The 111,997-nt window shown below is 71.7% G+C and carries 105 protein-coding genes and 7 tRNA genes (2 of these 112 only partly in view); 32 read left to right on the forward strand and 80 right to left on the reverse strand.

Translation table 11 applies throughout. The annotated features are described in order from the left end of the window. Window positions 1–196, reverse strand: the 5' portion of a protein-coding gene (locus ACWD1Z_RS17410; protein ID WP_389419234.1) for a DUF948 domain-containing protein. It extends 239 nt beyond the left edge of the window; only the first 196 of its 435 coding nucleotides appear in the window; it begins with the start codon at window positions 194–196; its stop codon lies off the left edge, out of view. Window positions 197–356: 160 nt separating this feature from the next. Between ACWD1Z_RS17410 and ACWD1Z_RS17415 the strand changes: the two genes are divergently transcribed. After that, window positions 357–2,531: an ATP-binding protein gene (locus tag ACWD1Z_RS17415; protein WP_451119507.1), complete on the forward strand. Its 2,175-nt coding sequence runs from the start codon at window positions 357–359 to the stop codon at window positions 2,529–2,531. 30 nt (window positions 2,532–2,561) lie between these two features. Here the strand turns inward: ACWD1Z_RS17415 and rpsD are convergent, their stop codons facing one another. From rpsD to ACWD1Z_RS17440, 5 genes are all read right to left on the reverse strand, one after another. Continuing rightward, window positions 2,562–3,176 carry a 30S ribosomal protein S4 gene (gene rpsD, locus ACWD1Z_RS17420; RefSeq protein ID WP_129796831.1) on the reverse strand — a complete coding sequence of 205 codons (615 nt, stop codon included), beginning with the start codon at window positions 3,174–3,176 and terminating at the stop codon, window positions 2,562–2,564. 306 nt (window positions 3,177–3,482) lie between these two features. Beyond that, a complete protein-coding gene (locus ACWD1Z_RS17425; RefSeq protein WP_451119509.1) occupies window positions 3,483–4,838 on the reverse strand; it encodes a replication-associated recombination protein A in 1,356 nt (451 codons plus the stop codon). A 74-nt stretch (window positions 4,839–4,912) separates the two neighbouring features. Continuing rightward, window positions 4,913–5,563, reverse strand: a complete 651-nt coding sequence (locus ACWD1Z_RS17430; protein ID WP_451119511.1) for a vitamin K epoxide reductase family protein — start codon at window positions 5,561–5,563, stop codon at window positions 4,913–4,915. Window positions 5,564–5,746: 183 nt separating this feature from the next. After that, window positions 5,747–7,009: a histidine--tRNA ligase gene (gene hisS, locus ACWD1Z_RS17435; protein ID WP_451119512.1), complete on the reverse strand. Its 1,263-nt coding sequence runs from the start codon at window positions 7,007–7,009 to the stop codon at window positions 5,747–5,749. Window positions 7,010–7,022: 13 nt separating this feature from the next. Beyond that, on the reverse strand, window positions 7,023–7,742 hold the full coding sequence (locus tag ACWD1Z_RS17440; protein ID WP_451119514.1) for an MBL fold metallo-hydrolase: 720 nt from the start codon (window positions 7,740–7,742) through the stop codon (window positions 7,023–7,025). A 180-nt stretch (window positions 7,743–7,922) separates the two neighbouring features. Between ACWD1Z_RS17440 and ACWD1Z_RS17445 the strand changes: the two genes are divergently transcribed. Together ACWD1Z_RS17445 and ACWD1Z_RS17450 are read left to right on the forward strand one after the other, a co-directional pair. Further along, window positions 7,923–8,771 (forward strand): peptidylprolyl isomerase, encoded by an 849-nt coding sequence (locus ACWD1Z_RS17445; RefSeq protein WP_451119516.1) that lies wholly within the window; start codon window positions 7,923–7,925, stop codon window positions 8,769–8,771. Between the two features lie 136 nt (window positions 8,772–8,907). After that, window positions 8,908–10,137, forward strand: coding sequence for a DUF349 domain-containing protein (locus ACWD1Z_RS17450; RefSeq protein ID WP_451119518.1), 1,230 nt, complete (start codon window positions 8,908–8,910; stop codon window positions 10,135–10,137). A 105-nt stretch (window positions 10,138–10,242) separates the two neighbouring features. Here the strand turns inward: ACWD1Z_RS17450 and ACWD1Z_RS17455 are convergent, their stop codons facing one another. The 15 genes from ACWD1Z_RS17455 to pgsA all read right to left on the reverse strand — a co-directional run bounded on the left by ACWD1Z_RS17455 (window position 10,243) and on the right by pgsA (window position 25,999). Then, entirely contained in the window at window positions 10,243–12,777 is a 2,535-nt protein-coding gene (locus ACWD1Z_RS17455) for a RelA/SpoT family protein (RefSeq protein WP_451119519.1), read from the reverse strand. Window positions 12,778–12,998: 221 nt separating this feature from the next. Next, the gene (locus tag ACWD1Z_RS17460) at window positions 12,999–13,538 is read right to left on the reverse strand and encodes an adenine phosphoribosyltransferase (protein WP_451119520.1); all 540 of its coding nucleotides are present in this window, start codon (window positions 13,536–13,538) and stop codon (window positions 12,999–13,001) included. Next, complete coding sequence (gene secF / locus ACWD1Z_RS17465; protein WP_451119522.1) at window positions 13,535–14,650, reverse strand: protein translocase subunit SecF; 1,116 nt, start codon at window positions 14,648–14,650, stop codon at window positions 13,535–13,537. The genes ACWD1Z_RS17460 and secF overlap by 4 nt, the downstream gene beginning before the upstream one ends. 1 nt (window position 14,651) lies before the next feature. After that, window positions 14,652–16,409 (reverse strand): protein translocase subunit SecD, encoded by a 1,758-nt coding sequence (secD, locus tag ACWD1Z_RS17470; RefSeq protein ID WP_451119523.1) that lies wholly within the window; start codon window positions 16,407–16,409, stop codon window positions 14,652–14,654. 131 nt (window positions 16,410–16,540) lie between these two features. Then, window positions 16,541–17,032, reverse strand: coding sequence for a preprotein translocase subunit YajC (yajC, locus tag ACWD1Z_RS17475; RefSeq protein ID WP_451119525.1), 492 nt, complete (start codon window positions 17,030–17,032; stop codon window positions 16,541–16,543). A 186-nt stretch (window positions 17,033–17,218) separates the two neighbouring features. Beyond that, complete coding sequence (gene ruvB / locus ACWD1Z_RS17480; protein ID WP_451119527.1) at window positions 17,219–18,289, reverse strand: Holliday junction branch migration DNA helicase RuvB; 1,071 nt, start codon at window positions 18,287–18,289, stop codon at window positions 17,219–17,221. A gap of 21 nt (window positions 18,290–18,310) precedes the next feature. Beyond that, a complete protein-coding gene (gene ruvA / locus ACWD1Z_RS17485) occupies window positions 18,311–18,916 on the reverse strand; it encodes a Holliday junction branch migration protein RuvA (RefSeq protein WP_451119529.1) in 606 nt (201 codons plus the stop codon). Then, on the reverse strand, window positions 18,913–19,443 hold the full coding sequence (gene ruvC, locus ACWD1Z_RS17490; protein WP_451119530.1) for a crossover junction endodeoxyribonuclease RuvC: 531 nt from the start codon (window positions 19,441–19,443) through the stop codon (window positions 18,913–18,915). Before ruvC ends, ruvA begins: the two co-directional genes overlap by 4 nt. Before the next feature lie 117 nt (window positions 19,444–19,560). After that, window positions 19,561–20,313, reverse strand: coding sequence for a YebC/PmpR family DNA-binding transcriptional regulator (locus ACWD1Z_RS17495; protein ID WP_451119531.1), 753 nt, complete (start codon window positions 20,311–20,313; stop codon window positions 19,561–19,563). 48 nt (window positions 20,314–20,361) lie between these two features. After that, window positions 20,362–20,967, reverse strand: coding sequence for a pyridoxal 5'-phosphate synthase glutaminase subunit PdxT (pdxT, locus tag ACWD1Z_RS17500; protein WP_451119533.1), 606 nt, complete (start codon window positions 20,965–20,967; stop codon window positions 20,362–20,364). Then, entirely contained in the window at window positions 20,967–21,872 is a 906-nt protein-coding gene (gene pdxS, locus ACWD1Z_RS17505; RefSeq protein ID WP_389419253.1) for a pyridoxal 5'-phosphate synthase lyase subunit PdxS, read from the reverse strand. Before pdxS ends, pdxT begins: the two co-directional genes overlap by 1 nt. A gap of 115 nt (window positions 21,873–21,987) precedes the next feature. Then, entirely contained in the window at window positions 21,988–22,530 is a 543-nt protein-coding gene (locus ACWD1Z_RS17510; RefSeq protein ID WP_451119535.1) for a hypothetical protein, read from the reverse strand. Window positions 22,531–23,175: 645 nt separating this feature from the next. Beyond that, window positions 23,176–24,348: a glycosyltransferase family 4 protein gene (locus ACWD1Z_RS17515; RefSeq protein WP_451119537.1), complete on the reverse strand. Its 1,173-nt coding sequence runs from the start codon at window positions 24,346–24,348 to the stop codon at window positions 23,176–23,178. Further along, entirely contained in the window at window positions 24,345–25,253 is a 909-nt protein-coding gene (locus tag ACWD1Z_RS17520; RefSeq protein ID WP_451119538.1) for a phosphatidylinositol mannoside acyltransferase, read from the reverse strand. The genes ACWD1Z_RS17515 and ACWD1Z_RS17520 overlap by 4 nt, the downstream gene beginning before the upstream one ends. After that, window positions 25,250–25,999: a phosphatidylinositol phosphate synthase gene (gene pgsA / locus ACWD1Z_RS17525; RefSeq protein ID WP_451119708.1), complete on the reverse strand. Its 750-nt coding sequence runs from the start codon at window positions 25,997–25,999 to the stop codon at window positions 25,250–25,252. Before pgsA ends, ACWD1Z_RS17520 begins: the two co-directional genes overlap by 4 nt. A gap of 219 nt (window positions 26,000–26,218) precedes the next feature. On the opposite strand from pgsA, the gene ACWD1Z_RS17530 reads away from it, so the two are divergent. Then, window positions 26,219–28,417, forward strand: coding sequence for an elongation factor G-like protein EF-G2 (locus ACWD1Z_RS17530; RefSeq protein WP_451119540.1), 2,199 nt, complete (start codon window positions 26,219–26,221; stop codon window positions 28,415–28,417). A gap of 210 nt (window positions 28,418–28,627) precedes the next feature. Further along, window positions 28,628–30,283, forward strand: coding sequence for a hypothetical protein (locus ACWD1Z_RS17535; RefSeq protein ID WP_451119542.1), 1,656 nt, complete (start codon window positions 28,628–28,630; stop codon window positions 30,281–30,283). A gap of 42 nt (window positions 30,284–30,325) precedes the next feature. Here ACWD1Z_RS17535 and ACWD1Z_RS17540 read toward each other — a convergent pair whose 3' ends face one another. Continuing rightward, a complete protein-coding gene (locus ACWD1Z_RS17540) occupies window positions 30,326–30,886 on the reverse strand; it encodes an HIT family protein (RefSeq protein ID WP_451119544.1) in 561 nt (186 codons plus the stop codon). A gap of 67 nt (window positions 30,887–30,953) precedes the next feature. Between ACWD1Z_RS17540 and ACWD1Z_RS17545 the strand changes: the two genes are divergently transcribed. Beyond that, a complete protein-coding gene (locus tag ACWD1Z_RS17545) occupies window positions 30,954–31,610 on the forward strand; it encodes a potassium channel family protein (protein WP_451119546.1) in 657 nt (218 codons plus the stop codon). A 25-nt stretch (window positions 31,611–31,635) separates the two neighbouring features. Here ACWD1Z_RS17545 and thrS read toward each other — a convergent pair whose 3' ends face one another. The 3 genes from thrS to ACWD1Z_RS17560 all read right to left on the reverse strand — a co-directional run bounded on the left by thrS (window position 31,636) and on the right by ACWD1Z_RS17560 (window position 35,487). Beyond that, the gene (gene thrS / locus ACWD1Z_RS17550) at window positions 31,636–33,612 is read right to left on the reverse strand and encodes a threonine--tRNA ligase (protein WP_451119548.1); all 1,977 of its coding nucleotides are present in this window, start codon (window positions 33,610–33,612) and stop codon (window positions 31,636–31,638) included. Between the two features lie 91 nt (window positions 33,613–33,703). Beyond that, the gene (locus ACWD1Z_RS17555) at window positions 33,704–34,924 is read right to left on the reverse strand and encodes a hypothetical protein (protein WP_451119550.1); all 1,221 of its coding nucleotides are present in this window, start codon (window positions 34,922–34,924) and stop codon (window positions 33,704–33,706) included. After that, on the reverse strand, window positions 34,921–35,487 hold the full coding sequence (locus tag ACWD1Z_RS17560; RefSeq protein ID WP_451119552.1) for a DUF4365 domain-containing protein: 567 nt from the start codon (window positions 35,485–35,487) through the stop codon (window positions 34,921–34,923). Before ACWD1Z_RS17560 ends, ACWD1Z_RS17555 begins: the two co-directional genes overlap by 4 nt. A gap of 169 nt (window positions 35,488–35,656) precedes the next feature. Between ACWD1Z_RS17560 and ACWD1Z_RS17565 the strand changes: the two genes are divergently transcribed. Beyond that, on the forward strand, window positions 35,657–36,382 hold the full coding sequence (locus ACWD1Z_RS17565) for an exonuclease domain-containing protein (protein WP_451119553.1): 726 nt from the start codon (window positions 35,657–35,659) through the stop codon (window positions 36,380–36,382). Window positions 36,383–36,420: 38 nt separating this feature from the next. Here the strand turns inward: ACWD1Z_RS17565 and ACWD1Z_RS17570 are convergent. Further along, window positions 36,421–36,492 (reverse strand) — tRNA-Val (locus ACWD1Z_RS17570). Between the two features lie 39 nt (window positions 36,493–36,531). Beyond that, window positions 36,532–36,978 carry an SRPBCC family protein gene (locus ACWD1Z_RS17575; protein WP_451119555.1) on the reverse strand — a complete coding sequence of 149 codons (447 nt, stop codon included), beginning with the start codon at window positions 36,976–36,978 and terminating at the stop codon, window positions 36,532–36,534. Window positions 36,979–37,063: 85 nt separating this feature from the next. On the opposite strand from ACWD1Z_RS17575, the gene ACWD1Z_RS17580 reads away from it, so the two are divergent. Further along, the gene (locus ACWD1Z_RS17580; protein ID WP_451119557.1) at window positions 37,064–39,358 is read left to right on the forward strand and encodes an SCO7613 C-terminal domain-containing membrane protein; all 2,295 of its coding nucleotides are present in this window, start codon (window positions 37,064–37,066) and stop codon (window positions 39,356–39,358) included. A 60-nt stretch (window positions 39,359–39,418) separates the two neighbouring features. Here the strand turns inward: ACWD1Z_RS17580 and ACWD1Z_RS17585 are convergent, their stop codons facing one another. The 7 genes from ACWD1Z_RS17585 to ACWD1Z_RS17615 form a co-directional block, all read right to left on the reverse strand. Further along, window positions 39,419–42,157, reverse strand: coding sequence for an exo-rhamnogalacturonan lyase family protein (locus ACWD1Z_RS17585; RefSeq protein WP_451119559.1), 2,739 nt, complete (start codon window positions 42,155–42,157; stop codon window positions 39,419–39,421). Window positions 42,158–42,240: 83 nt separating this feature from the next. Further along, on the reverse strand, window positions 42,241–42,831 hold the full coding sequence (locus ACWD1Z_RS17590; protein ID WP_451119561.1) for a hypothetical protein: 591 nt from the start codon (window positions 42,829–42,831) through the stop codon (window positions 42,241–42,243). Between the two features lie 2 nt (window positions 42,832–42,833). Continuing rightward, on the reverse strand, window positions 42,834–43,709 hold the full coding sequence (locus tag ACWD1Z_RS17595) for a carbohydrate ABC transporter permease (protein WP_451119562.1): 876 nt from the start codon (window positions 43,707–43,709) through the stop codon (window positions 42,834–42,836). Further along, window positions 43,706–44,662 carry a carbohydrate ABC transporter permease gene (locus tag ACWD1Z_RS17600; protein ID WP_451119564.1) on the reverse strand — a complete coding sequence of 319 codons (957 nt, stop codon included), beginning with the start codon at window positions 44,660–44,662 and terminating at the stop codon, window positions 43,706–43,708. Before ACWD1Z_RS17600 ends, ACWD1Z_RS17595 begins: the two co-directional genes overlap by 4 nt. A gap of 14 nt (window positions 44,663–44,676) precedes the next feature. Continuing rightward, a complete protein-coding gene (locus ACWD1Z_RS17605) occupies window positions 44,677–45,963 on the reverse strand; it encodes an extracellular solute-binding protein (protein ID WP_451119566.1) in 1,287 nt (428 codons plus the stop codon). Between the two features lie 330 nt (window positions 45,964–46,293). Further along, window positions 46,294–46,365: transfer RNA gene (locus tag ACWD1Z_RS17610), tRNA-Val, on the reverse strand. 88 nt (window positions 46,366–46,453) lie between these two features. After that, entirely contained in the window at window positions 46,454–46,906 is a 453-nt protein-coding gene (locus ACWD1Z_RS17615; protein ID WP_451119568.1) for a TIGR02611 family protein, read from the reverse strand. 191 nt (window positions 46,907–47,097) lie between these two features. Here ACWD1Z_RS17615 and ACWD1Z_RS17620 point away from each other — a divergent pair, with 191 nt between their 5' ends. Beyond that, complete coding sequence (locus ACWD1Z_RS17620; protein WP_004002642.1) at window positions 47,098–47,511, forward strand: SsgA family sporulation/cell division regulator; 414 nt, start codon at window positions 47,098–47,100, stop codon at window positions 47,509–47,511. Between the two features lie 293 nt (window positions 47,512–47,804). Then, complete coding sequence (locus tag ACWD1Z_RS17625) at window positions 47,805–48,365, forward strand: CGNR zinc finger domain-containing protein (protein ID WP_451119570.1); 561 nt, start codon at window positions 47,805–47,807, stop codon at window positions 48,363–48,365. Between the two features lie 746 nt (window positions 48,366–49,111). Here the strand turns inward: ACWD1Z_RS17625 and ACWD1Z_RS17630 are convergent. Next, the gene (locus ACWD1Z_RS17630; RefSeq protein WP_176711650.1) at window positions 49,112–49,264 is read right to left on the reverse strand and encodes a hypothetical protein; all 153 of its coding nucleotides are present in this window, start codon (window positions 49,262–49,264) and stop codon (window positions 49,112–49,114) included. Between the two features lie 155 nt (window positions 49,265–49,419). Next, window positions 49,420–49,902 carry a hypothetical protein gene (locus ACWD1Z_RS17635; protein ID WP_451119572.1) on the reverse strand — a complete coding sequence of 161 codons (483 nt, stop codon included), beginning with the start codon at window positions 49,900–49,902 and terminating at the stop codon, window positions 49,420–49,422. 138 nt (window positions 49,903–50,040) lie between these two features. Between ACWD1Z_RS17635 and ACWD1Z_RS17640 the strand changes: the two genes are divergently transcribed. Beyond that, window positions 50,041–50,568, forward strand: a complete 528-nt coding sequence (locus tag ACWD1Z_RS17640; RefSeq protein WP_451119573.1) for a DsbA family protein — start codon at window positions 50,041–50,043, stop codon at window positions 50,566–50,568. A gap of 27 nt (window positions 50,569–50,595) precedes the next feature. Here ACWD1Z_RS17640 and ACWD1Z_RS17645 read toward each other — a convergent pair whose 3' ends face one another. Genes ACWD1Z_RS17645 through ACWD1Z_RS17655 form a run of 3 tightly spaced genes read right to left on the reverse strand, consistent with a single transcriptional unit; the run spans window position 50,596 to window position 53,415 of the window. Continuing rightward, entirely contained in the window at window positions 50,596–51,420 is an 825-nt protein-coding gene (locus ACWD1Z_RS17645; RefSeq protein ID WP_451119575.1) for a GNAT family N-acetyltransferase, read from the reverse strand. Window positions 51,421–51,472: 52 nt separating this feature from the next. Further along, window positions 51,473–52,294 (reverse strand): aminotransferase class IV, encoded by an 822-nt coding sequence (locus ACWD1Z_RS17650; protein WP_451119576.1) that lies wholly within the window; start codon window positions 52,292–52,294, stop codon window positions 51,473–51,475. Beyond that, window positions 52,291–53,415 (reverse strand): chorismate-binding protein, encoded by a 1,125-nt coding sequence (locus ACWD1Z_RS17655; protein WP_451119577.1) that lies wholly within the window; start codon window positions 53,413–53,415, stop codon window positions 52,291–52,293. The genes ACWD1Z_RS17650 and ACWD1Z_RS17655 overlap by 4 nt, the downstream gene beginning before the upstream one ends. A 189-nt stretch (window positions 53,416–53,604) precedes the next feature. On the opposite strand from ACWD1Z_RS17655, the gene ACWD1Z_RS17660 reads away from it, so the two are divergent. From ACWD1Z_RS17660 to ACWD1Z_RS17680, 5 genes are all read left to right on the forward strand, one after another. Continuing rightward, window positions 53,605–53,677: transfer RNA gene (locus tag ACWD1Z_RS17660), tRNA-Gly, on the forward strand. A 40-nt stretch (window positions 53,678–53,717) separates the two neighbouring features. Next, window positions 53,718–53,791, forward strand: a tRNA-Cys gene (locus ACWD1Z_RS17665). Between the two features lies 1 nt (window position 53,792). Beyond that, window positions 53,793–53,864: transfer RNA gene (locus ACWD1Z_RS17670), tRNA-Val, on the forward strand. A gap of 26 nt (window positions 53,865–53,890) precedes the next feature. Then, window positions 53,891–53,962 (forward strand) — tRNA-Val (locus ACWD1Z_RS17675). 34 nt (window positions 53,963–53,996) lie between these two features. Beyond that, window positions 53,997–54,068: transfer RNA gene (locus ACWD1Z_RS17680), tRNA-Val, on the forward strand. Between the two features lie 82 nt (window positions 54,069–54,150). Here ACWD1Z_RS17680 and ACWD1Z_RS17685 read toward each other — a convergent pair. From ACWD1Z_RS17685 to ACWD1Z_RS17700, 4 genes are all read right to left on the reverse strand, one after another. Then, on the reverse strand, window positions 54,151–54,441 hold the full coding sequence (locus ACWD1Z_RS17685) for a TFIIB-type zinc ribbon-containing protein (protein WP_451119578.1): 291 nt from the start codon (window positions 54,439–54,441) through the stop codon (window positions 54,151–54,153). Between the two features lie 80 nt (window positions 54,442–54,521). Beyond that, window positions 54,522–55,469: a phosphotransferase gene (locus ACWD1Z_RS17690; RefSeq protein ID WP_451119579.1), complete on the reverse strand. Its 948-nt coding sequence runs from the start codon at window positions 55,467–55,469 to the stop codon at window positions 54,522–54,524. 837 nt (window positions 55,470–56,306) lie between these two features. Next, entirely contained in the window at window positions 56,307–56,486 is a 180-nt protein-coding gene (locus ACWD1Z_RS17695; protein WP_389419282.1) for a hypothetical protein, read from the reverse strand. 195 nt (window positions 56,487–56,681) lie between these two features. Then, complete coding sequence (locus ACWD1Z_RS17700; protein ID WP_389419283.1) at window positions 56,682–56,957, reverse strand: hypothetical protein; 276 nt, start codon at window positions 56,955–56,957, stop codon at window positions 56,682–56,684. Between the two features lie 195 nt (window positions 56,958–57,152). Between ACWD1Z_RS17700 and ACWD1Z_RS17705 the strand changes: the two genes are divergently transcribed. Then, on the forward strand, window positions 57,153–58,556 hold the full coding sequence (locus tag ACWD1Z_RS17705) for a protein kinase domain-containing protein (RefSeq protein ID WP_451119582.1): 1,404 nt from the start codon (window positions 57,153–57,155) through the stop codon (window positions 58,554–58,556). On the opposite strand, the gene ACWD1Z_RS17710 is transcribed toward ACWD1Z_RS17705, so the two are convergent. The 9 genes from ACWD1Z_RS17710 to ACWD1Z_RS17750 all read right to left on the reverse strand — a co-directional run bounded on the left by ACWD1Z_RS17710 (window position 58,557) and on the right by ACWD1Z_RS17750 (window position 70,684). Then, the gene (locus tag ACWD1Z_RS17710) at window positions 58,557–59,375 is read right to left on the reverse strand and encodes a TrmH family RNA methyltransferase (protein ID WP_451119584.1); all 819 of its coding nucleotides are present in this window, start codon (window positions 59,373–59,375) and stop codon (window positions 58,557–58,559) included. Window positions 59,376–59,439: 64 nt separating this feature from the next. After that, window positions 59,440–60,672 (reverse strand): uroporphyrinogen-III C-methyltransferase, encoded by a 1,233-nt coding sequence (gene cobA / locus ACWD1Z_RS17715; protein ID WP_451119585.1) that lies wholly within the window; start codon window positions 60,670–60,672, stop codon window positions 59,440–59,442. Between the two features lie 247 nt (window positions 60,673–60,919). Further along, entirely contained in the window at window positions 60,920–64,645 is a 3,726-nt protein-coding gene (gene cobT, locus ACWD1Z_RS17720; protein WP_451119587.1) for a nicotinate-nucleotide--dimethylbenzimidazole phosphoribosyltransferase, read from the reverse strand. A 366-nt stretch (window positions 64,646–65,011) separates the two neighbouring features. Continuing rightward, a complete protein-coding gene (gene cbiE / locus ACWD1Z_RS17725; protein WP_451119589.1) occupies window positions 65,012–66,223 on the reverse strand; it encodes a precorrin-6y C5,15-methyltransferase (decarboxylating) subunit CbiE in 1,212 nt (403 codons plus the stop codon). A 68-nt stretch (window positions 66,224–66,291) separates the two neighbouring features. Further along, a complete protein-coding gene (locus ACWD1Z_RS17730) occupies window positions 66,292–66,930 on the reverse strand; it encodes a GNAT family N-acetyltransferase (RefSeq protein WP_389419289.1) in 639 nt (212 codons plus the stop codon). Between the two features lie 142 nt (window positions 66,931–67,072). Then, window positions 67,073–67,903: a MetQ/NlpA family ABC transporter substrate-binding protein gene (locus ACWD1Z_RS17735; RefSeq protein ID WP_451119591.1), complete on the reverse strand. Its 831-nt coding sequence runs from the start codon at window positions 67,901–67,903 to the stop codon at window positions 67,073–67,075. A gap of 55 nt (window positions 67,904–67,958) precedes the next feature. Continuing rightward, entirely contained in the window at window positions 67,959–68,684 is a 726-nt protein-coding gene (locus tag ACWD1Z_RS17740) for a methionine ABC transporter permease (protein ID WP_250078125.1), read from the reverse strand. Beyond that, window positions 68,681–69,715, reverse strand: coding sequence for a methionine ABC transporter ATP-binding protein (locus ACWD1Z_RS17745; RefSeq protein ID WP_451119593.1), 1,035 nt, complete (start codon window positions 69,713–69,715; stop codon window positions 68,681–68,683). Before ACWD1Z_RS17745 ends, ACWD1Z_RS17740 begins: the two co-directional genes overlap by 4 nt. A gap of 318 nt (window positions 69,716–70,033) precedes the next feature. Next, a complete protein-coding gene (locus ACWD1Z_RS17750; RefSeq protein ID WP_451119595.1) occupies window positions 70,034–70,684 on the reverse strand; it encodes an HAD family hydrolase in 651 nt (216 codons plus the stop codon). 69 nt (window positions 70,685–70,753) lie between these two features. On the opposite strand from ACWD1Z_RS17750, the gene ACWD1Z_RS17755 reads away from it, so the two are divergent. Together ACWD1Z_RS17755 and ACWD1Z_RS17760 are read left to right on the forward strand one after the other, a co-directional pair. Beyond that, entirely contained in the window at window positions 70,754–71,113 is a 360-nt protein-coding gene (locus tag ACWD1Z_RS17755; RefSeq protein ID WP_389419293.1) for a hypothetical protein, read from the forward strand. 1 nt (window position 71,114) lies between these two features. Next, entirely contained in the window at window positions 71,115–71,531 is a 417-nt protein-coding gene (locus ACWD1Z_RS17760) for a hypothetical protein (protein ID WP_451119597.1), read from the forward strand. On the opposite strand, the gene ACWD1Z_RS17765 is transcribed toward ACWD1Z_RS17760, so the two are convergent. From ACWD1Z_RS17765 to ACWD1Z_RS17775, 3 genes are all read right to left on the reverse strand, one after another. After that, window positions 71,521–72,018 carry a GNAT family N-acetyltransferase gene (locus ACWD1Z_RS17765; RefSeq protein ID WP_451119599.1) on the reverse strand — a complete coding sequence of 166 codons (498 nt, stop codon included), beginning with the start codon at window positions 72,016–72,018 and terminating at the stop codon, window positions 71,521–71,523. The genes ACWD1Z_RS17760 and ACWD1Z_RS17765 overlap by 11 nt on opposite strands. Before the next feature lie 45 nt (window positions 72,019–72,063). Beyond that, complete coding sequence (locus ACWD1Z_RS17770; RefSeq protein WP_451119601.1) at window positions 72,064–72,579, reverse strand: sigma-70 family RNA polymerase sigma factor; 516 nt, start codon at window positions 72,577–72,579, stop codon at window positions 72,064–72,066. Window positions 72,580–72,653: 74 nt separating this feature from the next. After that, window positions 72,654–73,820, reverse strand: a complete 1,167-nt coding sequence (locus tag ACWD1Z_RS17775) for a glycerophosphodiester phosphodiesterase (RefSeq protein WP_451119603.1) — start codon at window positions 73,818–73,820, stop codon at window positions 72,654–72,656. Between the two features lie 368 nt (window positions 73,821–74,188). Between ACWD1Z_RS17775 and ACWD1Z_RS17780 the strand changes: the two genes are divergently transcribed. Then, entirely contained in the window at window positions 74,189–74,860 is a 672-nt protein-coding gene (locus ACWD1Z_RS17780; protein ID WP_389419297.1) for a lysophospholipid acyltransferase family protein, read from the forward strand. A gap of 72 nt (window positions 74,861–74,932) precedes the next feature. Here ACWD1Z_RS17780 and ACWD1Z_RS17785 read toward each other — a convergent pair whose 3' ends face one another. The 5 genes from ACWD1Z_RS17785 to ACWD1Z_RS17805 form a co-directional block, all read right to left on the reverse strand. Further along, entirely contained in the window at window positions 74,933–76,456 is a 1,524-nt protein-coding gene (locus ACWD1Z_RS17785) for an MFS transporter (RefSeq protein ID WP_451119605.1), read from the reverse strand. Then, a complete protein-coding gene (locus tag ACWD1Z_RS17790; protein ID WP_451119607.1) occupies window positions 76,453–77,004 on the reverse strand; it encodes a TetR/AcrR family transcriptional regulator in 552 nt (183 codons plus the stop codon). Before ACWD1Z_RS17790 ends, ACWD1Z_RS17785 begins: the two co-directional genes overlap by 4 nt. A gap of 123 nt (window positions 77,005–77,127) precedes the next feature. Further along, entirely contained in the window at window positions 77,128–78,099 is a 972-nt protein-coding gene (locus tag ACWD1Z_RS17795) for an aldo/keto reductase (RefSeq protein ID WP_451119609.1), read from the reverse strand. Between the two features lie 127 nt (window positions 78,100–78,226). After that, window positions 78,227–79,657: an argininosuccinate lyase gene (gene argH, locus ACWD1Z_RS17800; RefSeq protein WP_451119610.1), complete on the reverse strand. Its 1,431-nt coding sequence runs from the start codon at window positions 79,655–79,657 to the stop codon at window positions 78,227–78,229. Between the two features lie 100 nt (window positions 79,658–79,757). Continuing rightward, window positions 79,758–80,567: an argininosuccinate synthase domain-containing protein gene (locus tag ACWD1Z_RS17805; RefSeq protein WP_451119612.1), complete on the reverse strand. Its 810-nt coding sequence runs from the start codon at window positions 80,565–80,567 to the stop codon at window positions 79,758–79,760. Window positions 80,568–80,749: 182 nt separating this feature from the next. Here ACWD1Z_RS17805 and ACWD1Z_RS17810 point away from each other — a divergent pair, with 182 nt between their 5' ends. The 6 genes from ACWD1Z_RS17810 (at window position 80,750) to ACWD1Z_RS17835 (ending at window position 86,071) form a co-directional block, all read left to right on the forward strand. Continuing rightward, entirely contained in the window at window positions 80,750–81,562 is an 813-nt protein-coding gene (locus ACWD1Z_RS17810; protein ID WP_451119614.1) for a hypothetical protein, read from the forward strand. Between the two features lie 114 nt (window positions 81,563–81,676). Next, on the forward strand, window positions 81,677–82,264 hold the full coding sequence (locus tag ACWD1Z_RS17815; protein ID WP_451119616.1) for a pyridoxamine 5'-phosphate oxidase family protein: 588 nt from the start codon (window positions 81,677–81,679) through the stop codon (window positions 82,262–82,264). A gap of 3 nt (window positions 82,265–82,267) precedes the next feature. Next, complete coding sequence (locus tag ACWD1Z_RS17820; protein ID WP_451119618.1) at window positions 82,268–82,963, forward strand: L,D-transpeptidase family protein; 696 nt, start codon at window positions 82,268–82,270, stop codon at window positions 82,961–82,963. A 75-nt stretch (window positions 82,964–83,038) separates the two neighbouring features. Beyond that, entirely contained in the window at window positions 83,039–84,421 is a 1,383-nt protein-coding gene (locus ACWD1Z_RS17825; protein WP_451119620.1) for a ferredoxin reductase family protein, read from the forward strand. Window positions 84,422–84,450: 29 nt separating this feature from the next. Next, on the forward strand, window positions 84,451–85,278 hold the full coding sequence (locus ACWD1Z_RS17830; RefSeq protein ID WP_451119622.1) for an FMN-binding protein: 828 nt from the start codon (window positions 84,451–84,453) through the stop codon (window positions 85,276–85,278). 55 nt (window positions 85,279–85,333) lie between these two features. Further along, entirely contained in the window at window positions 85,334–86,071 is a 738-nt protein-coding gene (locus ACWD1Z_RS17835; RefSeq protein WP_451119710.1) for an FAD:protein FMN transferase, read from the forward strand. A gap of 111 nt (window positions 86,072–86,182) precedes the next feature. Here the strand turns inward: ACWD1Z_RS17835 and ACWD1Z_RS17840 are convergent, their stop codons facing one another. The 6 genes from ACWD1Z_RS17840 to ACWD1Z_RS17865 form a co-directional block, all read right to left on the reverse strand. Further along, window positions 86,183–86,725 (reverse strand): arginine repressor, encoded by a 543-nt coding sequence (locus ACWD1Z_RS17840; RefSeq protein ID WP_451119624.1) that lies wholly within the window; start codon window positions 86,723–86,725, stop codon window positions 86,183–86,185. A 19-nt stretch (window positions 86,726–86,744) separates the two neighbouring features. Further along, window positions 86,745–87,932 carry an acetylornithine transaminase gene (locus ACWD1Z_RS17845; protein WP_451119626.1) on the reverse strand — a complete coding sequence of 396 codons (1,188 nt, stop codon included), beginning with the start codon at window positions 87,930–87,932 and terminating at the stop codon, window positions 86,745–86,747. Continuing rightward, the gene (argB, locus tag ACWD1Z_RS17850) at window positions 87,929–88,843 is read right to left on the reverse strand and encodes an acetylglutamate kinase (protein ID WP_451119628.1); all 915 of its coding nucleotides are present in this window, start codon (window positions 88,841–88,843) and stop codon (window positions 87,929–87,931) included. Before argB ends, ACWD1Z_RS17845 begins: the two co-directional genes overlap by 4 nt. Next, window positions 88,840–89,991 carry a bifunctional glutamate N-acetyltransferase/amino-acid acetyltransferase ArgJ gene (gene argJ / locus ACWD1Z_RS17855; protein WP_451119630.1) on the reverse strand — a complete coding sequence of 384 codons (1,152 nt, stop codon included), beginning with the start codon at window positions 89,989–89,991 and terminating at the stop codon, window positions 88,840–88,842. Before argJ ends, argB begins: the two co-directional genes overlap by 4 nt. Continuing rightward, entirely contained in the window at window positions 89,988–91,016 is a 1,029-nt protein-coding gene (gene argC, locus ACWD1Z_RS17860; protein WP_451119631.1) for an N-acetyl-gamma-glutamyl-phosphate reductase, read from the reverse strand. The genes argJ and argC overlap by 4 nt, the downstream gene beginning before the upstream one ends. Before the next feature lie 126 nt (window positions 91,017–91,142). Then, complete coding sequence (locus tag ACWD1Z_RS17865; RefSeq protein WP_451119633.1) at window positions 91,143–93,626, reverse strand: alpha-L-arabinofuranosidase C-terminal domain-containing protein; 2,484 nt, start codon at window positions 93,624–93,626, stop codon at window positions 91,143–91,145. Between the two features lie 152 nt (window positions 93,627–93,778). Here ACWD1Z_RS17865 and ACWD1Z_RS17870 point away from each other — a divergent pair, with 152 nt between their 5' ends. Then, entirely contained in the window at window positions 93,779–94,237 is a 459-nt protein-coding gene (locus ACWD1Z_RS17870) for a DUF6314 family protein (RefSeq protein WP_451119635.1), read from the forward strand. Here the strand turns inward: ACWD1Z_RS17870 and ACWD1Z_RS17875 are convergent. Then, window positions 94,226–94,819 (reverse strand): histidine phosphatase family protein, encoded by a 594-nt coding sequence (locus tag ACWD1Z_RS17875; protein WP_451119637.1) that lies wholly within the window; start codon window positions 94,817–94,819, stop codon window positions 94,226–94,228. The genes ACWD1Z_RS17870 and ACWD1Z_RS17875 overlap by 12 nt on opposite strands. 104 nt (window positions 94,820–94,923) lie before the next feature. Next, window positions 94,924–96,357: an aminotransferase-like domain-containing protein gene (locus ACWD1Z_RS17880; RefSeq protein ID WP_451119639.1), complete on the reverse strand. Its 1,434-nt coding sequence runs from the start codon at window positions 96,355–96,357 to the stop codon at window positions 94,924–94,926. On the opposite strand from ACWD1Z_RS17880, the gene ACWD1Z_RS17885 reads away from it, so the two are divergent. Next, entirely contained in the window at window positions 96,356–97,276 is a 921-nt protein-coding gene (locus ACWD1Z_RS17885; RefSeq protein ID WP_451119641.1) for a DMT family transporter, read from the forward strand. The genes ACWD1Z_RS17880 and ACWD1Z_RS17885 overlap by 2 nt on opposite strands. A gap of 92 nt (window positions 97,277–97,368) precedes the next feature. Then, the gene (locus tag ACWD1Z_RS17890) at window positions 97,369–97,581 is read left to right on the forward strand and encodes a DUF1918 domain-containing protein (protein WP_389419318.1); all 213 of its coding nucleotides are present in this window, start codon (window positions 97,369–97,371) and stop codon (window positions 97,579–97,581) included. Here ACWD1Z_RS17890 and ACWD1Z_RS17895 read toward each other — a convergent pair. Beyond that, window positions 97,568–98,806, reverse strand: a complete 1,239-nt coding sequence (locus tag ACWD1Z_RS17895; RefSeq protein ID WP_451119643.1) for a glycoside hydrolase family 10 protein — start codon at window positions 98,804–98,806, stop codon at window positions 97,568–97,570. The two genes, ACWD1Z_RS17890 and ACWD1Z_RS17895, sit on opposite strands and share 14 nt — an antisense overlap. 171 nt (window positions 98,807–98,977) lie before the next feature. On the opposite strand from ACWD1Z_RS17895, the gene ACWD1Z_RS17900 reads away from it, so the two are divergent. Beyond that, the gene (locus ACWD1Z_RS17900; protein ID WP_451119645.1) at window positions 98,978–99,835 is read left to right on the forward strand and encodes a 3-hydroxybutyryl-CoA dehydrogenase; all 858 of its coding nucleotides are present in this window, start codon (window positions 98,978–98,980) and stop codon (window positions 99,833–99,835) included. 220 nt (window positions 99,836–100,055) lie between these two features. Then, window positions 100,056–100,313 (forward strand): hypothetical protein, encoded by a 258-nt coding sequence (locus tag ACWD1Z_RS17905; protein WP_389419321.1) that lies wholly within the window; start codon window positions 100,056–100,058, stop codon window positions 100,311–100,313. Between the two features lie 22 nt (window positions 100,314–100,335). On the opposite strand, the gene ACWD1Z_RS17910 is transcribed toward ACWD1Z_RS17905, so the two are convergent. The 10 genes from ACWD1Z_RS17910 to infC form a co-directional block, all read right to left on the reverse strand. Further along, complete coding sequence (locus tag ACWD1Z_RS17910; protein WP_389419322.1) at window positions 100,336–100,881, reverse strand: NUDIX hydrolase; 546 nt, start codon at window positions 100,879–100,881, stop codon at window positions 100,336–100,338. 75 nt (window positions 100,882–100,956) lie between these two features. Then, window positions 100,957–102,297: a transcriptional regulator gene (locus tag ACWD1Z_RS17915; protein ID WP_389419323.1), complete on the reverse strand. Its 1,341-nt coding sequence runs from the start codon at window positions 102,295–102,297 to the stop codon at window positions 100,957–100,959. A gap of 205 nt (window positions 102,298–102,502) precedes the next feature. Beyond that, the gene (locus ACWD1Z_RS17920) at window positions 102,503–103,564 is read right to left on the reverse strand and encodes a PP2C family protein-serine/threonine phosphatase (RefSeq protein WP_451119648.1); all 1,062 of its coding nucleotides are present in this window, start codon (window positions 103,562–103,564) and stop codon (window positions 102,503–102,505) included. 143 nt (window positions 103,565–103,707) lie between these two features. Then, the gene (gene pheT, locus ACWD1Z_RS17925) at window positions 103,708–106,221 is read right to left on the reverse strand and encodes a phenylalanine--tRNA ligase subunit beta (protein WP_451119649.1); all 2,514 of its coding nucleotides are present in this window, start codon (window positions 106,219–106,221) and stop codon (window positions 103,708–103,710) included. Next, the gene (gene pheS, locus ACWD1Z_RS17930) at window positions 106,221–107,342 is read right to left on the reverse strand and encodes a phenylalanine--tRNA ligase subunit alpha (RefSeq protein ID WP_451119651.1); all 1,122 of its coding nucleotides are present in this window, start codon (window positions 107,340–107,342) and stop codon (window positions 106,221–106,223) included. Before pheS ends, pheT begins: the two co-directional genes overlap by 1 nt. A gap of 127 nt (window positions 107,343–107,469) precedes the next feature. Then, on the reverse strand, window positions 107,470–108,606 hold the full coding sequence (locus ACWD1Z_RS17935) for an ATP-binding protein (protein WP_451119653.1): 1,137 nt from the start codon (window positions 108,604–108,606) through the stop codon (window positions 107,470–107,472). A 51-nt stretch (window positions 108,607–108,657) separates the two neighbouring features. Continuing rightward, window positions 108,658–109,506, reverse strand: coding sequence for a TrmH family RNA methyltransferase (locus ACWD1Z_RS17940; protein WP_451119655.1), 849 nt, complete (start codon window positions 109,504–109,506; stop codon window positions 108,658–108,660). Window positions 109,507–109,600: 94 nt separating this feature from the next. Beyond that, complete coding sequence (gene rplT / locus ACWD1Z_RS17945) at window positions 109,601–109,984, reverse strand: 50S ribosomal protein L20 (protein WP_003977226.1); 384 nt, start codon at window positions 109,982–109,984, stop codon at window positions 109,601–109,603. Window positions 109,985–110,079: 95 nt separating this feature from the next. Continuing rightward, complete coding sequence (gene rpmI, locus ACWD1Z_RS17950) at window positions 110,080–110,274, reverse strand: 50S ribosomal protein L35 (RefSeq protein WP_003977225.1); 195 nt, start codon at window positions 110,272–110,274, stop codon at window positions 110,080–110,082. 111 nt (window positions 110,275–110,385) lie between these two features. Beyond that, entirely contained in the window at window positions 110,386–111,075 is a 690-nt protein-coding gene (infC, locus tag ACWD1Z_RS17955; RefSeq protein ID WP_389419526.1) for a translation initiation factor IF-3, read from the reverse strand. A gap of 353 nt (window positions 111,076–111,428) precedes the next feature. Between infC and ACWD1Z_RS17960 the strand changes: the two genes are divergently transcribed. After that, window positions 111,429–111,797 carry a DUF1844 domain-containing protein gene (locus ACWD1Z_RS17960; protein ID WP_389419329.1) on the forward strand — a complete coding sequence of 123 codons (369 nt, stop codon included), beginning with the start codon at window positions 111,429–111,431 and terminating at the stop codon, window positions 111,795–111,797. Here ACWD1Z_RS17960 and ACWD1Z_RS17965 read toward each other — a convergent pair. Further along, a protein-coding gene (locus tag ACWD1Z_RS17965) for an SseB family protein (protein WP_451119658.1) crosses the window boundary here: on the reverse strand, window positions 111,794–111,997 show its final stretch. It continues 537 nt past the right edge of the window; the window shows 204 of its 741 coding nt (coding positions 538–741); its start codon lies beyond the right edge, outside the window — the gene reads right to left on this strand; it ends in the stop codon at window positions 111,794–111,796. The genes ACWD1Z_RS17960 and ACWD1Z_RS17965 overlap by 4 nt on opposite strands.

Here is a 111,997-nt window from a genome sequence, read left to right on the forward strand (position 1 = left end):
CGATCTGGGTCTGCGCCGAGCGCACCGCCGAGGAGGCGTCCGCCAGCAGCGGCACGGCCTGATCGGTCACGTCCGCGACCAGCTTGGTGGTCGCCCTGAGCGTCTGGGCCAGCCTCACCAGTGCCACGGCGAGGAAGGAGACCAGGATCGCCCAGAACACGGCCACCAGGATCCCGGCCACCTCTCCACCGGACACTGTTGCACCCGCTCCCTGAAACGTGTCTCACCATCGAAAAGTCGTGGGTCGAGCCTATCGCGCCGGGCGCGCGGCTCCGTACCGGATTACGGCCCGCGGGCGCGCGAGTTCGGCGAAGCGATTGTACGGAGTGAATACGGTTCAGTACGCTCCGTATCCCATGCGAGATCGACAGCGTGAGGCCACCCCGGTGGCCGGCAACCTCCCCTTGGAGCTCGACGCGTTCGTCGGGCGTACGGCCGAACTCGCGGGGCTTGCCGAGGCGCTCGGCGAGACGCGGCTGGTGACCGTGTGCGGAACGGGCGGGGTGGGCAAGTCACGGCTCGCGGCCCACGCGGCCGCCCGGTGCGCGCCGCCGGACGGGGTGTGGCGGGTGGAGCTGGCGCCGGTCAGCGATCCGGCGTTCGTCGACCACGCGGTGGTGGCGGCGCTGGGCCTCACCGACCACACCACCCGCCCGCCGCGCGAGACGCTCCTGTCCCATCTCGCCGGACGTCAACTCCTGCTGCTGCTGGACGGGTTCGAGCACCTGGTCGACGCCTGCGCCGAGCTGGTGACCGAACTGCTGGGCCGGGTGCCGGGTCTGACGGTGCTCGCGGTGGGCCGCAGGCCGCTGTCGGTGCGGGGCGAGCGGCTGTTGACGCTGGAGCCGCTGGCCGAGGACGAGGCCGTCGAGCTGTTCGCGGACCGGGCCGCGCTGCACGGGGCGAAGGTGGCCACCGGCGATGACGACGTACGGGAGCTGTGCCGGCGCCTGGACGGGATCCCGCTGGCGGTGGAGCTGGCGGCCGGGCGGCTGCGGGCGCTGTCCGCCGGGCAGTTGCTGGCCCGGCTCGACGACCGGTTCCGGCTGCTGACTCGGGACGGCGGGCAGGCGCTGTGGCGGCACCGGACGCTGCGCACGGCGATCGGCTGGAGCCACGAACTGTGCACGCCCGAGGAGCGGTTGCTGTGGGCGCGCCTGTCGGTGTTCGCGGGGAGCTTCGACCTGGAGTCCGTGGAGTACGTGTGCAGCGGTCACGGCCTGCGCGCCGACGACGTCCTCGACGTGCTCTCGGAACTCCTCGCGCAGTCGGTGGTCTCCCGGGAGGAGACCGCGTCGGGCGTGCGCTACCGCATGCTGGACACCGTCCGGGCCTACGGCGCCGACTGGCTGGCGGCGACCGGTGACGCGGAGCGGCTGCGGCGCCGGCACCGCGACTGGTACCTGGGCCTGGCGACCTGGTGCGAGCTGGACTGGTTCTCGCCGCGCCAGGCGGAGGTCGCCGCGCGCGTGGAGGCGGAGCTGCCCAATCTGCGCAGCGCCCTGGAGCACTGCCTGTCCGAGCCCGACGAGGCGCACTTGGGCCAGCTCCTCGCGGGCTCGCTGTGGTTCTACTGGGTCGGCTGCGGGCGCCTGTCGGAGGGGCGGCACTGGCTGGACCAGGCCGTCCGGCTGGACTCCGGCCATGAGCAGTCCCGGCTGAAGGCGCTGTGGGTGCTGGGTTATGTGGCGGTCCTCCAGGGCGACACGGTCGCCGCGCTCGCCGCGCTGCACGAGTGCGGTGAGGAGGCGCGGGCGTCGGCGAACCCCGTCGCGGCGGCCTACGCCGAGCACCGCATCGGCTGTGTCGCCCTGGTCACCGACGACATGCCCCGTGCTGAAACGCTGCTGCGCTCGGCGCTGGCCCGCTACCAGGAGATCGGTGAGCTCAACAGCAACGTCCTCATGGGCCAGGTGGAGCTCGCCATGGCCCGGGCCTTCCAGGACGATCTGGCCGAGGCGGTACGGCTGTGCGAGGACGTGCGCCGGGTGTGCGAGGACCACGGCGAGCGCTGGGCCCGCAGCTACGCCCTGTATGTGCTGGCGTACGCCGCCTGGCGCGAGGGCGACCGGGTACGCGCGCGTGAGCTGCTGGCCGACTGCCTGGCCGGCGCCCACTCCTTCCACGACCTGCTCGGCTCGGTGCTCACGGTGGAGCTGCTGGCCCTGGTCACGGCGGCCGACGGCGACGCGGCGGAGGCGGCGCTGCTGCAAGGGGCGGCGGAGCGGATGTGGCCGTCGGTGGGGCTGCCGCTGTTCGGCTCGGCCCACTTCAACGCCCCGCACGAGCTGTGCGAGACCATGTCCCGGGAGCGGCTGGGCGACGAGCGGTACGAGGAGTGCGTACGGGCGGGTGCGCTGCTCGACCGGGAGGCGGCGGTGGCCCGGGCGCTGTGCCTCGGGGGGCCGGCGGCCGGGGCGCTGGCGGGGCTGCCCGCGCCGCGCGGGCCCGTGCGGCACTCGCCCGCCACCCCTGACATGCACGAACCCGCCGCCTCGCCCACCCGGAAGGGCGGCGAGACGGCGGGCTGAAGCGCAGGTGGTGCTACGTCCGCCGGTGGATCAACGGGCGTAGTACTCGACGACGAGCTGCTCGTCGCAGATCACCGGGATCTCCTTGCGGTTCGGCTCGCGGTCCAGGCGGAACGCCAGGGCCTTGAGGTTCACCTGGAGGTAGCGCGGGGTCTCGCCGTCGGGGGCGAAGCCGCCCTCACGGGCGATCGAGAAGAGGGTCTTCTCGCGGCTGCGCTCGCGGACCATCACGACGTCGTCGGGACGGACGCGGAACGACGGCTTGTCGACCTTCTGGCCGTTGACCTCGATGTGGCCGTGAACGACCATCTGACGGGCCTGGTAGATGGTGCGGGCGATGCCCGAACGCAGCACCAGGGCGTCGAGACGACGCTCGAGCTCGATGATCAGGGCCTCACCGGTCTTGCCCTGAACCTTCGAGGCACGCTCGTAGGCGCGGACGAGCTGGCGCTCGGACACGTCGTACTGCGCGCGCAGACGCTGCTTCTCCAGCAGACGGACCTTGTAGTCCGAGTTCTGCTTGCGGCCGCGGCCGTGCTCGCCCGGCGGGTAGGGGCGGGCCTCGAAGTACTTGACGGCCTTCGGGGTCAGCGCGATGCCGAGGGCACGCGACTTCTTGACCTTGGGGCGGGACTGATTCGCCACTTGTTTCTCATTTCCTGGTGTTCGGCTTGTCAGGGTTGAGGGAGGTCGCATCCGCAGCCGGGGAGACCCGGCACGTCCGGTCGGTCGGACCTGCTGGGCAGCCGCTCCCTGATCTGGGCACATACGTGCAGCACGCGAGTGGCCCACCGACCGGTCCCGTCGTACGACGAGTGGTGGTGGGCTGCCCGCGACACCGTTCGACGGTGCGCGACGCTCCTGGAGCCGGTTCCTGGGAACCGGGTCTCCGGCTGACCGTCCCGTTCTGACTGCACGGGACACAGCACTTCGAGGGAGTCTACAGGCTGCTCAGGACCGCTTGCGACCGAGGCGCTTCCTGGTCCACTCCACCGCGTCCGCGTACCGGGCCTCCGTGCCGTGCCGGGTGGGGGTGTAGTACTCGCGGTCCTTGAGGGCGTCCGGGGCGTACTGCTGCTCGGCGATGCCCTCGGCCAGGTCGTGCGGGTACACGTACCCCTGCGCGTGGCCGAGCTTGGCGGCGCCCTTGTAGTGCCCGTCGCGCAGATGCGCCGGCACCGGCCCGGCATGTCCCTTGCGTACGTCCTCCATGGCGGCGCCGATGGCGGTCGTCGCGGCGTTGGACTTGGGCGCGAGGGCGAGGGCGATGGTGGCGTGGCTGAGGGTGAGGGCGGCCTCCGGGAAGCCGATCATGGCGACGGCCTGGGCCGCGGCGACCGCGATGGGCAGGGCGTGCGGATCGGCGAGCCCGATGTCCTCGCTGGCCGAGATCATCAGCCGGCGGGCGATGAAGCGAGGGTCCTCGCCGGCCTCGATCATCCGGGCCAGGTAGTGCAGGGCCGCGTCGACGTCGGAGCCGCGGATGGACTTGATGAGGGCGCTGGCGACGTCGTAGTGCTGGTCGCCGTCGCGGTCGTACGTGACCGCCGCCCGGTCGACGGTCTGCTCCAGCGTCCGGAGGCTGATCTCGCTCTCGCCCTGGTCCAGGGCGGCCCCCGCCGCGGCCTCCAGGGCGGTCAGGGCGCGCCGGGCGTCGCCGCCGGCGATCCGCAGCAGGTGATCCTCGGTGTCCTCGGGGAGGCCGAGGGCGTCCCCGAGGCCGCGCTCGTCGCTCAGCGCCCGCCTCAGCAGACCCCTGACGTCGTCGTCGGTGAGGGGTTCGAGGGTGAGCAGCAGGGAGCGGGACAGCAGGGGCGAGATGACGGAGAAGTACGGGTTCTCCGTGGTCGCCGCGATCAGCGTCACCCAGCGGTTCTCCACCGCGGGCAGGAGGGAGTCCTGCTGGGCCTTGCTGAAGCGGTGGATCTCGTCGAGGAAGAGGACGGTCTCCTTGCCGTAGCCGCCGGTGGCGCGGCGGGCGCCCTCGATGACGGCGCGGACCTCCTTGACCCCGGCGGTGATCGCGGACAGCTCCACGAACCGCTTGTTGGTGGCCTTGGAGACGACGTAGGCGAGGGTCGTCTTGCCGGTGCCGGGCGGGCCCCACAGGATCACCGAGGAGGGTCCGGCCGGGCCGCCGCCGGACTCCCCCACCAGTCTGCGCAGCGGTGAGCCCGGCTTCAGCAGGTGCTGCTGGCCCACCACCTCGTCGAGGGTGCGCGGGCGCATCCGGACGGCCAGGGGGCTGGCGGCCGGGTCCTTCTCCTGGCGTTCTTCGGCTGCGGCGGTGAACAGGTCGGGCTCCACCCTGAAACCCTACCGGGGGTCTGGGGGTGTCCCCCAGAAAGCACAGCACCGCACTGACAATGCCCTCGGCGCCGTCAGCCGGTCCAGAAGTCCCACCAGCGGGTCATGATCAGGATGCCGATGACGCCGATGTGCAGCACCGGCAGCACCCAGGTGAACTCGCCGAAGAACGCCTTCAGCCAGCGCGGTCCGGGCAGGAAGCCGTTGCGCACGGTGAACGAGGTGACGTACCAGAACATGATGATCGTCGCGACCCAGGCCAGCGAGCACCACAGGCACAGGGCGCCGATGCGGTACAGCGACTGGAACTGCAGCCAGGTGCAGAAGCCGACGCCGAACAGGGTGCCGGCGTTGAAGGTGAGCCAGTACCAGCGCGGGAAGCGGGCGCGGGCGAGCAGGCTGATGCCGACGCAGACGACGACGCCGTAGGCGACGAGGCCGAGCATCGGGTTGGGGAAGCCGAAGACCGAGGCCTGGTCGCTCTCCATGACGCTGCCGCAGGAGACGACGGGGTTCAGGCTGCACCCGGGGACGAAGGTCTTCCCCTCGACCTTGGCCTCCAGCAGCTTGAACTTGTCGAGCGTGATGACCCACGCGGCGAGCAGCCCGGCCGCGCCGGTGATCACCAGCATCAGCGCGAAGGCCGTGCTGCCGCCCGCCGTGCGCGGCGCCTCGACGGTGCGCTCGGGCTCGGTGGAGACGTCTTGGAGGGTCGTCTTGCTCATCACGCCGATTCCGTCACTTGAGAGGTGGACCTTCTCCGGGCAGGGGTCATTGTGCCGCAAACGGACGCGTCCCCACCGTTCACTGGAGATAAGGAACCCTCGCGGGGGACCCGGAGCGTTCGGTTCACGACAACGGGGGCCTCGCGTTCCCGCGAAGCCCCCGTGACCGTGACGATGCGGCCCTCAGCCCAGCCGGGCCTCCAGCTCGGCGACGATCTCGTTCACGCCGATCGCCGTCTGCTCGCCGGACTCCATGTCCTTGAGCTGGACGACGCCCTCGGCGAGGTCGCGTTCGCCGGCGACGACCGTGTAGCGGGCGCCGCTGCGATTGGCGTTCTTCATGGCGCCCTTGAGGCCCTTGGCGCCGTAGGAGAAGTCCGCCGCGATGCCCTGCTTGCGCAGCTCGCCCACCTTGGCGAACAGCACCCGGCGGGCCTCCTCGCCGAGCGGGACCGCGAACACGCTGGTGGTGGAGGGCAGTTCGAGCTCGACGCCCTCCGCCTCCAGCGCGAGGACCGTGCGGTCGACGCCGAGGGCCCAGCCGACGGACGGCAGCGCGGGGCCGCCGATCATCTCGGACAGGCCGTCGTAGCGGCCGCCGCCGCCCACCGCGGACTGGGAGCCCAGACCGTCGTGCACGAACTCGAAGGTCGTCCGGGTGTAGTAGTCCAGGCCGCGCACCAGCTTGGGGTCGTCCTCGAAGCCGACGCCCGCGGCCGTGATCAGCTCGCGGACCTCCTCGTGGTACGCCTTGCACGCGTCGCAGAGGTAGTCGCGCAGCAGCGGCGCGTCCCCGAGCTGCTTCTGGACCGCCTCGCGCTTGTCGTCGAGGACGCGCAGCGGGTTGATGTCCGCCCGGCGCAGGGTCTCCTCGTCGAGGTCGAGGCCACGCAGGAACTCCTGGAGCGCGGCGCGGTAGACCGGACGGCACTCCTTGTCGCCCAGGCTGTTGAGCAGGATGCGGAAGTCGCGCAGGCCCAGCGAGCGGTACGCCTGGTCGGCCAGGATGATCAGCTCGGCGTCCAGCGCCGGGTCCTCCGCGCCGATCGCCTCGGCGCCGACCTGCGAGAAGTGGCGGTAGCGGCCCTTCTGGGGGCGCTCGTAGCGGTAGTAGGAGCCGGAGTACCAGAGCTTGACCGGGAGGTTGCCCGCCTTGTGCAGGCTGGCCTCCAGCGCGGCGCGCAGCACGGACGCGGTGCCCTCGGGGCGCAGGGCCAGCCGGTCGCCGCCCTTGGTCTCGAAGGCGTACATCTCCTTGGTCACGATGTCGGTGGACTCCCCGACTCCGCGCGCGAACAGCTCGACGCTCTCGAAGCCGGGCGTCTCGATGTAGCCGTAGCCGGAGTTGCGCAGCGGGGCGGCGATGGCCTCGCGGACGGCCAGGAACTTGGCGCTGTCCGGCGGGATGAGGTCGTAGGTGCCCTTGGGGGCCTTGAAGGTGCTCACGGGAGGTCTCTCGTCACATTCCTCGTCGGGGAGCCTGCGGGGCTCCTCCGCGATCTTGGCGGCCGGCGGCCACCTGCCGCAGATACGGGTTGGTGGCGCGCTCGTGGCCGATGGTCGTCTGGGGGCCGTGGCCGGACAGCACCACGGTCGAGTCGTCGAGCGGCAGGCACACGCGGGCCAGCGAGTCGAGGATCTCGGCCATGTCACCGCCGGGCAGGTCGGTGCGTCCGATGGAGCCGGCGAACAGCAGGTCGCCCGAGAAGAAGACCGGCGGGATGTCCGCCGCCTCGGGCATCCTGAAGGTCACCGACCCCTTGGTATGGCCCGGCGCATGGGCGACGGACAGCTCCAGGCCCGCCAGCTCCAGCTTCGCGCCGTCGGCCAGTTCCTTGACGTCGTCCGGCTCCCCGATGGTCAGCTCGCCCAGCAGCGGCATCCCGATGGAACGGCCGAGCGCCCGCTCGGGGTCGCTCATCATGTACCGGTCCTCGGGGTGGATCCAGGCCGGTACGTCGTGCGCGCCGCACACGGGGACGACCGAGGCCACATGGTCGAGGTGGCCATGGGTGAGGACGACGGCGACGGGCTTGAGCCGATGCTTCTTCAGTGCTTCCTCGACTCCGGGGGCCGCCTGGTGGCCCGGGTCGATGATCACGCACTCCTCACCGGCGGCGGGGGCGACGAGATAGCAGTTCGTCCCCCAGGCCCCGGCGGGGAACCCGGCAATGAGCACGATCGTCCTTCGTTGTGTCGGTTCGGGTGACAAGTCGGTGGGCTGCGCCTGAGGTCAGAGCCTACCGGCGCTGCCGATTCCTCAGCGAACCCATATACGGTACGGGGCACACGCAGACGGTCGGCCCACCGGACGCACTCGCACCGGTCGACGCATTCAGACGCTTGAGGAGACAACCCCGTGGTCAGCCAGGAACAGCGGCGGCGTCAGCTCGCCCGGGAGAAGTTCTTGCGGCAGCAGCAGCGGCGCACGGACGCGCGGCGCAAGTCACGCACGCGCAACGCGGTCATCGCGTCCGCGCTCGGCGTCGTACTCATCGGCAGCCTCGGGCTGTATACGGCCGGCGCCTTCGACGGGGACGACGGCAAGTCGAACGCGGGCGCGGAGGCCACCCCGAGCGCGGCGCCGACCAGCAAGGTCCCGGACCCGTGCAAGAAGCCGGCCGCGGGCAAGGTCGAGACCATGAGCTGGAAGAAGGAACCGGCCATGACCATCGACAAGTCCGCGGACTACACGATGAAGCTGGACACGACCTGCGGTGAGATCGACATAGCGCTCAAGGCGTCGGCCGCCCCGCACACCGTCAACTCCTTCAACTTCCTCGCCGGCAAGGGCTACTTCGACCACACCAAGTGCCACCGGCTGGTCGACAGCGGCATCTACGTGCTCCAGTGCGGCGACCCGACGGGCACCGGCACCGGCGGTCCCGGCTACACGATCCCGGACGAGAACCTCAAGGACAAGAGCCTCAAGGGCGACACCTACCCGGCGGGAACGGTCGCGATGGCGAACCAGTTCAACGCCCAGACCGGGGAGGGCAAGGACTCCGGCGGCAGCCAGTTCTTCCTCGTCTACCAGGACAGTCCGCTGCCGGCCAACTACACCCCGTTCGGCACGGTGTCGGAGGCGGGGATGAAGGTTCTCAAGAAGCTGGCGGCCGCCGGAGCGCAGCCCGCGGACCCCACGACGGGCAACACGGCGCCCCATGCGACCGTGGTGATCAACAAGGCAACTGTCACCAAATCCTGACCCCCCAACTGCGAAATTTCGGTCGCGCGGGATGCGGACAGGCAACCCGCCGGTCGCCTATGTTGGCCGTGACGAAACTGTGGACGATGCCCGGGGGCGCTGAAGCCCCGAGCAGGCATCATGTGGAGGAGGCGCTGTGAGCAGCGACCCGTGGGGCCGCGTCGACGAGACGGGGACCGTGTACGTGCGTACGGCCGACGGCGAGCAGGTCGTCGGTTCCTGGCAGGCCGGCTCCCCTGAGGAGGCGCTGGCCTACTTCGAGCGCAAGTACGAGGGCCTGGTTGTCGAGATCGGCCTCCTCGAGAAGCGAGTGAAGACCACCGACCTGTCCGCCAAGGACGCCCAGGTGGCGATCGACCACATTCGCCAGCAGGTCGACGCGCATCACGCGGTCGGTGACCTGGACGCGCTGCGGCAGCGTCTGGACAAGCTCGTGGAGACCGTCGAGAAGCGGCGCGAGGAGCGCAAGCAGCAGCGCGCGAAGCAGTCCGACGAGGCGCGGCACGCCAAGGAGGCGCTGGTCGCCGAGGCGGAGGAGCTGGCGCAGTCCGACCAGTGGCGGTCGGCCGGCGAGCGGCTGCGGTCGCTGGTGGACACCTGGAAGGGGCTGCCGCGGCTCGACCGCAAGTCGGACGACGAGCTGTGGCACCGCTTCTCGCACGCGCGCTCGGCGTTCTCCAAGCGCCGCAAGGCCCACTTCGCGGCGCTGGACGCGCAGCGCGAGGAGGCCCGCAGGACCAAGGAGCGTCTGGTCGCCGAGGCCGAGTCGCTGTCCGGGTCGACGGACTGGGGTCCGACGGCGGCCCGCTACCGCGAGCTGATGACGGAGTGGAAGGCCGCGGGCCGTGCCCAGCGCGAGCACGAGGACGACCTGTGGAACCGCTTCCGCGGTGCCCAGGACGTGTTCTTCGCCGCGCGCAGCTCGGTCTTCGCCGAGCGTGACGCCGAGCAGTCGGAGAACCTGAAGCTGAAGGAGGAGCTGGCCCATGAGGCCGAGAAGATCCTCCCGGTGACGGACCTCAAGGCCGCGCGTGCCGCGTTCCGCCAGATCAACGAGCGCTGGGAGGCCATCGGCCATGTGCCGCGGGACGCCCGGCCGAAGGTCGAGGGCCGGATGCACGCCGTCGAGCGGGCCATCCAGGCGGCCGAGGAGACCGAGTGGCGCCGGACCAACCCGGAGGCACGCGCGCGTGCCGAGGGTCTGACCGGCCAGCTCCAGGCCGCCGTGGACAAGCTGCGCGGCCAGATCGAGCAGGCGCGCGCCCAGGGCAACAACGCCAAGGCCGACAAGCTGGAGCGTGAGCTCGAGGGCCGCCAGGCGCTGCTCGACCAGGCCCTGAAGGGCCTTCAGGAGTTCGGCGGCTGACGACGCCCGAGAACATGGGAAGGGGCTCCCCGCGGGGAGCCCCTTTCTTCATGTCCCGTCTCGTCATGTCCCGTCTCGTCATGTCCCGTCAGGCGGGGCGAGGCACTACGACCGGCTGCGCGCCGAGGTGACCCGGTAGACGTCGTAGACGCCCTCCACTCCCCGGACCGCCTTCAGGACGTGCCCGAGGTGCTTGGGGTCGCCCATCTCGAAGGTGAAGCGGGAGGTGGCGACGCGGTCGCGCGAGGTCTGCACGGCCGCCGACAGGATGTTGACGTGCTGGTCGGACAGGACGCGGGTGACGTCCGACAGCAGCCGCGAGCGGTCCAGGGCCTCGACCTGGATGGCGACCAGGAAGACCGAGGACTGGGTGGGCGCCCACTCGACGTCGAGGATGCGCTCGGGCTCGCGGGACAGTGAATCCACGTTCACGCAGTCGCTGCGGTGAACCGATACACCGCTGCCCCGGGTCACGAAGCCGATGATCGGGTCGCCGGGGACGGGTGTGCAGCAGCGGGCGAGCTTGACCCAGACGTCGTCGACGCCCTTGACCACCACACCGGGGTCCTGGCTGCTGCGCCGCTTGCGGCTGCGCCCGCGCGCGGGCGGCACCGACTCGTCGATCTCCTCGGAGGCCGCCTCCTCGCCGCCGAGCGCCTGCACCAGTTTCTGTACGACGTTCTGCGCGGCCACATGGCCTTCGCCGATCGCTGCGTACAGCGAGGAGATGTCGGGGTAGCGCATCTCGTGCGCGAGCGTGACGAGGGAGTCGCCGGTGAGGATGCGCTGGATCGGCAGGTTCTGCTTGCGCATCGCGCGGGCGATGGCGTCCTTGCCCTGCTCGATCGCCTCGTCGCGGCGCTCCTTGGAGAACCACGCCCGGATCTTGTTGCGGGCACGCGGCGACTTGACGAAGCCGAGCCAGTCGCGGGACGGGCCCGCGCCGGCTGCCTTGGAGGTGAAGACCTCCACCAAGTCACCGTTGTCCAGGGTGGATTCGAGCGGGACGAGACGGCCGTTGACCCGTGCGCCTATGGTGCGGTGGCCGACCTCGGTGTGGACGGCGTAGGCGAAGTCGACGGGGGTGGCGCCCGCGGGGAGCGCTATGACGTCGCCCTTGGGGGTGAAGACGAAGACCTCGTTGCGGGACAGGTCGAAGCGCAGGGACTCCAGGAACTCGCCCGGGTCCTCGGTCTCCTTCTGCCAGTCCAGCAACTGGCGCAGCCACGCCATGTCGTTGAGGTGGTCGTCCTTGCCCTTGCCGGCCTTGGGCACGTCGGTGCGCACCTTGGAGGCACCGGCGACGGCCTCCTGCTTGTACTTCCAGTGCGCGGCGATGCCGTACTCGGCGCGGCGGTGCATGTCGAAGGTGCGGATCTGGAGCTCGACCGGCTTGCCGTTGGGGCCGATGACCGTCGTGTGCAGCGACTGGTACATGTTGAACTTGGGCATCGCGATGTAGTCCTTGAACCGCCCCGGAACCGGGTTCCAGCGGGCGTGGACGGTGCCCAGCGCGGCGTAGCAGTCGCGGACGGTGTCCACCAGGACGCGGATGCCCACCAGGTCGTAGATCTCCGCGAAGTCACGGCCGCGGACGATCATCTTCTGGTAGACGCTGTAGTAGTGCTTCGGGCGGCCGGTGACGGTGGCCTTGATGCGGGCCGCGCGCAGGTCCTGCTGGACCTCGTCGGTCACTATGGCCAGGTACTCGTCGCGCTTCGGTGCCCGCTCGGCCACCAGCCGGACGATCTCGTCGTACATCTTGGGGTAGAGGATCGCGAAGGCGAGGTCCTCCAGTTCCCACTTGATGGTGTTCATGCCCAGGCGGTGGGCGAGCGGCGCGTAGATCTCCAGGGTCTCGCGCGCCTTCTTCTCCTGCTTCTCGCGCTTGAGGTAGCGCATGGTGCGCATGTTGTGCAGCCGGTCGGCGAGCTTGATGACCAGGACGCGCGGGTCCTTGGCCATGGCGACGACCATCTTGCGCACGGTCTCGGCCTGCGCGGCCTCACCGAACTTGACCTTGTCGAGCTTGGTGACGCCGTCGACGAGCAGGGCGACGGAGTCGCCGAAGTCCCGGCGGAGCTGGTCGAGGCCGTACTCGGTGTCCTCGACGGTGTCGTGCAGCAGGCCCGCCATCAGCGTGGCCGGGTCCATGCCCAGCTCGGCGAGGATGGTGGTGACGGCGAGCGGGTGCGTGATGTACGGGTCGCCGCTCTTGCGCTTCTGGCCGCGGTGCCAGCGCTCGGCGACCTGGTAGGCCTTCTCGATCTGCCGGAGGGTGGCCGTCTCGATCTTCGGGTCGTTGCTGCGCACTATCCGCAGCAGGGGCTCCAGCACCGGGTTGTACGGGTTGGAGCGCTGCACTCCGAGGCGGGCGAGACGGGCGCGGACGCGGTTGGAGGAGCCGGTGCGGGGCGGCTGGCCGGTGTTGGGGCGGACCACGGGGGCGGCCGGGCGCTCGGCGGGGGCCGGCTTGGGGCGCGACTCGTCGGCCGACTTGTCGACGGGCGCGGACTGGGCGTGCTCGACCGGCCCGCGGGCGTCGTTCTTCGCGTTCGACGTCTTCGGCGCGGGCTTGTCCGCGGGGCCCGAGGCGGACTCGGGCTTGGCGGCGGTCAGGTGCTGGGCCTCGTCTGGCAAGAGGGCTCCTCGTGCGCGATCCGGGTCCCCCGGTCAGGCTCCGGATACCCCATGGTAGCGATCCTGCGCCCCAGGATCGCCTTCAGGCCGATGTGAGGGCCGTATACCGGAGGAACGCGAGGGACTGGCGCCGGATTCCCGAGGAGGGGTTTCCGCGTCGCGCCGGGCACGGAAACGGCCGCCCCGAGGTACCGGGACGGCCGTTTCCGTGACGCGCGGGGTCAGACCCTGAGCAGCGCTTCCAGCGGGGCGCCGGCCAGCGCGGGCTCCAGGCGGGCGCGGCCGCCGAGGAACCCGAGCTCCATCAGCACGGCCAGGCCCGAGACCTCGGCGCCCGCCCTGCGGATGAGCTGGATCGAGGCCTCGGCGGTGCCGCCGGTGGCGAGGACGTCGTCGACGATCAGGACGCGGTCCTCGGCGGTGAGGTCCTCGGCGTGCACCTCGATCTCCGCCGAGCCGTACTCCAGGTCGTAGGCCTGGCCGAGGGTGGCTCCGGGGAGCTTGCCCGCCTTGCGCACCGGGATGAAGCCCAGTCCGGCGCGGACGGCGACGGGGGCACCGAGGATGAAGCCGCGGGCCTCCAGGCCGACGACCTTGGTGGCGCCGGTGCGCTCGGCGATCTGCGCGAGGGCGTCGGTGAGCGCGGTGAACGCGGCCGGGTCCGCCAGCAGCGGGGTGATGTCCTTGAACATCACTCCCGGCTCCGGGTAGTCGGCCACATCACGGATGCGGCTGAGCAGCAGCTCCTCGATGCCGGTCATCGCCGCTTCCCCGACGGGCGGCCACGGCCCCGGGTGCGGGACGCGGGCTGGTTGCGGGGGCCGACGACCGCGGGCGCGGCATCGTCCGGCTCGTCGTCGTAGGGCTCGTCGACCGGGCCGTCGCCCACCGGCTCACCGTTGGCCGCGGCCTGGGCGCGCTTGGCGAGTACGCGCTTCTTCAGGGCCTTCATCCGCGGCTCGAGCTCCTTGAGATCGGCCACGAGCGGGGTGGCGATGAAGATCGAGGAGTACGCACCGGCGGCGAGGCCGACGAACAGCGACAGCGAGATGTCGTTCAGCATGCCGGCGCCGAGGAAGCCACCGCCGATGAACAGCAGGCCGGCCACCGGCAGCAGCGCGACCACCGTGGTGTTGACGGAACGCACCAGCGTGCTGTTGATCGACCGGTTGGCGATGTCGCTGTAGGTCCAGCGGGTCTGTTTGGTGATGTCCTTGGTCTGTTCCTTGAGGCTGTCGAAGACGACCACCGTGTCGTAGAGCGAATAGCCGAGGATGGTCAGCAGACCGATCACCGTGCCCGGGGTGACCTCGAAGCCCACCAGGGCGTAGATGCCGACGGTGATGGTGATGTCGTGGATCAGCGCGACGAACGCGGCCACCGCCATGCGCCACTCGAAGGCGATGGCCAGATAGATCACCACCAGGACCAGGAAGATCCCGAGGCCCTGCCATGCCTTGTTGGCGATCTGCTCACCCCAGCTGGGGCCGACCAGCTCGCCGGTGACGTCGTTCTCGTCGACCTTCAGGTCCTTGGCGAGCTCCGCGGAGACCCGGTCGGCCTCCTTGGTCTCGATGCCCGCGACCTGGATGCGCAGCTTGCCGTCGCCGAGCTTCTGCACGATCGCGTCGTGGCCGGAGGCCTCTTCCGCGTACTCCTGCGCCTGGGCGACGGAGACGGAGGTCTTCGGGGTGGTGAAGACCGCGCCGCCCTGGAACTCGATGCCCATGTTCAGGCCGCGCACCGCGAGGCCCGCGATCGCCGCGATGGTGATCAGGATGGACAGGCCGTACCAGAGCTTGCGGTTGCCGACGAAGTCGTAGCCGACCTCGCCACGGTGCAGTCGGGCGCCGAGGTTGCCGAGCTTCGACATCTCACGCCTCCTTCGGGTCGACGGGGCCGGCGGGACGACGGGTACGGCGCAGCGGCGGCTTGGCCCCCAGTCGCATGGGGTCGAGGCCGGACCAGGGGTGGCCGCTCGCGAAGAACGTGGTGCGGGCCAGCAGGGTCAGCAGGGGCTTGGTGAACAGGAACACGACCACCACGTCGAGCACGGTGGTCAGGCCCAGCGTGAACGCGAAGCCCTGGACCTTGCCGACGGTGACGACGAACAGCACCGCGGCGGCCAGGAACGACACGAAGTCGGAGACGAGGATGGTGCGCCGGGCGCGCGGCCAGGCCCGCTCCACGGCGGGGCGCAGCGAGCGGCCCTCGCGGATCTCGTCCCGGACGCGTTCGAAGTACACGATGAAGGAGTCCGCCGTGATGCCGATGGCGACGATGGCACCGCAGACGGCCGGCAGGTTCAGCGCGAAGCCGATGGCCGGGCCCAGCAGCGACATGATCACGTAGGTGAGGGCGGCGGAGACCAGCAGCGAGGCGATGGCGACGAGCGACAGGCCGCGGTAGTAGACCACCAGGTACAGGACGACCAGGGCGAGACCGATCGCGCCCGCGATCAGACCGGCCTTGAGCTGCTCGCCGCCGAGCGCGGCGGTCACCGTGGTGACGCTGTCCTCGCTGAAGGACAGCGGCAGGGCGCCGTACGACAGCATGTTGGCGAGGCTCTGGGCGGACTCCTGGTCGAAGTTGCCGGAGATCTCGGCGTTGCCGCCGGTCAGCGCCTGGCTGACGCGCGGGTCGGAGACGACCTCGTTGTCCAGGACGATGGCGAACTGGTTCTGCGGGGGCTGGTTCTGCGCCAGCTTGCCGGTGATGTCACCGAACTTCTTGCGGCCCTCGCCCGTGAACTTCATGTTCACGGTCCAGCCGGCGCCGGTCGTGGTGGCGAAGGCGGCCTCGGCCTCGGCGACGTCCGTGCCGTCGACCTCGGCGGGGCCGAGGATGTACTTCTGCCACTGGCCCGGCGTGCTCTGGCCGCAGGCCACGGTCGGCTCGGTGGGCTTGGCGCCGTCACCCGCCTTGGCGCGGGCCGTCTCGTCGGTGCAGTCGAGGGCCGCGTACTGGGCTTCGAGCTTGCTGGTGTCCGCGGCGCCGGAGGCGCTGGCGGACGGCGAGGCGCTGGAGCTGGGGCTCGCCGATCCGGTGGGGTCCGCCTTGAGGGCGTCGGTGACCGCGCGGCCCTGGGAGGTGGCGCTCGCCGAGGGGGTGCCGGTCGCCGAGGGGGACGAGGAGGAGGTCGCCTTGTCGGTCGCCTTGTCGGTCGCCTTGTCCGTGGCGCTGCTGGAGGCGCTCGGCGACGGGCTGGTCGTCGCGGCGGCGTCGGCGGCCTCGGTGGCGATGACCGGGCGGAAGTACAGCTTGGCGGTGGTGCCGACCTGGTCCCGGGCTTCCTTGGAGTTCGTGCCCTTGGGGATGTTGACGATGATGTTCTTGTCGCCCTGGGTCTGGACCTCGGCCTCCGAGACACCAAGACCGTTGACACGCCGCTCCATGATCTCGACGGCGGTGTCCATGTTGGTCTTGTTGATCGCGGATTCCTGGCCCGGCTCGGCCTCCGCGCGCAGCGTGATGCTCGTACCGCCGGCCAGGTCGATGCCCAGACGCGGGGTGGTGTGCCCGGAGAGGAACATTCCCCCGGTGAGCGCCACGATGGCGATCAGAATGAGGGCCAGCGAGCGCCCCGGCCTGCTCTGGGCGCTCGCGCTCCGGCCCTTCTTAGGTGCTGCCACCTTCTCGTACTCCCTCTCGGGCCGCCTCTCGCCGGGTGGGCGCCGGCGGCCATGACATGTAGTCGGGATGCCGTGCGAGAGCCGCGCGTGCCCGGGGCGCGCGGGTCACGCCCGCGCGCTCCGGGATGCGGCTACTTCGCGCCGGATTCGCCGTCGGACTTCTTCGGCTCGCTGTCGGCCTTCGTCTCGGCGGCCGCGACGTCGTCGGCGGGCTCCGCGTCCGCGTCCTTCTTCCCGAGGTCGACGGCCTTCTCGTCGGAGGCGGCGGCAGCGTCGTCGGACTCGGTGAGGGAGGAGGCGTCGTCCGGAACGATGTCGGCGTCGGCCTTCAGGTCGTGCTCGATGCCGTGGACGATGCGGTTGTACTCGTCGTCCGTGAGGACGGCACCGATGGCGTTCTTCGCGAAGAGCAGGTCCACGCCCGGGCCGGCGTCGAGGAGGACGGTGTCCTCGTTGACCTCCTTGACCGTGGCGTACATGCCCCCGATGGTGCGGACGCCGGAACCGGGCTGCATCTGGTTCCGCATGTCGGCGGCCTGCTGCTGCTTCTTCTTGGCCGACCGGGTCATCAGGAACATGGCCCCGATGAGCACGATGAACGGGAGGAGGGTCACGAGACTCACGGGTCGGAACTTCCTTCACACGACCGCGATGGTGAGCGGCCTGATGGTTGGGGGTGTATGTGCCGCCGACAACGGCGGCATCGGCGGAGTCTAAGCGAGTCCGCGTGCAAGGAACAACGCTCAGCATGGCACCGAGGTTCCTGACCCGGCCAATGCCCGCGCCGGGCGAGCCCCGGCACGGGGTCCTCACGCCCCGAACAGGTCCCCTTGTCCGTTTCCGGCCGCCGCGGAGCGGGGCGGGGTGAGGCCGAGATGCGCCCATGCGGCGGGCGTGGCCACCCGGCCCCGGGGCGTACGGGCCAGCAGACCCTCCCGGACCAGGAAGGGCTCGGCGACCTCCTCGACCGTCTCGCGCTCCTCGCCGACCGCGACGGCGAGGGTGGACAGGCCGACCGGCCCGCCGCCGAACAGCTTGAGCAGGGCCTCCAGCACCCCCCGGTCCAGCCGGTCCAGGCCCCGGGCGTCGACCTCGTAGACCGCGAGGGCCGCGGCCGCGATGTCCTTCGTGATCACGCCGTCCGCCTTGACCTGGGCATAGTCGCGCACCCGGCGCAGCAGCCGGTTGGCGATGCGGGGCGTGCCACGGGAGCGGCCGGCGATCTCGGCGGCGCCGGCGGAGTCGATCTCGACGTCGAGGAGGTGGGCGGAGCGGTGGATGACGCGCTCCAGCTCGGCCGGCTCGTAGAACTCCATGTGCGCGGTGAAGCCGAAGCGGTCGCGCAGCGGCGGCGGCAGCAGTCCCGCGCGGGTGGTGGCGCCGACCAGGGTGAAGGGGGGCAGCTCCAGGGGGATGGCGGTGGCGCCGGGGCCCTTGCCGACGATCACGTCGACGCGGAAGTCCTCCATCGCCATGTACAGCATCTCCTCGGCGGGCCGGGACATGCGGTGGATCTCGTCGAGGAAGAGGACCTCGCCCTCCTGGAGGGAGGAGAGGATCGCCGCGAGGTCGCCGGCGTGCTGGATGGCGGGCCCGGAGGTGATGCGGATCGGGGCGCCCATCTCGGCCGCGATGATCATCGACAGGGTGGTCTTGCCGAGGCCGGGAGCGCCGGAGAGCAGGACGTGGTCGGCGGTGGCGCCCCGCGCGCGGGCGGCGCGCAGGACCAGGTCGAGCTGTTCGCGGACCTTCTCCTGGCCGATGAACTCGCCCAGGTCCTTGGGGCGCAGCGCCGCCTCGACGGCCTGGTCGTCCCGGTCGGCGGACGCGCCGACGAGCCGCTCCTCGGCGGGGGTGTCGGTCGTGTCGTCCCAGTTCACGGCAGTTCTCCTCGGTGCGTGCTAGCGGGCGCGGTTCAGCGTCTGGAGGGCCGCCTTCAGCAGCTGCCCCACTTGCGGCGTGCCCTCGGCCGCCTCCGCCTGGGGCGCCACCGCGGACACGGCCTCGTCCGCCTCCCGGGTCGCGTACCCGAGGCCGAGCAGCGCCGCGTGCAGCTGGTCGCGCCAGCCCTGGGTGACCGGTGCGCCGACGGCGGGGGCGCCGATCGGCTCGCCGAGCCGGTCCTTGAGCTCCAGCAGCAGCTTCTGGGCGCCCTTCTTGCCGATGCCGGGGACGGCGGTGAGCGCCTTCTCGTCGCTGGTCGCGACGGCTCTGCGCAGGGCGTCGGGCGCGTGCACGGCGAGCATGGCCTGCGCCAGGCGGGGCCCGACCCCGCTCGCGGTCTGCAGCAGCTCGAAGACCTGGCGCTCGTCGTCGTCCACGAAGCCGTACAGGGTCAGCGAGTCCTCGCGGACCACGAGGGAGGTGGCGAGTTTGGCCTGCTGGCCCATGCGCAGCCCGGAGAGCGTGTTGGGCGTGCACTGGACCGCGATGCCGATCCCGCCCACCTCGACCACCGCGGAGTCGGGGGCGAGGGCGGCGACCGGGCCGCTGACGAAGGCGATCATGTCGTACGGCCTTTCGATGCGTGCAGGGCCACGGCCTGCTGGAGTCGGTTCTGGGCGGGGGCGCGCCAGATGTGGCAGATGGCGAGCGCGAGGGCGTCGGCGGCGTCCGCGGGCTTGGGCGGCGCGCTGAGCCGCAGCAGCCGGGTGACCATGGCGCCGACCTGGGCCTTGTCGGCGCGGCCGCTGCCGGTGACGGCCGCCTTGACCTCGCTGGGGGTGTGCAGGGCGACCGGGATGCCACGGCGGGCGGCGCAGAGCATGGCGACGGCGCTGGCCTGGGCGGTGCCCATCACGGTGCGGACGTTGTGCTGGCTGAACACCCGCTCCACGGCGACGCATTCGGGCCGGTGTTCGTCGAGCCACCGCTCGATGCCCTGCTCGACGGCGACGAGGCGCTGCCCCAGCTCGGCGTCCGCGGGCGTGCGTACGACCCCGACGCCGAGCATGGTGAGCGGCCGGCCCGCGACTCCCTCGACCACGCCGACCCCGCACCGCGTCAGGCCCGGGTCCACCCCCAGTACGCGCACTGAGCGCCCCTCCTTCGATCGCCTGTTTGTGCAGGCTATCCGCCGGCACTGACAACGGCGGCGGGCCGGTGGGTGTGTCCCACCGGCCCGCCGGTATCCGCTCGGTCCGCGGCAGGGTTACGCGTCGACCTTCTCCATGATCTCGTCGCTGACGTCGAAGTTGGCGAAGACGTTCTGCACGTCGTCGCTGTCCTCGAGCGCGTCGATCAGCTTGAAGATCTTCTTCGCGCCCTCCTCGTCGAGCTCGACCTGCATGGTCGGGACGAAGTTGGCCTCGGCGGAGTCGTAGTCGATGCCGGCCTCCTGGAGGGCGGTGCGCACCGCGACCAGGTCGGTTGCCTCGCTGAGCACCTCGAAGGACTCACCGAGGTCGTTGACCTCCTCGGCGCCGGCGTCCAGGACGGCGGCGAGGACGTCGTCCTCGGTCAGCTCGCCCTTGGGGACGATCACGACGCCCTTGCGGTGGAAGAGGTACGACACCGAGCCCGGGTCGGCCATGTTGCCGCCGTTGCGGGTCATGGCGACGCGGACGTCGGAGGCGGCGCGGTTGCGGTTGTCGGTGAGGCACTCGATGAGCACGGCGACACCGTTGGGGCCGTAGCCCTCGTACATGATCGTCTCGTAGTCGGCGCCGCCGGCCTCGAGACCGCCACCGCGCTTGATCGCGGAGTCGATGTTCTTGTTCGGGACCGAACTCTTCTTGGCCTTCTGGACGGCGTCATAGAGCGTCGGGTTGCCGTCGAGGTCGACGCCGCCCATGCGCGCCGCGACCTCGATGTTCTTGATCAGCTTCGCGAAGAGCTTGCCGCGCTTGGCATCGATCACGGCCTTCTTGTGCTTCGTCGTGGCCCATTTAGAGTGGCCGGACATCTGCCTGTCTCCTTCGCGTAACCCGTCTATGAACGAACGCCAGCGATCCTACAAGGAGTCGGCCGCCCGGTTGGCGCGCACCATCTCGACGAAGAGCCCGTGCACGCGGTGGTCGCCGGTCAGTTCCGGGTGGAACGACGTGGCGAGCGCGTTGCCCTGGCGGACCGCGACGATGTGGCCGTCGTGCTCGGCGAGCACCTCGGCCTGGGCGCCGACGGACTCCACCCACGGGGCGCGGATGAAGACGCCCTCCACAGGATCGCCCGGGATGCCCGTCACGTCGAGGGCCGCCTCGAAGGACTCGTTCTGGCGTCCGAAGGCGTTGCGGCGCACGATCATGTCGATGCCGCCGATGGTCTCCTGGCCCGAGCGCGGGTCGAGGATCTTGTCGGCGAGCATGATCATGCCGGCGCAGGTGCCGTAGACGGGCAGTCCGGCACGCACGCGTGCGCGCAGCGGCTCCATGACGCCGAACAGGACGGCGAGCTTGGAGATGGTGGTGGACTCGCCGCCGGGGATGACCAGGCCGTCGATGTCGTCGAGCTCTTCGGGGCGCCGCACCGGCCTGGCCACGGCGTCGGCCGCGGCCAGGGCGATGAGGTGCTCCCGTACGTCGCCCTGGAGTGCGAGCACTCCGACCACGGGAGCGGTCATCACCAGCCCCGGTTCGCGTAGCGCTCGGCCTCGGGGAGGGTGTCGCAGTTGATGCCGACCATGGCCTCGCCGAGGTTGCGGGAGGCGTCCGCGATGATCTTCGGGTCGTCGTAGAAGGTGGTGGCCTTCACGATGGCGGCGGCGCGCTTGGCGGGGTCGCCCGACTTGAAGATGCCGGAGCCGACGAAGACGCCCTCGGCGCCGAGCTGGCGCATCAGCGCGGCGTCGGCCGGGGTGGCGACGCCACCGGCGGAGAACAGCACGACCGGCAGCTTGCCGAGCTCGCTGACCTCCTTGACCAGCTCGTAGGGGGCGCGCAGCTCCTTGGCGGCGGCGTACAGCTCGTTGTTGTCGAAGCCGCGCAGCTTGGCGATCTCGTTCTTGATCTGGCGCAGGTGGCGGACGGCCTCGACGACGTTGCCGGTGCCGGCCTCGCCCTTGGAGCGGATCATGGCCGCGCCCTCGGCGATGCGGCGCAGGGCCTCGCCCAGGTTGGTGGCACCGCAGACGAAGGGGGTGGTGAACGCCCACTTGTCGGAGTGGTTGACCTCGTCGGCCGGGGTGAGGACCTCGGACTCGTCGATGTAGTCCACGCCGAGGGACTGCAGGACCTGGGCCTCGACGAAGTGGCCGATGCGGGACTTGGCCATCACCGGGATGGAGACCGCTTCGATGATGCCCTCGATCATGTCCGGGTCGGACATACGGGCCACGCCGCCGTCCTTGCGGATGTCGGCCGGGACCCGCTCCAGGGCCATGACGGCGACGGCGCCCGCGTCCTCGGCGATCTTCGCCTGCTCCGGCGTGACGACGTCCATGATCACGCCGCCCTTGAGCTGCTCGGCCATGCCGCGCTTCACGCGGGCGGTGCCGGTTGCGGGAGCCTGGTTCTCGGTGCTGGACACGGGTTGACCTCACATATGTGAAAAGAGGGTTGCTACCGCACCGAGGAAACGTGAATGGGCCAGTCCACAGCAAGGGCCAATGGTCAGGCGGTGGATCCTTTTCGGGTACGGCGGCCTAGGCGGACCGGTCCGTGAGCGCCGACGGGGGCTCGTCGTCCATCTCGAAGGCCAGCGGGAACGGCGCGTGGCCGGCCAGCCGGAACCAGCGGACCTTGTGGTGCCGGCGCAGCGAGCGGGCGGCGCGTACCGCGTCGTTGTGGAAGCGACGGGCCATCGGCACCCTGCGCACCGCCTCGGTCAGTTCGCGGGCGGCCTCCTCTCCCCCGGGCGCCTGGCGGACCTCCTCGACCTGCTGGGCCTCGGCGAACACGGCCCGCAGCGCCTGGCTGAGTTCGCTCTCGGCGACCTCCCGGTGCTCCTCCTCGGCCTGCCGGGCGGCGTGGGCTGCCTCGTAGAGGACGATCGAGGCGGCCGGGTCGAGCACCCCGGAGGTGGCGAGTTCCTGGGTCACCGAGGCCCGCCTGAGCAACTGGGCGTCCAGGGCGGCACGGGTCGCGTCGATCCGGGCGTGCAGCCGGTCCAGACGGCCCGCGGTCCAGCTCAGATACAGGCCGATCGCGACGAGGGCGACGAGGATCCAGATGAGGGTTGCGGTCACGGGCGGCAAGGTTACCGAGACCCCACCGGCACGCTACGAGCGCCCATGCCGGTGCGCTTGGGCGGTGCTCACCGCAAGTGCGCGCGTGGTCTCGGCCGGGGCGGTGTGGGGTGCCCAACCCCTTGGGTCCCGGCGCGCTTGGGTGGGTGCTCACCGCGTGAGCGCGCGTGGTTCCGGTCGGGGGGTGCGGGGCGCCCAGCCCTTTGGGCCCCGGTCCACTTGGGCGGGTGCTCACCGTGTCGGCGTGTGTGGTCTCGGCCGGGGGCGGTGTGGGCACGACCCGCTCTCGGGCCTCGGCCGGGCCCAAGGGCTGGGCACCCCACACCGGCCGAAGCCAAGCGCGCACACGCCAAGAACACCCGCGCACAACGACACGCCGGGCCACACGCCCACACGCCCCTGCCCGACCCCCCAGCGTGCCGCCACTCGGCCCTGGCCGTCCGCATCACTCCGGGGCACGCGCCGTGCTGCCAGCGCCGGGCACCGACCCGGCGAGCCCTCGCAGCACCTGTGCGCGCCGGGCCACCACGCCCGCTGAAGCCGCGCCACCCATACGCGCGCCTCACGACGAACCGGCGCACGCATACCCGTACCGCCGCCCCAGCCCCCACACGCGGCCGGCCCTGCCAAGCGGCGCCCCCCGGCTCAGTCCCGCGCCAACCCGAGCCGTGCCCGTAGCCCCGGGAACCGGTCCGTGCGGTCGTCCGCTGCTACCGCTGTCGTTCCGTCGGTCACCGTCTCGTACACCGACAGGATGTCCGCGCCGACCGTCGACCAGTCGAACCGCCGGACATGGGCGCTGCCCCGCTCGCGCAGTTCCGCGCGCCGGGCCGGGTCCTCCAGCAGCCGTACCGCCGCCTCGGCGAGCGCGTCGGCGTTCTCGTTGGCGAACAGTTCGCCCGCCGCTCCCTGGTCCAGTACCTGGGCGAAGGCGTCCAGGTCCGAGGCGAGCACCGGCGCCCCCGCCGACATCGCCTCGACCAGGATGATCCCGAAGCTCTCGCCGCCGGTGTTGGGGGCGACGTAGAGGTCGACACTGCGCAGGAAGCGTGCCTTGTCCTCGTCGCTGACCATGCCGAGGAACTCCACGCGCGAGCGCAGGTCCTGCGGCAGGTCCTCCACCGCCTCCTCCGCGTCACCGCGCCCGGCGACCAGCAGCCGGGCCTGCGGCCGCGCGGCGAGGATCCGCGGCAGCGCCTTCACCAGCACCGGCAGGCCCTTGCGCGGTTCGTCGATCCGGCCGATGAACCCGATCGTGTCACCCTGCCACTCCGGCTTGGGCTCGGCCTTGGCGAAGAAGTCGACGTCGACGCCGTTGGGGATGACGACCGCGTCCCCTCCCAGGTGCTCCACCAGCGTGCGGCGGGCGTACTCGCTGACCGCGATCCGCGCGCTGATCTTCTCCAGGGCGGCCTGGAGGATCGAGTACGCGGCGATCATGGCCTTGGAGCGCGGGTTGGAGGTGTGGAAGGTCGCGACCAGCGGGCCCTGCGCGGCCCAGCAGGTCAGCAGCCCGAGGGACGGCGAGGACGGCTCGTGGATGTGGACGACGTCGAACGCGCCGTCGTGCAGCCAGCGCCGCACCCGCGCGGCCGACAGGAAACCGAAGTTCAGCCGGGCCACCGAGCCGTTGTACGGCACCGGGACGGCACGGCCGGCCGAGACGACGTACGGCGGCAGCGGGGTGTCGTCGTCGGCGGGAGCCAGCACGGACACCTCGTGGCCGAGGCGGATGAAGTACTCGGCCAGGTCCCGGATGTGGAACTGGACGCCGCCCGGCACGTCCCAGGAGTACGGGCAGACGATGCCGATCCTCACGACGAGCCCTTCGCGGAGTCGAGATCGGCCACCCACAAGCGCTGCAGCATGTGCCAGTCCTCCGGATGCTCGGCGATCCCCGTGGCGAAGGCGTCGGCCAGCGCCTGTGTCATGACAGACGTCTTCTCGGCCCGGGTACCTGTCTCGGGCACCTCGACCGGGGGATGCACCCGGCCCCGCATCATGCGCGGGCCGTCGTACCAGAGCGTCGCCGGAAGCAGCAGCGCGCCCGTGTGCTGGGCGAGCAGCGCCGGTCCGGCCGGCATCCGGGCCGTCTCGCCGAAGAACTTGACCTCGACGCCGGAGGCGGACAGATCCCGGTCGGCGACCAGGCAGACCAGTCCGCCGTCGCGCAGCCGCCGGGCCAGCGTGCCGAACGCGGAGCCGCCGCTGTGCGGCAGCACCTCCATGCCGAGGCCCTCGCGGTAGGCGACGAACCGGTCGTAGAGGGTCTCCGGCTTCAGCCGCTCGGCGACCGTCGTGAACGGCGTGTTCAGCGCGGTGGTCGCGTAGGCGCCGGCCAGGTCCCAGTTGCCGAGGTGCGGCAGTGCCAGGACGACGCCCTTGCCGGCCGCCAGGCCCTCGGTCAGGCGGTGCAGGTCCTTGATCTCGACCCCGGTCCTGATGCGTTCCGCGCTCCAGGCCGGGAGCCGGAAGGACTCCATCCAGTAGCGCAGGTACGAGCGCATGCCCGCGCGGGAGAGTTCGGCGAGGCGCTGGGGGCTCGCGTCGGGCACCACGCGCGCGTAGTTGCTCTCCAGCCGCAGCACGCCCTGGCCGCGCCGCTTCCACGCGGCGTCCGCGATCGCCTGGCCGAGCCGTACCGCGACCGGCTCGGGCAGCTTCTTCACGGTGCTCCAGCCCAGGCCGTACAGCGCGTCCGTCAGCCGCTCCCGGGCGCTCATTTCGCGGCCTCGTTCCCCCGCGCGGTGCTCCCCTGCCCGGTGTTCCCGGCCGCGTCGGCCCGGTCCGCCTCGGCGGATTCCCGGCGGACGGTGACGACCCGCTGGATCAGCGTGATCAGGCTGCCCACGGCGACGATCCACAGCGCGACGGGCAGCAGGTACTGGATGCCGGGCACCCCGAAGGCGTGCAGGCCCGCGAGTCCGGCCGCGACCAGGGAGATCACCAGCCGCTCGGCCCGCTCGATGAGACCGTTCACGGCGACCGGCAGCCCGATCGACTCGCCCCGGGCCTTGGTGTACGACACCACCTGGCCGCTCGCCAGGCAGAAGATGGAGACCGCGCACAGCACGAGGTCGTCGCCGCCCCCGGCGTACCAGAGCGCGAAGCCGCCGAAGACGGCGCCGTCGGCGACCCGGTCGAGCGTGGAGTCCAGGAAGGCCCCCCAGCGGCTGGAGCGGCCCAGTTGGCGGGCCATGTTGCCGTCGACGAGGTCGGAGAACACGAACAGCGTGATCACGACCGTGCCCCAGAAGAACTCGCCCTGCGGGTAGAACACCAGCGCGCCCGCCATCACGCCGGCGGTGCCGATCAGCGTGACCGTGTCGGGGCTGACGCCCCGCCGGATCAGAAACGCGGCGAACGGTGTGAGGACACGCGTGAAGAATGCACGCGCGTACTTGTTCAGCATGGCCTTCCCGAGGTTCGGTGTGGCCGCGCGGCCCCTGCTGGCCACCGGCTGGCCCATCGTAGCCACGCGCGCGTGGCCGCGGCGGCCGGGCGCCGGTTCACGGGACGGGCAGGAGCGGCGGGCGGGACCGGCGGGCGCGATCACGTCCGCCGTATGGACGCACCGTGACGGGAGTGGAAAGCTCGAAGAACCGCGGGCGTCACCGGAGCCGCCACCGAACGCGGAGTCGCACGTCCGCGCCCCCAGAAGACCTCACCGTGCACGGGAGGCAAGGCCATGGGCGACAAGGCGAACGCACACCCCGGAGCCGCCGGCAGGGCAACGGCGGCCGACCACCCCGCGTCCGTACGGAATGTGGTGCTGGTCGGCCACTCCGGATCGGGCAAGACGACGTTGGTGGAAGCTCTCGCGCTCACCGCGGGGGCAGTGAACCGGGCGGGCCGCGTGGAGGACGGCGGCACCGTTTCCGACTACGACGACATCGAGCACCGCCAGCAACGCTCGGTACAGCTCTCCCTGGTGCCCGTCGAATGGGACGGCATCAAGGTCAACCTTCTGGACACCCCCGGATACGCCGACTTCGTCGGGGAACTCAGGGCCGGTCTGCGAGCGGCGGACGCGGCCCTTTTCGTCGTCTCGGCCTCCGACGGCGTGGACGGCTCGACCCGCATGGTGTGGGAGGAGTGCGCGGCGGTCGGCATGCCGCGCGCCATCGTGATCACGCACCTGGAGTCCGCGCGCGCGGACTACGAGGAGATGACGCGGATCTGCGCGGACGCCTTCGGCGCCGACGACCCCGACGCCGTGCTCCCGCTCTACCTGCCCCTGCACGGCCCGCCGGCACCGGACGGGCACGCGCCGGTGACCGGCCTGATCGGGCTGCTGTCGCGGAAGCTGTTCGACTACTCCTCCGGGGAGCGCAAGGAGTCCGAACCCGGAGCGGACCTGCTGCCCCGGATCGAGGAGGCCCGCAACCGGCTCATCGAGGGGATCATCGCCGAGAGCGAGGACGAGACCCTCATGGACCGCTATCTCGGCGGCGAGCAGGTCGACGTCAAGACCCTCATCCAGGACCTGGAGCGGGCCGTCGCGCGCGGGGTCTTCTTCCCCGTCCTGGCCGCCGCCCCCGCGGCCGAGGGCGCCCGGCACGGCCTCGGCACCATCGAGCTGCTGGAGCTGGTCACCGGCGGCTTCCCGACCCCTCTGGAGCGCGAGGCGCCCCGGGTCACCACGATCGACGGCAAGCCGCGCGAGCTGAAGCTGTGCGATCCGGAGGGGCCGCTGGTCGCGGAGGTCGTCAAGACGGCGTCGGACCCCTACGTCGGCCGGGTCTCGCTCGTCCGCGTCTTCTCCGGCACCCTGCGCCCCGACCAGACGGTCCATGTCTCCGGGCACGGCCTCGCCGACCGCGGGCACGAGGACCACGACGTCGACGAACGGATCGGCGCGCTGTCCCGGCCGTTCGGCAAGCAGCAGCGGGCCCTGACCCACTGCATCGCCGGCGACCTCGCCAGCGTGGCGAAACTGAACCGCGCGGAGACCGGCGACACCCTCTCCGCCAAGGACGACCCGCTGCTGATGGAACCGTGGGAGATGCCCGACCCGCTGCTGCCGCTGGCCATCCAGGCGCACAGCAAGGCCGACGAGGACAAGCTCTCCCAGGGCCTGTCCCGGCTGGTCGCCGAGGACCCCACCATGCGTCTGGAGCAGAACCAGGACACCCACCAGGTGGTCCTGTGGTGCCTCGGCGAGGCCCACGCCGACGTGGCCCTGGAGCGGCTGCGCAGCCGCTACGGCGTCCAGGTCGACGTCGTACCGCACCGGGTGTCGCTGCGGGAGACGTTCGCCGCCAGGTCGGCCGGGCGCGGGCGGCATGTGAAGCAGTCCGGCGGGCACGGGCAGTACGCCATCTGCGAGATCGAGGTCGAGCCGCTGCCCGGCGGCTCGGGCATCGAGTTCGTGGACAAGGTGGTCGGCGGAGCCGTACCGCGGCAGTTCATCCCCTCCGTCGAGAAGGGCGTACGCGCCCAGGCCGCCAGGGGAGTCGCGGCCGGCCATCCGCTCATCGACGTCCGGGTCACCCTCACCGACGGCAAGGCGCACTCGGTGGACTCCTCCGACGCCGCCTTCCAGACGGCCGGCGCGCTGGCCCTGCGGGAGGCCGCGGCCGACGCGAAGATCCACCTCCTGGAGCCGGTCGCCGAGGTGAGTGTGCTGGTCGGCGACGAGTACGTGGGCGCCGTGATGAGCGACCTGTCCGGGCGGCGCGGCCGGGTGCTCGGCACCGAGCAGACCACGGGCAACCGCACCCTGGTCCGCGCCGAGGTGCCGGAGATCGAGATCGGCCGGTACGCCGTCGACCTGCGCTCCCTGTCGCACGGTACCGCCCGCTTCCACCGCTGCTACGCGCGGCACGAGCCGATGCCGCCGCAGGTCGCCGAAAGGGTCCGTGAACAGACCCGGGAATCGGCGTAGTTGGTACCGGGCACCAGCCGGGCGGGGTCGAACGGGTCCCGCCCGGAAGGCCCTTGTGCAGCGCTCCCCTCCGCGTCGGCGGGCGGCTTCGGCCGTCCGCCGACGAACTGCCGGTGACTGCGGATACCCTGATGACCTGATCAACAGGTGTGCGGGGCAGGGAAGTCGGGAAGGCCGCAGAACGACAGTGGGCGGCGATCGGGGGCGGGAATGACCGTTGACAGCGGTTACGGGGACATCTTCGGTCCCCAGGTGCCGCGCACGGGCGCCGAGGGACAGACGGCGACGTTCGCGCTGGCCTCGGCGGCCTACCGCGACACCGGCGTCGAGCAGATCCTGGACGCCAACAGCGAATGGCACCAGTCCGCCGTCAAGGCGGGCAAGATCAAGCTGTTCCGGCCGAACCTCGGCGAGGCCTTCTCCCGCGCGGTCGTCGACCGCATGATCGGCCCCGGCCGCAAACCCCTCATCCAGTCCTTCGGCGCCGAGCCGCAGGTCGTCGTCGAGCACTGCCTGGCGGCCAACAACATCCGCAAGGATCGCGACAACCGCCTGACCGTCGTGATGGTCCTGTGCGGCGTCCTCTTCCTGCCCGGACTGCTCGCCTGGCTGCTCGTGTTCCAGCTGCGCACCAGCATGACCAGGCGCGAGGACCGGCGGGTCGGCGCGCTCGCCACCGTGCTGCTCGTCGCCGTCGGAGCCCTCGCCGTGCTCTTCCTGGTCAAGATGCCGTTCACCGGCTTCTGGGCCTGGTATGCGCGCGCCTCGCTCGTCCTGCCCGTCGTCGGCTGGTACCTGGCCAAGCAGATCTGCGAGCGCACGGCCGCGGACCTGCGCGAGCGCTGGGACGGCCTGCTGGCCGGCAGCAGCGTCGGCGCCAAGGTCCCCGAGGCCGTCCCCAGCAGCCCCGGCGAGAACGCGGCCGAGCAGCTCCGCCAGTCCCTGGCCAAGCTCAGCGCCGAGCAGCAGTCCAACTCCGTGTTCTACGCCGGCCCCAAGGGCATCCTCGGCATGGGCACCCGCTGGGGCAGCTGGCAGCTCGCCGAGGATCTCGTCTCCGCCGACCCCACCCGTGAGATCCACCCCTTCCGCAGCTGGGACGTCATACGGTCCATCCACGACCAGCTGAAGATGCTGGCGCGCGGCCCGCTGAACACCGGCGGCTTCCCGACCCCGTCCATACGGCACTGGGTCGTCACGCCGATCGGCGAGAACGCCAAGGCGGTGGCCAGGCCCGGCGGCACCGACGTCGAGGCCTACCAGGTCAAGCAGCACGCGATACAGGAGATCTGCAACAAGCAGCAGTTCGGCGCGGGCGACCGGCACTACCTGGGCGTGCAGTGGACCCTGTGGGACGGACAGCTGGTGATCACCATGCTGATCACGGTCACCGTGCTGCACGAGACCCTGCGCATCGAGGTCACCGGCCACGCGCTCGGCCCGGTGCACCCCCTGTTCACCTCGAAGTCCGAGGCCCCCACCAGGGAGGTCAGCAAGTCCCTCAAGCCCTGGGAGACCCGGACGATCAAGCTGCCGCTGGTCAACGCCGACGAGGTGGTACGCCTCGCCGCCCGCGCCCCGCTCGGCTGGTACCCGCCGCTGCTGAACTGGCTCGGCGGCAGCCTGAGCCTGCCGGAGCCGTTCGGCCTGCGGCACGCCTGGGCCGACAAGCCGTGGCGGCACCGCTTCATGGCCGACGACGCCCTGCGGGCGGCCACTCCGGTGCTGCGGGTGGTGCACGCGGCGGCGATCAAGGTGCTGGACGAGAACGGCGTGAACACTGAGAAGTTCGGGGCACGGTCCGCGTTCCTCAGTACGGCCGTGCAGGACCCGGCGCCCCGGAAGGCGGACGTCTACGACGCGTGACGGCGGCGGGCGCCGGTCCGGCCGACGGCGCCCGTCCCCACGTCATACGGCCGGCCAGGCCTCCGCCAGCATCTTCCGGGTGTCCGCCAGCAACTGCGGCAGCACCTTGGTGTGCCCCACCACCGGCATGAAGTTCGTGTCGCCTCCCCAGCGCGGCACGACGTGCTGATGCAGATGGGCCGCGATCCCGGCACCGGCGACCGTGCCCTGGTTCATGCCGATGTTGAAGCCGTGCGCCCCGGACGCGGTGCGCAGAGCCGTCATCGCCTGCTTGGTCAGAGCCGCCAGCTCGACGGTCTCCGGCTCGGTGAGATCGGTGTAGTCCGCGACATGGCGGTAGGGCACGACCATCAGATGGCCGCCGTTGTACGGGTACAGATTCAGCACCGCGTAGACCTGCTCTCCGCGCCGGACGACGAGCGCGTCCTCGTCGGATTTGGCCGGAATCGAACAGAAGGGACAGCCGTCGTCGGCCCCGGGGCCGGTCGGCTTGTTCTCACCCTGGATGTAGGCCATCCGATGGGGTGTCCACAGACGCTGGAACGCGTCCTGCGTCCCCACTCCCCACTGCTGCTCCGGCTCACTCGTCATGCCATGCAGCATATGGCGTCGCCCGTTCGAGCCGTGTCGCCGGGGCTCGCGGGAAAGCGGCTCGGGCGAAGCTGGGCCCGTGCACGAAGACGACCGTCGGGGCCGCTGGGAGCGGCGCACCGAGGTGCCGCTCGCTCTCGCGTCCGTCGCCTTCCTCATCGCCTACGCGGTCCGCGTCCTGGCCACCGGTCCGACCGGGTTCGGGCCGGATGTGACCCTGGCGGTGATGCTGGGCGCCTGGGCGCTGTTCGTCGTGGACTACGCGGTCCGCTGGCGCCTCGGCGGCCAGGGGCCGCGCTTCGTACGGACGAACTGGCTGGACGCACTGGTGGTGCTGCTGCCGCTGCTGCGCCCGCTGCGCATCGTCCGGCTGTACGAGGCGGTCCAGCGCCGGCACGGACAGCCCCGGCTGTCGCTGTACGCGCGCGTGATCACCTACGCGGGGGTGTCGGCGGTGCTGCTCGGCTTCGCGGGCGCCCTGGCGGTGTACCAGCAGGAGCGCGGGGCGCCCGGCACCTCCATGCACACCTTCGGGGACGCCGTCTGGTGGACCTGCGCCACGCTCACCACGGTGGGCTACGGGGACGTCACCCCCGTCACCTTCTGGGGCCGGGTGATCGCCGTCGGCATGATGGCGGGCGGCCTGGCCCTGCTCGGCGCGGTCACCGGCTCGTTCTCGTCGTGGCTGATCCAGGTGTTCTCCCGGGAGGACGACGAAAGGCCCCCGGGGAGCTGAACTCCCCGGGGGCCCGACGGCCGGATCAGACCTGCGTCCGCTCCTCGACGACCTTCGCGATCTTCGCGAGTGCCTCCTCGAAGGGGATGCCGTTCTCCTGCGAGCCGTCGCGGTAGCGGAACGACACCGTGCCGCCGTTCATGTCGTCGTCACCCACGATGATCATGAACGGCACCTTCTGCTTCTGCGCGGTCCTGATCTTCTTCTGCATGCGGTCGGACGACGAGTCCACCTCGACCCGCAGACCCTTGCGCTTCGCCTCCGCGGCGAACTTCTCCAGGTACTCGACGTGCGCGTCGCCCACCGGGATGCCGATCGCCTGCACCGGGGCCAGCCACGCCGGGAAGGCGCCCGCGTAGTGCTCCAGCAGCACCGCGAAGAACCGCTCGATGGAGCCGAACAGCGCACGGTGGATCATGACCGGACGCTGCTTGGAGCCGTCGGGGCCGGTGTACTCCAGGTCGAAGCGCTCGGGCAGGTTGAAGTCGAGCTGGATCGTCGACATCTGCCAGGTACGGCCGATGGCGTCCTTGGTCTGCACGGAGATCTTCGGGCCGTAGAAGGCGGCGCCGCCCGGGTCCGGGACCAGCGGCAGGCCCTGCTTCTCGGCGACCTGGCGCAGCGTCTCGGTCGCCTCCTCCCAGACCTCGTCCGAGCCGACGAACTTCTCCGGGTCCTTGGTCGACAGCTCCAGGTAGAAGTCGGTCAGACCGTAGTCCCGCAGCAGCCCGAGCACGAAGGTGAGCGTCTTGTCGAGCTCCTCCGACATCTGCTCGCGGGTGCAGTAGATGTGCGCGTCGTCCTGCGTGAAGCCACGCGCCCGCGTCAGGCCGTGCACCACGCCCGACTTCTCGTACCGGTACACGGTTCCGAACTCGAAGAGGCGCAGCGGCAGTTCACGGTACGAGCGGCCGCGCGCGTCGAAGATCAGGTTGTGCATCGGGCAGTTCATGGGCTTGAGGTAGTAGTCCACGCCCTCGTCGAGCTGCATGGGCGGGTACATGCCGTCGGCGTACCAGTCCAGGTGTCCGGACGTCTCGAAGAGCTTCCCCTTCGTGGCGTGCGGGGTGTAGACGAACTCGTAGCCCTCTTCCTCGTGCCGGCGGCGCGAGTAGTCCTCCATCACGCGGCGGACGATGCCGCCCTTGGGGTGGAAGACGGCGAGGCCGGAGCCGATCTGCTCCGGGATGGAGAACAGGTCCAGCTCGCTGCCCAGCTTGCGGTGGTCGCGCTTCTCGGCCTCGGCGAGGAAGTCCAGGTAGCCCTTGAGCTCGTCCTTGGAGGGCCAGGCGGTGCCGTAGATGCGCTGGAGCATCGGGTTCTTCTCGCTGCCGCGCCAGTAGGCGGCGGCGTTGCGCATCAGCTTGAACGCCGGGATCAGGCGGGTCGAGGGCAGGTGCGGACCGCGGCAGAGGTCCTTCCAGCACAGCTCGCCGGTCTTGGCGTCCAGGTTGTCGTAGATCGTCAGTTCGCCGGCGCCGACCTCGACGTCCGCGCCGTCGTCGGAGGACGCGGCGCCCTTGAGGCCGATCAGCTCCAGCTTGTAGGGCTCGCCCGCGAGTTCCGCGCGGGCGGCCTCGTCGGTCACCACGCGACGGGCGAACTTCTGCCCCCGCTTCTGGATCTCCTGCATCTTCTTCTCGATGGCCTTGAGATCCTCGGGCGTGAACGGCTTCTCGACGTCGAAGTCGTAGTAGAAGCCGTCCTTGACCGGCGGTCCGATGCCGAGCTTGGCCTCGGGGAACAGCTCCTGCACGGCCTGCGCCATGACGTGCGCGGTGGAGTGGCGCAGGATGTTCAGGCCGTCCTCGGAGGAGATCTCGACGCCCTCGACCTCCTCGCCGTCGGCCAGGACGTACGACAGGTCCCGGAGTTCGCCGCCCACGCGCGCGGCGATGATCGAGCGCTCGCCTGCGAAGAGCTCGGCGGCCGTAGTGCCCGTCGTCACCACGCGCTCTTCCCGCTCGGAATCGCGTTGGATGATCACACGGACGTCTGACACCGGTCTCTCCTGACTGAAGGGGGGCTGCGGCGCCATACCGGGAGCGCACGCATGACGGGATCGTACCGACCCGCACCCGGTCAGGGCGAAATCAATCCCCTCCGCAGGCTTCCTCGAAGAAGTCGAGATTCTCCTGGAGCGACTTCATCAGCCGGTCCCGTTCCGCCTCGTCGACCTGCACGGGTACGACGCCACGGACGCCGGTGAGCTTGCGGAAGCCGCCCCGGCTCTCCAGCCGCCCGTGCACCCGCACCGGCAGTCCGACCAGGTGGGCGTGGCCGGCGATCCGGTAGGACTCCTCGTCCAGGGTCAGCCGGACGTGCGGGATCTCGGCGCCGGCCAGCACCCGCAGCCGTACCGCCCCCTCGCCGCGCGGCCCCGACCGGCGCATCCGGACCACGGCGCCGGTGACGCGCACCGCCACGGACGGTTCCGCGCGCAGATAGCGGGCCCCGGCCTCGCGCAGCACCGGCAGGTCGCCCGGGGAGAACTCGACGGCCTCGGCACCGGCCGCGCAGCCGTCGGGGACCGCGGCGGCGGGCGCCCACTCCACGGCGATGCGTGCGCCCTCGGTGCCCCGGACGAGGGCGATCAGTGCCTCGGTGAGTTCGCGGCTGACGCCGGCCTCGACGGCGCCGTCGAAGGCGTCCATGCCGCCGGTGGCGCGCCGGTAGTCGATGGCCTCGCGGGCGGCGTACAGCGCCTGGTGCAGGCGTACGGCGAGCGGGCGGCCGGTGCCGACGGGCACGAAGGCGGTCAGGTTCCGGCCGCCGGCCGGGGAGCCGACCAGGACGTGCTCCAGCATCGCGGCGGCGGGGCGGCGATGCCGGGCACCGTGGTAGCCGGCACGCGCGCGGGTGGCGAGGGCGGCGGCGAGGAGTGTCTGGCGGGCGGCGCCGCGCAGCTGCTCCTCGACGGTCCAGGAGGTGGTGCCGGCGGGGCCGGTGGGCACGTCCCGCCACCAGCGGATCTCGTCGCTGGGCACGGCGAGGCAGACCAGCACCTCGCGGGCGGAGGGGGTGCCGCTGCGGGCGAGGGCGACGAGCGCCTCGCCGAGCAGGTCGTCGCTGTCGGGGAAGGCGCGGCTCTCGGGTACGAGCAGGCTGGTTCCGGCGCCGTCCGGTCCGGGCGGGGTCCAACGGCCGTAGCGTCCGGCGGCGCCGCCGCGGCGCCGCCAGCCGTGCCGGCGCAGCAGGGCGCTGAGGACGGCGGGGTCGACCTGGCCGGGCTCGGGGGGCCGGTGCCGGCCGGCGGGGTCGGCCGGGTGCGGCCCGAGCGGCCGCGGGGGCTCCTCGATGGGGCGGTGCGTCATGGTCTGCCTCCCGTCCCGACCCGCGTCATGATCTCGCACAGCGCACGGTCGTCGAAGATGCGTGCGGTCGGGATCCGCACGGTGGTCCGGGTGCGGCCGGTGACCGGATGCCCCGCGAGGTTGACCCAGTAGCAGCAGTGCCTGAGGTCGAGCCGGTCGTGGCCGGCGCGCAGCCAGTCGTCCGGGGAGCGCGGGACGAGCATCACGACGAGGATCTTGTGCACGGAGACCGGGGTGCGGGCGAGCTTGCGCAGGTGGTCGTTGTCCAGCGTGAAGGAGAAGGTGCGGCCCGGGGGGCTGGGCGGGATCTGGTAGGTGGCCTTGAGCTGCACCTTGATGGTGACCTCGTCGTCGACCGTGTGGCCGGGTGCGCTGTGGCTGACGTGCCAGTCGATGCCGTTGTCCGGGAACGGCTGCGACAGCGAGCACCCGGCGGCCGCCGCGACGGCGTGCAGATAGCCCACCTGCAAGGTCTCCATGCAGGCGGTGGTGGCGAGTGTGCCGCGATGGGGGCCCGTGCGCTCGGGCAGCAGCCCGCTCCGCTCGGGCTGCGCTATCGCCATGACGAACAGCCTTCCACGCCAGAGTAATCCCCGTGCCGGGCCGCTGAACTGCAAGGACCCGCACTCCTGTTGTCTCCTTCCGGCGTACGGCGCAAACAGCCCGGGTATCACCGAAACGGGCAGCGGACGGTGCGTCAGCTGCCGTGGGTGAACGAGGGGTTGTGCAGATATGGCGAGCTGGTATGAGGGCCCGCTGGCGGCATTCGACACGGAGACGACCGGCGTACATGTCGAGACCGACCGGATCGTGTCGGCGGCGATCGTGGTCCAGGACACCCCGGGCGCCCGGCCGCGGGTGACCCGGTGGCTGGTGAACCCGGGCGTGCCGGTGCCGGAGGCGGCGACGGCGGTGCACGGACTGACGGAGGAGCATCTTCAGCGCAACGGCCGCTGGCCCGCGCCGGTGATGCACGAGATAGCCGCACGACTGGCCGAACAGGCCCTGGCGGGCCGCCCGCTGGTGGTGATGAACGCGCCGTTCGACCTGACGATCCTCGATCGTGAGCTGCGCCGCCATCGGGCGTCGTCCCTGGACCACTGGTTCGAGACGGCTCCGCTGCTGGTGCTCGATCCGAGGGTGCTGGACAAGCATCTGGACCGCTATCGCAAGGGCCGGCGCACGCTCACCGACCTGTGCGCGCACTACGGGGTCGCCCTGGACGGCGCGCATGACGCGGGCGCGGACGCGCTGGCCGCGCTGGACGTCGTACGGGCGGTGGGGCGCCGTTTCGCGGCGCGGCTCGAGCGGCTCTCGCCCGCCGAACTGCACATGCTGCAGGCGGTGTGGCACGCGGCGCAGGCGCGGGGGCTCCAGGCGTGGTTCGCGCGCAGCGGCACGGAGGAGGCGGTGGACCCGGCGTGGCCGCTGCGTCCGGATCTGCCGGCGGCGGCATGAGAAAAGGCCGGTCCGTACGGACCGGCCTTCTTTCCCGGTGGGCGATACTGGGTTCGAACCAGTGACCTCTTCGGTGTGAACGAAGCGCTCTCCCACTGAGCTAATCGCCCGGGAACGCACTGAACCATACAGGCCTTCGCGGGTTTCCTTCAAACCGCTTCCAAGTGCGCGGCAAGGCCCCGCCGTCCGGCCCGCATCATCAGCCAGTGGTTGGCGCGGAAGACGGGCCGTCCGGGCACGGCCAGGGTGCGCATCAGCGGCTTGCGCACGTCGACGACCTGCTCGTAGCGGGCCAGGCTGCCGGTGCCGTCCGGGGTGACGGTCCAGCGGACCCAGCCCTCCAGGTCACCGGAGAGGGCGATCTCCAGCACTCCGGCGGCCGGATCGCGCCGCGTCTCCCGCGCGGTGAAGGTCAGGTCGTACGGCAGCAGGGAGCGGATGCGGACCACGCCGCCGGTGTCGTCGAGCCGGTTCACCTCGCGCACCTGGGGCCACCAGCGGGGGTAGTCGTCGGCGCGCTCCAGGGCGGCGTATACGGCGGCGGGCGGCGCGGGCAGGGGCCACAGGCTGCGGAATCGGTAGTGGGACCAGTCCATGGGCCGAGTGTGGCACCGGGAAGTGAGTAGGTTCTGAGTACGCGCACTCATGTCGTACGGCGTGACGGGGACCACACTCCAAGCCATGACGCACATTCCGTCCCCCGCCGAGGAGCTGCGGCTCCTCGACGCCGAGCTGCGGCAACTGGACGCCCGCCGGTCGCAGTTGCTCGCCCGCCGCGGCCGGCTGGTCGCCGCCCTGGAGGCGGCCCGCCCGGCGCAGGTTCTCGCACCGCCGCGCCCCGAGGCATCACCGCCGCGGGTGCAGAACATGCTCCTGCTGCTCGGCGGCGCCCTGCTCACCGTCGCCGCGATGGCGTTCACGCTGGTCGGCTGGGGGCACCTGGGCATCGTCGGCCGCTCCGCGGTGCTGGGTGCGATCACGGTGGCGGCGCTCGCGGCGCCGCTGCCGCTGCTGGCCCGCGGGCTGCGCTCGACGGCGGAGGCGGTGGCGGGTCTCGGTCTGGCACTGACGGTGCTGGACGCGTACGCGCTGCACGAGGTCGCGCTGGGCGGGGTGGACGGGGTCGGCTATACGGCGGTCGCGGCGGCGGTGCTCGCGGCGGCCTGGACGGCGTACGGCCTGCTGCCGAGGACGGCGGAGCTGCGGCTGCCGCTGCCCGCCGCGCTGGCCTCGGCCCAACTCCCGCTGCTGCTGTGGGCGTTGGCGGCGGACGCCGGGCCGTACCGGCTGGCCGCCGCGCTGCTGGTCACCGCCGGCCTCGACACCGCTGTGGCGCTCCGGGTGCCCGCCCGTTCCGTACGGATCGCCGCCGCCGTGGGCGCGTACGGCATGGGCGCCGGGGGCGTGCTGACGGCCGGGGGTCTGTCCTGGACGGCCACCGGTCCGAGCGCCGCCGCCCGTGCGGCGGCGCTCCTCCTCCTCGCGGCGCTGATCGCCCTGGCGGCGGCCCGGCGCACGGCGACGGTGACGGCGCCCGTGGGCGGCCTGCTCCTGGTCGCGGCCGCGGGTGGCGTCCCGCGCGTGCTGCTGCCGGAGGTGTGGACGGTACCGGTGCATCTGGCGTGCGCGGTCGCCCTGTTGGCGGCGGTACGCGTGCAGCGGCTGCCCGAGCCGGTGCGCCGGGGTCTCGGCCAGGCGTCCGCGGCGGTCCAGGCGCTCGCCGTGCTGTGGGCGGCACCGCTCGTCGCCGTCACCCTGCTGGGCCCGCTCGCCTGGATCGACCGCCCCTGGTCCGGGGCACCGTCGGACATCCGGGCCGCGGTGACGGCCGAGGCGCCGTGGCCCCCGCTGTCTCAGACGGCCCCGCTGGTCCTGGCCACCGTCGCCGCGGTACTGGCGCTCTCGGCGCGCCCCGGAGCGAGGACGGCGGCGCTGGTGCCGGCGTGGGCCACGGCGCTCGTGCTGCCGCCGGTGCTGCAACTCCCTTACGAGGCAGGGCTGGTGGTGGCGCTGTCGGTGGCGGCCCTCGCCCTGGTCCCGGCAGCGCCGACGGCCACCGTCCTCGCCGTGGCCGCCTCCCTGCACGCGGCCTCCCTGGCCCTGGCCGCGCAGTCCGCGACCCTGGCCGTCCTCACCACGCTGACGTTCCTGTTCGCGGCGGCCTCCCGGCGCCGCGCTCTCGTGGCGGCGCCGGCCGCCCTCGTCTGGGCCACCGCGCTGGCCTGTGCGATCGGCGCCGCCGCGGGCTGGGCACCGCAGCACACCGCGCTGCTGGTCCTGACGGTGCCGGTGGCCGCCGCCCTGCTCGCCGCCCGCGACGCCGGGGCGGCCCTCCCGGTCGAGGTGACGGGTGCCGCCGCGGGCCTGCTCGCCATCACGCTGACGATCACCGACCCGCCCGTGCTGGCCCTCGTCCTGGCGCTGTGCGGCGTGATCACCGCGGCCACGGCGCTCCGGCCGGACCGCCGCCTCGTCGGCTACGCGTCCGCCGCCCTCTTCGTGCTGGCCGCCTGGGTCCGCCTGGCGGCCTGGGAGGTCGGCACCCCGGAGGCGTACACGCTGCCGGTGACGATCCCGGCCCTGCTCGTGGGCGCTCTGCGCCGGCGCCGCGACCCACGGACCTCGTCCTGGACGGCGTACGGACCGGGCCTGGCCGCGACCCTGCTGCCGAGCCTGGTCGCGGCCTGGGCCGACCCGCACTGGACGCGCCCCCTCCTGCTGGGCCTGGCGGCCCTCACGGTCACCCTCGTGGGCGCCCGCCACCACCTCCAGGCCCCGCTCCTGCTCGGCGGCGCGACCCTGCTCCTGGACGCCCTGCACGAACTGGCCCCCTACCTGATCCAGGTGGCGGGCGCCCTCCCCCGATGGGCCCCGCCGGCCCTCGCCGGCCTCCTCCTGCTCGCCCTGGGCGCGACGTACGAGCAGCGCATCAGGGACGTCCGGCGGGTGCAGGGAATCCTCGGGAAGATGAACTGACCTACCGGGGGCGGGGAACTGCGCGACCGGCTTCCACCGGCCCGCAGTTCCCCGCCACCGTCATGGCATCTTGTGCCCGAGCAGCGCCAGATTCTCGATGGCGGCGAGCCCGTACAGCGCGGTGTCGTTCGTGGACACCCAAGCGGCCTCGCTACCCGGCACCAACGCCACCGGCCCGCTCAGCTCCACGGTCTTCCACGGCGCCGACTCCCGGTAGCCATCGGAGTTGTAGAACTTCTCCCAGGCCCGCTTGGCCAGCTTCTCGTCCCCCGTCTGCACGGCCGCGTACGCGTCCAGCCGCGAGTGCCCCTGGAACAGCAGCAGGTTCCCGAAGTTGGACCCGTAGCGCGCCGCCTGCTCGGCCTTGGTGGCGTTGAAGTACCGGCAGTAGTCGAAGTACGCCTCGTTGAACTTCGGCATGTCGACGAGGTCGATGAGTTCGGCGCACAGCTCGTTGAGCCCGAACACGGCGGACAGATGCGACACCCCCACCACCGGCTTCTCGGCGACGGCGAAGCGACCGGTGTCCAGGTCGTAGAGCCCGGTGCCCTGCACGAAGCCGTTGGGCTGCGCGGCGATGGTCTCCATGGTCGACAGCACCCGCGCCCTGGCCTTCTCCCACTTGGGCCCCTTGCGCTCCCACTCCGTCAGCCAGGCGGAGACCAGTCCGCTCCAGTCCGTGCCGAAGCCGACCGACAGCGCGTGCCGGTCGGGCGTGTACGGCTCGGTGCGGATCTTGCGGATCGGGTCGAGGACGAGGAACGTCTCGTCGGAGTCGACGTTGGCGTGCATGAGGTCGCCGACCCGCTCGTCGCCGGTGAGGAAGTAGTAGTAGCGGCGGTACGTGGTGTTGGCGATGCGCTGCTGCTTGGCGCTGTCGGCGTAGTGCTGGACGCCGTGCCGGGTGCCGAGCCCCGCCCATTCGCCGAGGTGGTAGACGTCGACCTCGCCGGTGTGCCGGGTCATCGCCTCGGCGAAGCGGAAGATGTCGGCGCGGCCGGAGCGCAGGTACGCGAACCAGAGCCACAGGTCCGGCGACAGCTCGGAGTTGTCCCAGGCGTAGCCGCCGACGTCGTACCGCCACTGGTGCCGGACGGTGTCGTAGGTGTGCATGATGTCGCCGTAGTCCCAGAAGCCGTACCAACGACGCATCTCCACCTGGTCCTTGTAGTAGGTGAAGAGGAAGTCGAGGTGGTCCTCGATCCTGGCCTTGGCGGGGGTGGAGCGGTCGGGCTCGGAGTACAGGCCGGGGCCGAAGACGCCGGCCTTGATGAGCTGCCGGGGCGGCGCGGCGAGCTGCGGCAGCACCCGTACCGCCTCGATCTGCTGGGCCAGCGCGTCCGCCGACGGGGTCGACTCGTTGGCCCAGAAGAGGAGTTCGGAGGTGCGGGCGATGCCGTAGGGGGTGCCGAAGCCGGGTTCGTAGTCCTCGTAGGTGATGTTGAGGCCTTCGAGCTGCTCGGGGAAGGTGTCCTGGCCCATGCCGTCGTGGTAGAAGCGCAGGTCCATCGGCTGGGCCTCGGGCGACCAGAGCCAGAGGGTGACCTCGGCCGCGTCGGTGTGGGCGTCGCGGATGTCGAGCTGGGCGGGGAACTTCTCCCAGAAGTCCCGCAGGCCGAAGGAGAATCCGCCGCCGGCGCCGCCGACGTAGCCGAAGCCGTTCGCGCGGCGCCCGCCGCCGGCGGCGATCCAGCCGTGGCCCTTCTTGGTCCGCTTGCGCACGGTGAAGCCGTCGGCGGAGAGCTGGGAGAGGGTGTAGTCGCCCCACTCGGGGATGTACTGCAGGCGGGTGGTGACGCGCTGGTCCCAGGTGGCCGGGTCGGGCAGCTTCTTGCCCTCGAACTGGGCCGCCTGGACGGCCGCGCCGGGGTCGCGGCGCAGTCCGGTGATGCCCTTGACGGCCTCGCGGAGCATGCCGGTGCCCTCGCCGCCGAGGCGGATGTGCCGGTCGTAGGACTGGTCGCGCAGGGGGACGGTGAAGCGGACGCCGAGGCCGCGGATGAAGTCGCCGCTCGCCTTGCCGGGTTCCTGGGTGCCGTCGAAGGTGAGGGTGTGCACCATGCGGAAGGAGTCGGCGCCCGCGTAGAAGTACAGCCGGATCGAGAAGGGCAGCCAACTGCGGTTGCCCTTGCGGTGCTTGCCGTCGATGCGGACGACCGCGCGGACCGGGCCGTCCTGCTCGACCTCGACCTTCGCGATGGCGCCGTCGAAGCGCTCGGTCCTGACCTGGCCCTGGTCCTCGTCCTCGATCTCGGGCTGGCGGAGCAGGACGAGTCTGCCGTTCCTGGCGATCTCGGTGGAGCCGCGGGTGACGGACTTGATCAGCGTGGCGCCGGACGTGCCGATCCGCGCGGTGATGACGCCGGTCGATATGTCGATGGTGCCGCCGCTCTGGTCGACGGTGACCTTCTTCGCGGGGGCGGCGGGCTCGCCCGCGGCGAGGGTGAGCTTGCCGGTGCCGCCCGAACTCACCGCGTGGGCGGTCCACTTGAGGGATCCGTCGGGCCAGTAGGCGAGCGGCCAGGTCTGTACGGGCACCGCCTTGCCCTCCGCGTCCGTCAGCGCGAAGGTCTGGTCCTCCTGGAAGGCGCCCTTCGGCCAGGGCACGCCGAGGGTCGAGCCGGGGGCCGCGCCGAGGCCGCCGTCCTCCAGCCAGTCCAGGGTCACGGGGTCGCCGTCACCGGCCGCGGCGTGGGGCGCGGCCTGCGCGTCCTTGGCCCCGAGCGCCCAGCTGAACTGCGCGGCGGCGCCGGCGACGGCGGCCGCTTTGAGGAGGGACCTGCGAGGGATGGGAGACATGACCGTTCCTTCCGTGCGGAGGGTTTGGGCAGGGGCATGACAGACAGCGGTACGGCGCCCAGGGGGCACCGACCTGTGCGGGGTCAGCGGTGCCGGTACCGCTCCTCCACGGCGACGGCCGCCGCCGCGACGGCCCCGAGGACGGGGACCGCGAGCGGTGCGACGAACGCGGCGGACAGGGCCACCACGGCGAGCCCGGCGATGATCAGAAAGGAACCGGCGGGGTCGAGCACGGTCCGGCGTCCGGCGTCCGCGAGCAGCGCCCGCCAGGTGCGGCCCGGTGCCCACAGGGCCGTCGCCCGCAGCAGGGCCACGGCCAGGCCGATCAGCGCGAACAGTCCGACGGCGCCGACGAGGGGCCCGCCGGGCAGCCCGGCCCGCGCGGCCTGGACGTCCACCCAGACCGCGGCGGCCGCCGCCCAGCCGGCCAGCCCGACGGCCCACCCCGCGCGCAGGGCCGCCCGGAAGTCCGCGACGAACTCCCGCCACCCGCCGGCCTCGTGCCGCGCCCGGCGCCGCAGATGCCGGGCGCCGGCGGCGAAGGCGGCGGGGTAGGTGACCACCCCGAGGCAGGCCACGGCGATCCACACGCCGGTGAGCAGCGCCTCGGCGAAGAGCGCGAAGCGTTCGCCGAACAGGGGTTCCCGGCGTGCCTTCGTGCGGGCCTCGGCCATGGTCACCCCTTCAGTCCGGACGTCGCCATACCGTCGATGAGGTACCGCTGGAAGGCCATGAAGAAGGCGATGACCGGCACCAGCGCCACCAGCGACATCGCGATCATGCTGCCGTAGTTGGAGATGCCCTCCTGGTCGCGGAACATCATCAGGCCGAGCGAGACCGTGTACTTCTCCGGGGTGTTGAGGTAGATCAGCGGCCCCATGAAGTCGTTCCAGGCGTTGATGAAGGTGAAGATGGCGCTGGTGATGATGGCCGGGCGGCTCAGCGGCAGCACGATGGACCAGTACGTCCTCAGGTGCCCGCAGCCGTCGAGCTTGGCGGCCTCGTCCAGCTCGCGCGGCAGCCCGCGCATGAACTGCACCATCAGGAAGACGAAGAACGCCTCCGTGGCGAGGAACTTGCCCGCGACGAGCGGCACCAGGGTGTCGACGAGTTCGAGGTTGCGGAAGAGCACGTACTGCGGGATGAGCAGCACGTGGTACGGCAGCAGCAGGGTGCCGATCATCAGCGTGAACAGCAGGTTCCGCCCGGCGAACCCGATCTTGGCGAAGGCGTACGCGGTCAGCGAGCTGGACACCACGACACCGACCACGGCGAGACCGGCGTACATCAGCGAGTTCCAGAAGAAGCTGCTGATGGAGATGCCGGAGATGCCGTCCGCGAGCCCGGAGAAGTTCGCCCAGACCGGCTCGGTGGGCAACAGGTCGAGGCTGGCGATGATGTCCTTGCTCGGCTTGAAGGACGCACCGACGACCCAGATCACGGGATACAGCACGACCGCGAGGACGAGCAGCGCGCCCACGTGCCAGGCGATCGATCCGGTGCGCCGCCGCTCGTTCGCGGCGTGCGCGGCGGGGCTGGTGGCGGTGGTCACTTGGCGGCCTCCTCGTAGTGCACCCACTTCTTCTGCGACCAGAACAGGACCGCCGTGACCAGCGCCACCGCGACCACCAGCGTCCAGGCCATCGCGGAGGCGAAGCCCATCTGGGCCTCCTTGAAGCCCTTCTGGTAGAGGTAACAGGTGTAGACGAGGGTGGCGTCGGCGGGCCCGCACCGGGTGTCGGAGACGACGTAGGCGGAGCCGAACACCTGGAACGCGTGGATGGACTCCAGCAGGACGTTGAAGAACAGCACCGGCGAGATCATCGGCAGCGTGATGTTCCAGAACCGCCGCAGCGGACCGGCCCCGTCCACCTCGGCGGCCTCGTACAGCTCCCGCGGGACCTGCTTGAGGCCGGCCAGGAAGATGACCATCGGCGCGCCGAACTGCCAGATGCTCAGGGCCACCAGGGAGTAGAGGACGTAGTCGGGGTTGCCGATCCAGCCGCCCACGTCCAGCCCGAAGATCTTCTGCGTGCGGTCCACGACCGCGTCGTCCGAGAACAGCGCCCGCCACACGAAGCCCACGGAGACGCTGGCGCCGATGAGCGAGGGCATGTAGAACGCGGCCCGGTACAGGCCCTGTCCGCGCCGGCTCTGGGCGAGCAGCAGCGCGACGCCGAGGGCGAGCAGCAGCTTCAGCGGGGTGGCGACGACGACGTACTTCAGCGTGACCTCGACCGACTTCTGCCAGCGCGGGTCCTGGAACATCGTCGTGAAGTTGTCGAGCCCCACCCACCGGGGCGGCGTGAACAGGTTGTAGCTGGTGAACGCGTAGTACAGCGACGCGATCATCGGTCCTGCCGTGAGCAGCAGGAAGCCCGCGATCCACGGCGACATGAAGAGATAGCCGGCGAGGTTCTCGCGGCGCCGCCCGCGCCGCCCGGCGGGGGGCGCGGCGGACCGCTTCCCGGCCGGGCGCACGGGCGCTTCCTTGACGAGCGTCATGGTGGTACGTCCCCTCAGCCCGCGAACGCGGCCTTGGCCTCGCTGAACAGCGCCTTGGCGGCGTCGGCCGGCTTGGTCTTGCCCTGGGCGACCTCACCGCCGAGCCGCAGGAACGCCGCCTCGATGACATCGGCGCCGGACGGGTGCGGGGTGATCTTCCCGAGCACGCCCGCCGCGGCGACCTGCTCCTCGTACGCCTTGACACCCTTGTTGGTCTCGTCGGTGGGCGTGAACGCCTCGTACTGCTCGGTCGTGGGGAGGATGCCGCGGTCGTAGCCCATGATCTTGCCGACCTCGGGGTCGTGGACCATGAAGTCGATGAACTGGGCGACTTCCTTGGGGTGCTTGGTCCCGGAGAAGGCGCTGAGCATCAGGGAGCCGAGGTACTGGCCGGTGTCCTTGCCGTCCGTGGTGGGGATCGGCGCCAGCCCGTAGTCCGACTCGCCCTCACCCTCGTAGCGGATGGAGAAGTTGTCCCAGGTGAACTCGGACGCGGCGAGTCCCGCGGACAGGCCGGACTTGGGCGCGACCTGCTCGATCTTCTTGGGGTCGGCGACCAGCCCGGAACGCACGCGCTTGTAGCCGTCCTCCCACCACTGCGTCAGATCGTCCTGGGTGAAACCGAGATCGGAGTCGGTGAAGAAGGCCTTTCCGTTCTGACGCAGATACAGGTCGTAGAGGTACATGATGCCGAAGTAGCCGGTGTCACCGGCGATCTTCAGCTTGTCCTGGATGGTCTGGAGCGCGTCGAAGTAATCGTCCCAGGTCCAGCCGAACTCCGCCTTCACGCCTGCCTTCTCGAAGGCCTTGAGGTCGATGACCAGCGCCATGGTGTTGGCGCCGACGGGGATGCCGAGCTGCTTGCCGTCGACCTGACCGTTCGCCAGAACGCCGTTGCGGAAGTTCTCCAGGCTCAGATTCCCGGAGTCCGCCTGCGACTTGAGATCCATCAGAACGCCGCGCTTGTCGTACTTGCGCAGAAAGCCGACCGCATTCTGGAAAACATCCGGCGGATTCCCGCCGGAGGCCTGCGTCTGGAACTTCTCCCAGAAGGCCGCGTAGTCCGTGAATTCCGGCTTGATCTTGATCTTCGGGTACTTCTTCTCGAAGAGCGCGATCGACTTCTTGATGGCGATGGTGCGCGGCTCGCCACCCCACCAGGCGTAACGGAGTGTCACCGTCCCGTCTCCGGAACCGCTGTCGCCGCCGCACCCCGTCGTCGCCGCCAGACCCAGCGCGGCCGCCGAAGCACCGGCCACCTTCAGGATCGTTCGCCTCTCAACATTCCTGCTGGTTCCCATGGTTGGGCCACCTCCCCGCAGCGTCATTGCCGCCTGCATGAATCGTTTCAAGTAAGCGCTTGCTGGCACAAGTTACGGAGGGCCCCGGGGTGCGTCAATGATTCGGACAGGAATTTCTTGCGGAGGCGGGAGGCGGGGTGGCCGCTCCCGGAGCCGGGCAGCGGCACGTCGTCGCAGGTGGGGCGCGCAGGGTCGGCCGGCCGAACGGAATGCAGGGCGTCGGACGAAACGGCGGCTCGGCCGGAAGTCGTCCTCGCGGGCGGGAGGTCCCCCGCCGCCCCGAACGCCGACGGCCCGCCTGCTGTGCAGCAGACGGGCCGTCGTCCCGGGTGGGCGATACTGGGTTCGAACCAGTGACCTCTTCGGTGTGAACGAAGCGCTCTCCCACTGAGCTAATCGCCCGGGCGCAGGAAGAACATTACCCCATGTCAGCGGGTGCCTGTGACCAGCACCGACGTGGACCGGCCGGCCCCCGCGCCCCCTCGGCGGATCACTGGTCCTCGATCTTCCAGGGCATCACGACGCCGAACTTCCAGAGGTAGAACCCGCCCAGGACGGCCACGATCACGAGGCCGATCGACGTCAGGATGATGTTGCGGCGGCGCACCTTCGGGTCCAGGGCGCGCTGGGCGGCCTCGGTGACCTTGCGCTTGGTCCAGCGCAGCACCAGCTGGGCCCAGACGAACTCGGTCGCCCAGATCGCCATGCCGCCGAAGATCACCACCCAGCCGGGACCGGGCAGCGGCAGCATGACGATGCCGACCCCCACGACCGCGAGGCCGATGATGAAGACGCCCACCTGCCAGCTCAGGTGCAGCAGACGGCGGGCCCTGACGAATTCCGGTGCTCTGGAGCCGAGCGCCCGCTCGCTCTGTGCGCCGTCCACTTCGGTCTCGTTCGACGCCATGGCCACCTCGCCAGGCTCGCTACTCCCCGTGTTCATACGGCCAAACCCTACCGGAGAGAAACGAGTCACCGGAATGGTCGTACCTCGCGAACGGGACGTCGGCCGGAAGAGTTACATAAAGGCACGCAAAACACTCAGAGGGGTTTACAACGGCACCGTAGGTGGCATGTCGATTTCGCCGACGTGCGAATCCCCGAGCGCACACTGAGCGAAAGGCCCTGGCGCTTATGAACACCACGGTCAGCTGCGAGCTGCACCTGCGCCTCGTTGTGTCGAGCGAGTCCTCCCTGCCTGTCCCCGCAGGCCTGCGGTACGACACGGCCGATCCCTACGCCGTGCACGCCACCTTCCACACCGGAGCCGAGGAAACCGTCGAGTGGGTGTTCGCCCGCGACCTTCTGGCCGAGGGCCTGCACCGGCCCACCGGGACCGGCGACGTCCGAGTCTGGCCGTCGCGCAGTCACGGTCAGGGCGTCGTGTGCATCGCCCTGAGCTCCCCGGAGGGCGAAGCCCTGCTCGAGGCCCCGGCACGGGCCCTGGAGTCCTTCCTGAAGCGAACAGACGCCGCCGTGCCCCCCGGCACGGAGCACCGGCACTTCGACCTCGACCAGGAGCTCTCGCACATTCTGGCGGAGAGCTGAAGCGGGGCACCACGAAGCCGCCCGGCGCCGTCGACTCGGGGAGACGGCTCGGGCCCAGGACAAACAACTGCATAGGGTATGCGCCGACGCCGTCACCGTGAGTCACTCACGGGGCGGCGTCGGCGTGCGTGGGGCCGGCCCCGGCGCGGCCTGATCTCGCCGTCCTGGGCGCCATTCGGTTGCCCCCGGCTACCAGGCGCCTGGCGCGACCGTCCCGCCGTCGGCGAAGCTACTACCATCGGCCAGCATCGGCGGGCGCCCCCGCGTCCGACCCTCAGGCCAGGGAGCGAAACGTGCTGATCACCCACGACACCCGGTGCGCCCTCGACGCTGTCGTGGATCTGGTGAACACCGCACCGGAGGACGACGGGACGGAGGAGGCGCTGCCGGATGTCGCGGCCCTCGCCGACTTCGTGCGCCGGCACGAGATCAGCGATGTCGGCGTGCTCTCCGAGCTGGACCTGTCCGCGGTGCGCAAGATCCGGGCCAGGTTCGCTGGGATCTTCGCGGCGCCGGAGGCCCGGAGCGCGGCCGGCCTGATCAACGAGCTGGTCGCCGCCGCCGGCACCACTCCCCGGCTCACCGACCACGACGGCTACGACTGGCATGTGCACTACTTCGCGCCCGGCGCCTCGGTCGCCGACCACCTCGCGGCCGACGGCGGCATGGCCCTGGCGATCTTCGTGGTCGCCGGGGAGCAGGAACGGCTGCGGCGCTGCGAGGCCCCCGACTGCCGGCGCGCCTTCGTCGACCTCTCCCGCAATCGCTCCCGCCGCTACTGCGACAGCCGCACCTGCGGCAACCGCCTCCATGTCGCCGCCTACCGGGCTCGACGCAAGGAGGCAGCGGGCTGAGACCCCCGGCCGCGGGGGCGGACACCGGCGTCGAGCTGGCTGCGGGGCCGGACACCCGCGTCGTAGGACTGCGGGGCCGGACACACACCGCCATCGCGGGGATTCCGGGGCTGGCATACCGGCGTCGTGCGGGATCCGGGGGCGACACCGGCGTCGCGGGGGCTGCTTGGCCGGACACCGGCATCGCGAGGGCTCCGGGACTGGGCACCCGCATCGTGCGGGATTCAGGGGCAGACACCGGCGGCGTGCGGGTCCCGGGGCAGACACCGGCGGCATCGAGCTGGCTGCGGGGGCGGACACCCGCGTCGTAGGACTGCGGGGCCGGACACACACCGCCATCGCGGGGGCTCCGGGGCTGGCATCCCGGCGTCGTGCGGGATCCGGGGGCGACACCGGCGTCGCGGGGGCTGCTTGGCCGGACACCGGCATCGCGAGGGCTCCGGGACTGGGCACCCGCATCGTGCGGGATTCAGGGGCAGACACCGGCGGCGTGCGGGTCCCGGGGCAGACACCGGCGGCATCGAGCTGGCTGCGGGGACGGACACCCGCGTCGTAGGACTGCGGGGCCGGACACACACCGCCATCGCGGGGGCTCCGGGGCTGGACACCCGCGTCGTGCGGGATCCGGGACGGACCCGGCGTCGTACGGGATTCCGGGGCCGGACACCGGCGTCGAGCTGGGTCCGGGACGGGGGCCGGCGTCGACGCGGGCCCCGGCGGGTGGCGCCGGGGGCCGCGGGTACGGCTCAGAGCAGCAGCAGGTCGTGCAGCGCAGCCATGAGCAGCAGACACCCGATCACCGCAAGGAAGATCATCAGCGGTGGCTGGGAAAGGGCGAAGAGGCATCCACGCGGCTCGTCCTGCGGCGGCGCGGTCTCGCTCTGTGTCGTGTCCAGCATCTCGCGGGCGATGATGACGCAGTGGACCCTCCCCGCGCGATCAACACGCCCGGAAGCAGCGGTAGTTCGCCTTAATCCGCAATGTCCGGTCCGGGTCGTGATCGATTACGCGCGGACAGCGACCCACTGTGTCGTTTCAGCCCCTGTGCGGGCCGTCATATGCCGTGCTTCTTGAGGATCGCCTCGATGTCGCTGAAGTCCTCCTGCGGTGCCGCCGCGGGCCTGGCCGTCGGCCGGGAGCCGGAGCCCAGGGTGGGCGCCGAGGCCGCCGGGGCCACCGCCTCGCGCTGCGCGGACCGGGCCTGCTTGCGCTCCTTGCGGGTGCCGCCGCCCCGGCGGCGCTCCACGGCCCGGGTGCTCGCGAAGAGCACCCAGGAGACGCCGAGCACGCCGAAGCCCGCCCAGGCGGCCGGGCTGAACGCGGTGTCCGCCAGCCACTCGACCACGCCGGTCATCACCAGACCCAGCGGGACGAGGGAGTACGCGGCGATCCGGGCCGCGGAGAGGAAACGCTTGCGGTACGCCGTGACCGCCGCGATGCCCAGGCCGGCCGCGGCTACGGCGGAACAGACGGTCTCGGCAATCATCCGGTCCTCCAGACAGGATTCGGTCAGGCGCGGGGCCCTCGTCCCCTCCATCCTGCACCTGCCGGGCCCCGCCGGGCCATGCTCCCGCCGGACATCAGGGACATCTCCGGGTCGGCTCCTCCGCAGGTGCCGGTCCGCTCGGGGATCCCTGATTGGGCCCGGCCGGTACCGGGCTGGGAGACTGAGCCCATGAGCGACTCCTCCCCCGTCCGTCCCGCCGCGCCCGTCCTCGACGTGTGGTGCGAACTCCAGTGCCCGGACTGCCGTACCGCCCTCGACGACCTGCGGGCCCTGCGCGCCCGCTACGGCGACCGGCTGGAGCTCAGGCTGCGGCACTTCCCGCTGGAGAAGCACAAGCACTCCTTCGCCGCCGCGCAGGCCGCCGAGGAGGCGTTGGAGCAGGGCCAGGGATGGCCTTACGTGGAAGCGGTGCTGGGCCGGGTCGAGGAGCTGGACCGTCAGGGAGAGCCCTTCCTGGTCCAGGTGGCCGGAGAACTCGGTCTGGACGCCGAGGAGTTCGACACCGCGCTCGTCGACGGCCGGCACATCCTGATCGTGGACGCCGACCAGGCCGAGGGCAAGGCGATCGGCGTGACCGGCACGCCCACGTACGTCATCGGCGGCGAGCGTCTCGACGGCGGCAAGAGCCAGGAGGGGCTGCGCGAGCGCGTCGAGGAGATCGTGGACCGGCTGCTGGCCGAGGCCGGGCAGGGCTGACCCCTGACTCCGTGCAGGTCCTCGCGCTCAGAGCAGGTTCTTGTACATGGAGTAGCCCACCGGCACATAGCCGAGGGACGCGTACAGGCGCTCGGCCGGGGTGTTGTCCGCGAAGACGTTGAGGCCGATGACCCGCTTCCCGGCGGCCACCGCCTGGCCCTCGGCCAGCAGCATCAGCGTGCGGTCGTGCCCCCGGCCGCGGAACCGGGCGTCCGCCTCGACGTCGAAGACGAACGCCTTGTCCCCCGCCACCGACAGCCACAGCGTGCCGACTGCCTCCCCGACCTGCTCCAGGACGCTGATCAGCATGCCCTCGGTGGCCAGGCCCTGCGGGAGCAGCGTGGACATGTCGCTCAGCGCCTTGGCCCACGCCTGGTCCTCGGGCACGCCGCGGTCGATCCAGCTCTGTGCGTAGTGGGCGTTGCCGTGCTCCACCCACGGCTCGTACTCGGCCTGGGTCATGGGCCGGCCCCGGCTGCCCTCCGGCAGGGCGGGCGGGGCGGTGCCGAGCTGCTTCTCCATGCCGCGGTTGCGGTGGACGTAGCCCAGCGCGGTGGCGAGCCGCAGCGCGGGCCCGCAGTCGCCCGGCACCCTGATGTCGATCCGTGTGCAGCCCCAGCCGCGGGCCACTTCCTCGGCGGCGAGTGCGGCCACGGTGCCCCGGCCGCGCCCGCGGTCCGGCTCCTCGATGCGCAGGTCGCTGATGCGCGCGACGGCCGGCCCGAACAGGGGGTCCGTCGCCAGGTGTATCGCGCCGACGGGACGGCTGTTCACGCACACCTGGAAGTGGCGCGACAGCACCCCGTCGGCGTCTCGCTGGAGCGGCTCGGTCGGCCGCAGGGTCGTGGTCATCACGGGTGTTCTACCCGCGATGGAGGCCCACGTCAGCTTCTTTTCGTCCGGTTCACGGATCTTGGTCCTGGCCGGACCGCTCGTCGAAGATCCGCATGGCCTTGGCGGTCACCGGACCCGGGGCGCCCGGCAGTTCGCGCTCGTCGACGCGGTGCACGGCCTGGACGTCCCGCAGCGTCGACGTCAGGAAGATCTCGTCGGCCCGCTGGAGGACGTCCAGCGGAAGATCGGTCTCCTTGGCGCCCGTCCACTGGGCGACCAGCTCGCGGGTGATGCCCGCCAGACAGCCGGAGCTGACCGGCGGGGTGTGGATCTCGCCGTCCAGGACGACGAAGACGTTGGACCCGGTGCCCTCGCAGAGTTGCCCGACCGTGTTGGCGAACAGCGCCTCGGAGCCGCCCTTTTGGTGGGCGCGGGCGAGGGCGACGACGTTCTCGGCGTACGAGGTGGTCTTCAGGCCGGTGAGCGCGCCGCGTTCGTTGCGGGTCCAGGGGACCGTGATCACGGCCGTGGAGTCGGGGCGGCGGGTGGTCTCCCCGAGGGCGACGACCAGGGTCGGGCCGTGCTCGCCGCGGTCGGAGCCGAGGGGGCCGTGACCGCCGGTGTACGTGATGCGGAGCCGGCCGAGCGGCATCGGGTTGGCCTCGAGGACGGCCGTACAGGCGCGGCGGATCTCGTCGTGGTCGGGGTCCGGCAGGCCGAGGCCGCGCGCGGAGCGGGTCAGCCGGTGCAGATGCCGGGTGAGCGCGAACGTCTTGCCGTCCGTCGCCTTCACCGTCTCGAAGATGCCGTCGCCCACGGTCAGCCCGTGGTCGAAGACGGAGACACGGGCGGACTCGATGTCCTGGAGCCCGCCGTCGAACCAAAGCTTCACTGGTCAGTACCTCGTGTGAGTGTGCCGGGCGCGTCGGGCCGGCCGGGGGTGCGGGGGTCGCTCCCCGGGTCAGCACAGTACGTGAGTGCCTCGCCGTGCACCTCGTACGCCCCCGACGCTACCGCGAGCAGCCGGGACGCCTTCAGCTCGGTCTCCCGCCACTCCCCCTCCGGGTCGGAGCCCCAGGTGATGCCGGCGCCGGTGCCGAAGCGCAGCGCCCCCCGCGCGCGGTCGATCCAGAAGGTGCGGATGCCGACCGCGAGCGCGCCGGTCCCCCGGTCCGCGTCGACCCACCCGATCCCCCCGCAGTACGGGCCCCGGGGTGCCGTCTCCAGGGCGTCGATGATCCTCAGGGCGCTGGACTTGGGGGCGCCGGTGACCGAGCCGGGCGGGAAGGCGGCGGCGAGCAGCTCGGGCCAGCCGGCGCCGGCGCGCAGCTCGCCGCGCACGGTGGAGACGAGGTGGACCAGGCCCGGGTGCTTCTCCACGGCGCACAGGTCGGGCACGGTGACCGTGCCGGTGGCGCAGACGCGGCCGATGTCGTTGCGGACCAGGTCCACGATCATCACGTTCTCCGCGTAGTCCTTCTCCAGCAGGTCCGCCTCGGTGCGGCCGGTGCCCTTGATCGGCCCGGACTCCACGGTCCGGCCGTCCCGGCGCAGGAACAGCTCCGGGGAGGCGGTGGCGATCTCCACGCCGTGCTCCGGCAGCCGGATCGTTCCTGCGTACGGCGCCGGGTTGCCGCGGGCCAGCAGGGCGGTCAGGGCGTCCACGTCGGCGTCGGGGGCGACCGGGGCGGAGAGCACCCGGCAGAGGTTGGCCTGGTAGACCTCGCCGGCCGCTATGTGCTCGCGGATGCGGCGCACGCCCGCGGTGTAGGCGGCGCGGTCGAGGGAGGAGGTCCAGTCGGCCGCCGCGGGGCCGTGCCAGGCGCCGGGCACCGGGGCGGGCACGGGCGACTCCCGGACGTCCCGGAAGCGGGCGCAGGTCAGCCGGCCCTCGAAATCCGCGGCGACGGCCCAGAAGCCGGTGGAGTCCAGGGCCTCGGGGTCGCTGGTGACGTCGAGGAGGCCGGTGGCGAGACGGTCGCCGAATCGGGCCAGGGGAGGGAGGTCGAGCACGCTGTCGAGTCTATGGCGGGTGTCTCCGGGGTGGTCCGGGCATGTCCTCGCGGGGGCTCTGACCACGTCCGGGACCAGGTCGGGCCGGGGTGCGGCGCAGCACGCTGCACAAACGCGTTTTTGTACTGGCCCAGGAATCCGCTAGAGTTCAACACGTCGCCGGGCCGCGCAAGCGGGCCGGAAGGACAGGCGAACGTAGCTCAGTTGGTAGAGCGCAACCTTGCCAAGGTTGAGGTCGCGAGTTCGAACCTCGTCGTTCGCTCGGAAGAGCAAGGGGGATCATCCCGAACCCCCGCACTCCTGGTGGAGTGGCCGAGAGGCGAGGCAACGGCCTGCAAAGCCGTCTACACGGGTTCAAATCCCGTCTCCACCTCCAAGGACGATTAGCTCAGCGGGAGAGCGCTTCCCTGACACGGAAGAGGTCACTGGTTCAATCCCAGTATCGTCCACTGGATCTTCTCCAAGATCCCTACCCGCGCGATTAGCTCAGCGGGAGAGCGCTTCCCTGACACGGAAGAGGTCACTGGTTCAATCCCAGTATCGCGCACGCAGCAGTCGTGATCCTCGGGTCACGGTCTCCCGGACGATTAGCTCAGCGGGAGAGCGCTTCCCTGACACGGAAGAGGTCACTGGTTCAATCCCAGTATCGTCCACGCATCGAAGCCCCCGGCCTTGTGGTCGGGGGCTTCTTCGTGCGTGCTGCCGCTCAGCTGCTCAGTGCTCCCGGCTCGGTGCTCAGCTGGAGAAGAGCATGTGGCCGAAGCTCTTGTGGCGCTTGTGGCCGTAGTGACCGCCGCCGTGCTGCGGGGCACCCCAGGCGGGGGCCGCGGGGGCGGGGGCGGCCGGGTACGCCTGCGGGGCGGGAGGCGCGGGCGGGGCCGGCTGGGACCACTGGGACTCCAGGCGGGTCAGGGCCTCCAGCTCGCCGTAGTCCAGGAAGATCCCGCGGCAGCCGCTGCACTGCTCGATCTGGACGCCGTTGCGGTTGTAGGTGTGCATCGGGGCACGACACTTCGGACACTGCATGGTCGGCTCAACTCCTCGCCGGTCGGTCCTGCTTCGCGTATCGCCAGGACAGACTCTGTCCGGCTGTGGTCGGTTGCACCCTACTTGGCTGATTCGTACGTCAACTCGGGCGGGGTGGACGCGATTCGGTCGCAGGCGTCGATCAAGGACCGCTCGATCTCGTCGAGGGGGCGGCCGGCGTGGGCCGCCTTCGCTGTCGCGGTCGCGGCGGTCTGCACGGTCAGGGCGCGGGCCGCGGTGTCGAGGGCGGGCCAGGGGTCGCCGTCCGGGGGGACGGCCGGGCCGGCCGCGGCGCGGTAGGCGGTGAGGAAGCGGGTCCACTCCTCGGGGGCGAGGAGGCCGCAGGCGTACCAGGCGGCGGGGCGGGCGAGGTCCCAGGCGGGGATTCCGGTGCCGAGGTCGTCGACGTCTATGAGCCGCCAGGGGCCGTGGAGGGCGGGGTGCCGGACGAGCTGGCCGAGGTGGAAGTCGCCGTGGCAGAGGGTGCGGGGAGCGTCGCCGGGCATCGGGGTCTCGGCTCGGGCCCAGGTGGGGAGGGTGTGCCAGGCGCGGAGGACGGCGGCGGTTTCGCTGCCGGCGGGCGCGGTGGCGTTGAGTCGCTCGATGGCTTGGGCGGCCTTGGCGGGGCCGCGCATGGGGGGTGTCCCCGGGAGGGGTGGGTGGCGGTGGAGCTGGGCGAGGAGGGTGGCGGCGGCTTCCCAGGGGGCGGTGTCGGGGTCGTGCGGATCTACGGGGGTCCCGTACGGCCAGCAGGTCACCAGGCGGTCGTGGAGGGGCGCCGGGGAGGGGGTGAGCGGGGGCAGGAGGGTGCCGGGGAGGGCGGCGGCGGTGGCGAGGCGGAGGGTGAGGCCGGCGGGGTCGGTGTTCGGGGGGTGGGCCTTGGCGACGGTGTCGGCATGCCGGACGACGGTGGCGTCGGGGCGATCGGCAAGCGTTTCGGTGGCCCCGCAAGGGCAGGTGGAACGGCGTGTGTGAGCGGTGACGCTGGCGGCACGGGCCAGATCCGGCAAGAGGGGGGTGACTGTCACGGGGCTCCCTGCGGGGGGGGGTGGGTCTGGGGTGAGGGTACGCAGGGGTGGGGTTGAGTGTCGGGGCGAGGGGCGGTACTGGGGTGGGGGCGAGGTGTACGCGGGGGTGGGGATCGAGGTGTACGCGGGGTGGGTTTCGCTCACCCGCGCTGGCTGGGTGCCTCCCGGCGGGGGCGACCCCCAGCGCCCACCCGTGCCGTCCCAACGGCACGACTGCCGCAGCGGCGCGGGTGGGGCGGGACCCCGCCAGCGCGGGCAGCGAGGGCGGCGCCGCTGCCAGGGGCTACGCCTGCATAGGTGCCCGCAGCCGGGGTGGCTGCGGCTGAGGCGGCTTTGGCGAGACCGCCGCCGACGGCACGGCCGCCGAGACGCACGCCTGCCAGTGCGAGCGACTACGCCGATACGAGCTGCGCGGCACGGCAGCAAGACGAGTGCCGTGGGCTACAGGCGGCATGACTGGCCACAGGTGAGGCGGCTACGGCTTCGGCGGGAGGGCTGATGAGGCATACGGCCCGCCCCGGCCGCCCGCAACTGAGGCAGCTGCCGCAGCCCGCAGGTGCGGCGAGACGGCTGGCTCACGGCTACGGCCGTTACGGCGGCGCGGCCGTACGGGCCTGGCGTCGGCTGCGTCGGGGTGACTGGCCGCTGTGGAGGAGCGCCGGCCGGGGATAGGGGGCGGCGGCGTCCGGCATGGCTGGGCGGGTTTGGGCAACAGTAATGCCGGCGCAGCTCCCCAGCTGCGCCGGCATTTGTGCCGTCCGCCGCACCCCCGTCCCCACGGGGTTTCATGGGTGGATGTCCCCGCCCGGACCGCTCTTCCGGGCCTGGGGTCGCCGCTCAGCGCCCCAGCATCACTCCCACGGACGACGCTTGTGTGGCCACTGTCTCCCAGCCGTCGAAGACGAGGAGCAGCAGGGCCGCCAGAGGAAGGGCCATCAGCGTCGCCACCAGCGGGTGGCGACGGCCGTCGCGGCGGGAACGGAGCGCCGTGCGGGTCCGCGGTGCCGTGTAGGCCATGGTCCCTCTCCTGACCGTTCGGTTGTCGTGACAGCGGCGGGTGTCTGACCTCGGGGGACGAGTGCTGCACCCGCCGCATGACCTCAAATCTACGGGCGCGGCCCCTGCCGTACGTCATGCCCTCGTACCGATTGCCGGGCCTCCCGGAGGATGAGCGATGACCCGCTGAGTACTCCCCTGGGTGGAGACGGAGTCCTAGGTCTCGGGGTCTTCCCCGAGGGGTCGCCCGGTGTGCCCCGCTTTCTCCGAGCCGTCCTCGCGCGGCACCGGCTGCTCGACCAGTGCCAGCACCCGGTTCGCCATGAACCGGGCCGTACGGACGACAGTCCCGCTGCGGGTGACTTCGCTCACTTCGACCACGCCCCGGCGTACCGCCGTCTCCACCCGGCGGCCCGCCCTGCTCGCCACCACCTCATAGGTGCGGGTCGTGTCCCCCGCATCCACCACTATCTCCACGCGATCACCCTTCACGGGTTCAATCCCCCTTCTGTGACGGGTGGTTGGGATCACAGGCAACGCTAAGTCGGCCTGTTCTCCAGCTCCCTGACCACCCCTCAAGTCTCCCACCCGGCACTGACAATCCGTCGGGCCGAGAGGGCGCGGCCTCTGCGCGCGGGCGGCCGGGGAAACGTAAGCTGTGGCTCGTCACAGGACCGGGCAGCGGGGATGAACATGGCGATGATGCGCCTGAGGCGCGAGGACCCGCGCGTCGTCGGCTCGTTCAGGCTTCACAGGCGGCTGGGCGCGGGTGGGATGGGCGTGGTCTACCTGGGCTCCGACAAGAAGGGGCAGCGGGTCGCGCTGAAGGTCATCCGGCCCGATCTGGCCGAGGACCAGGAGTTCCGGTCGCGGTTCGCGCGCGAGGTGTCCGCCGCCCGGCGGATCCGGGGCGGCTGCACCGCGCGGCTCGTCGCCGCCGATCTCGACGCCGACCGGCCCTGGTTCGCCACGCAGTACGTGCCCGGGCCCTCCCTGCACGACAAGGTCGCCGACGAGGGCTCGCTGATCGCGGCCGAGGTCGCCGCGATCGGGGCTGCCCTGTCGGAGGGGCTGGTCGCGGTGCACGAGGCCGGGGTCGTCCACCGGGATCTCAAGCCGTCCAACATCCTGCTGTCCCCCAAGGGACCGCGGATCATCGACTTCGGCATCGCCTGGGCGACGGGGGCCTCCACGCTGACCCACGTCGGCACGGCGGTGGGCTCGCCCGGCTTCCTCGCGCCCGAGCAGGTGCGCGGCGCCGCCGTCACCCCGGCCACGGACGTGTTCTCGCTCGGCGCGACCCTGGCGTACGCCTCGATGGGCGACTCGCCCTTCGGGCACGGCAGTTCCGAGGTGATGCTCTACCGCGTGGTGCACGAGGAGCCGCAGCTCCACGGCGTGCCCGACGCGCTGGCGCCGCTGGTGCGGGCCTGTCTCGCCAAGGCGCCCGAGGAGCGGCCGACCACGCTCCAGCTGTCTCTGCGGCTCAAGGAGATCGCGGCCCGCGAGGCGCAGGGCGTCGCCGAGCTGCGGCCGCCCGCGCCCCGCGCCGGGGACGGGGACCGGGCGACCGGACGGCTCACGGAGAGCTACCCGGACCGTGCTCAGCGGCGCCCGCAGGGGACGACTCCCCCGCCGCGCGCCACCGGTCCCGGCTCCCGCGGTCCCGCTCCCTCCCGGAGCGGCGCCGCGCGCGGTGGTCCGGCGCCCTCCTCGTCCGGCCGGTCGGGGCCGCGGCCCACGCCCGCCTCTCGGAACACCGGACGGAACACCGGGCGGACGGGCAGCGGCAGCCGGACCGGCCCGCGCGGCGGAACCCGGCGTACGGTTCCGCGGACCACGGGCACGGGCCGCCGGCCCGCCAACCCTCAGCTGCTGCGCCAGCGGCTGATCGTGTTCGTCGTGGTGACCTTGCTGGTCGCGCTGGGCATCGCCGCCGCCCAGGGCTGCCAGGGCCCGAGCCGGGGACTGGGCGGCGAGCGGGACGTCGTACGGCAGGAGCGGTCGGCCCCGCCCGCGCCGGGTCACCAGCCGTCGGGCGGGGCGCCCATGTCGCAGCGGTACGAGTCGACGTTCGAGGCGTCGGACTAGTCACGCCTCGGGGCGGCCGGTCGCCACCGCGTAGAAGGCGACCGCGGCCGCCGCGCCCACGTTGAGGGAGTCGACGCCGTGGGCCATGGGGATGCGGACCCACTCGTCCGCGGCGACCAGGGCCTGCCGGGACAGGCCGTCGCCCTCGGCGCCGAGCATCAGGGCGACCCGGTCCATCCGGTGCGGGGCGGCCTCGTCGAGGGACCTGGCCTTCTCGTCCGGCGTGAGGGCGAGAAGGGTGAACCCGGCCTCGCGGACCGACTCCAGGCCCTTGGGCCAGCTCTCCAGACGGGCGTACGGCACCGAGAAGACGGCGCCCATCGACACCTTCACGCTGCGCCGGTACAGCGGGTCCGCGCAGTCCGGGGAGAGCAGGACCGCGTCCATGCCGAGGGCCGCCGCCGAGCGGAAGATCGCGCCGATGTTGGTGTGGTCGTTGACCGACTCCATGATCACCACCCGGCGGGCGGTCCCCAGCAGCTCGGTCGCCGTGGGGAGCGGCTTGCGCTGCATGGAGGCGAGCGCGCCGCGGTGCACGTGGTAGCCGGTGACCTGTTCGGCCAGCTCGGGGCTGACCGCGTAGACGGGGGCCGGGAGTTCGTCGATCACATCCCGCATGACGTCGACCCACTTCGCGGACAGCAGCATGGAGCGCATCTCGTAGCCGGCGTCCTTGGCCCTTCTGATGACCTTCTCGCCCTCGGCGATGAACAGGCCCTCGGCGGGCTCGCGCTTGCGGCGCAGTTCTACGTCGGTCAGGCCCGTGTAGTCGCGCAGGCGCGGGTCGGCGGGGTCCTCGACGGTGATGAGATCGGCCACAGGGTGATACTGCCTTGTCGTGCGTGCGGTGCCAACGGCTCGGGAGTCGGTGAGTTACCTCGGGTTACGGCAAGGTCGCCGGGCCGACCTTCACGACCTCGCCGATGACGATGACGGCCGGCGGCCGGACCTCCTGCGCGATGACCGCTTCGGCGGCCGTCGCGAGGGTCGCGTCGACGCGGCGCTGGGCGGCCGTGGTGCCTTCCTGGACCAGGGCGACGGGCGTGTCCGGGGACTTGCCGTGCGCGATGAGCGTCTCGGCGACCTTCCCGATGGTGCCGACGCCCATCAGGATCACCAGCGTGCCGGTCAGCTTGGCGAGGGACGGCCAGTCGACCAGGGAGCGCTCGTCGTCGGGGGCGATGTGGCCGCTGACCACCGTGAACTCGTGCGCCACGCCCCGGTGGGTGACCGGGATGCCCGCGGCGCCCGGGACCGAGATCGAGCTGGAGATGCCGGGCACGACCGTGCACGGGATGCCGGCCTCGGCCAGCGCCTGGAGCTCCTCCATGCCGCGGCCGTAGACGTAGGGGTCGCCGCCCTTGAGGCGGACCACCGACTTGCCCTGCTTGGCGTGCTCGATCAGGGCGTTGTTGATGGCCTCCTGGGCCATGAACCGGCCGTAGGGCAGCTTCGCCGCGTCGATGACCTCGACGCTGGACGGCAGTTCGGCGAGGAGGTCGCGCGGGCCCAGGTGGTCGGTGATGACCACGTCGGCCTCGGCGAGCAGCCGGCGGCCGCGGACGGTGATCAGGTCCGGGTCGCCGGGGCCGCCGCCGACCAGGGCGACGCCAGGGGTGCGGGTGCGGTGGTGGGGGGCGACGAGGGTGCCGTCGCGCAGGCCCTCGACGACCGCGTCCCGGATGGCGGCGGTGTGCCGGGGGTCGCGCCCGCGGGCCTCGGTGGTGAGGACGGCGATGGTGACGCCCTCACTGGTGCCCGTGGCCGGGGTCCAGGCCGTGGCCCGGTCGGCGTCGTCGGAGCGGACGCACCAGACGCGGTGCCGCTCCGCTTCGGCGGAGGCCGCCTGGTTGGCCTCGGGATCGCTGGTCGCGATGAGGGCGTACCAGGCGTCCGCGAGGTCGCCGTCCGCGTAGGGCCGCTGGTGCCAGGTCAGCTCGCCCGCCTCCGCCATGGCCTCGACGGAGGGGGTCACCTCCGGGGAGACGAGGTGGAGGTCCGCGCCCGCCGCGATGAGTGCCGGGAGGCGGCGCTGGGCGACCTGGCCACCGCCGAGGACGACGACCCGGCGGCCGGTGAGGCGGAGGCCTACGGGGTAGGCGGGGTTTTCGGCCATGAGGGTCTGGCTCCCTTTTGCGGCAGTGGTGCGATGCCCTGACGTGCGGATTTTACGGGGCGGGTGCGGGGGACGGCTCAGGTGTCCGATGACTGAGCAGCGTCGCCGGGTGCGGGCGAGCGGGGTGCGGGCGGTCGGGGCTGTGGGCAAGCCGGGATGCGGGCAGTCGGGGCTGTGGGCAGTCGCTCCGCCGTGCGGAACGACTGCCCACGCCGTGCGCCGACCGCCCACCCCGTGCGCCGGCCGGCTACTTCTCGGTGACGCCCGCCGAGTCGAACGTCGCCACCTCGTGCATCGCTCTCGCCGTGCTCTGCACCAGGGGCAGCGCCAGGAGCGCGCCCGTGCCTTCGCCGAGGCGGAGGTCGAGGTCGACCAGCGGGCGCAGGCCCAGCTTGTTCAGCGCCGCCACATGGCCCGGTTCCGCGCTGCGGTGGCCCGCGATGCACGCGGCCAGGACCTCGGGGGCGATGGCACGGGCGACCAGGGCCGCGGCGCCCGCGCTGACGCCGTCCAGGATCACCGGCGTCCGCAGGGACGCGCCGCCCAGCAGCAGGCCCACCATCGCCGCGTGCTCGAAGCCGCCGATCGCGGCGAGGACGCCGATGGGGTCGGCCGGGTCCGGCCGGTGGAGTTCGAGGGCCCGGCGGACCACCTCGGTCTTGCGGGCGAGGGTCTCGTCGTTGATGCCGGTGCCGCGGCCGGTCACCTCGGCCGGGTCGGCGCCGGTGAAGACCGAGATCAGGGCCGCCGAGGAAGTGGTGTTGGCGATGCCCATCTCACCCGTCAGCAGCGCCTTGTTGCCGGCCGCCACCAGGTCGCGGGCCGTCTCGATGCCGACCTCGATGGCCTGCTTGGCCTCCTCGCGGGTCATCGCGGTGCCGGTGGTCATGTCGGAGGTGCCCGCGCGGACCTTGCGGGGCAGGAGGCCGGGGGTGGCGGGCAGGTCCGCCGCCACGCCCACGTCCACCACGCACACCTCCGCGCCGACCTGGCCGGCGAAGGCGTTGCAGACCGCGCCGCCGCCGAGGAAGTTGGCGACCATCTGGGCCGTCACCTCCTGCGGCCAGGGGGTCACGCCTTGGGCGTGCACCCCGTGGTCGCCGGCGAAGATCGCGACGGCCGCCGGCTCCGGGATCGGCGGCGGGCACTGGCGGGACAGCCCGGACAGCTGGGCGGAGATGATCTCCAGCATGCCGAGCGCGCCGGCCGGCTTGGTCATCCGCTTCTGCCGCTCCCACGCCTCGCCGAGCGCCTTGGCGTCCAGCGGGCGGATCTGCGCGACCGTCTCGGCGAGCAGGTCGTGCGGGTCCTCGCCGGGCAGGGCGCGACGGCCGTACGTCTCCTCGTGGACCACCCAGGACAGCGGGCGGCGCTTGGACCAGCCGGCCTGCATCAGCTCGGGCTCGTCCGGGAACTCGTCGACGTACCCGACGCACAGGTAGGCGACGACCTCCAGGTGGTCGGGCAGGCCGAGGGCGCGGACCATCTCGCGCTCGTCGAAGAAGCTGACCCAGCCGACGCCGAGGCCCTCGGCGCGGGCGGCGAGCCAGAGGTTCTCGACGGCGAGCGCGGAGGAGTACGGGGCCATCTGCGGCTGGGTATGGCGGCCCAGGGTGTGCCGGCCGCCGCGGGTCGGGTCGGCGGTGACCACGATGTTCACCGGGGTGTCGAGGATGGCCTCGATCTTCAGTTCCTTGAACTGCTTGGCCCGGCCCTTGGGCAGCGACTTGGCGTACGCGTCGCGCTGGCGCATCGCCAGTTCGTGCATCGACCGCCGGGTCTCGGCGGAGCGGATGACGACGAAGTCCCAGGGCTGCGAGTGGCCGACGGACGGGGCCGTGTGGGCGGCCTCCAGCACGCGGAGCAGCACCTCGTGCGGGATGGGGTCGCTGCGGAAGCCGTTGCGGATGTCCCGGCGCTCGCGCATGACCTTCAGTACGGCCTCGCGCTCGGCGTCGTCGTAGGCGGGCGCGGCCGGGCCGGTGGACTGTCGTGCTTCTGCCACGGGGGCCGTGCTCTCTTCCTGCTCGGCGGCCCGGGTGTCCAGGTCCTCCGCGTGCTGTACGAGTTCGGGGTCGCCCGCGCGCGGTGCGAGGACCTCGGGGGCCTCCTCGACGGGGAGGACGATCGGCTGCGGCGGGGTCGGCGCGAGGTGCGGGGTGGTCGGCACCTGGCCGTCCACCGGCACGAACTGCCCGAGCGGCTGCTCCGGCCCGGGCTCCCTCGGCACGGCGCCCTCCGGCATCCGCAGCTGTGGCCCGGCCGGGTCGGCGACGTAGGGCTGCGGGGCGGGTGCCTGCGGCGCCTCGGCGAGCGGGGGGACGGGGTGTGCTTCGGCGGGGGTGGGGTCGGGGTGCGCTTCGACTGCGGCAGGCTCGGCGTGCGGGGCAGGCTCGGCGTGCGGGGTGGGCTCGGCGTGCGGGGTGGGCTCGGAGATGCCTGCCGGGGCCTCTGCTACGGGGGGAGCCTCTACTGCAACCGGCGCGGTGGGCTCAGCCGACGGCTCAGCGGGGGCGTCCACGAAGGCGGCGGGGGCCTCGGGGGTCTCCGGCGCGGGTACGGGTTCCGCCTGCGGGGCCTCCGGCGCGGGCGGTGCCTCGGCCACGGCCGCGACCGGCTCGGGGGTGAGGGGCGCGGGGGCTTGCGGGGCGTCCGGTACGACGTACTCGGGGGCCTCGGCGGTCTGCGGGGCGTCCGGTACGACGGATTCCGGGGCCTGGGGGGCGTGCGGGGTGCCCGGCACGACCGACTCGGGCAGCTCAGTGGCCTGCGGGGCCTCCGGTACGACGGACTCCGGGACCTCGGGGGCCGGCGGCGCGCTCGATACGACCGACTCGGCAGCCTCCGGCGTGTCCGGTACGACCGACTCCGGCAGCTCGGTGACCTGCGGCGCGTCCGCAGCGACGGACTCCGGGACCTCGGCAGCCTGCGGCGCGTCCTGAACGACGGACTCCGGGGCCTCGGGAGTCTGCGGCGCGTCCTGAACGACCGGCTCGGGGACCTCGGCAGCCTCCGGCGCGTCCGGTACGGCCGACTCGACAGTCGCCGGAGCCTCCTGAGCAACCGCCTCTACCGGAAGCTGCTCCGGGAGCCCGGCTTCGGGAGCCGCGACCTCCGGCGCCGCCACCTCGTCACCCGGCGCCTGCACAGCCTCGACGGACTGCCCATCCGCAGGCGCGACCTCAGCCTCCGCCCCCGGCACCGCTTCCGCGACCGGCTCCCCGGCCTGGACACCCTCGAAACCGCCGACCGAGTCGCCCTCCGCCACGGGCACGGAGAACGCCTCCGCGACCGGAGCCGCCGGCATCTGCTGGGCCTCCTCCGGCGCGGGCACCGCCTCCGGGGCAACGCGGGACATGGCCGCCTGGGCCGGGTCGGGAGCCGGGGCGGGCGTCGGAACAACCGTTTCCGCAGCCGAGACCTCGGGGCTCACCGGCGCGCCGGCGGGGGCGGGCATCGGGGTGCCCCAGGGCGTCGCCGGCTGGGGGCCCGGGATGTCGAGGTACTCCGGGCCCGCCATCGACGGGCCTGCCATGGAAGAGCCCGCCATGGACGGCCCCGGCTGCCGTACCGGCGGGGCGCCCACCGCGCCGCGGTCGGCGAGGGAACGGACCGGGCTGGCGGAGGCGTCCGGGGTCGGCGGGCCGAGGTGCAGCGGGCGCCGCGGGGTGGTCGGAGGCACCGGCGCCGGACCCGGCACCCGGACCGCACTGAGGTCGACCGAGCCGCTGTCGCGGCCGGACATCTCGTGCGCACCGGGTTCGTGCAGGGCCTCCACGACCGGCTCCGGCGCGGGCGGAGCGACCTCGTTGCCCCAGGCGCCCTGGGCGCCGGGCAGCAGCAACAGGTCGTCGTCCTCGGCGGTGGTCTCGGAGAGGTAGGTGTACGCACCGGGCGCGGGGACGCCCGGCTGCTCCACCATGCCTGCGTTCTCCGGCAGTCCCTCGCCCGGGACCTGGCCGGTGTCGGTCATGCGTACCCCTCGCCCATCGGTTAGTGCTTCCACGACCAGCTCACCCGGAGCGGCGCACCGACCGCCCCGTAGTGAAGAACGAGCGTGCGCGCCCAGCGGCACGAACGACCCGTCCACAAAGACGACAAAGCCATTAACTGGCATTGTCGCGGCCGTTCCCCCGTCACGACAGCTTCATCCGCGACGATCCCGCTGTGGACTGCGCCACGTTGCGCGTCCTCCGGTTGTGCCGTACCACACCCACCCCAAACCGGGCGTGTTTTCGGGACATTGACCTACGAAGCGTCAGGTGTCCGAGTGCGGTGCAACGATCGGCCAGCCTACCGCGCGCGGTACGACAACAGGATCACGGGGACGGGATCGGGGTCAGCCCGTTCTGTCCGGCAGCAGGCCGCTGAGCAGGAACGCGACACTCCGCTCCCGCTCCGTCCAGGCCCGGGTGTCGAGTTCGACGGACTGGAGCAGGGCGCACTCCACCCGGTAGCCGTGCTCGGTCAGGTCCCGGCCGACGATCTCTGCCTCGTCGCGGGTGGCGGCGTGCGTGACGATGCGCTGCGGACGGCGGTCGGCGACGGCGGAGACGACCGCCGCTCCCCCGCCGCCGACGCGTACGACGTCCGGTTCGGGCAGGTTCTCCAGGATGTGCGGCGCGGTGCCCTGGACCACCTGGAGCTGGACGCCGAGGGCGCGGGCGTTGGCGTCGGTGCGGTCGCAGGCCCGTGGGTCGTGGTCGACGGCGATGACGGCGGCCCCGGCCCGGGCGGCCTCGGTGGCGAACGCGCCGCTGCCGCAGCCGATGTCCCACACCAGGTCCCCCATGCGCGGTCCGAGCCGGGCGAGTTGGGCGGCGCGCAGCGGTTCCAGCTCGCCCTCGCCCATGAGGCCGCCGTAGGTCTCGGCGGGCAGGGTCCAGCCGCGCGGGGTGGCGAACGGGTCGCGGCCCGCGATCCAGCCGCCGTCCTCCGCGGTCCCGGCCGGGCCGCCGATGACGATGACGACGTTGGGGTCGCGCCAGGTGTGGTCGGCGGCCTTGTCGGAGGTGACGACGGTGACCTGTTCGCGTGCGGTGCCGAGTTCCTCGCAGATGACGAAGGTGCGGTGGACGCCCTCGAGCAGGAGGCCGAGTTCGGCGGGTCCCGCGCCGGGCGAGGTGAGAACGGCGACCTTGGGGTGGGCCCGGCACACGTTCACCGCGCGTCGCAGGGTGCGCGGGTGTGCGACGACCACGTGGGCGTCGTCCCAGGGCATACCGGCGCGGGCGAAGGCGGCGGCGACCGAGGAGACGCCGGGCACGACCTCGACCTCCAGGCCGAACTCGGGCGCGCGCAGGGTGCGTACGACTCCGAAGAAGCCGGGGTCGCCGTCCGCGAGGACGACCGCCGTGCCGCGATGGCCGGCGATCCGGCGGGCGGCGAGGGCGACGCTGCCGAGGCGGATGCGCTCGGCGGTGGCGGGCACCTCGGGCAGCGCCAGGTGGTGCGCGGCACCGGCCACCAGCGTGGCGGCTCCGAGGGCGGAGCGTGCCGCGGCGGTCAGCGGCGAGCCGTCCCATCCGATCACCGTGACCCGGTCGGCCATCGTCGTCAGTCTCCAGGGGTTTTGCGCAGGTGGACGGGGCAGCCTGAGGGTATCCCGTCCGGCCGGGGTCAGTTCCAGTCGGAGTAGGACGTGAAACCGCCGGAGTCGGCCGGCTGCTCCGCGGCGCCCTCCAGGTCCTCCGGCAGCAGGCTCCAGACGATGAAGTCGGTGCGCAGGTCGCTCCAGGTGCCGTCGTCGCCGCGGACGTGCGCTATGCAGGCGTTGCGCAGGACGCCCTCGCTGATGCAGCCGATCTTCTGGGCGACCTGCTGGGAGGCGGTGTTGCCGGCGGCCGTGCGCAGCTCGATGCGCTCGAACTTCTGGTCGCCGAAGAGCCATTGGGCGGTGGCGAGGGCGGCCTCGGAGGCGTAGCCCTCGCCGCGGGCCCAGGGGGCGATGATGTATGACAGCTCGGTGGAGCGGATGTGCCAGTCGGTCCTGCCGAGTTGGACGAGGCCGACCAGGCGCTGGGTGAGGAACTCGGTGACGGCGAGGTCGAGACCGTGGCCCCCGGTGCGCTGGGCGGGGGCGTACTCGGTGATCCAGGTGTGCGCGCCGGCCCGGGTGAAGGGCCGCGGGACGTCCGTCCAGGCGGCGACCTGCTCGTCGTTCATCATCTCGGTCAGGGCGGGCACGTCGTCCTCGTCCAGGGGACGCAGCACCAACCGCTCCGTGCTGATGGAGATGTTGGGGAAGGTGCTCGTCATGCGCCGCTCCGTAACCGTCGAATGCGTCGGCCTGCTGAACTGCCCAGCATGCAGCATGAAAGCACCGGACCGCACCACGGGGTCCGCCCTGTTCGGTGAGGGCGGAACCCCGTGCCGCGGCGCGTCGCCGGACGGCCGCGGGTCAGAAGGAGGCGATGACGGAACCGGCGTACTTGTCCTCGATGAACTTCTTGACCTCGGGGGAGGTCAGGAGCTTGGCGAGCTTCTTCACGCGCGGGTCGTCCTCGCCGCCCTCCTTCACGGCGAGGAAGTTGCCGTACGGGTTGTCGTCGGCGGACTCCAGGACGAGGGCGTCCTCGGCGGGCTTGAGGTCGGCCTCGATGGCGTAGTTGCCGTTGATGACGGCGGCGTCGACGTCGTTGAGGGAGCGCGGGGTCTGGGCCGCCTCCAGCTCCTTGAACTTGAGGTTCTTGGGGTTCTTGGCGATGTCGGCCGGGGTCGCCTCGTTGCCCACGCCGTCCTTGAGGGTGATGATCCCGTTGGCGTCGAGCAGCTTGAGGGCGCGGGCCTCGTTGACGCTGTCGTTCGGGACGGCGACGGTGGCACCGCTCTTGAGGTCGTCGGCGCTCTTGACCTTGCTGGAGTAGAGGCCGAGCGGCTCCAGGTGGACCGTGACGACGGGCACGATGTGGGTGCCGTTCTTCTTGTTGAAGTCGTCGAGGTACGGCTGGTTCTGGAAGTAGTTGGCGTCGACCGAGCCGTCCTCCGTCGCCGTGTTCGGCGTGACGTAGTCGGTGAACTCCCTGACCTCCAGGTCCAGGCCCGCGTCCTTCGCCAGGCTGTCCTTCACGTAGGTGAGGATCTCGGCGTGCGGGACGGGGCTCGCGGCGACGACCAGCGGTCCGCTGGTGCCGGAGGAGGAGTCGCTGTCGGAGGAGCCGCAGGCGGTGAGCCCGAAGGTGAGGGCTCCGGCGGCGAGGGCGGCGGTGGTGATCTTGGCGGTGTTACGCACGAAAAGTGCCTTTCCTGAGGGTGGTGCGACCCCGTGATGGGTTGTACGGGGGGTTTCAGACGGTCTTGCTGGTGGCCGTCGCGGCCTTCAGCAGCCGAAGCCTGGGGGCGGGGCCCGAGGTGCCGCTGCGGCGGTGCAGCGAGCGGGCCGCGTAGTCGCCGGCGAACTGGATGAGGGAGATGACCACGGCGAGGATGGCCACGGTGATCCACATCAGTTCGGTCTCGAAGCGCTGGTAGCCGTAGCGGATGGCGATGTCGCCGAGGCCGCCCGCGCCGACCGTGCCGGCCATCGCGGAGTAGCCGATGAGGGCGACGATCGTGGTCGTGGTGGAGGCGATCAGCGAGGGCAGGGACTCCGGTACGAGGACCTTGCGCACGATCGTCCAGGTGTTGCCGCCCATCGACTGCACGGCCTCGACGAGCCCGCCGTCCACTTCGCGGACCGCCGTCTCGACCAGGCGCGCGAAGAAGGGGATGGCGCCGATGGCGAGCGGCACGATGGCGGCCTCACGGCCGATGGTGGTGCCGGTGATGGAGCGGGTGAAGCCCATCAGCGCGACCATCAGGATGATGAACGGCATCGAGCGGGCGACGTTCACGACCTGCCCGATGACCTTGTTGGCGACGACGTTCTGGAGCAGTCCGCCGCGGTCGGTGAGGACGAGCAGGACGCCGAGCGGAAGGCCGCCGACGACGGCGATGAGCGTGGACCAGCCGACCATGTAGAGGGTGTCCCAGCACGCCTGCTCCAGCAGCGGCTGCATCTCGGACCAGGTCACTTGGCACCTTCCTTCAGCAGAACGGGCTCCTGGCCCAGTACGTCGATCTGCAGACCCTGCTCGCGCAGGAAGCCGATCGGCACGACGTTGTCCTCGTACCGGCCGGGCAGCTCGATGCGCATCCGGCCGACCTGGAGGCCGCCGACGGTGTCGATGGCGGCGCCGAGGATCGATATGTCGATGTTGTAGGTGCGCGCCAGCTGGGAGATGACGGGCTGGGTGGCGGCCTCACCGTGGAAGGTGACGTCGACGACGGTGCGGTCGGCGCCGGCGGCGTCGCCGGTCACCGGGAACAGCGCGGAGGCCAGCTCGGAACCGGGGGTGGCGAGCAGTTCGCTGACGGTGCCGGACTCGACGATGCGGCCGTTCTCCATGAGCGCGGCGGAGTCGCAGACCGACTTCACGACGTCCATCTCATGGGTGATGAGCAGGACGGTGAGCCCCAGCCGGCGGTTCAGGTCGCGCAGCAGCTGGAGGATGGAGCGGGTGGTCTCCGGGTCGAGGGCGCTGGTGGCCTCGTCGGAGAGCAGCACCTTGGGGTCGCCGGCGAGCGCCCGGGCGATGCCGACGCGCTGCTTCTGACCGCCGGAGAGCTGGGCAGGGTAGGCCCCCGCCTTGTCGGCGAGGCCGACCAGGTCGAGCAGTTCGAGCGCCTTGCGGGTGCGCTCCTTGCCGGACGTGCCGAGAATCTCCAGCGGCAGTTCGACGTTGTCCCGCACGGTCCGCGAGGACAGCAGGTTGAAGTGCTGGAAGACCATGCCGATGCGGCTGCGCGCCTGCCGCAGTTCCCGGCCGGCGCGCGGGCCGCGCCCGGCGAGCGCGGTGAGGTCCTGGCCGGCGACGGTGACCGTGCCGGCGGTGGGGCGCTCCAGGAGGTTGACGCAGCGGATGAGCGAGGACTTCCCGGCGCCGGACTGGCCGATGACGCCGTACACCTCGCCTTCGCGGACGTGCAGGTCGACGCCGTCGAGGGCGGTGACCTCTCGACCTCGGGTGCGGTAGACCTTGGTCAGGCCCGATGTGGTGATCACTGGGGTTTCCGTCACTGTCGAGTACGCGGGCGTGGGTGTGCCCTGGTACGGGAGGGAAAAGGTGCGCGGGGCAGCTGGGTCACGTACGGCTGGAGGCGTACGGACAGGCCGTGGCGGCTCGCTTCGGGGCGCGAGGCTCGGAAGTGGTGCGGGGGCCCTCTAGAAGGCGCACATTCGACACATACAACGAGCACCGGGCGTCATGGTCGCCTCGGTCGCAAGGATGCGGCAGCTCGTCGTGGTCATGCGATCAGTAAAGCAGACGGGGAGCGGTGAGCGAGAACCGCTGTCCGGCATCCGGACAGCGGTGGACAGGCGTCAGCTCCGGACGGAGATCTCCACGCCCCGGGCGGTGACCAGCGCGGACAGGGCCGAGAGGTCGGTGACCACCAGGTCGGCGTCGAGTTCGTGGGCCTGGTGGGTTGTGGCCAAGGCCACGGTGGTCATGCCGGCGGCGCGGCCGGCCTGGAGACCGGCGGGCGCGTCCTCGAAGACGACGCAGCGGGCCGGGTCGACGCCCAGCCGGCGGGCGGCGAGCAGATAGGGCTCGGGGTCGGGCTTGCCGCGGGTGATGTCGTCCGCGGCGATCAGGGTCTTGGGCAGGATGCCGACGGCGTCCAGGCGGGCCTCGGCGAGCCGGCGGGTGGCGGAGGTGACGACCGCCCAGAGGTCGGCGGGGAGCGAGTCGAGGAAGGCCCGGGTGCCGGGCAGCAGCTCGACTCCCCCGTTGGGCACGTCCTCCACCTCCAGCGTCTCGATCCGGGCCACGGCCTGCGGCACGATGCCTGCGGGCAGCAGGTCGGCGGCTATCTCGGCGGCCGGCCGGCCGTGCAGTTCGATACGGGCGAACTCCTCGGCGGTGATTCCGTACTCCCCCGCCCACCGCGTCCAGCAGCGGTCGACCGAGGCGAGCGAGGAGACGAGGGTGCCGTCGTTGTCGAACAGCAGGGCTTCGGCGTGGATGAGCATGCCCTCGACCCTACGGTGCCCGCCGGGGTCGGCCGCACCAGGCCTTTTGGCCCGTAATAGGGTCGCTGCATGCTTGCTGCCCTGACGCTCGTGACCGGCGTCTTCGCCCTGCTGCTCGCCGCGTGGTGCGGCTTCGCCGCGTACCGCGACCAGCCGACGAAGGACTGGCACTTCATCGGCATGGCCGTGGTGACCCTGCTGGCGCTGGTCCAGCTGGTGGTCGGGATCGTGCTGCTGGCGCGCGGCGAGGACCCCGAGCAGGGGACGACGATCTTCGTCGCGTATCTGCTGGGCTCGTTCGCGTGCGTGCCGGCCGCGGGGTTCCTGTCGCTGGCCGAGCGGACCAAGTGGGGGTCGATCACGGTCGCGGCCGGCGGCGTGGTGCTCGCGGTGCTCCAGGTGCGGCTCTACGACATCTGGGGAGGCTGACATGACGGTCGCGGAGGGGAAGCGCACCCGGCTCATCAGCGGGCCCGGCATGCTGCTCGTCTGGCTGTACGGCGTGATGGTGGTCGGCGCGGTGTCGCGGTCGGCGGTGCAGATCGGCACGGAGTTCGACCGGGCCCCGCTCGCCTACTCGCTGTCGGCGGTGGCGGGGCTGGTGTACGGCTTCATCACGTACACCCTGGTCAGGGGCGGGGAGATGGCCCGGAAGGCGGCGCTGGTGTGCTGCGCCGCCGAACTCGCGGGCGTGCTGATCGTCGGTACCTGGACCCTGGTGGATCCCTCGGCGTTCCCCGACGCGACGGTCTGGTCCGACTACGGCATGGGGTACCTGTTCATCCCCGTACTGCTGCCGCTGTCGGCGATCTACTGGCTGCGCAGGGCGCGCGGCGTCACGCCGTAGCCGCGTAGTCGCCCGCCACCTTCTCCAGGACGATCATCGGTACGCCGTCCGTGCCCTCGGAGGTGCCGACCGCGGTGTAGCCGACCTTGCGGTAGAGGCGGAGGCTGGTTTCGCTGCGGTGGCCGGTGTGCAGGCGGAAGCGCTTGGCGCCGCGCTCCTCGGCGAGGGCGGATTCGGCCGCCCGGAGGAGACGGGCACCGATGCCGTGGCCCTGGAGGCGGGGGTGGACGCAGAGCTTGCCGATGGCGGCGGCGCCGTCCTCGGTGACCGAGCCGCGGACCGAACCGACCACCTCGTCGCCGAGACGGGCCACGAAGACGCAGTCCCGGGCGACCTCCTCACGCACCGAGTCCAGCGTCTGGACGAGCGGGTCGATGCGGTAGTTGCCGTACAGCGCCGCCTCGCTCTGGAAGCACAGGTACTGCAGCTTGTAGATCTGCTCCGCGTCCTGCTCGGTCGCCGCAGAGATGGTCACGCTCATGCCCATGTGCGCACGCCTCCCGCTCACCTGATCGCCTGTTGTCCCTCACTCCTATCCCCGTGCTCCGGAAGCCGCAACCTCCGGCGTCAGCAATCGCCGCAGACAACCCAGGCATCTGGAACGTTCCGGGCCAAGACTGCCCTGTGAGATACCCAACTCCCCCGCGATCTCCCGGTATGTCAGGTCCCTCGGCGAGAGCAGCGCCTCCACCAGGCCGGGGCAGCGGCCGGGCAGCCGGCGGACGGCGTCGCGCAGGGCCCGGTGGCGGGCGGAGCGGAGGGCCAGTTGTTCGGGGTCGCGGCCGGTCTCGTCCGCGGGTTCGGCGCCGTACGGCCGTTCGAGGCGATGGGTGCGGCGGGTGCGGCGGACCTCGGAGCGCACGGCGGAGCGCAGCCAGCGCTCGGGGTCGGGCGGCGGGCCCTGGGCGTCGAGGAGCTCCAGGAGGCGGAGCCAGACCGCCTGCTCCAGGTCGCCGGGTTCGGTGCCGGAGCCGTGCGCCTCGGCGGAGGCCTCCGCGGTGAGCAGGGGACGCAGGGCGAGAACGTCGGCGACAAAGTCGTGTGTCATATGCGGCACGACGCGGCCGCCCGGGCAGCGGGTTGCCCGGACGGCCGCGTGTCACCCCAACCGGGGTGTGGGGCTCAGCCGTTGACGAAGTCCTCGCGGGCCAGCAGACCGGTGTCCGGGTGGTCCGTGAAGACACCGTCGATGCCGGTGGCGAAGTACGCCCGGTACGCGCCGAAGACATCGCCGTAGGCGTCCGCGTCCGTGCCCTTGCGGAAGTCCGCCGGCAGGAACGGGTTCTCGTTGCGCAGCGTCCAGGGGTGCAGGACCAGGCCCACCTTGTGCGCGTCGGCGACCAGGGTGGTGGGGGTGGTGAGCCGGCCGCTTCCGTCCCTCGGGATGATCAGGTCGAGGGTCGGGCCGATGCCCTGGGCGTAGGAGGCGATCTCGCGCAGCCCGGCCGGCTTGATCAGGTCGGCGACGGTCCGCGGGTCACCGCTGTCCACGAAGTCGTACGGCCGCGTGCTCGCGCCGGACAGCAGCACCACCAGCGGGTTGTCGATGAGCTTGTGCAGGCGCTGGATGCTGGTCGGCTCGAACGACTGGACGATGACCGGCGAGTTCCACTTGTGCTTGCCGTACTTGCGCAGCACCTTCGCGATCCGCTCCTCCAGGCCGAGGCCCAGCTTGCGGAAGTAGGTGGGGTGCTTGAGCTCGGGGTAGATCCAGACCTGCTTGCCGCGCTTGCGGGTCTGCTCCTCCTGCCAGCGGAGCACCTCTTCGAAGGTGGGGATCTCCCAGCGGCCGTTGTAGAGGGTGTTGTGCGGGCGGTTGGCCGGGATGCGCTCGATCGCGCGGAGCGTCTTGAGCTCGGCGAGCGTGAAGTCCTCGGTGAACCAGCCGGTGGTGGCGACCCCGTCGAGCAGCTTGGTGGTCTTGCGGCCGGCGAACTCGGGGTGGTCGGCGACGTCGGTGGTGCCGCCGATCTCCGGCTCGTGGCGGCAGACCAGATGGCCGTCCTTGGTGGGCACCAGGTCGCCGGCCTCGACGACGTGAGCGCCCATGTCCAGGGCCAGCTGGTAGGCGCCCAGGGTGTGCTCGGGCCGGTAGCCGCTGGCGCCGCGGTGGCCGATGATCGTGGGCTTGGGCAGGCTCTTCACTCCGCCGCCTCCGTGTCCGGCGCCCGCGGCCCGGGCCGTACCGGACAGTCCGAGGACCGCCCCGCCCGCCCCCAGCACCGCGGCGCCCAGCAGCGCCCGGCGCCCGGTTCCGCGCGCCTGCTCGTCCGACTCCTGCGTTCCCATGAGCGCCCTCCAGCCCTCGGCTCTTCAGTGCGGGCCGATCGTAGGTTGCCTCCCATGACCGGCGGGAGACCCCTGATCGAACACGCGGGTGACTCGGGATGTCGTGTGGGGACGGAGTTCTGACGAGCCGTCGGCATCGGGCACGGCTTCCAGGGTAGTCGTGAGGCGTACCCCCTCACCCGGGTCGGCGCGACGTCGGTCACACCGTTCCGCGCGGGTTTCCGGCGGGCGACGGCACAGCATCGCAGGTAAACCTGCGTCAACAGTGCGTAAGACCTCCGTGAACCCGATGTGCGCCACCCCGGGGACCGCGAGTATCGTCCTCACCTGCACAGACTTATATCGACCCCTTGACACCGGAGGGCCCGTTGTCCCGCTTCGCGCTCATCAAGGCAGTGCTCGGACCGATCATGCGCCTGATGTTCCGCCCACAGGTGGAGGGCGCGGAGCACATCCCGGGCGACGGTCCGGTCATCCTGGCCGGCAACCACCTCACGTTCATCGACTCGATGATCCTGCCGCTCGTCTGCGACCGGCAGGTCTTCTTCATCGGCAAGGACGAGTACGTCACCGGCAAGGGGTTCAAGGGCCGGTTGATGGCCTGGTTCTTCACCGGCGTCGGCATGATCCCGGTCGACCGGGACGGCGGCCGGGGCGGCGTCGCGGCGCTGATGACCGGTCGCCGGGTGCTGGAGGAGGGCAAGCTCTTCGGCATCTACCCCGAGGGCACCCGCTCGCCCGACGGCCGGCTGTACCGCGGGCGGACCGGTATCGCGCGGCTGACCCTGATGACCGGGGCGCCGGTGGTGCCGTTCGCGATGATCGGCACGGACAAGATCCAGCCCGGGGGTGCGGGGATGCCTCGCCCGAGCAAGGTGACGGTGCGTTTCGGCGAGGCGATGGAGTTCTCCCGCTACGACGGCATGGACCGCGACCGCTACGTCCTGCGCGCGGTCACCGACTCGGTGATGACCGAGGTCATGCGACTGTCCGGGCAGGAGTACGTGGACATGTACGCCACCAAGGCCAAGGCGGCGTAGCCGAACTCCCCCGTCCCGGCGGTCGAAGGTCACCGAGCCCGCCGCACCGCACTTGCGCCTGCGCCCGTCCCTCTACGCGCGGTTGTCCAGCTTCTGGTGGCGGAGCATGAACCACGCCGCCACCGAGGCCAGCAGCAGGACCGTCGCTCCGGCGCCCGCCGCGAGTGCCAGACCGTCCACGAAGGACTGACGGGCCGCGTCCAGCATGCTCTGCGCGGATTCCGCCGGCATTCCCGCCGCCGCCTCCACGGCGCCGCCCAGCGACTCGTGCGCCCCCGCCGGAGTGCCCGCCGGGCCGGTGAAGTCCCGGTAGACGCCCGTGACGATCGAGCCCAGTACGGCGATGCCGAGGGCCGCGCCCAGTTCGTACGCCGTTTCCGACACCGCCGAGGCCGCGCCCGCCTGTTCCTTCGGTACGGAGGACAGGATGACGTCCGCCGTCACCGTGAAGGAGAAGCCGGCGCCGATGCCGACCACCAGCAGGGCCGCGCCGAGCAGGGGGTAGCCGGTCGACTGGTCCAGGACCGTCAGCGCTGCCAGGGCCAGGCCCACCGCCGCCAGACCGCCGGAGACCACCGCGCGCACCGAGTAGCGGCGGGCGGTCCGGCCCGCGATCAGACCCGCCGCCACCGCGCCCACGGCGGCGGGGAGTTCGGCGAGACCGGCCTCGAAGGGGCCGCGGCCCTGGACGAGTTGCAGGTACTGGGAGAGGAAGAAGACCAGTCCGGACAGGCCGAGGATGGTCAGCAGGTCGGCCAGGACCGCCCCGCTGAAACCGCGGTTGCGGAACAGCCGCATGTCCAGCAGCGGCGCCGGGAGCGTCAACTGGCGGCGTACGAAGCCGTACAGCGCGGCGGCGCCCAGCAGGCCCACGGCGAGGGAATCGAGGGCCGGCCCGTGTGCCGCGGCCTCCTTGACGGCGTAGACCACGCCGACCATGCCGACCAGGGACAGCAGCACGCTGGCCAGGTCCCAGGGGCCGGGGTTCGGATTGCGCGACTCCGGCAGCATCTTAATGCCGACGAGCACCAGGACCGCCATCACGGGCAGGTTGATCAGGAAGACCGAGCCCCACCAGAAGTGCTCCAGCAGGAAGCCGCCGACGATCGGGCCGACCGCCGTACCCGCGGAGGCGGTGGCGCCCCAGATGCCCACGGCGAGGCTGCGTTCGCGCGGGTCGTGGAAGAGGTTGCGGATCAGGGCGAGCGTGGCCGGCATCAGGGTGGCACCGGCGACGCCGAGCAGCGCGCGGGCCAGGATCATCAGCTCGGGGGTGGTGGCGTACGCGTTGAGCACGGATACCGCGCCGAACGCCGTCGCGCCCACGAGCAGGATCTTCTTGCGGCCTATTCGGTCGCCGAGGCTGCCCATGGAGACGAGCAGACCGGCGATGACGAAGGAGTAGACGTCACCGATCCACAGGAGCTGGGTGCCCGAGGGATTCAGGTCCTCGCTGATGTAGGGGGTCGCGAGACCGAGGACGGTCGCGTCGACGGCCACCAGCAGCACGGCGAGCACCAGGACGGACAGCGCGAGCCACCGGCCCGGACGCGGCACCACCTCGGTCGGGTCCGCCGGCCGCAGGGTGCTGGTCATGATTCCTCTCTCCGTAGGGCGCCGCCGAGCAGCAGCTCGGTGATCATGTGCGTGAAGTCGTTGGCCGCGACCCTGCCCTCCTGGACCGCCCAGGCGGCGGAGGCCGTCAGGCCGTACAGCGCCTCGGTCAGCCAGGCCGGGGTGAGGTCGATCCGGAACTCGCCGCGGTCCTGGCCGCGCCGGAACAGCGCGGCGATCCGGACGTCGAGCCGGGCCCAGCCCTCGTGCTGCCCGTCGCCCTCGAACAGCTGGTTCTCGGTGTAGAGGAAGGCGAGCAGACCGGCCGCGGGCTCCATCTCGCGCACGAGCCGGCGTACGGCCTCACGGGCGCTGCCCTCCTCCAGGCGGGCGGCGTCCAGCGCGGCCTCGCACTCCGCGATGCCGAGCGCCTCCAGCGCGCGGACGAGCGCGTCGCGCCCGGCGAAGAGGCGGTGCAGCGTGGCCCGGCTGATCCCGGCGGCCTTGGCGACCTCGTCCATGGTGGACGTGGATTTCCGGGTGAGCAGGGCGGCTGCGCTGCGCAGCACGTGGTCACGATCGACAGCCATGAGACAACCATAACCCATGTGAGGCATCTTTGTCTCACAACGGGCATGCGCGTCTCACGATGCCGTCATGCAGTCATGCCGTCATGCAGTCATGCAGTCATGCAGTCAGTGAAACGGGGTCCGTCAGTGCCAGGGCAGCCGGCCGCGCCGCTCCCAGTACGCCCCCGGCTCCTCCACCAGCTCCGCCAGCCTGCTCAGCTGGGCCTCGTCGAGGTCCACGACGGGCGCGTGCAGGTTCGAGGCGAGCTGGACGGCGGTCGCCGCGCCGGAGAGGACGACCCCGGCCCAGGGCCGGCGCAGGACGTGCGCGAGGGCGACGGCGTCGGTGCCCAGGGAGGTCTCGGCGGCCACGGCCTTCAGGGTGTCCGGGGCGTGGGGCTCCGCGAGCCTGCCGTTGGCCATGGCCTCCTTGACGATCACCGTGAGCCCGGCGTCATGCGCCTCGGCCAGGGCGGGGGCGGCGGAGGTCTCCAGCAGGTTGTACGTCGACTGCACGGTACGGAAGAGGGGCTCGCCGTCGACCGTCACGGCGAGGGCGGCCCGGATCGCGTCCGCCTGGGCGGGCCCGCTGGTGGAGAAGCCGACGCTGAGGCCCTGGGCGGCGGCCTCCGCGAGCCTGGCGTGCAGCTCCTTGTCGGTGAGGGCGGGGCTGTCCAGGGTCACCGAGTGGATCTGGTAGAGGTCGAGCCGGTCGCCGAGCAGGGCGTCGGTCTCGGCGCGCTGACGCTCGTACGTCGGGAGGGTGTGGTCCTTGACCTCGTGCGTCTCGGCCTCGGCCGACCAGCCCGCGGTGTAGGTGTAGCCCCACTTGCTGCCGATGACCACGTCGTCGATGTCGGGGCGGGCGTTCAGCCAGTCGGCGAGGAACTCCTCCGAGCGGCCGTAGGAGCGGGCCACGTCGAAGTAGCGGACGCCTTGGGCGTAGGCGGCGTCGAGGAGTTCGTGCGTCCGGGCGCGCAGGGCGTCGACGCTGCGGTTCTCTCCGAGGTCCTGGTCCCGGCCGAGGTTGATGTAGCCGGGGCGGCCGACGGCGGCGAGGCCCAGTCCGATGTGGCAGGTGGGGGTGGTGGCGGTGGCCAGTCGGGCGAAGGGCATCGCGGGCTCCGTTCGGTCGTTCCGGTACGGCTTCGACCAACGTAAACCCGCGATGACCTTCGCGTCGGAGTGCGGTGGCCCGGCGAGTGCGGGCGCGTCGTGGCTCGGCGCGCGGTTCCCCGCGCCCCTAGGCCCGCTTTGCCTTCACCCAGTCGTGCTGTGCCGCCACGTCCGCCTTGATCTCCGCCAGCTGAATCGCCACCGCGCTCGGTGCCGTGCCGCCGCGGCCGTTGCGGGAGGCCAGGGCGCCCGGGACGTTCAGGACCGAGCGGACCTCGGGGGTCAGGTGCTCGGAGATCTTCGCGAACTGGTCGTCCGTCAGCTCGTCCAGCTCCTTGCCCTCCGCCTCCGCGGCCTTCACGCAGGCGCCGGCCACCTCGTGCGCGACCCGGAAGGGGACGCCCTGCTTGACCAGCCACTCGGCCACGTCGGTGGCGAGGGAGAAGCCCGCCGGGGCCAGCTCCTCCATGCGCTCCCGGTGGACCGTGAGCGTGGCGATCATGCCGGTGAAGGCGGGGAGCAGGACGTCCAGCTGGTCGCAGGAGTCGAAGACCGGCTCCTTGTCCTCCTGGAGGTCGCGGTTGTACGCCAGCGGAAGCGCCTTCAGGGTCGCCATCAGGCCCGTCAGGTTGCCGATCAGGCGGCCCGACTTGCCGCGCGCCAGCTCCGCGATGTCCGGGTTCTTCTTCTGCGGCATGATCGACGAGCCGGTGGAGAACGCGTCGTGCAGGGTCACGAAGGAGAACTCCTTCGTGTTCCAGATGATGATCTCCTCGGCGATCCGGGAGAGGTTCACGCCGATCATCGCGGTGATGAAGCTGAACTCCGCGACGAAGTCACGCGAGGCCGTGCCGTCGATGGAGTTGGCGACCGAGCCGTGCTCGAAGCCGAGGTCGGCGGCGACCGCCTCCGGGTCGAGGCCGAGGGAGGAACCGGCCAGCGCGCCCGAGCCGTACGGCGACACGGCCGTCCGCGCGTCCCACTGGCGCAGCCGCTCGGCGTCCCGGGACAGGGCCTGCACATGGGCGAGGACGTGGTGGGCGAAGAGCACCGGCTGGGCGTGCTGGAGATGGGTGCGGCCGGGCATCGCCACGTCCGGGTGGGCCTCCGCCAGGCCGATCAGGGCGTCCTGGAGGTCGGCGATCAGACCGGCGATGTTGCGGGCCTGGTCCCGCAGGTACATCCGGAACAGGGTCGCCACCTGGTCGTTCCGGGAGCGGCCCGCGCGGAGCTTGCCGCCGAGGTCGGGGCCCAGGCGCTCCAGCAGACCCCGTTCCAGGGCGGTGTGCACGTCCTCGTCGGCGATGGTGCCGACGAAGGTGCCGTCCGCGACGTCCGCGGCCAGCTGGTCGAGCCCGGCGAGCATCCGCGTCAGCTCGTCGTCGGAGAGCAGTCCCGCCTTGTGCAGCACGCGCGCGTGGGCCCGCGAGCCGGCGATGTCGTACGGCGCGAGCCGCCAGTCGAAGTGGACCGAGGCGGACAGCCTGGCCAGGGCCTCGGCGGGCCCGTCGGCGAACCGTGCGCCCCAGAGCCGGACGTCTGAGCTGTTGCTGCTCACTTGGTGTGCTCCTCGAAGGATCTCGGTGTGGCACCGCCTCCCCGTGGCGTGAACGGGGAGGCGGCCGTCGGGGGCGGGGCCGCTCACGGCGCCGGGCCGGTCAGGACAGGTCGCGCCGGGCGGCGATCTTCGACGACAGACTGTAGATGTCGATGAAGCCCTTGGCCGCGGCCTGGTCGAATGTGTCGCCGGTGTCGTAGGTGGCGAGGTCGAAGTCGTAGAGCGACGCCTGCGAGCGCCGTCCGGTCACCACCGCGCGGCCGCCGTGCAGGGTCATCCGGATGTCACCGGTGACCTGCCGGCTCGCCTCGTCGATGAAGCCGTCCAGGGCGCGCTTGAGCGGGGAGAACCACTGGCCGTCGTAGACGAGTTCGCCCCAGCGCTGTTCGACCTGGCGCTTGTAGCGGGCGAGTTCGCGCTCGACGGTGACGTTCTCCAGCTCCTGGTGGGCGGTGATCAGGGCGACGGCGCCCGGAGCCTCGTACACCTCGCGGGACTTGATGCCGACGAGACGGTCCTCGACCATGTCGATCCGGCCGACGCCCTGGGCGCCGGCGCGCTCGTGGGCGACGGTCGTGGCGCCGTGCTTCTTCGCGGCGGCGACGAGGTGCTTGACGATCACCGGCCGGGAGAGCGCGGAGACCAGCGGGTAGCGGTCCATGTAGCGGGCGTTGGCCTTGATCGCCGGGAGGCAGTACTCCTCGGCGAACTCGTCCCTGGCGTCCGCGACCTCGGCCTCGACCGCGCCGCATGCCAGGGCGCGCTTGCGGATCACGTCCAGGTCCTCGCCGCCCTGGCCGACGTCCACCGCCACCGCGATGACCTCGGCGCCGGTCTCCTCGGCGATCCAGCCGATAGCGACGGAGGTGTCCAGACCGCCCGAGTAGGCGAGTACGACGCGCTCGGTCACGGTTCTCTCCTCACCTGCGCCACTGACTGATATGCATGAGTATGCAGACCCCTGCATGATTCGTCAATCTGGGCGGGCTTTGAACGGGGGAAATCGCTTTCCCGTATCTCTCGGCGGACGCAGGCGCCGCGTTCGCACCGAGATTCCCGAGCGAACTCCCCCGACCCGAGTGAGGCTTGCGCATGTCCAGGGCTCTTCCGAAGTACCACAAGCGTCGTGTCGCGCTGATCGGCGGCGCCGCCGCGCTGGCACTGTCCGGAGCGGTGATCGTCAACTCCGCGCTCGCCGGGGAGACACCCGGGAGCGACGCCCGCACCCTGGCCGGCCCCGGCACGATCAGCTGCCCGGACGTCGCCTCCCAGCTGCCCGCCATACCGGCCACCGCCCAGGCCGAGGTCGACCGGAACCTCGCCCTCCTGCAGACCCAGCTCGACGAAGCCAACAAACGACTCACCGAAACCGCCGGCCAAGGCGGACCCAACTTCGTCCAGAACGCCATCCTCGGCCCCCTGGCGAGCAAGCGCACCGCCACCATCGACCGCATCGCCATCTCCATCGGCCGCACCGCCGAAAAGCCCCAAGGTCTCGGCGCCCTGGCCGCCTGCACACTGAACGCCGACGGGGCCGCCGACAACGGCGAGGAGGCCGAGGCCACCCCGCCGGCGACCGCCCCGGAGGAAGAGGGCGCCACCGGCACCGGCACCGGCGCCATCAGCTGCCCGGACGTCGCCTCCCAGCTGCCCGCCGTCCCGGCCACCGCCCAGGCCGAGGTCGACCGGAACCTCGCCCTCCTGCAGACCCAGCTCGACGAAGCCAGCAAACGACTCACCGAAACCGTCGGCCAAGGCGGACCCAACTTCGTCCAGAACGCCATCCTCGGCCCCCTGGCGAGCAAGCGCACCGCCACCATCGACCGCATCGCCATCTCCATCGGCCGCACCGCCGAAAAGCCCCAGGGCCTCGGCGCCCTGGCCGCCTGCACGCTCGATCAGTGAGCTGACAGGCAGTCATGGCCGCCCCGTTGCACGCCGGCCGGGGCGGCCATGACCGGGCGGCGGAGCGAAGAATTCCTTAGACAAACGAAATACTTGCCCGCATAATCATGAATCATGGGAAAGACCTATGAGCGCATAGACGGCAGACTCCGCACCTTCATCGAGGCACAGCCCCTCTTCTTCACCGCGACCGCGCCCCTCTCCGAGGACGGCACGGTCAACCTCTCCCCCAAGGGGCTCAAGGGCTCCTTCGTGGTCCTCGACGAACTGACCGTGGCCTATCTGGACTTCGCCGGGTCCAACGCGGAGACCATCGCGCACCTGCGGGAGAACGGCCGGATCACCCTGATGTGGTGCGCCTTCCAGGGCCCGCCCAGCATCGTCCGGGTGCACGGCCGCGGCGAGCCGGTCTTCCGCGACGACCCGCGCTTTTCCGCACTCCTCGCCCACTTCCCCGACATCGACCCCGGCCCGCACGGGCTGCGCGCCATCATCGTGGTGACGGCCGAACTCGTCCGGGACACCTGCGGATACGCGGTGCCCTTCATGTCGTACGACGACGAGCGCGACCTGCACCAGAAGCGGTTCGCGCGCGAGGACGACGAGTCGCTGAACGCCTACTTCACCAAGAAGGAGCACATCGGCACCAGCCTGGATGGCCTACCCGGGCTGCCGTTGCCGCTTCCGCCGTCTACGGTCTGAGCCATGCGCCCCGGTGTCGTCGCCCTCGCCTCCGCCTCCCTCCTCGCGCTCGGTGCCGCGCCCGCCGGCGACCCGCCGCTGCCGGCGCGGATGGCGGACACCGGCGGCGGCACCCAGCTGATCACCGCCCTCGCCGACCGGACGGACGCCACCACCGGCACGGTCACCTGGTGGGACCTGCGGGACGGCCGCTGGGTGGGGGCCGGTACCGCCGCCGCCCGCTTCGGGGCGAACGGCCTGGCCGAGGGCGCCACGCGCCGCCAGGGCACCAGCACCACCCCGACCGGGCTGTACGACCTGCCGTACGCCTTCGGGATCAAGGCGGCGCCGGCGGGGGCGGCGTACAAGTACCGCCCGGTGCACCGGGATTCATGGTGGTGCCAGGACAACGACTCGCGCTCCTACAACCGTTGGACCGAGCCGCGCCCGGCGGACTGCCGGGCCGCCGAGTCCGAGCAGCTGATCACCTACACCGGCCAGTACGCGCACGCCCTCGTCATCGGCTTCAACTACGCGCGGCCGGTGCGCGGACGCGGGGCGGGGATCTTCCTGCACGTCCACGGGCGGGGGGCGACCGCCGGTTGTGTGTCCGTGCCCGCCGGGGACATGCGGCGGATCCTGCGGTGGGCCGATCCGTCCCGAATGCCGCACATCGCCATCGGAACGACGAGCGGACCGACCGCGATCACCCGGTACTGAACACACCGGCCGCCCCGCACGTACCTCTGGGCCGAGGGACCACGCCACTCCCCCTTGTCCGTCCCCGGAGGAACCGTGACCACCACGCTCGCAGGCGGCCGTGCAGCCCGCCGCCAGACGATGCGCCGCATCCGTCCGCGCCGCTCCCCGGCCGTCCCACTGGTGATCGCCCTGTGGGCCGGCGCGGCGGCGGTGCTGTGGCTGTGGTGGGACAACACGCCGTCCCTCGCGGACAACACCGCCAGGATCCTCGCCGCCGGCCGGATCACCGGTCTGCTCGCCGGCTATCTGATGGCGCTCGTCGTGCTCCAGATGGCCCGGGTGCCCGCGCTGGAACGACGGGTCGGCTCCGACCGGGTCGCGCGCTGGCACGCGATGAGCGGCCGCTACACGATCTGCCTGGTCATCGCGCACGTCTTCCTCATCATGTGGGCGTACGCGCTCCAGGCGGGCAGGACGCTCGGCGACATCGTCCAGCAGACCGTCGACTCGATCAACACGCTGCCGGACATGGGCAAGGCGGCCATCGGCACCGGGCTGCTGTTCCTGATCGCGTTCCTGTCGATCGGGGGCGTGCGCCGCCGGATCCCGTACGACACCTGGTACCACGTGCACCTGCTGACGTACGCGGCGGTGTACCTGACCTTCTGGCACCAGATCACCACCGGCAACGAGTTCGCCGTGGAACCCTCCGCGAAGACCTTCTGGTACGGCCTGTACGGCGCCGTCACCGCGCTGGTGGTCTGGTACCGCATCCTCACCCCCATCCGCCTCAACCTGCGCCACCGGCTGTACGTGGAGGCGGTCATCGAGGAGACCCCGGGCGTGGTGTCGGTGCTGATCGGCGGGCGCAGGCTGCACCGGATGGGCGCGGAGGCGGGGCAGTTCTTCCGGTGGCGGTTCCTGGCGCCGGGCATGCGGTTCAGCTCCCACCCCTACTCGCTGTCGGCGGCGCCCCGCCCCGACATGCTGCGCATCACCGTCAAGGCGATCGGCGACCACAGCGAACGGCTGCGCGAGCTGGAGCCCGGCACCAAGGTGTGGGCGGAGGGCCCGTACGGCGCGCTCACCGCGCAGCGGCGCAGCCGGGGCAAGGTGCTGCTGGTGGCGGGCGGGGTCGGGATCACGCCGATGCGGGCGCTGTTCGAGACACTGCCCGGCGCGTCCGGGGACATCACCCTGCTGTACCGGGCCAACAGCACCCAGGACCTGGCGCTGTGGGACGAGCTCGCCGCCATCGCCGAGGAGCGCGGGGCGCGGCTGATGTACGCGGTCAACAGCCCGGACGGCGAACGCCCCGACATCTCGGCCGAACGGCTGCAGCAGAAGCTGCCGGACATCGACCAGCACGACGTCTTCATGTGCGGGCCGCCCGGCTTCGCCCAGTCCGTCTACGAAGCACTGCGCGGCGCGGGAGTGCCCGCCCGCCGCATCCATCACGAGTCGTTCGAGATGTGAGCGACGGGACTTCAGGAGCTGTAGGAGCGATGAGGAAGACTCACCCCATCCGGCGTGTCGTGCTCGCGGGCGCCGCCACCGTGTCCGGGATCGTGCTGCTGCTGTCGCTGAAGCCGGCGTCCGACCCGGCGTCGGCGGCGGGCAGCGCGGCCCCGCAGCAGACCGCGGCGGCCCAGGAGTCCGCGCAGGGCGGCAGCGCGGACCCGGCGGGCACCGTCACCGGCGACGCGGTGCGGACGCAGTACGGGCCGGTGCAGGTACGGCTGACCGTGAGCGGCGGCAAGGTCACCGATGTGCGGGCCGTGCAGGCGCCGAGCGGTGGCCGCAGTACCGAGGTCACCGACACCGCGGTGCCCCGGCTGAACCGGGCGGCGCTCGCCACCCAGAGCGCGGAGATCGACGCGGTGTCCGGGGCGACGTACACCAGCAGCGGGTACAAGCAGTCGCTCCAGTCGGCGCTGGACAAGATGGAGAAGGCGGCCGGTGGCGCCGAAACTGGTGGCGCCGAGGCCGGTGACTCCGGGACCGGGGGTTCCGCCGAGGCCGGGGGTTCCGGCGAGCCGGAGGGTTCCGCCGAGGCCGCCGCCCGTACGGTCACCGGGGAGACGGTGACGACGCAGTACGGGCCCGTGCGGGTGCGGATCACCGTGAGCGGCGGGAAGATCACGGCGGCGGAGGCCGTGCAGGCGCCGAGCGGCGGGCAGAGCACGCGGATCAACGGCAGTGCCGTGCCGAAGCTGAACGCCGCCGCCGTGGCGGCCGGGAGTGCCGACATCGACGCGGTGTCCGGCGCGACGTACACCAGCAACGGCTACAAGCAGTCGCTGCAGTCGGCGCTGGACCAGGCCGGTGGCTGAGTCGGTGACCGATCCGGCGCAGGCTCCCGTCGCGGTGCGTCACGTGGAGGAGATCATGGGGACCGTCTTCTCCTTCGACGTCCGCGGCGGGGATCCGGAGGCGGTGCGGGCGGCGCTCGCGGAGGCGGTGGCCGGACTGCACCGGGTCGACGAGGTGTTCAGCACGTACCGGGAGGACAGCGAGATCTCCCGGCTTGCGCGCGGGGAGCTGACGGTGGCGGAATGCGCACCGGAGGTCGGTGCGGTCCTGACGCTGGGCGAGGAGGCCGAGCGGCTCAGCGACGGCTGGTTCAGCACCTCGTACGAGGGCCGGCTCGATCCCACCGGGATCGTGAAGGGGTGGGCGGTCGAGCGGGCGGCCCGGCGGCTGGCGGAGGCCGGGGCGAGCGGGGTGAGCGTCAACGGCGGCGGGGACGTGCAGCTGTTGGGGATGCCCGGTCCGCAACGGCCGTGGCGGGTAGGGGTGTCCGACCCGCTGCGCCCGGGCGGGCTGGCGGCGGTGATCTCGGCGGCGGGCGCCGCGGAACTGGCGGTGGCGACCTCCGGTACGGCGGAGCGGGGCGCGCACATAGTGGACCCCCGCACCGGCCGCTCGGCGGTGACGGACCTGGTGGCGGTGACGGTGGTGGCCCCCACGGTGACCTGGGCCGACTGCTGGGCCACGGCGGCGTTCGCGATGGGCTCCCGGGACGGCTTGCGCTGGCTGGAGGCACTGCCCGACGTGGAGGCCCTCCTGATCACGGCAGGCGACGAGGTCCGCTGCACGGGTGGCCTGGCGGGACGCCTGGGCTGACGGCGACTGCACCCGCCCAGGGGCGCGGGGCTGTGTCGACATGCGGCTCCGCCGCGTGGGCGCGACCAGCCCCCACCCACCCGCACCCGGCCCCGCACCGAACCGCCCCTCTCAGTGGCCGTTCTGAGCCAACCGCAGCAGATGTTCCGCCAGCGCCTGACCCCCCGTCGGATCCCGGCTGATCAGCAGCAACGTGTCGTCCCCCGCGATCGTCCCCAGGATGTCGTGCAGTTCCGCCTGGTCGATCGCCGACGCCAGAAACTGCGCCGCCCCCGGAGGGGTCCGCAGGACCACGAGGTTCGCCGAGGCCTCCGCCGAGATCAGCAACTCCTGCGACAGCCGCCGCATCCGCTCTTCCTTCGCCGACTCCCCCAGCGGAGCCCGGGGCGTGCGGAAACCCCCCTCGCTGGGCACCGCGTAGATCAAGTCACCGTCGGTGTTGCGGATCTTGACCGCGTTCAGCTCGTCCAGGTCCCGGGACAGCGTCGCCTGCGTCACCGTCAGTCCGTCGTCCGCCAGCAGCTTCGCCAGCTGACTCTGCGACCGCACCGGCTGCCGGTTGAGGATGTCCACGATCCGGCGGTGGCGGGCGGTCCGGGTCTGCGGTACGGCGGGCCCGGCGCCCGCGTGCTCGTGATCCTGCGCCTGACTCATCGTCGTCTCATTCTCCGGCTCATCCGTCCGCCCCTTGGGCCTCGTCCAGTACGCCGGGCAGCGCCCGGAGGAACGCGTCCACCTCGTCGTCGCCGAGATTCAGCGGCGGCATCAGCCGTACGACATCGGGGGCGGGCGCGTTGACCAGGAAGCCGGCGTCCTGAGCCGCCTGCTGCACCCGCGGTGCGAGCGACTCGGTGAGCACGATACCCAGCAGGAGCCCCGCACCCCGGACATGGGAGACCAGCGGATGCCCGAGCGACTCGATTCCGTCCCGCAACTTCTCGCTCTGCCGCTTGACGTTCTCCAGCAACCCCTCGTTCGCGATCGTGTCGAGAACGGCGAGTCCGGCGGCGCAGGCGACCGGGTTGCCGCCGAAGGTCGTGCCGTGGTGACCGGGCCCGAGCAGTTCGGCGGCCCGCCCGAAGGCGACGGTGGCGCCGAGCGGCAGCCCGCCGCCGAGCTGCTTGGCGAGGGTGACGACGTCGGGCAGCACGCCCTCGTGGGCCTGGTACTCGAACCAGTGGCCGGTCCGCCCGATGCCGGTCTGCACCTCGTCCAGGACGAGCAGCGCGCCGGTCGCTGCGGTGATGGCCCGCGCGGCCTTGAGGTAGCCGGGGGGCGGGACGACCACGCCGTTCTCGCCCTGGATCGGCTCGATGATCACGAACGCGGTGTCCTCGGTGACCGCCGCGTCCAGCGCCTGCGCGTCGCCGTAGGGCACATGGGTGACCTCGCCGGGCAGCGGCAGGAAGGGGTCCCGCTTGGCGGGCTGTCCGGTGAGCGCGAGGGCGCCCATCGTGCGGCCGTGGAAGCCGCCGTCGGTGGCGACCATACGGGTCCGCCCGGTGAGCCGGCCCAGCTTGAACACGGCCTCGTTGGCCTCGGCGCCGGAGTTGCAGAAGAAGACCCTGCCGTCCCGGCCGAAGAGCTGGAGCAGCCGCTCGGCGAGCGCGACGGGCGGCTCGGCCATGAACAGGTTGGAGACATGGCCGAGGGAGGCGATCTGCCGGCTCACGGCCTCGACGACCGCCGGATGGGCGTGGCCGAGGGCGTTGGTGGCGATCCCGCCGACGAAGTCGAGGTACTGCCTGCCGTCCGCGTCCCACAGCCTGGCGCCCTCACCGCGTACGAGGGCGAGCCGGGGGGTGCCGTAGTTGTTCATGAGCGCGCCCTGCCAGCGGGCGGTCAGCTCCTGGTTGGTCATGACTCCCCCTGATCGATTCCGTCGGGCACGACCATCGTGCCGATGCCCTCGTCCGTGAAGATCTCCAGCAGGATCGAGTGCTGGACCCGGCCGTCGATGACGCGGGCGGTGTGCACGCCGTTGCGGACGGCGTGCAGACAGCCCTCCATCTTCGGCACCATGCCGGAACTCAACTCCGGCAGCAGCTTCTCCAGTTGGGCGGCGGTGAGGCGGCTGATCACCTCGTCGCTGCGCGGCCAGTCCTCGTAGAGGCCCTCGACGTCGGTGAGGACCATGAGGGTTTCGGCGCCCAGCGCCGCAGCGAGTGCCGCAGCCGCCGTATCAGCATTGACGTTGTAGACATGTCCGTCGTCCTGGCTACGGGCGATCGAGGAGACGACCGGGATCCGGCCGTCGGCCAGCAGCGCCTCGATCGCGCCCGTGTCGATGTCGGTGATCTCGCCCACCCGCCCGATGTCGACCAACTCGCCGTCGATCTCGGGCCGGTGCTTGGTGGCGGTGATGGTGTGCGCGTCCTCGCCGGTCAGCCCGACGGCCAGCGGCCCGTGTTCGTTGAGCAGGTTGACCAGCTCGCGCTGCACCTGTCCGGCCAGCACCATCCGTACGACGTCCATGGCGTCCTCGGTGGTGACGCGCAGGCCCGCCTTGAACTCGCTGACGATGCCGTGCCGGTCGAGGGCGGCGCTGATCTGCGGGCCGCCGCCGTGCACGACGACCGGCTTGAGCCCGGCGTGGTGCAGGAACACCACGTCCTGGGCGAACGCGGCCTTCAGGTCCTCGTCGATCATGGCGTTGCCGCCGAACTTGATCACGACGGTCTTGCCGTTGTGGCGGACCAGCCAGGGCAGCGCCTCGATGAGGATCTGGGCCTTGGGCAGGGCGGTGTGCTTGCGTGTCGATCCGGTGCTCATGAGGAGTACGCGCTGTTCTCGTGGACGTAGTCGGCGGTGAGGTCGTTGGTCCAGATGGTGGCGGTCTCGGCGCCGGCGGCGAGGTCGGCGACGATGTGCACCTCGCGGTAGCGCATGTCGACCTTGTCGCGGTCCTCGCCCACGCCGCCGTCCTTGCAGACCCAGACGCCGTTGATGGCGACGTTGAGCCGGTCCGGCTCGAAGGCGGCCCACGTGGTGCCGATCGCGGAGAGCACCCGGCCCCAGTTGGGGTCCTCGCCGTGGATGGCGCACTTGAGGAGGTTGTTGCGGGCGATGGAGCGGCCCACCTCGACGGCGTCGTCCTCGGTCGCGGCGTTGATCACCTCGACCTTGATGTCCTTGCTGGCGCCCTCGGCGTCCCGGATCAGCTGCTGCCCGAGGTCGTCGCAGACCTGCCGTACGGCCTCGGCGAACTCCTCGTGGGCGGGGGTGACGCCGGCCGCCCCCGACGCGAGCAGCAGCACGGTGTCGTTGGTGGACATGCAGCCGTCGGAGTCGACGCGGTCGAAGGTCGTCCGGGTGGCGGCCCGAAGGGCCGTGTCCAGTGCGTCGCTCGGGAGGTCGGCGTCGGTGGTGAGGACGACCAGCATGGTCGCCAGGCCCGGCGCGAGCATGCCGGCCCCCTTCGCCATCCCGCCCACGGTCCAGCCGTCCTTGGTCACGACGGACGTCTTGTGGACGGTGTCGGTGGTCTTGATGGCGATGGCGGCCTTCTCGCCGCCGTGCTCGGAGAGCTGCGCCGCGGCGGTCTCGATGCCCGGCAGCAGCTTGTCCATGGGCAGCAGCACCCCGATGAGGCCGGTCGAGCACACAGCGACCTCGATCGCGCCCCGGCCGAGCACCTCGGCCGCCTTCTCGGCGGTGGCGTGCGTGTCCTGGAAGCCCTTGGGCCCCGTACAGGCGTTGGCGCCGCCGGAGTTGAGGACGACCGCGGAGACCTCGCCGCTCTTGAGGACCTGCTCCGACCACAGCACCGGCGCGGCCTTCACGCGGTTGGCGGTGAAGACGCCCGCGGCGGCGCGGCGGGGACCGTCGTTGACCACGAGGGCCAGGTCAGGGTTGCCGTTCTCCTTGATCCCGGCGGCGATGCCCGCCGCCGTGAATCCCTTGGCTGCCGTCACGCTCACGGCGCAACTCCGATCGTGGTCAGCCCCGTGGTCTCGTCGAGTCCCAGGGCGATGTTCATGCTCTGGACGGCACCGCCGGCGGTGCCCTTGGTCAGGTTGTCGATGGCGCTGATCGCGATGATGCGTCCGGCGGCCTCGTCGTACGCGACCTGCACCTGAACGGCGTTGGAACCGTGGACGGACGCCGTGGCGGGCCACTGGCCCTCGGGGAGCAGATGGACGAAGGGCTCGTCGGCGAAGGCCTTGTCGTAGGCGGCGCGGACGGCCTCGGCGCTCACCCCCGGCCGCACGGCTGCGCTGCACGTGGCGAGGATGCCGCGGGACATGGGCGCGAGGGTCGGGGTGAAGGAGACGGTGACCTTCTCCCCCGCCGCCGCGCTGAGGTTCTGGCTCATCTCGGGCGTGTGCCGGTGGCCGCCGCCGACGCCGTACGGCGTCATGGAGCCCATGACCTCGCTGCCCAGCAGGTGCGGCTTGGGCGCCTTGCCCGCGCCGGAGGTGCCGGACGCGGCGACGATCACGGCCTCGGGCTCGGCCAGTCCGGCGGCGTAGGCCGGGAAGAGGGCGAGGGAGACGGCGGTCGGGTAGCAGCCGGGCACCGCGACCCGCCTGGCCCCCTCCAGCGCCGCGCGGGCGCCCGGAAGCTCGGGCAGGCCGTACGGCCAGGTGCCGGCGTGCGGGGAGCCGTAGAACGTCTCCCAGTCGGCCGGGTCGGTGAGCCGGAAGTCGGCACCCATGTCGACGACGAGCGTGTCCGGGCCGAGCTGTTCGGCGACGGCGGCGGACTGGCCGTGCGGCAGGGCGAGGAAGACGACCTCGTGTCCGGCGAGCACCTCGGCGGTGGTGGGCTCCAGGACACGGTCGGCCAGCGGCAGCAGGTGCGGCTGGAGCACGCCGAGCCGCTGACCCGCGTTGGAGTTGCCGGTCACGGCGCCGATCTCGACCCGCGGATGCGTCAGGAGCAGACGCAGCAGCTCTCCGCCCGCGTATCCGCTCGCTCCGGCCACCGCCGCACGTACCCTCATGGATTCCTCCTCCGTGATGGCATGACTATACGTTTCGCTGCACGTTTATGCAATGCTGCTCCGCTCCACGCGACCCTGCCCCGCCGACGCGGTCGTCGGCGGGGCAGGGCCTGGGCTGATCTTCGGCTAGCTCTGCTTGATCCGCAGGAAGGTGACCGAGTTCGCCGGGAAGGTGTACTCGAACGTCGAGGCGATCCCGGAAACCGTGGACGTCACCGGGGTGACCGGAGTGTTCGTCTCCGTGTTCACCGAGTCCGGGTCGCCCGCCAGGGTGGTCACCCGGGCCCGGGAGGCGACCTTCGCGCCACCGAGGTCGACGGTCGTCCGGGCGTCGGCGGACTGGGCGTTGACGACCTTGACGATCAGGTCACCGGTCGCCGCGTCCTTGGTGACGACCTGCCGGAACGGCTCGGCCGGCTTGTCGTCGGTGAAGCTGCCCCACTCCCGGCCGTCGAGGGAGAGGGTGACCTGGCGGCCCCGCACCTTGATGTCGATGTCGTAGGCGCGGCCCGTCTCGATCGACCCGGCCTTGGAGATCAGCGTCGACTTGCCGCCGTCCGAGGCCTGCTCGACGGCGGACTGGGTGTTGTTCCAGCCGCCCAGGTTCCACCAGTAGTAGTTGCCGGTGTCCTTGACCCCGAAGGCGACGAGGAAGCCCTCCTTGCCGGACTTCTTGGTGGCCTTCACGTGCAGGTCGTAGTCGTGCCAGGCGGGGTCACCGGCCGTGACCAGGGTGTTCTCGGCGGCCTCGTCGGTCTGGACGTAGGCGCCGTCCTGGACGGCCCAGCTGCCCGTGCCGTGGTGCGTCCACTTCGATGCGTCACCGGAGAAGTCGTCGCCGAGCAGCGGGGTTCCGTCCGCCGCCGTCACCGACACATCGCCGTACGCCGCACTGGTCGCCCACGTCGACAGGCCGACGGCGCCGGAGATCGGGCCGCTGACGTCCGGGGTGCCGGTCGCGGTGGACGGGACGACGCGGTCGCCGACGTTGGTCATGAACAGCTTCTGGACCTCGTAGTTGGCGGAGTTCCAGGAGGCGTGGTTGTTGAACCAGATCAGGTCGGGCCGCCACTGGACGTAGCCCTCGTTGGCGAGCAGCGGGGCGTACGAGGCGAGCTTGACGATGTCGGCGTTGCGCTCCAGGCCGGTCATGAACGCGGCCTCGGCGAGGGCGTTCTTCATGGCGTTGCCCTGGGAGGCGTACTCACCGAGGAAGACCTGGGGGCCGTTCCTGTCGTAGCTGTCGTAGCGGTCGTTGTGCTGCAGGAACCACTGCGGGCTGTTGTAGTAGTGCTCGTCGACCATGTCGGCCTTGCCCTCGCGGTTGAGCTCCCAGTGCCGGTCGAAGGTCGAACCGGTGTCGTCCGGGCCGGAGTTGGAGATCACCGTGATGTCCGGGTACTTCGCCTCGATCGCGGCCCGGAACTTCTGGAAGCGGGCGAAGAACTCGTCCGGGAGGTTCTCCTCGTTGCCGACGGCGAGGTGGGTCAGGCCGAAGGGCCTGGGGTGTCCCATCTCGGCGCGCTTCTTGCCCCAGGTGCTGGTGGCGGGGCCGTTGGCGAACTCGATGAGGTCGAGGGTGTCCTGGATGTGCCGCTGGAGCAGCGCCTCGTCGTCGGTGGCGCGGTTCTGGCCGCAGCCGGTCACCAGGGCGGGGACGACGGGCAGCGGCATGGCGCCGATGTCCTCGGAGAAGCGGAAGTACTCGTAGTAGCCGAGTCCGTAACTCTGGTTGTAGCCCCAGAAGTTGGCGTTGGTGGCACGCTGCTCGACCGGGCCGATGGTGTCCTTCCACTGGTAGGAGCGCTTGCGCTGCCAGCCGGAGGACTCGCTGTAGTCCTGCATGGAGCCGGTGTTGACGATGCAGCCGCCCGGGAACCGGACGAACGACGGGTCCAGGGCCTCGATCTTCTCGGCGAGGTCCTTGCGCAGGCCGTTCGCCTGGCGCTTGTAGGTGTCGCGCGGGAAGAGCGAGACCATGTCGAGCGCGGCGGCTCCGGTGGAGGTGACGGAGAGGCGGCCGTGGGAGCTGGTGCGGCTCGCGGTGAAGGTGGCGGTGTACTTCTTCCAGCCGCCGGAGACGGCCACCTGGCGGGCGGTCGCGAGCGCGCCGGCGGCGTCCTTCAGGCCGACGGTGAGGGTGCTGCCGGCCTCGGCGCGGGCCCACACCGAGAAGTCGTACCGCTTGCCCTGCTCGACGCGGATGCCCGTGTTGTAGCCGGCGTTGGTGACGGACGAACCGGCGCCGAGGGCCAGGTAGTTGCGGTTGCGCTCGTTCAGGCGGCCGGTGTCGTCCCGGACCTGGGCGGTGCCGGAGACCGCCCAGGAGGTGAGCGGGGTGTACGAGCCGTTGTCGGCGGTGGAGTACTCGAAGGACCGGTTCTGCACCAGCTCGGCGTACAGACCGCCGTCGGCGGCCCGGTTGATGTCCTCGAAGAAGACGCCGTACATGGTGTCGTCGATCGCCGCGCCCCGGGCCGTCGGGTCGACGGTGATCGTGTAGTCGGTGACGTCCTCGGCGTGCGCGGGTGCCGGGACGAGTCCGGTGGCCGCCACCAGGAAGGCGGTGGCGGCGAGACCGAGTCTCCAGCGGGTGCGGGTGGGTGACATGGATACTCCGCGGCTCGATGGTCGTGATTCAGGTCGCCCGACAGTGTTCGGGATATCGGACATTGATCAGAAGGTCGAACGGCAAGATAGGGAGGGGGCAGGGGCCCGTCAATGGGTCGCGCAGGAACGGACGGGACGGAGACAGCGGCGTCATGGGCGAGTTCTGGCCAGTGCGGGATGCGCTGGCGTACCTGGCGGGCTCATGGCGGGTGCGGCGGTCCGTGCGGGATCACGCGAGCGACGCGCGGGGCGAGTTCACCGGGACGACTGTTTTCAGCCCGCTGGAGACGGGCGGCCTGCTGCACGAGGAGTCCGGCACATTCGTCTGGCAGGGCGTGCCCCGGCCCGCCGAGCGGACCCTGCGCTTCCTGCCCGGGAGCGCACCCGGCACGGCCGACGTCCGCTTCGCCGACGGCCGCCCCTTCCACGACCTGGACCTGTCCACGGGCCGGCACCTGGCGGACCATCCCTGCTCGGCCGACCTCTACCGCGGCGAGTTCACCGTGCTCGACGAGGACCACTGGCGGACGGTGTGGCGGGTGCGCGGCCCCGCGAAGGATCTCGTCCTGACCACCGACTACGCCCGGGAGCCTCGGCCGCTACGCCCGTGAGGGCTGGACCGGCGCCCCGTCGAAACGGAGGTTCCAGCGGCCCGCCCGACCGCTGACGGTCGTCGTCGACAGCGAGCGGACGTCGAAATTCCAGTAGGTGGCGGGCGGCGCCTTGAGGGCGTAGACCAGGGCGGCGCGGATCACCGAGGGCTCGGCCACGGCGACGACCCGGCCGCCGTCCTCCACCGGCCGGGTGTCCAGCCAGCCGCCGACCCGGCTGATGAACGCCGGCAGCGACTCCCCGCCGTACGGAGTGGCACACGGATCCGCGAGCCAGGCGTCCACCGCCGCCGGTTCACGGGCCATCGCCTCGCCGAGCGTCAGCCCGCGCCAGCGGCCCATGTCGCAGTCGCGCAGGGCGAGTTGCACCAGGGGCGCGTACCCGAGGGCGTCGCCGGTGGCGCGGCTGCGCGGCGTGGGCGAGCAGTAGCGCAGCTCGGCCGCCGACAGCGGCACCAGGCCATGGGCGAAGCGCTGCACCTCGTCCCACCCGGCCTGGTCCAGCGGACGGTCGTCCTCGAAGCGCTCGGCGAGCAGCGAGGAGCTGCGCGCGGCGGCGACGAACGTGACCCGAAGTGACATGCCGAGATGGTGATTCCCGGAAGTGCGCAGGTCAAGTGGCGTTACCTCTGAGTCACCCAGCGTACCCAAGACCTTACTCGCAGGTCAGCACCGGCCGCCGTCGGCTAGCGGACCTCCTCCAGGGCCCGCCGCAGCCGCCGTACCCCTTCCGCGATCTCGCCCGTCCCCGCCACCGCGGCGAAGCTCAGGCGCAAGTGGGGGGCCGGGGGTTCGGCGCTGAAGTACGGGCGGCCGGGGGTGATCGCGACGCCCGCGCGCAGGGCGGCCGCGGCCAGGGCGGTCTCGTCGGTGCCGTCGGGCAGCCGGGGCCAGAGGTGGTAGCCGCCGGACGGGATGTGCGGCAGGGCCAGTTCGGGCAGCTCGCTCAGCAGCGCGGCCGTCATCGTGTCCCGGCGCAGCCGCAACTGCGTGGAGATCGCGCGCAGATGGCGGGGCCAGGCGGGCGAGCCGACGAGTTCCAGGGCCGCCTCCTGCAGCGGCCGGGGCACGAAGAAGGTGTCGACGACCTGGATGGCGCGCAGCCGCTCCAGCACCGGACCGCGGGCGGCCAGCGCGCTGACCCGGAAGCTCGGCGAGGTGGCCTTGGTCAGGGAGCACACGTGCACCACCACCCCGTCGGGATCGTCCGCGGCCAGCGGACGCGGCAGCGGCCCGGCGTCCTCGTGCACCAGCCGTCGGACGAAGTCGTCCTCGATCACGAACGCGCCGGCCGCGCGCGCGATGCGCAGCACCTCGGCGCGGCGGTCCGGGGCGAGCACGGCGCCGGTCGGGTTCTGGAAGAGCGGCTGGCAGACGAAGACGCGGGCGCCGGTGGCCCGGAACGCGTCGGCGAGGAGGGCGGGGCGCACTCCGTCCGGGTCCACCGGGACCGGCACCGGGCGCAGGCCGGCGGCCCGGGCGATGGCCAGCATGCCGGGGTAGGTGGGCGACTCCACCAGGACCGGCGCCCCGGGCGGTGCCAGCGCGCGCAGGGCCGTGGTGAGCGCCGACTGGCCGCCGGAGGTGACCAGCACCTCGGCCGCGGTGACCGCGCCGCCGATGCTCCGCGCGAACCACTCGCGCAGCTCCGGCAGCCCTTCCATGGGCGGCCGCCCCCAGGCCCCGGGCCGGCGCCCCGCCCGGGACAGCGCCGCCGCCATGGCGCGCTCCGGCTGCAGGGAGGGGTGCAGATAGCCGCCGTTGAACTCGACCACTCCGGGCGGCGGAGCGGCGAGCGAGACGAGGACACCGGAGGCGTCCACCGAGCGCGGCACGAGTTCGGCGGCGCCGTCCGCGCTCAGCGAGACCTCCTGCCAGGAGGTGTCCCCGGCGGGCGCCGCCTCCGCCCGCGGCCGGGCCCGGAAGGCTCCGGAGCCGGGCCGGGTCACCACCAGGCCCTCGGCGGCCAGCTGCGCCAGGGCCCGCGAGACGGTCACCGGGCTCACCCGGAACCGCTCGACGAGGGCCCGGCTCGACGGGAGCTTTCCACCGTATGAGTAGCGGTCGAGCTCTCGCCGCAGTTGATCCGCCAGTTCACCGACGCTGCTACGCTCTTGCATGAGAGCACAGAGTAGCGCTACCGCTCCGAGTCGGATAGCGGTCGACACCCCGAGCGGCACCTCACCGGCGTACGGCACCCTGCTGGCCGCGCTCGGCGTGACCGCCTTCTCCCTCACCTTCCCCGCGACCGCTTGGGGCCTGGAGGGCTTCGGCCCCTGGTCGCTGGTGGCCGTGCGCAGCGTCCTCGCCGCCGTGCTCGCCGGTGGCTGTCTGCTGGCGCTGCGGGTGCCGCTGCCGGACCGCCGGCACTGGGCGGGGCTCGCCGTCGTGGCGGCCGGAGTGGTCGTCGGCTTCCCCCTGCTGACCACGCTCGCGCTCCAGACGTCCACCACCGCGCACGCGGCGGTCGTCGTCGGCCTGCTCCCGCTGACCACCGCGCTGCTCTCCGCCCTGCGCATGGGCACCCGGCCCTCGCGCACCTTCTGGACGGCCGCGCTGGCCGGAGCCGCCGCGGTCGTCGCGTTCACCGTGCAGCAGAGCGGCGGCGCCCTCACCACCGCCGACCTGTATCTCTTCGCGGCCCTGCTGGTGTGCGCGGCCGGTTACACCGAGGGCGGCCGGCTGGCCCGGGTCATGCCGGGCTGGCACGTCATCGGCTGGGCGCTGGTGTTCTGCCTGCCGGTGTCCGTGCCCGCCGCCGTGCTCGCCCTGACCCAGGAGCCGGTCCAGCTCACCGCGCACAGCGTGACCGGGCTGCTGTGGGTCGCGGCCGGCTCGCAGTTCGCCGGCCTGGTCGTCTGGTACCGGGGCATGGCGGTCATCGGCATCCCCAAGGCCAGCCAGTTGCAGTTGGCGCAGCCGCTGCTCACACTGGTGTGGTCGGTGCTGCTGCTGGGCGAGCATCTGACAGTGGCCGCCCCGCTGACGGCCGCGGCGGTGCTCGTCTGCATCGCCGTCACCCAACGGGCGCGCGGTTGAGCGGGTCGTACGACCCCCTTCCCACCGCCGCCCGCGGCCGTGGGCTCAAGGCCACGGACCGCTGCTCCCGCACATGCTGAGGAGGCCCCCAGATGCGTGCAACCGTGGGCGACCAACTTGTCCAGCACGGCAGGGTGGTCGGACAGCACGACAAGGTCGGCGAGATCGTCGAAGTCCTGGGCCAGGAGGGCAATCCGCCCTACCGCGTCCGCTTCGAGGACGGGCACGAGGGCCTGTGCTCGCCCGGCCCCGACACCGAGATCCGCCACACGCGGATGCCCCACCGGGACATCACCCCGATGTAGGTCGGCGCGCGGGCGCCGCCGGCTGCCGGTAGTGGTCGGCGACCACCCGCGCCATGGCCCCGATCGGATCCGCCGCCACCTCCTTGGCGGCGAAGAAGACATGCCCGCGCGCCTCCGGGTGCTCCTTGGCCAGCGTGAGGTGCCGGGACAGCTCGGCCGGTTTCTGCCAGGCGGCGCCCTGCGCCGGGTCGCCCGCCCGGTACAGCCCCTCACCGACGTACAGCTGTGTCGCGGTGCCCCTGACCGTGCGGGCCCACCAGGGCAGCAGGACGGCGTAGTCGGCGGCGGCGTGGCCGATGGGCCAGTACAGCTGCGGGCAGATGTAGTCGAGCCAGTTCTGCCGCACCCACGTGCGCGTGTCCGCGTACAGGTCGTCGTACGCCTGCAGGGCCCGGGTGTCGCTGCCGAGCGGGTCGGTGCCCGCGTTGCGCCACACCCCGAAGGGGCTGATGCCGAACCGGGCGCCCGGCCGGATCCGCCGGACCCGGGCCGACGTCTCCTGGACCAGTCGGTCGATGTTGTGGCGCCGCCACGCGGCCCGGCCCGAGAAGCCGCCGCCGTGCCGGTCGTAGGCCTCGTCGTCGTCGAAGGTCTGGCCCGCCCGCGGATACGGATAGAAGTAGTCGTCGAAGTGCACGCCGTCCACGGCGTACCTCTCGACCGCGTCCATCATCGCGTCCTGCACGAAGGCGCGGACCTCGGGCAGCCCGGGGTTGTAGTAGAGCTTCCCGCCGTGGCGCACCACCCAGTCGGGGTGCCGCCGGGCCGGGTGCGAGGCGACGAGCGCGCTCAGGTCCGTGTGGTTGGCGATCCGGTACGGGTTGAACCAGGCGTGCAGCTCCAGGCCGCGGGCGTGGGCCTCCCGGACGGCCGTGCCGAGCGGATCCCACCCCGGCGCCTTGCCCTGCGTCCCGGTCAGCACGGCCGACCAGGGTTCGTGCGGCGAGGGCCACAGCGCGTCGGCCGTCGGACGCACCTGGAAGATCACCGTGTTCAGCCGGCGCCGTACCGCGGTGTCGAGGTGGGCGATCAGCTCGGCGCGCTGTTTCGCCGCGCTGAGACCCGGAGCGGAGGGCCAGTCCCGGCCCGCGACCGTCGCCAGCCACATGCCCCGCATCTCGCCGCCCGCCGCATGCCGCCGCTCCGGCGCCGCCGACGCTCCCGAGGCCGTCGAGAAGGCTCCCAACGCGGCCAGGGCGAAGGCCCGACGCGTGACTCGGCCCATTTCGCGCACCCCCATCGCACTGCGGATCCGCACGGTCACGGATCGTCTTCGCGCCCCAGGATGCCCCCACCCCGGCGATCGATCATCGATACTTGGCGGTAACGTGCACGAACGGAGCAGGCACCGGGACCCGGGGTCCTGCCACAGCCGAAGTTCAGCGAAAGGGACGATGTGACCGACATCGAACGCGTCGGAGTGGTGGGCTGCGGCCAGATGGGAGCCGGCATCGCCGAGGTGTGCGCCCGGTCCGGGCTGGACGTGAAGGTCGCCGAGACCACCGGCGAGGCCCTGGAGATCGGCCGTACCCGGCTGTTCAACTCCCTGGCCAAGGCCGCCGAGCGCGGCAAGATCAGCGAGGACGAGCTGGCGGCCACGCAGGCGCGGCTCAGCTTCACCACCGACCTCGGCGAGTTCGCGGACCGCGATCTGGTGATCGAGGCCGTCGTGGAGAACGAGCAGGTCAAGACCGAGATCTTCCAGGTGCTGGACCAGGTCGTGACCCGGCCGGACGCGATCCTGGCGTCGAACACCTCCTCCATCCCGCTGGTGAAGCTCGCGGTCGCCACCTCGCGGCCCGACCAGGTCATCGGCATCCACTTCTTCAACCCGGCCCCGGTGCAGAAGCTGGTCGAGCTGATCCCGGCGCTCACCACCTCCGAGGGCACCCTCAGCCGCGCTCAGGTCTTCACCGAGAAGGTGCTCGGCAAGCACGCCATCCGCGCCCAGGACCGCTCGGGGTTCGTGGTGAACGCGCTGCTGATCCCCTACCTGCTCTCCGCTATCCGGATGTTCGAGTCGGGCATCGCCAGCCGCGAGGACATCGACAACGGCATGGAGCTCGGCTGCGCCCACCCGATGGGCCCGCTGAAGCTGTCCGATCTGATCGGTCTGGACACCGTCGCCTCGGTCGCGTACTCGATGTACGAGGAGTACAAGGAGCCGCTCTACGCCGCTCCCCCGCTGCTCCAGCGCATGGTCGACGCCGGCCGCCTCGGCCGCAAGTCCGGTTCGGGGTTCTACAGCTACTGATTGCACAGTGCCCGATGCAGGGTGCTGATTACACAGTGCGACGAGCACGGGCCCGGCACTCCTCGGAGCGCCGGGCCCGCGGCATTCACACACCGTGTGCGCGCCGGGCTCGCATATGCCCTTCGCACACTCTCCCCACGCGCCCACCAGGCGAGTTGACTCTTCATGCGCATGCAAGAGCGCACGCAGGGATGTGACGACTACGGAAAGGAGCGGACTCGTGACCGCCGAACCCGAGCATCCCGTGGTCCATGGAGAACTCGCAGAGTTACGGCGTCGCCTCGATGTGGCCTATGCCCGTGTCGAGGGAGGCCTGGCCCTGCTCAGCCATCGCACCGAGGAGACATGCAAGGAGCTCGATGATCTGTCCGCGCGCATCGTCGCCCTGGAGCACGCCCGCTGGCCGCTGCCCGCGGTGGCGGTGCTGACCGCGCTGGGCGCGCTCGTCGTGGCGATCTGGCAGGCCCTCGGGCACTAGCTCGCAGGGCGCGACGGGGGGATCAGGGCAACGCGTCCTGCCCGAGCCTGAGGTGGTGCAGCAGGAGTAACGCGGCCGCCATGTTGGCGGCCGGGACCTCCCCACGGGCGACCATGTCGGGGACGAGTTTGAGGGGGACCCATTCCCGGCGGTCCGACTCGAAGTCGTCCACGGGGTGCCCGACGTACTCACCCTCGTCGGCCCAGTAGATGTGGTGCCTGGCGTCGGTGAGTCCGTTGGACGGCTCCACGCTCATGAGGTGGTGCAGCCGTCCCGGCCGCCAGCCGGTCTCCTCCTCCAGTTCCCTGGCGGCCGCCACGGCGATGTCCTCGCCGTCCTCGACCACTCCGGCCGCGAGTTCCCACCCCCAGCTGTCGGTGATGAACCGGTGCCGCCACAGGAGGAGGACCTCATTGGCCTCGTTGACCACCGTGGCCACGGCGACCGGCCGCAGCCGGATCAGGAAGTGGTCGAGGTGCCGGCCGTCCGGCAGTTCGACATCCGCGAGATTGACGCTGAACCAGCGATTTGAGTACACAGTTTGTTCGCTCTGTTTCGCCCACTGCACGGTTCTGCCACCTTCCGTCGAGTAAGTGGCAATATCGCAGCAGGGACTGTGAGCTGTCGGTGGTCGAGCACCGTCCTACAGCGGTACGCGTAGTGCGCCGTCGATGAGTTCCGCGGCCTCGGAGGTGCCCGCGCAGCCGCTGCGCACCAGGTATTCGCGTACCGCGCGGAGTCTGTCGCGCAGCCGCTGGGACTCCATTCCCCTCGCCTGTTCGGCCATCTGCACCGCGGTGGCCACCGCCTTGTCGGCGTGGCCCTGACGCAGCTCGATCGTGCTGAGCATGGCGAGCCGGTGCACCCGGCCGCGGTCATGGGCGGGATTGTCGACGGCCGCGGCCGCGTGCTCCCCGGCCGCCGCGAGTTCGCCGAGGCTCAGCAGCGCCTCCGCCACCTGGACGTTGACGAGCCCCGGCTGGACATAGCCCGTTTCGTCGGGTTCGTATCCGCGCCGGATGCGTTCGGCGGCCTGCTCGGCACGCCGGATGCAGGACAGGGCGCTCGTGCCGTCACCGAGGTGCGCGTACGCCTTCGCCTGCATCGCGTACAGATCCGAGGCGAGCGCCGGGGTGATGTGCCGGCCCGCGGCGCGCAACGCGGCCTCCGCGAAGGCGACGGCCTGGCGGAACTCCCGCATGAACAGCGCCTGGTTGACCAGCAGGGCGATCACATAGGCGCCGAGCCCCCGGTCACCGCTGGCCTTCGCGAGCCGCAGCGCCTGGTGGAAGTAGCGCTGGGCCAGGCCGTGCGCGTCGGAGTCGTAGGCGCAGATCCCGGCGACGGCCACCAGTCCGCCGGTGGCCCGGTGGAGTTGGCGGCCGATGGCGTCGGTGTAGCTGCCGCGCAGCAGCGGGGCGGCCTCGGCGTTGAGGAAGCCGACGATCCGGGTGCGGGTCGCGATGCCGCCGGCCTTGCGGTACATCTGCTCGTAGTGGGTGCGGGCGGCCCGCAGCATCTCCAGGTCGGCGGGCGTGACCCGGTGTCGGCCGCCGCGCGAGACGTCCACGTCCTCGGGCGGGTTCTCCCACTCCCACACCGGCATCACGGCGGGGGTGCCGGTGACGGCGGGCGCGCCGAGGATGTGCGGACGCTGCTGTTCGTCGGAGCGCCACAGGGCGGTGGCCCGCTCGACGAACCCGGACAGCGAGGTGGCGTGCGGGGCGGAGGGCTCGCCGGGGACGCCGAGTCCGATGTCGTCGAGGGTGACCGGGCGTTGGAGGCGGCCGGCCAGCACCTCGCAGATCAGGTCCGGGACTTGACCGCGCGGCCGCTGCCCCTTCAACCACCGTGCGACGGCGGTGTGTTCGTACCTGAGCGCGAGCCCGCGCGCCCGTCCGGCCTGGTTCACGTGTGCTGCCAGCCCCGCGTGCGAGATCCCCGCCTCGTCCAGGATCGCGTCGAGCAGAGTGTTGGGCTGCATATATGCCCCCCGGGTGGCTCGGTGCCGTCAGAGTAGTGGTTCCGGCTTCACACGGGGTGTGAACGGAGTGCTCGAATCCGCGCAGTGTGCGCACTGTCGCGGAGAGTTTCCAGCCGGTTGACTGAATTGCCTCGCAAGAGGCCGGCCGGGCCGCCGGCTCCCCCTCGTACAGTGCGGCGGCCCTGCCGGGGGCTGGGCGGTTCGGCTAAACGCCGTTGCGCCCAAGGTGCGTTGTCGGCCGCGGGTTCGATGTGGCTGGTCGCGCGGTTCCCCGCGCCCCTACGGGGTTGTCCCTCACGTGAGTTCGGTCGTTCCGCAGGATCAGCAGTGCGATGTCGTCGGAGGGTGTGCCGCCCGCGTGACGCATCAGCGCGCTCAATACCGTACGGAGGATCAGCTGCGGGGAGCCGGGGTGTGTGCGGGACGCGCCCAGCAGAGCCGCCGGGAGCGAAAAGAACCGGCCACGCGCGTCCCGCGCGTCTTCCGCACCGTCCGTGTACAGGGTCAGGGACTCGCCGGGGAGCAACGGTCCGCACGAAACGGCCGCCAGTTCCTTCGGCAGCGGGAAGGGACCGAGCGGCGGCAGCGGATCCGCGCGCGCCAGGGGCTCCACCCGCGTGCCGCTGATCAAGTAGGGCCAGGGATGGCCGCAGTTGAGGGCCAGCACCTCCGCGTCCCGGCCGATCTCCAGCAGCAGGACGGTGGCGAACTCCTCCGCCGCCGCGGGTTCGTCCCGGTACCGCTCCCGCAGGTGCCGGGCGAGGGCGCGGTCCAGTCGCCGGAGCACCCGCCCCAGGTCCGGCTCGTCGTGGACCGCCTCGCGGAAGCTGCCGAGAAGTGCCGCGGCCGTGCCGACGGCGGCGATGCCGTGTCCTCGTACGTCGCCCATCACCACGCGCACCCCGTGCTCGGTGGCGATGACCTCGTACAGGTCCCCGCCCACCGAGGCCCCCCGGTCGGCGGAGAGCTGGGCGGCGGCGATGTTCAGTCCGTCGATCCGCGGCGGCAGCGGGCGCAGCAGCACGCTCTGCGCGACTCCGGCGACCCGGCGGATCTGCCGCAGCTCCCGCAGCAGCACGTGGCGGACATGGAGGATCAGCCCGGTGCCGACCGCGAAGAAGACGGCGCTGGTGACCGCGCGGGCTCCGATGCCGTCCTGCTGGGCGAGCGGACAGGTGAGCTTGTAGGTGATCGCCATCGCGCCCCAGGCGGTGGGCAGCCCCAGCGCGAGCAGCCGACGGGGAAACACAGCCTTGATGCGGATCATGCCGGTGGCCCCCAAGTAGGCCGCGTCAACGCAGAATCGGACCGACCCCGAAAGGCCGGTCCGATTCTGTCGACCGCATGGCCCAAGAGGACCAGTACACCGGCAGTTCTCACTCGAACGAGTGAGGTGACCCGTTGCGAGGACTAGCCCCGCAGCACCGCCCCGGTCCGCTCGCCCGCGAGGGCGACCGCCGCGTCCCGGGCCGCCGAAGCCTCGTCCACGGTCAGCGTGCGATCCGGCGCCCGGAACCGCAGCGCGTACGCCAGCGACTTCTTCCCGTCACCCAGCTGCTCCGCGTTCTCGTACACGTCGAACAGCCGGATGGCCTCCAGCAGGCCCCCCGCGCCCTCGCGCAGCGCGGCCTCCACCTCGACGTGCGGCACGAACTTGTCGACGACGAGGGCGACATCCTGCGTGGCGACCGGGAACGAGGAGATGCCCGGAGCCTGCGGCACCCCGTCGCCCACCTGCTCCAGCGCGTCCAGGTCCAGCTCCATCGCGCAGGTGCGCGCGGGCAGTCCCAGCGCCTTGAGGACACGCGGGTGCAGCTCACCGGCGTGGCCCACGACCCGCTCGGCACCGTCGACGGTGACGACCAGCTCGGCGCACCGGCCCGGATGCCACGGCCCGTACTGCCCGGGCCGCACGATCAGCTCCGCGCCCGCCTCGGCGGCGACGGTCCGCGCGGCCTGCACCGCGTCGGCCCACCCGGCCGGACGGCCCGCGCCCCACCAGCCGGCCTGCTCGCGGGCGCCCGCGAGGACGACGGCGACATGACGCGGCTGCTCGGGCAGGACGGCGTCGAGCGCGGCGATCTCCTCGTCGGTCGGACGCCGGTCCACGGGCAGCTGCGCGGCGACCCGCCGCTCCTCGCGGGGCAGGAAGACCAGGCCGGTCTCGAACAGGGCCAGGTCGTGCGAGCCCCGTCCGTCGTTGCGCCGCAGCGCGCCGAGCAGGCCCGGCAGCAGCGACGTACGGAGCGCGGGCTCCTCGTCGTTGAGCGGGTTGGTCAGCTTCACGACCCGGCGTGCCGGGTCGTCGGCGTCGAGACCGAGCTGGTCGAAGACCTGCTCCCCGACGAAGGGGTAGTTCGGCGCCTCGACGTACCCGGCACCGGCCAGGGCGCGGCCGACGCGCCGGTGCAGCCGCTGGCGGTGGGTCAGGCCCCGGCCGGACGGCGGCTTGGGCAGCGTGGAGGGCAGGTTCTCGTAGCCCTCGAGCCGGATGACCTCTTCCGCGAGGTCGTTCTGCTCCAGCAGGTCGGGCCGCCAGGACGGGACGGTGACGATCAGCTCGTCCTGTCCGTAGACGTCGCAGCCGACCTCCTGGAGGCGGCGTACGACGGTCTCGCGGCCGTACTCGACACCGGCGACCTTGTCCGGGTGGTCCGCCGCGACCGTGATGGTGTGCGGCGCGGACGGGGCGATGACCTCGGTGACGCCGGCGTCGGCGGTGCCGCCCGCGAGCAGCACCAGCAGGTCGACGGTGCGCTGGGCGGCCGCGGCGGCGGCCATGGGGTCGACACCGCGCTCGAAGCGGCGGGACGCCTCGGAGGACAGCTTGTGCCGGCGGGCCGTCCGCGCGATCGCCACGGCGTCGAAGTGCGCCGCCTCGATGACCACGTCGGTCGAGGCGTTGTCGACGTCGTCGTGATCGGCGATCTCGGTGTTGGCGCCGCCCATGACACCGGCGAGGCCGATGAGGCCGCTGTCGTCGGTGATGACCAGGTCCTCGGCGTGCAGCGTCCGCTCGACGCCGTCGAGGGTGACGATCTTCTCGCCCTCGGTCGCGCGGCGGACGCCGATGGTGCCCTGGACCAGCTTGCGGTCGTAGGTGTGCAGCGGCTGGCCCAGCTCCATCATCACGTAGTTGGCGACGTCGACGGCGAGCGAGATCGGGCGCATGCCGACCTTCTGCAGCCGGCGCTTCAGCCAGATCGGGGAGCGCGCCTCGGCGCTCAGACCGGTGACCGTACGCGCGGCGAAGCGGTCGCAGCCGACGGGCTCGGAGACCCGCACCGGGTAGCCGAAGGCGTTCGGGGCCGGGACGTCGAGCAGCGCCGGGTCGCGCAGCGGCAGACCGTAGGCGATGGCGGTCTCGCGGGCGACGCCGCGGATGGACAGGCAGTCGCCGCGGTTGGCGGTGACGGCGATGTCCAGGACCTCGTCGACCAGTTCCAGGAGCTCGATGGCGTCCTTGCCGACCTCGGTCTCCGGCGGCAGCACGATGATGCCCTTGGTGCCGTCGTCGCCCATGCCCAGCTCGTCGCTGGAGCAGATCATGCCGTGCGAGGTACGGCCGTAGGTCTTGCGCGCGGAGATCGCGAAGCCGCCGGGCAGCTCGGCGCCGGGGAGCACGACCACGACCTTGTCGCCGGCCTGGAAGTTCCGGGCGCCGCAGACGATCTCCTGCGGCTCGCCCGTGCCGTTGGCGGTGCCGACGTCGACGGTGCAGAAGCGGATCGGCTTCCTGAAGCCCTCCAGCTCCTCGATGGTCAGCACCTGGCCGACGACCAGGGGGCCCTTGAGGCCGTCGCCGAGCTGCTCGACCGTCTCGACCTCGAGGCCGGCCGAGATGAGCTTGGCCTGCACATCGCGGCCGGTCTCGGTGGCCGGCAGGTCGACGTACTCCCGCAGCCAGGAAAGCGGGACCCGCATCAGATCTCCATCCCGAACGGCCGGGTGAACCGGACGTCACCCTCGACCATGTCTCGCATGTCCTCGACGTTGTGGCGGAACATCAGCATCCGCTCGATGCCGAACCCGAAGGCGAAGCCGCTGTACTTCTCCGGGTCGACGCCGCAGGCGGTGAGCACCCGCGGGTTGACCATGCCGCAGCCGCCCAGCTCGATCCAGCCCTCGCTGGAGCAGGTGCGGCAGGGCCGGTCGGGGTTGCCGACGGACTCGCCGCGGCAGACGTAGCACACCATGTCCATCTCGGCGGACGGCTCGGTGAACGGGAAGAAGTTCGGCCGCAGCCGGGTCTTCATGCCCTCGCCGAACAGGGACTGCACCATGTGGTCCAGCGTGCCCTTGAGGTCCGCCATGGTGAGGCCCTCGTCGACCGCGAGCAGCTCGACCTGGTGGAAGACCGGGGTGTGGGTGGCGTCCAGTTCGTCGGTGCGGTACACGCGGCCCGGGCAGATCACGTACACCGGCAGCTCACGGTCGAGCAGCGAGCGGATCTGGACGGGCGAGGTGTGGGTGCGCAGCACGACACCGGACTCGGTGCCGCCCTGCGGGCCCTCGACGAAGAAGGTGTCCGCCTCGCCGCGCGCCGGGTGGTCCGGGCCGATGTTGAGAGCGTCGAAGTTGAACCACTCGGCCTCGACCTGGGGGCCCTCGGCGACCTCGTAGCCCATGGCCACGAAGATGTCCTCGATGCGCTCCGAGAGCGTGGTCAGCGGGTGGCGGGCGCCGGCCGGTACCCGGTCGAACGGCAGCGTGACGTCCACCGCCTCCTCGACCAGCACCCGGGCGTCGCGCTCGGCCTCCAGCTCGGCCTGGCGGGCGGCCAGCGCCTTGTTGACGGCGCCGCGGGCCTGGCCGACCAGCTTTCCGGCGGCGGCCTTGGCGTGCGGGGGCAGGGCGCCGATCTCGCGGTTGGCGAGGGCCAGCGGGGAGGTGCCGCCGGTGTGGGCGACCTTGGCCTCCTGGAGCGCGTCGAGCGAGTCCGCGGCGGCGAAGGCGGCGAGCGCCTCGTCCCGCATGCGCTCGATCTCTTCCGGTTTCAACGCCTCGACCTCTACAGGGTCGTACGACTTATTCGGTGCCGACATCTCTTCCCGTGCTTCCGATCTGCTGGCTGAAGGTCCCCGTCACCGACTCAGTGGGCCGTCTCCGGGACGCAAAGGTGCCAAAGGCCGAGTCTAACGGGGTGCGGACAGGCGGATGCGCCCGTGGCCGTCAGGCGAGATACGCCGGAGCCGCCACGGGCAACGTAAATCGGAACTCGGCGCCGCCGCCGGGGGCGCGGCCGACCGTGATGGTGCCGCCGTGGGCCTCGACGATGCCCTTGACGATGTAGAGCCCGAGGCCGGTGCCGCCGCGCTTGCTGCCCCGCCAGAAGCGGGTGAAGACGCGGTTCATGGACTCCTCCGGGATGCCGGACCCCTCGTCGCTCACCGTGACCGACGTGCCGGCGTCCTCTCCCTCGCGGGGCGACGCCGTGGGCGTGACGTCAATGGTGACGGTTCCCTCGCCGTGCCGCACCGCATTTTCCAGCAGGTTGCTGAGTACCTGGTCGATCTTGTCGGGGTCGGCCCACAGGTCGGGCAGCGGCTGCTGCAGGCGGAGCAGGAAGCGGTCGGCGGGCTGCCCGGCGGCGACGTACGCCTGGATGTGCCGCCCCACCGCGGCGCCGATGTCGACGGGCTGGCGCCGCACCTCCAGCCGCCCGCTGTCGATCCGCGAGATGTCCAGCAGCTCGGCGATGAGCCGGGTGACGCGGTCGGCGTCGGCGTCGACGGTCTCCAGCATCAGCCGCTTCTGGTCGTCGGTGAACCTCTCCCACTTGGCGAGCAGGGTCGCGGTGAAGCCCTTGACGGAGGTGAGCGGCGAGCGCAGCTCGTGGGCGACGGTGGCGATCAGCTCGGCGTGGCTGCGCTCGGTGCGGCGCCGGGCCTCGGTGTCGCGCAGCGAGACGACGACGCGGCGGACGGGTCCGGTGGGCTCGGCCCGGACGTACCGCACCGAGACCAGGACCTCCCGCCCGCCCGGCAGCAGCAGGTTCCGCTCGGGCTGGCGGTTGCGGATGGCCAGTCCGCCGTACGGGTCGGTGACCTGCCACCAGCGGCGGCCCTCCAGATCCTCTAACGGCAGGGCCTTCTCCAGACGCTGTCCGAGGGCCTCGGCGGCGGAGACGGCGGTGATGCGCTCGGCGGCGGCGTTGAAGCAGACGACGTGGCCGTGCTCGTCGGCGACGACGAGGCCGTCGGGGAGGTCGTCCGGGGTGATGCCGAGTTCGGCGAGGTCGCCGTACCGGGGCGCGGGCGGGTGGCTCATGTCCCGTGCTCCCGGTGCGCTGCTCGTGCCGACACTCATCCCCGTACCCCACCTCTCGAACGACCGAGGGGCCCCGAGCTGGTCACCCTACTAGCTCTCGGTGACGGAGCGGCACCCTCCGAAGGCGCGCTGTGCACGGGCCGACGCGTAGAGACATACGGCCGCGGCGGTGGCGAGGTTCAGGCTCTCGGCCTTGCCGTGGATCGGTACGCGCACGACGCCGTCCGCGAGCGCGCGGGTCTCCTCCGGGAGCCCCCAGGCCTCGTTCCCGAACACCCAGGCGGTCGGCCCGCCCATGGTCCCCTTGTCGAGTTCGTCGTCGAGGTCGTCGTCCCCGGCGCCGTCGGCGGCGAGGATGCGCACCCCGGCGTCCTTGAGCCCGGCGACGGCCCGCTCGACCGGCACTCCCACGGCGACGGGCAGATGGAACAGCGACCCGACGGAGGCGCGTACGGCCTTGGGGTTGTAGACATCGACGGACGCGTCGGTCAGTACGACGGCCTCGGCGCCCGCGGCGTCGGCGCACCGCAGCACGGTGCCCGCGTTGCCGGGGTCCCGGACGTGCGCGAGGACCGCGACGAGCCGGGGCCGGGCGGCCAGGATCTCCTCGAAGGGAGTGTCGAGGAACCGGCAGACCCCGACGAGGCCCTGCGGGGTGACGGTGGTCGAGATGTCGGCGATGACGTCCTCGGAGGCGAGGTGCACGCGTGCTCCGGCGGTCCGGGCCTCGCCGATGATGTCGGCGTACCGCTCCGCGGCCTCGACCGTGGCGAACAGCTCCACCAGGGTGCCGTCGTGCCCGGCCGCTTCCCGCACGGCCTGCGGCCCCTCGGCGAGGAACAGCCGCTCCTTCCCCCGGAAGTTCCGCTTGCCCAGCCGCCGGGCGGCGGAGACACGGGGGGAACGGGGGGAGATCAGGTCGGGGGACACGGGGGGCATGCGGCTCACCTTCACAGAAACTCACACAACGACGGACCCGTAGGTAGAAACCCACGGGTCCGTCCAGTCACGTCGGCTCAGGCCAGCGCGAGCGTCACGCGGCCTTCGGCGCGTTGACGTCGCTCGGCAGGGCCTTCTGCGCGACCTCGACGAGCGCGGCGAACGCGTTCGGGTCGTTGACGGCCAGCTCGGCGAGGATCTTGCGGTCGACCTCGACGTTGGCGGCCTTCAGGCCCTGGATGAAGCGGTTGTACGTGATGCCGTTGGCGCGGGCAGCGGCGTTGATGCGCTGGATCCACAGCTGGCGGAAGTCACCCTTGCGCTTCTTGCGGTCGTTGTAGTTGTAGACCAGCGAGTGGGTGACCTGCTCCTTGGCCTTGCGGTACAGACGCGAACGCTGACCGCGGTAGCCGGAGGCCTGCTCGAGGATCGCCCGGCGCTTCTTGTGGGCGTTGACTGCCCGCTTGACGCGTGCCACTTGTTAACTCCTTGTAGCGGGGCCGTGGGTGTCCTCACACGACCCGAAATCGATTGGGTCCCGGTCCTGACGTGCGGCGGCGAGGCGCCGGAACGTCACTTGCCGAGAAGCTTCTTGATCTTCGCGGCGTCGCCCGGGGCCATCTCGGCGTTGCCGGTGAGGCGACGCGTCACGCGGGACGACTTGTGCTCGAGCAGGTGGCGCTTGCCGGCACGCTCGCGGAGCACCTTGCCGGAGCCGGTGATCTTGAAGCGCTTGCTGGCACCGCTGTGCGACTTGTTCTTCGGCATAGCGCCGTTCTCTCCTCGTCGGTGGCGCTCCGGTGCCCGGTCGTGAAACCGGGCACGGTGGAGCGTCGTTCTGGTATCGGTTACATCCTTGGGGACTCGCGTCCCCCGGGATCACGCCTCGGCGGATGCCTCGGCAGGAGCCTCGGCGTCCTCGACGTCCTCGGCGAAGTCGGACTCCGCGGCGTTCTGCGACTTGCCGGGGTTGGCCTTCGCTTCTGCCTTGCGGGCTTCCTGCGCCTGACGGGCCTCGGCCATCGCCTCGGTCTTCTTCTTGTGCGGACCGAGAACCATGATCATGTTTCGGCCGTCCTGCTTCGGATTCGACTCCACGAAGCCGAGGTCCTGGACGTCCTCCGCGAGACGCTGCAGCAGTCGGTAGCCCAGCTCGGGCCGGGACTGCTCGCGACCACGGAACATGATCGTGATCTTGACCTTGTCGCCCTGCTTGAGGAACCGGACGACGTGACCCTTCTTGGTGTCATAGTCGTGCGGGTCGATCTTCGGCCGGAGCTTCATCTCCTTGATGACCGTGTGCGCCTGGTTCTTGCGCGCCTCACGGGCCTTCATGGCCGACTCGTACTTGAACTTCCCGTAGTCCATGAGCTTGCACACAGGCGGACGGGCGGTCGCCGCCACCTCGACCAGGTCCAGGTCGTACTCCTGCGCAAGCTCCAGTGCCTTGGCCAGGGGGACGATGCCCACCTGCTCGCCACTGGGACCGACAAGTCGCACCTCTGGAACGCGAATCCGGTCGTTGATGCGGGGCTCGGCGCTGATGGATCCTCCTCGGTAGCACCACACGGCGGTCTGGCGGACAGCCGCGTATGTCTGATTGACATAGGACCAACCATCGCGGCGCATGAAAAATGCCCCGGACGGGACACAGGCGGGGCTCCTTTATGCCGGAACACCGCCGCGTCGACCGCGGGGCGCAATCTCGGGCGACTCTCCACCGTCCGTACGGAACGGTGGTGGCCGCCTGACCGGTGACCCGCCGTCCCGGAGGACAGTCGGGTGGGAGTTCGGAGCCTCCACTTGCGGGCCGGACACATGCGTGTTCGGCCGGTCGTCACCCAAGGTTAGCAGCTCCCGCCGGTCGGGGCTAACCGAGGCAGTGTCGGGCCGGGCCGGTGCGTGCACCTATCGTGGGCGCCATGAGTGACACCTCTTCCCCGGACAGCCCCGAGACGCCCGACTTCGACGAGATGACCCGCGACATCGCCGAGGTCCCCGCCGTCGAGGTGATCGTGACGGTCGCCGTGAACCTGATGAGCGCCGCCGCCGTGAAGCTCGGACTGACCGAGGAGGGCGACCGGTACAAGGACCTGGACGAGGCCCGCAAGCTGGTCACCGCCCTGGCCGGGCTGCTGGACGCGAGCACCACCGAGATCAGCTCCTTCCACGCGGCCCCGCTGCGGGACGGCCTGAAGTCGCTCCAGCTGGCGTTCCGCGAGGCCTCGCTCGTCCCGGACGAGCCGGGCCAGGGCCCGGGCGAGAAGTACACCGGTCCGGTCTACGGCTAGGCGCCGGATTCCCGTACGTACAAGGGCTCGCCCGGAGGGGTGGCCTCGGCCGGCAGCAGTGCCAGGTCGAAGCCGCGCACCAGGCGGGCCCTCAGTGTTTCGTCGGCGGCGAGCCGGCGCGCGACCGCGTGGACACCGGCGTCCTGCGGCACGGAGGGGTGGAGGACCAGGGCGAGGGTGCCGTCGGCCCGGCCGGGGCC

It is taken from the genome of Streptomyces sp. NPDC002784 (assembly GCF_053592135.1).

Bases quoted from the DNA above. Each gene is read 5' to 3' on its own strand.
- ACWD1Z_RS17770 (WP_451119601.1), bottom strand. From the start codon at position 72,579: ATGACACACGACTTTGTCGCCGACGTTCTCGCCCTGCGTCCCCTGCTC.
- ACWD1Z_RS17750 (WP_451119595.1), bottom strand. From the start codon at position 70,684: ATGCTCATCCACGCCGAAGCCCTGCTGTTCGACAACGACGGCACCCTC.
- ACWD1Z_RS17520 (WP_451119538.1), bottom strand. From the start codon at position 25,253: ATGAGCGCCCGGGAGCGGCTGACGGACGCGCTGTACGGCCTGGGCTGG.
- ACWD1Z_RS17530 (WP_451119540.1), top strand. From the start codon at position 26,219: ATGGGCGACAAGGCGAACGCACACCCCGGAGCCGCCGGCAGGGCAACG.
- ACWD1Z_RS17685 (WP_451119578.1), bottom strand. From the start codon at position 54,441: ATGCAGTGTCCGAAGTGTCGTGCCCCGATGCACACCTACAACCGCAAC.
- ACWD1Z_RS17430 (WP_451119511.1), bottom strand. From the start codon at position 5,563: ATGAGCAAGACGACCCTCCAAGACGTCTCCACCGAGCCCGAGCGCACC.
- ACWD1Z_RS17565 (WP_451119553.1), top strand. From the start codon at position 35,657: ATGGCGAGCTGGTATGAGGGCCCGCTGGCGGCATTCGACACGGAGACG.
- ACWD1Z_RS17760 (WP_451119597.1), top strand. From the start codon at position 71,115: ATGACGGTCGCGGAGGGGAAGCGCACCCGGCTCATCAGCGGGCCCGGC.
- cbiE (WP_451119589.1), bottom strand. From the start codon at position 66,223: ATGGCCGACCGGGTCACGGTGATCGGATGGGACGGCTCGCCGCTGACC.
- ACWD1Z_RS17865 (WP_451119633.1), bottom strand. From the start codon at position 93,626: ATGTCACCCACCCGCACCCGCTGGAGACTCGGTCTCGCCGCCACCGCC.
- ACWD1Z_RS17885 (WP_451119641.1), top strand. From the start codon at position 96,356: ATGAGAGCACAGAGTAGCGCTACCGCTCCGAGTCGGATAGCGGTCGAC.
- pdxT (WP_451119533.1), bottom strand. From the start codon at position 20,967: ATGACCGCTCCCGTGGTCGGAGTGCTCGCACTCCAGGGCGACGTACGG.
- ACWD1Z_RS17560 (WP_451119552.1), bottom strand. From the start codon at position 35,487: ATGGCGATAGCGCAGCCCGAGCGGAGCGGGCTGCTGCCCGAGCGCACG.
- ACWD1Z_RS17615 (WP_451119568.1), bottom strand. From the start codon at position 46,906: ATGAACACGGGGAGTAGCGAGCCTGGCGAGGTGGCCATGGCGTCGAAC.
- ACWD1Z_RS17895 (WP_451119643.1), bottom strand. From the start codon at position 98,806: ATGGGCCGAGTCACGCGTCGGGCCTTCGCCCTGGCCGCGTTGGGAGCC.
- ruvA (WP_451119529.1), bottom strand. From the start codon at position 18,916: ATGATCGCCTTCGTCAGCGGCCCGGTCGCCGCCCTCGCCCCCGACTCC.
- ACWD1Z_RS17755 (WP_389419293.1), top strand. From the start codon at position 70,754: ATGCTTGCTGCCCTGACGCTCGTGACCGGCGTCTTCGCCCTGCTGCTC.
- ACWD1Z_RS17880 (WP_451119639.1), bottom strand. From the start codon at position 96,357: ATGCAAGAGCGTAGCAGCGTCGGTGAACTGGCGGATCAACTGCGGCGA.
- ACWD1Z_RS17590 (WP_451119561.1), bottom strand. From the start codon at position 42,831: ATGGCCGAGGCCCGCACGAAGGCACGCCGGGAACCCCTGTTCGGCGAA.
- ACWD1Z_RS17875 (WP_451119637.1), bottom strand. From the start codon at position 94,819: ATGTCACTTCGGGTCACGTTCGTCGCCGCCGCGCGCAGCTCCTCGCTG.
- argC (WP_451119631.1), bottom strand. From the start codon at position 91,016: ATGAGGGTACGTGCGGCGGTGGCCGGAGCGAGCGGATACGCGGGCGGA.
- ACWD1Z_RS17460 (WP_451119520.1), bottom strand. From the start codon at position 13,538: ATGACCGGCATCGAGGAGCTGCTGCTCAGCCGCATCCGTGATGTGGCC.
- ACWD1Z_RS17915 (WP_389419323.1), bottom strand. From the start codon at position 102,297: ATGCAGCCCAACACTCTGCTCGACGCGATCCTGGACGAGGCGGGGATC.
- ACWD1Z_RS17870 (WP_451119635.1), top strand. From the start codon at position 93,779: ATGGGCGAGTTCTGGCCAGTGCGGGATGCGCTGGCGTACCTGGCGGGC.
- ACWD1Z_RS17535 (WP_451119542.1), top strand. From the start codon at position 28,628: ATGACCGTTGACAGCGGTTACGGGGACATCTTCGGTCCCCAGGTGCCG.
- ACWD1Z_RS17635 (WP_451119572.1), bottom strand. From the start codon at position 49,902: ATGGAGGGGACGAGGGCCCCGCGCCTGACCGAATCCTGTCTGGAGGAC.
- ACWD1Z_RS17585 (WP_451119559.1), bottom strand. From the start codon at position 42,157: ATGTCTCCCATCCCTCGCAGGTCCCTCCTCAAAGCGGCCGCCGTCGCC.
- secF (WP_451119522.1), bottom strand. From the start codon at position 14,650: ATGTCGAAGCTCGGCAACCTCGGCGCCCGACTGCACCGTGGCGAGGTC.
- argB (WP_451119628.1), bottom strand. From the start codon at position 88,843: ATGAGCACCGGATCGACACGCAAGCACACCGCCCTGCCCAAGGCCCAG.
- ACWD1Z_RS17630 (WP_176711650.1), bottom strand. From the start codon at position 49,264: ATGCTGGACACGACACAGAGCGAGACCGCGCCGCCGCAGGACGAGCCG.
- ACWD1Z_RS17645 (WP_451119575.1), bottom strand. From the start codon at position 51,420: ATGACCACGACCCTGCGGCCGACCGAGCCGCTCCAGCGAGACGCCGAC.
- ACWD1Z_RS17795 (WP_451119609.1), bottom strand. From the start codon at position 78,099: ATGCCCTTCGCCCGACTGGCCACCGCCACCACCCCCACCTGCCACATC.
- ACWD1Z_RS17695 (WP_389419282.1), bottom strand. From the start codon at position 56,486: ATGGCCTACACGGCACCGCGGACCCGCACGGCGCTCCGTTCCCGCCGC.
- ACWD1Z_RS17940 (WP_451119655.1), bottom strand. From the start codon at position 109,506: ATGCCCCCCGTGTCCCCCGACCTGATCTCCCCCCGTTCCCCCCGTGTC.
- ACWD1Z_RS17640 (WP_451119573.1), top strand. From the start codon at position 50,041: ATGAGCGACTCCTCCCCCGTCCGTCCCGCCGCGCCCGTCCTCGACGTG.
- rpmI (WP_003977225.1), bottom strand. From the start codon at position 110,274: ATGCCGAAGAACAAGTCGCACAGCGGTGCCAGCAAGCGCTTCAAGATC.
- ACWD1Z_RS17605 (WP_451119566.1), bottom strand. From the start codon at position 45,963: ATGGGAACCAGCAGGAATGTTGAGAGGCGAACGATCCTGAAGGTGGCC.
- pheS (WP_451119651.1), bottom strand. From the start codon at position 107,342: ATGTCGGCACCGAATAAGTCGTACGACCCTGTAGAGGTCGAGGCGTTG.
- ACWD1Z_RS17820 (WP_451119618.1), top strand. From the start codon at position 82,268: ATGCGCCCCGGTGTCGTCGCCCTCGCCTCCGCCTCCCTCCTCGCGCTC.
- ACWD1Z_RS17620 (WP_004002642.1), top strand. From the start codon at position 47,098: ATGAACACCACGGTCAGCTGCGAGCTGCACCTGCGCCTCGTTGTGTCG.
- ACWD1Z_RS17785 (WP_451119605.1), bottom strand. From the start codon at position 76,456: ATGACCAGCACCCTGCGGCCGGCGGACCCGACCGAGGTGGTGCCGCGT.
- ACWD1Z_RS17580 (WP_451119557.1), top strand. From the start codon at position 37,064: ATGACGCACATTCCGTCCCCCGCCGAGGAGCTGCGGCTCCTCGACGCC.
- ACWD1Z_RS17730 (WP_389419289.1), bottom strand. From the start codon at position 66,930: ATGACGAGCACCTTCCCCAACATCTCCATCAGCACGGAGCGGTTGGTG.
- ACWD1Z_RS17705 (WP_451119582.1), top strand. From the start codon at position 57,153: ATGAACATGGCGATGATGCGCCTGAGGCGCGAGGACCCGCGCGTCGTC.
- ACWD1Z_RS17830 (WP_451119622.1), top strand. From the start codon at position 84,451: ATGAGGAAGACTCACCCCATCCGGCGTGTCGTGCTCGCGGGCGCCGCC.
- ACWD1Z_RS17890 (WP_389419318.1), top strand. From the start codon at position 97,369: ATGCGTGCAACCGTGGGCGACCAACTTGTCCAGCACGGCAGGGTGGTC.
- ACWD1Z_RS17790 (WP_451119607.1), bottom strand. From the start codon at position 77,004: ATGGCTGTCGATCGTGACCACGTGCTGCGCAGCGCAGCCGCCCTGCTC.
- ACWD1Z_RS17840 (WP_451119624.1), bottom strand. From the start codon at position 86,725: ATGAGTCAGGCGCAGGATCACGAGCACGCGGGCGCCGGGCCCGCCGTA.
- ACWD1Z_RS17960 (WP_389419329.1), top strand. From the start codon at position 111,429: ATGAGTGACACCTCTTCCCCGGACAGCCCCGAGACGCCCGACTTCGAC.
- ACWD1Z_RS17920 (WP_451119648.1), bottom strand. From the start codon at position 103,564: ATGATCCGCATCAAGGCTGTGTTTCCCCGTCGGCTGCTCGCGCTGGGG.
- ACWD1Z_RS17575 (WP_451119555.1), bottom strand. From the start codon at position 36,978: ATGGACTGGTCCCACTACCGATTCCGCAGCCTGTGGCCCCTGCCCGCG.
- ACWD1Z_RS17845 (WP_451119626.1), bottom strand. From the start codon at position 87,932: ATGACCAACCAGGAGCTGACCGCCCGCTGGCAGGGCGCGCTCATGAAC.
- ACWD1Z_RS17600 (WP_451119564.1), bottom strand. From the start codon at position 44,662: ATGACGCTCGTCAAGGAAGCGCCCGTGCGCCCGGCCGGGAAGCGGTCC.
- ACWD1Z_RS17810 (WP_451119614.1), top strand. From the start codon at position 80,750: ATGTCCAGGGCTCTTCCGAAGTACCACAAGCGTCGTGTCGCGCTGATC.
- cobA (WP_451119585.1), bottom strand. From the start codon at position 60,672: ATGGCCGAAAACCCCGCCTACCCCGTAGGCCTCCGCCTCACCGGCCGC.
- cobT (WP_451119587.1), bottom strand. From the start codon at position 64,645: ATGACCGACACCGGCCAGGTCCCGGGCGAGGGACTGCCGGAGAACGCA.
- ACWD1Z_RS17415 (WP_451119507.1), top strand. From the start codon at position 357: ATGCGAGATCGACAGCGTGAGGCCACCCCGGTGGCCGGCAACCTCCCC.
- ACWD1Z_RS17775 (WP_451119603.1), bottom strand. From the start codon at position 73,820: ATGGGAACGCAGGAGTCGGACGAGCAGGCGCGCGGAACCGGGCGCCGG.
- ACWD1Z_RS17555 (WP_451119550.1), bottom strand. From the start codon at position 34,924: ATGACGCACCGCCCCATCGAGGAGCCCCCGCGGCCGCTCGGGCCGCAC.
- ACWD1Z_RS17495 (WP_451119531.1), bottom strand. From the start codon at position 20,313: ATGTCCGGCCACTCTAAATGGGCCACGACGAAGCACAAGAAGGCCGTG.
- ACWD1Z_RS17835 (WP_451119710.1), top strand. From the start codon at position 85,334: ATGGGGACCGTCTTCTCCTTCGACGTCCGCGGCGGGGATCCGGAGGCG.
- ACWD1Z_RS17765 (WP_451119599.1), bottom strand. From the start codon at position 72,018: ATGGGCATGAGCGTGACCATCTCTGCGGCGACCGAGCAGGACGCGGAG.
- ACWD1Z_RS17540 (WP_451119544.1), bottom strand. From the start codon at position 30,886: ATGCTGCATGGCATGACGAGTGAGCCGGAGCAGCAGTGGGGAGTGGGG.
- pgsA (WP_451119708.1), bottom strand. From the start codon at position 25,999: ATGGGCCAGCCGGTGGCCAGCAGGGGCCGCGCGGCCACACCGAACCTC.
- ACWD1Z_RS17815 (WP_451119616.1), top strand. From the start codon at position 81,677: ATGGGAAAGACCTATGAGCGCATAGACGGCAGACTCCGCACCTTCATC.
- pheT (WP_451119649.1), bottom strand. From the start codon at position 106,221: ATGCGGGTCCCGCTTTCCTGGCTGCGGGAGTACGTCGACCTGCCGGCC.
- ACWD1Z_RS17935 (WP_451119653.1), bottom strand. From the start codon at position 108,606: ATGAGTGTCGGCACGAGCAGCGCACCGGGAGCACGGGACATGAGCCAC.